General features: G+C 67.7%; 101 protein-coding genes, 3 tRNA genes and 1 riboswitch (1 of these 105 running past the window's edge). Of the genes, 72 read left to right on the forward strand and 32 right to left on the reverse strand.

Annotated elements, in window-relative coordinates; all coding sequences use genetic code 11:
• Nucleotides 1-1,114 (forward strand): GC-type dockerin domain-anchored protein (locus RIA68_00005; GenBank protein ID MEQ8315815.1); only part of this gene is annotated, 1,114 nt, incomplete at its 5' end.
• 1 nt (nucleotide 1,115) lies between these two features.
• Here the strand turns inward: RIA68_00005 and RIA68_00010 are convergent.
• Nucleotides 1,116-1,343 carry a hypothetical protein gene (locus RIA68_00010; GenBank protein MEQ8315816.1) on the reverse strand — a complete coding sequence of 76 codons (228 nt, stop codon included), beginning with the start codon at nucleotides 1,341-1,343 and terminating at the stop codon, nucleotides 1,116-1,118.
• Between the two features lie 132 nt (nucleotides 1,344-1,475).
• On the opposite strand from RIA68_00010, the gene RIA68_00015 reads away from it, so the two are divergent.
• Nucleotides 1,476-2,261, forward strand: a complete 786-nt coding sequence (locus RIA68_00015; protein ID MEQ8315817.1) for a type 1 glutamine amidotransferase domain-containing protein — start codon at nucleotides 1,476-1,478, stop codon at nucleotides 2,259-2,261.
• 45 nt (nucleotides 2,262-2,306) lie between these two features.
• Here the strand turns inward: RIA68_00015 and RIA68_00020 are convergent, their stop codons facing one another.
• From RIA68_00020 to RIA68_00070, 11 genes are all read right to left on the reverse strand, one after another.
• Entirely contained in the window at nucleotides 2,307-3,233 is a 927-nt protein-coding gene (locus RIA68_00020) for a hypothetical protein (GenBank protein ID MEQ8315818.1), read from the reverse strand.
• 109 nt (nucleotides 3,234-3,342) lie between these two features.
• Entirely contained in the window at nucleotides 3,343-4,680 is a 1,338-nt protein-coding gene (locus RIA68_00025) for an amidohydrolase family protein (protein MEQ8315819.1), read from the reverse strand.
• A gap of 727 nt (nucleotides 4,681-5,407) precedes the next feature.
• Entirely contained in the window at nucleotides 5,408-6,628 is a 1,221-nt protein-coding gene (locus RIA68_00030; protein MEQ8315820.1) for a SpoIIE family protein phosphatase, read from the reverse strand.
• On the reverse strand, nucleotides 6,625-9,210 hold the full coding sequence (locus tag RIA68_00035) for a PAS domain-containing protein (GenBank protein ID MEQ8315821.1): 2,586 nt from the start codon (nucleotides 9,208-9,210) through the stop codon (nucleotides 6,625-6,627). The genes RIA68_00030 and RIA68_00035 overlap by 4 nt, the downstream gene beginning before the upstream one ends.
• On the reverse strand, nucleotides 9,203-9,472 hold the full coding sequence (locus RIA68_00040; protein MEQ8315822.1) for a hypothetical protein: 270 nt from the start codon (nucleotides 9,470-9,472) through the stop codon (nucleotides 9,203-9,205). Before RIA68_00040 ends, RIA68_00035 begins: the two co-directional genes overlap by 8 nt.
• On the reverse strand, nucleotides 9,456-10,778 hold the full coding sequence (locus tag RIA68_00045; GenBank protein ID MEQ8315823.1) for an alpha/beta hydrolase: 1,323 nt from the start codon (nucleotides 10,776-10,778) through the stop codon (nucleotides 9,456-9,458). Before RIA68_00045 ends, RIA68_00040 begins: the two co-directional genes overlap by 17 nt.
• Entirely contained in the window at nucleotides 10,775-12,184 is a 1,410-nt protein-coding gene (locus RIA68_00050) for an efflux transporter outer membrane subunit (protein MEQ8315824.1), read from the reverse strand. The genes RIA68_00045 and RIA68_00050 overlap by 4 nt, the downstream gene beginning before the upstream one ends.
• 41 nt (nucleotides 12,185-12,225) lie before the next feature.
• Entirely contained in the window at nucleotides 12,226-12,801 is a 576-nt protein-coding gene (locus RIA68_00055) for a potassium channel family protein (protein MEQ8315825.1), read from the reverse strand.
• A gap of 125 nt (nucleotides 12,802-12,926) precedes the next feature.
• Nucleotides 12,927-16,121: an efflux RND transporter permease subunit gene (locus RIA68_00060; GenBank protein MEQ8315826.1), complete on the reverse strand. Its 3,195-nt coding sequence runs from the start codon at nucleotides 16,119-16,121 to the stop codon at nucleotides 12,927-12,929.
• A 25-nt stretch (nucleotides 16,122-16,146) separates the two neighbouring features.
• Complete coding sequence (locus tag RIA68_00065; protein ID MEQ8315827.1) at nucleotides 16,147-17,244, reverse strand: efflux RND transporter periplasmic adaptor subunit; 1,098 nt, start codon at nucleotides 17,242-17,244, stop codon at nucleotides 16,147-16,149.
• Entirely contained in the window at nucleotides 17,241-18,044 is an 804-nt protein-coding gene (locus tag RIA68_00070; protein MEQ8315828.1) for a hypothetical protein, read from the reverse strand. Before RIA68_00070 ends, RIA68_00065 begins: the two co-directional genes overlap by 4 nt.
• Nucleotides 18,045-18,264: 220 nt before the next feature.
• Here RIA68_00070 and RIA68_00075 point away from each other — a divergent pair, with 220 nt between their 5' ends.
• Nucleotides 18,265-19,809, forward strand: a complete 1,545-nt coding sequence (locus RIA68_00075; GenBank protein MEQ8315829.1) for a hypothetical protein — start codon at nucleotides 18,265-18,267, stop codon at nucleotides 19,807-19,809.
• 189 nt (nucleotides 19,810-19,998) lie between these two features.
• Here RIA68_00075 and RIA68_00080 read toward each other — a convergent pair.
• From RIA68_00080 to RIA68_00090, 3 genes are all read right to left on the reverse strand, one after another.
• Nucleotides 19,999-20,070: transfer RNA gene (locus RIA68_00080), tRNA-Gly, on the reverse strand.
• A gap of 48 nt (nucleotides 20,071-20,118) precedes the next feature.
• Nucleotides 20,119-21,159 (reverse strand): Holliday junction branch migration DNA helicase RuvB, encoded by a 1,041-nt coding sequence (gene ruvB, locus RIA68_00085; protein MEQ8315830.1) that lies wholly within the window; start codon nucleotides 21,157-21,159, stop codon nucleotides 20,119-20,121.
• 75 nt (nucleotides 21,160-21,234) lie between these two features.
• Nucleotides 21,235-22,713 carry a hypothetical protein gene (locus RIA68_00090; GenBank protein ID MEQ8315831.1) on the reverse strand — a complete coding sequence of 493 codons (1,479 nt, stop codon included), beginning with the start codon at nucleotides 22,711-22,713 and terminating at the stop codon, nucleotides 21,235-21,237.
• 254 nt (nucleotides 22,714-22,967) lie between these two features.
• Here RIA68_00090 and rpsJ point away from each other — a divergent pair, with 254 nt between their 5' ends.
• From rpsJ to rplQ, 27 genes are all read left to right on the forward strand, one after another.
• Nucleotides 22,968-23,276 (forward strand): 30S ribosomal protein S10, encoded by a 309-nt coding sequence (rpsJ, locus tag RIA68_00095; protein MEQ8315832.1) that lies wholly within the window; start codon nucleotides 22,968-22,970, stop codon nucleotides 23,274-23,276.
• An 82-nt stretch (nucleotides 23,277-23,358) separates the two neighbouring features.
• On the forward strand, nucleotides 23,359-24,060 hold the full coding sequence (gene rplC, locus RIA68_00100) for a 50S ribosomal protein L3 (protein MEQ8315833.1): 702 nt from the start codon (nucleotides 23,359-23,361) through the stop codon (nucleotides 24,058-24,060).
• Between the two features lie 281 nt (nucleotides 24,061-24,341).
• On the forward strand, nucleotides 24,342-25,049 hold the full coding sequence (gene rplD / locus RIA68_00105; protein MEQ8315834.1) for a 50S ribosomal protein L4: 708 nt from the start codon (nucleotides 24,342-24,344) through the stop codon (nucleotides 25,047-25,049).
• Nucleotides 25,049-25,327 (forward strand): 50S ribosomal protein L23, encoded by a 279-nt coding sequence (rplW, locus tag RIA68_00110; protein ID MEQ8315835.1) that lies wholly within the window; start codon nucleotides 25,049-25,051, stop codon nucleotides 25,325-25,327. Before rplD ends, rplW begins: the two co-directional genes overlap by 1 nt.
• A gap of 38 nt (nucleotides 25,328-25,365) precedes the next feature.
• Nucleotides 25,366-26,226 (forward strand): 50S ribosomal protein L2, encoded by an 861-nt coding sequence (rplB, locus tag RIA68_00115; protein ID MEQ8315836.1) that lies wholly within the window; start codon nucleotides 25,366-25,368, stop codon nucleotides 26,224-26,226.
• Nucleotides 26,227-26,295: 69 nt separating this feature from the next.
• Complete coding sequence (rpsS, locus tag RIA68_00120; GenBank protein ID MEQ8315837.1) at nucleotides 26,296-26,580, forward strand: 30S ribosomal protein S19; 285 nt, start codon at nucleotides 26,296-26,298, stop codon at nucleotides 26,578-26,580.
• A gap of 289 nt (nucleotides 26,581-26,869) precedes the next feature.
• Nucleotides 26,870-27,205, forward strand: coding sequence for a 50S ribosomal protein L22 (gene rplV / locus RIA68_00125; GenBank protein ID MEQ8315838.1), 336 nt, complete (start codon nucleotides 26,870-26,872; stop codon nucleotides 27,203-27,205).
• On the forward strand, nucleotides 27,205-27,912 hold the full coding sequence (rpsC, locus tag RIA68_00130; GenBank protein MEQ8315839.1) for a 30S ribosomal protein S3: 708 nt from the start codon (nucleotides 27,205-27,207) through the stop codon (nucleotides 27,910-27,912). The genes rplV and rpsC overlap by 1 nt, the downstream gene beginning before the upstream one ends.
• A 62-nt stretch (nucleotides 27,913-27,974) precedes the next feature.
• Nucleotides 27,975-28,403: a 50S ribosomal protein L16 gene (gene rplP, locus RIA68_00135; protein MEQ8315840.1), complete on the forward strand. Its 429-nt coding sequence runs from the start codon at nucleotides 27,975-27,977 to the stop codon at nucleotides 28,401-28,403.
• Nucleotides 28,404-28,480: 77 nt separating this feature from the next.
• On the forward strand, nucleotides 28,481-28,684 hold the full coding sequence (gene rpmC / locus RIA68_00140; GenBank protein ID MEQ8315841.1) for a 50S ribosomal protein L29: 204 nt from the start codon (nucleotides 28,481-28,483) through the stop codon (nucleotides 28,682-28,684).
• A gap of 52 nt (nucleotides 28,685-28,736) precedes the next feature.
• Nucleotides 28,737-29,021: a 30S ribosomal protein S17 gene (gene rpsQ / locus RIA68_00145; GenBank protein ID MEQ8315842.1), complete on the forward strand. Its 285-nt coding sequence runs from the start codon at nucleotides 28,737-28,739 to the stop codon at nucleotides 29,019-29,021.
• A gap of 84 nt (nucleotides 29,022-29,105) precedes the next feature.
• Complete coding sequence (rplN, locus tag RIA68_00150) at nucleotides 29,106-29,492, forward strand: 50S ribosomal protein L14 (GenBank protein ID MEQ8315843.1); 387 nt, start codon at nucleotides 29,106-29,108, stop codon at nucleotides 29,490-29,492.
• A complete protein-coding gene (gene rplX / locus RIA68_00155) occupies nucleotides 29,492-29,851 on the forward strand; it encodes a 50S ribosomal protein L24 (protein MEQ8315844.1) in 360 nt (119 codons plus the stop codon). Before rplN ends, rplX begins: the two co-directional genes overlap by 1 nt.
• Before the next feature lie 31 nt (nucleotides 29,852-29,882).
• Nucleotides 29,883-30,527, forward strand: a complete 645-nt coding sequence (rplE, locus tag RIA68_00160; GenBank protein ID MEQ8315845.1) for a 50S ribosomal protein L5 — start codon at nucleotides 29,883-29,885, stop codon at nucleotides 30,525-30,527.
• A gap of 55 nt (nucleotides 30,528-30,582) precedes the next feature.
• Nucleotides 30,583-30,768, forward strand: coding sequence for a type Z 30S ribosomal protein S14 (locus tag RIA68_00165; GenBank protein MEQ8315846.1), 186 nt, complete (start codon nucleotides 30,583-30,585; stop codon nucleotides 30,766-30,768).
• Between the two features lie 117 nt (nucleotides 30,769-30,885).
• A complete protein-coding gene (rpsH, locus tag RIA68_00170) occupies nucleotides 30,886-31,284 on the forward strand; it encodes a 30S ribosomal protein S8 (protein MEQ8315847.1) in 399 nt (132 codons plus the stop codon).
• Nucleotides 31,285-31,340: 56 nt separating this feature from the next.
• Nucleotides 31,341-31,892: a 50S ribosomal protein L6 gene (gene rplF, locus RIA68_00175; protein MEQ8315848.1), complete on the forward strand. Its 552-nt coding sequence runs from the start codon at nucleotides 31,341-31,343 to the stop codon at nucleotides 31,890-31,892.
• A gap of 88 nt (nucleotides 31,893-31,980) precedes the next feature.
• Complete coding sequence (gene rplR, locus RIA68_00180; protein MEQ8315849.1) at nucleotides 31,981-32,343, forward strand: 50S ribosomal protein L18; 363 nt, start codon at nucleotides 31,981-31,983, stop codon at nucleotides 32,341-32,343.
• A 55-nt stretch (nucleotides 32,344-32,398) separates the two neighbouring features.
• Nucleotides 32,399-33,013 carry a 30S ribosomal protein S5 gene (gene rpsE / locus RIA68_00185; GenBank protein ID MEQ8315850.1) on the forward strand — a complete coding sequence of 205 codons (615 nt, stop codon included), beginning with the start codon at nucleotides 32,399-32,401 and terminating at the stop codon, nucleotides 33,011-33,013.
• Nucleotides 33,014-33,062: 49 nt separating this feature from the next.
• A complete protein-coding gene (gene rplO / locus RIA68_00190) occupies nucleotides 33,063-33,644 on the forward strand; it encodes a 50S ribosomal protein L15 (protein MEQ8315851.1) in 582 nt (193 codons plus the stop codon).
• 78 nt (nucleotides 33,645-33,722) lie between these two features.
• Nucleotides 33,723-35,129, forward strand: coding sequence for a preprotein translocase subunit SecY (gene secY / locus RIA68_00195; protein ID MEQ8315852.1), 1,407 nt, complete (start codon nucleotides 33,723-33,725; stop codon nucleotides 35,127-35,129).
• A complete protein-coding gene (locus tag RIA68_00200) occupies nucleotides 35,126-35,908 on the forward strand; it encodes a methionyl aminopeptidase (GenBank protein MEQ8315853.1) in 783 nt (260 codons plus the stop codon). Before secY ends, RIA68_00200 begins: the two co-directional genes overlap by 4 nt.
• A gap of 116 nt (nucleotides 35,909-36,024) precedes the next feature.
• Nucleotides 36,025-36,141 carry a type B 50S ribosomal protein L36 gene (ykgO, locus tag RIA68_00205; GenBank protein MEQ8315854.1) on the forward strand — a complete coding sequence of 39 codons (117 nt, stop codon included), beginning with the start codon at nucleotides 36,025-36,027 and terminating at the stop codon, nucleotides 36,139-36,141.
• 38 nt (nucleotides 36,142-36,179) lie between these two features.
• Entirely contained in the window at nucleotides 36,180-36,557 is a 378-nt protein-coding gene (gene rpsM, locus RIA68_00210) for a 30S ribosomal protein S13 (protein ID MEQ8315855.1), read from the forward strand.
• An 81-nt stretch (nucleotides 36,558-36,638) separates the two neighbouring features.
• The gene (gene rpsK / locus RIA68_00215; protein MEQ8315856.1) at nucleotides 36,639-37,016 is read left to right on the forward strand and encodes a 30S ribosomal protein S11; all 378 of its coding nucleotides are present in this window, start codon (nucleotides 36,639-36,641) and stop codon (nucleotides 37,014-37,016) included.
• A 192-nt stretch (nucleotides 37,017-37,208) separates the two neighbouring features.
• Nucleotides 37,209-38,219 carry a DNA-directed RNA polymerase subunit alpha gene (locus RIA68_00220; protein MEQ8315857.1) on the forward strand — a complete coding sequence of 337 codons (1,011 nt, stop codon included), beginning with the start codon at nucleotides 37,209-37,211 and terminating at the stop codon, nucleotides 38,217-38,219.
• 74 nt (nucleotides 38,220-38,293) lie between these two features.
• Nucleotides 38,294-38,989 carry a 50S ribosomal protein L17 gene (gene rplQ, locus RIA68_00225; protein ID MEQ8315858.1) on the forward strand — a complete coding sequence of 232 codons (696 nt, stop codon included), beginning with the start codon at nucleotides 38,294-38,296 and terminating at the stop codon, nucleotides 38,987-38,989.
• A gap of 77 nt (nucleotides 38,990-39,066) precedes the next feature.
• On the opposite strand, the gene folE2 is transcribed toward rplQ, so the two are convergent.
• Nucleotides 39,067-39,876, reverse strand: a complete 810-nt coding sequence (gene folE2 / locus RIA68_00230) for a GTP cyclohydrolase FolE2 (protein ID MEQ8315859.1) — start codon at nucleotides 39,874-39,876, stop codon at nucleotides 39,067-39,069.
• A gap of 57 nt (nucleotides 39,877-39,933) precedes the next feature.
• Nucleotides 39,934-40,785: a hypothetical protein gene (locus RIA68_00235; protein ID MEQ8315860.1), complete on the reverse strand. Its 852-nt coding sequence runs from the start codon at nucleotides 40,783-40,785 to the stop codon at nucleotides 39,934-39,936.
• A 149-nt stretch (nucleotides 40,786-40,934) separates the two neighbouring features.
• On the opposite strand from RIA68_00235, the gene RIA68_00240 reads away from it, so the two are divergent.
• Entirely contained in the window at nucleotides 40,935-41,909 is a 975-nt protein-coding gene (locus RIA68_00240) for a hypothetical protein (GenBank protein MEQ8315861.1), read from the forward strand.
• 165 nt (nucleotides 41,910-42,074) lie between these two features.
• Nucleotides 42,075-43,874, forward strand: coding sequence for a hypothetical protein (locus tag RIA68_00245; GenBank protein ID MEQ8315862.1), 1,800 nt, complete (start codon nucleotides 42,075-42,077; stop codon nucleotides 43,872-43,874).
• A gap of 4 nt (nucleotides 43,875-43,878) precedes the next feature.
• Here the strand turns inward: RIA68_00245 and RIA68_00250 are convergent, their stop codons facing one another.
• On the reverse strand, nucleotides 43,879-44,817 hold the full coding sequence (locus tag RIA68_00250) for a hypothetical protein (protein ID MEQ8315863.1): 939 nt from the start codon (nucleotides 44,815-44,817) through the stop codon (nucleotides 43,879-43,881).
• A 131-nt stretch (nucleotides 44,818-44,948) separates the two neighbouring features.
• Here RIA68_00250 and RIA68_00255 point away from each other — a divergent pair, with 131 nt between their 5' ends.
• The 18 genes from RIA68_00255 to RIA68_00340 all read left to right on the forward strand — a co-directional run bounded on the left by RIA68_00255 (nucleotide 44,949) and on the right by RIA68_00340 (nucleotide 67,611).
• A complete protein-coding gene (locus RIA68_00255; protein MEQ8315864.1) occupies nucleotides 44,949-46,847 on the forward strand; it encodes an ABC transporter ATP-binding protein in 1,899 nt (632 codons plus the stop codon).
• A 79-nt stretch (nucleotides 46,848-46,926) separates the two neighbouring features.
• A tRNA-Thr gene (locus RIA68_00260) sits at nucleotides 46,927-46,998 on the forward strand.
• A 275-nt stretch (nucleotides 46,999-47,273) separates the two neighbouring features.
• Complete coding sequence (tuf, locus tag RIA68_00265; GenBank protein MEQ8315865.1) at nucleotides 47,274-48,476, forward strand: elongation factor Tu; 1,203 nt, start codon at nucleotides 47,274-47,276, stop codon at nucleotides 48,474-48,476.
• Nucleotides 48,477-48,511: 35 nt separating this feature from the next.
• The gene (gene rpmG / locus RIA68_00270) at nucleotides 48,512-48,694 is read left to right on the forward strand and encodes a 50S ribosomal protein L33 (GenBank protein ID MEQ8315866.1); all 183 of its coding nucleotides are present in this window, start codon (nucleotides 48,512-48,514) and stop codon (nucleotides 48,692-48,694) included.
• A 216-nt stretch (nucleotides 48,695-48,910) separates the two neighbouring features.
• Nucleotides 48,911-49,108, forward strand: coding sequence for a hypothetical protein (locus RIA68_00275; protein ID MEQ8315867.1), 198 nt, complete (start codon nucleotides 48,911-48,913; stop codon nucleotides 49,106-49,108).
• A 25-nt stretch (nucleotides 49,109-49,133) separates the two neighbouring features.
• Nucleotides 49,134-50,312 (forward strand): FAD-binding oxidoreductase, encoded by a 1,179-nt coding sequence (locus RIA68_00280; GenBank protein MEQ8315868.1) that lies wholly within the window; start codon nucleotides 49,134-49,136, stop codon nucleotides 50,310-50,312.
• Nucleotides 50,313-50,451: 139 nt separating this feature from the next.
• Entirely contained in the window at nucleotides 50,452-52,611 is a 2,160-nt protein-coding gene (locus tag RIA68_00285) for a GC-type dockerin domain-anchored protein (protein MEQ8315869.1), read from the forward strand.
• 70 nt (nucleotides 52,612-52,681) lie between these two features.
• Nucleotides 52,682-54,868: a GC-type dockerin domain-anchored protein gene (locus RIA68_00290; GenBank protein ID MEQ8315870.1), complete on the forward strand. Its 2,187-nt coding sequence runs from the start codon at nucleotides 52,682-52,684 to the stop codon at nucleotides 54,866-54,868.
• A gap of 25 nt (nucleotides 54,869-54,893) precedes the next feature.
• Nucleotides 54,894-55,580 (forward strand): ATP-binding cassette domain-containing protein, encoded by a 687-nt coding sequence (locus RIA68_00295; GenBank protein ID MEQ8315871.1) that lies wholly within the window; start codon nucleotides 54,894-54,896, stop codon nucleotides 55,578-55,580.
• Nucleotides 55,580-56,878, forward strand: coding sequence for an ABC transporter permease (locus RIA68_00300; GenBank protein MEQ8315872.1), 1,299 nt, complete (start codon nucleotides 55,580-55,582; stop codon nucleotides 56,876-56,878). The genes RIA68_00295 and RIA68_00300 overlap by 1 nt, the downstream gene beginning before the upstream one ends.
• A gap of 10 nt (nucleotides 56,879-56,888) precedes the next feature.
• Nucleotides 56,889-58,331: a hypothetical protein gene (locus tag RIA68_00305; protein MEQ8315873.1), complete on the forward strand. Its 1,443-nt coding sequence runs from the start codon at nucleotides 56,889-56,891 to the stop codon at nucleotides 58,329-58,331.
• Nucleotides 58,331-59,500 (forward strand): efflux RND transporter periplasmic adaptor subunit, encoded by a 1,170-nt coding sequence (locus tag RIA68_00310; protein ID MEQ8315874.1) that lies wholly within the window; start codon nucleotides 58,331-58,333, stop codon nucleotides 59,498-59,500. Before RIA68_00305 ends, RIA68_00310 begins: the two co-directional genes overlap by 1 nt.
• Nucleotides 59,501-59,503: 3 nt before the next feature.
• On the forward strand, nucleotides 59,504-63,091 hold the full coding sequence (locus tag RIA68_00315) for an efflux RND transporter permease subunit (protein MEQ8315875.1): 3,588 nt from the start codon (nucleotides 59,504-59,506) through the stop codon (nucleotides 63,089-63,091).
• Between the two features lie 39 nt (nucleotides 63,092-63,130).
• The gene (locus tag RIA68_00320; protein MEQ8315876.1) at nucleotides 63,131-65,104 is read left to right on the forward strand and encodes an ankyrin repeat domain-containing protein; all 1,974 of its coding nucleotides are present in this window, start codon (nucleotides 63,131-63,133) and stop codon (nucleotides 65,102-65,104) included.
• Nucleotides 65,105-65,517: 413 nt separating this feature from the next.
• Nucleotides 65,518-66,192, forward strand: coding sequence for a hypothetical protein (locus RIA68_00325; protein MEQ8315877.1), 675 nt, complete (start codon nucleotides 65,518-65,520; stop codon nucleotides 66,190-66,192).
• A 96-nt stretch (nucleotides 66,193-66,288) separates the two neighbouring features.
• Complete coding sequence (locus RIA68_00330) at nucleotides 66,289-66,510, forward strand: hypothetical protein (GenBank protein ID MEQ8315878.1); 222 nt, start codon at nucleotides 66,289-66,291, stop codon at nucleotides 66,508-66,510.
• A 30-nt stretch (nucleotides 66,511-66,540) separates the two neighbouring features.
• Nucleotides 66,541-66,885, forward strand: coding sequence for a hypothetical protein (locus RIA68_00335; protein ID MEQ8315879.1), 345 nt, complete (start codon nucleotides 66,541-66,543; stop codon nucleotides 66,883-66,885).
• Between the two features lie 75 nt (nucleotides 66,886-66,960).
• Entirely contained in the window at nucleotides 66,961-67,611 is a 651-nt protein-coding gene (locus RIA68_00340; protein ID MEQ8315880.1) for a hypothetical protein, read from the forward strand.
• Between the two features lies 1 nt (nucleotide 67,612).
• Here RIA68_00340 and RIA68_00345 read toward each other — a convergent pair whose 3' ends face one another.
• The 3 genes from RIA68_00345 to RIA68_00355 are packed head-to-tail and all read right to left on the reverse strand — an operon-like array spanning nucleotide 67,613 to nucleotide 70,869.
• Nucleotides 67,613-68,176 carry a peptide chain release factor-like protein gene (locus RIA68_00345; protein ID MEQ8315881.1) on the reverse strand — a complete coding sequence of 188 codons (564 nt, stop codon included), beginning with the start codon at nucleotides 68,174-68,176 and terminating at the stop codon, nucleotides 67,613-67,615.
• Nucleotides 68,173-69,249, reverse strand: coding sequence for a tRNA (adenosine(37)-N6)-threonylcarbamoyltransferase complex transferase subunit TsaD (gene tsaD / locus RIA68_00350; protein ID MEQ8315882.1), 1,077 nt, complete (start codon nucleotides 69,247-69,249; stop codon nucleotides 68,173-68,175). The genes RIA68_00345 and tsaD overlap by 4 nt, the downstream gene beginning before the upstream one ends.
• 30 nt (nucleotides 69,250-69,279) lie before the next feature.
• Nucleotides 69,280-70,869 (reverse strand): S41 family peptidase, encoded by a 1,590-nt coding sequence (locus tag RIA68_00355; protein MEQ8315883.1) that lies wholly within the window; start codon nucleotides 70,867-70,869, stop codon nucleotides 69,280-69,282.
• Nucleotides 70,870-70,911: 42 nt separating this feature from the next.
• Here RIA68_00355 and hflX point away from each other — a divergent pair, with 42 nt between their 5' ends.
• The 5 genes from hflX to RIA68_00380 all read left to right on the forward strand — a co-directional run bounded on the left by hflX (nucleotide 70,912) and on the right by RIA68_00380 (nucleotide 76,606).
• A complete protein-coding gene (gene hflX, locus RIA68_00360) occupies nucleotides 70,912-72,315 on the forward strand; it encodes a GTPase HflX (protein MEQ8315884.1) in 1,404 nt (467 codons plus the stop codon).
• A gap of 412 nt (nucleotides 72,316-72,727) precedes the next feature.
• Nucleotides 72,728-72,966: riboswitch (cobalamin riboswitch) on the forward strand.
• 175 nt (nucleotides 72,967-73,141) lie between these two features.
• Complete coding sequence (locus tag RIA68_00365; GenBank protein ID MEQ8315885.1) at nucleotides 73,142-74,032, forward strand: GC-type dockerin domain-anchored protein; 891 nt, start codon at nucleotides 73,142-73,144, stop codon at nucleotides 74,030-74,032.
• Complete coding sequence (locus tag RIA68_00370; protein ID MEQ8315886.1) at nucleotides 74,033-75,457, forward strand: PQQ-binding-like beta-propeller repeat protein; 1,425 nt, start codon at nucleotides 74,033-74,035, stop codon at nucleotides 75,455-75,457.
• A complete protein-coding gene (locus tag RIA68_00375; protein ID MEQ8315887.1) occupies nucleotides 75,457-76,275 on the forward strand; it encodes a DUF1559 domain-containing protein in 819 nt (272 codons plus the stop codon). The genes RIA68_00370 and RIA68_00375 overlap by 1 nt, the downstream gene beginning before the upstream one ends.
• A gap of 37 nt (nucleotides 76,276-76,312) precedes the next feature.
• The gene (locus RIA68_00380; protein MEQ8315888.1) at nucleotides 76,313-76,606 is read left to right on the forward strand and encodes a hypothetical protein; all 294 of its coding nucleotides are present in this window, start codon (nucleotides 76,313-76,315) and stop codon (nucleotides 76,604-76,606) included.
• Between the two features lie 37 nt (nucleotides 76,607-76,643).
• Here the strand turns inward: RIA68_00380 and ispH are convergent, their stop codons facing one another.
• Nucleotides 76,644-77,687: a 4-hydroxy-3-methylbut-2-enyl diphosphate reductase gene (gene ispH / locus RIA68_00385; GenBank protein MEQ8315889.1), complete on the reverse strand. Its 1,044-nt coding sequence runs from the start codon at nucleotides 77,685-77,687 to the stop codon at nucleotides 76,644-76,646.
• Between the two features lie 50 nt (nucleotides 77,688-77,737).
• Between ispH and RIA68_00390 the strand changes: the two genes are divergently transcribed.
• From RIA68_00390 to RIA68_00415, 6 genes are all read left to right on the forward strand, one after another.
• Nucleotides 77,738-78,760 carry a squalene/phytoene synthase family protein gene (locus tag RIA68_00390; protein MEQ8315890.1) on the forward strand — a complete coding sequence of 341 codons (1,023 nt, stop codon included), beginning with the start codon at nucleotides 77,738-77,740 and terminating at the stop codon, nucleotides 78,758-78,760.
• Entirely contained in the window at nucleotides 78,718-79,608 is an 891-nt protein-coding gene (locus tag RIA68_00395; GenBank protein ID MEQ8315891.1) for a squalene/phytoene synthase family protein, read from the forward strand. Before RIA68_00390 ends, RIA68_00395 begins: the two co-directional genes overlap by 43 nt.
• Before the next feature lie 3 nt (nucleotides 79,609-79,611).
• Nucleotides 79,612-80,925 (forward strand): hydroxysqualene dehydroxylase HpnE, encoded by a 1,314-nt coding sequence (hpnE, locus tag RIA68_00400; GenBank protein MEQ8315892.1) that lies wholly within the window; start codon nucleotides 79,612-79,614, stop codon nucleotides 80,923-80,925.
• A 131-nt stretch (nucleotides 80,926-81,056) separates the two neighbouring features.
• A complete protein-coding gene (locus RIA68_00405; protein ID MEQ8315893.1) occupies nucleotides 81,057-82,178 on the forward strand; it encodes a prepilin-type N-terminal cleavage/methylation domain-containing protein in 1,122 nt (373 codons plus the stop codon).
• Nucleotides 82,179-82,214: 36 nt separating this feature from the next.
• Nucleotides 82,215-82,739: a hypothetical protein gene (locus RIA68_00410; GenBank protein ID MEQ8315894.1), complete on the forward strand. Its 525-nt coding sequence runs from the start codon at nucleotides 82,215-82,217 to the stop codon at nucleotides 82,737-82,739.
• A gap of 83 nt (nucleotides 82,740-82,822) precedes the next feature.
• Complete coding sequence (locus RIA68_00415) at nucleotides 82,823-84,253, forward strand: M20/M25/M40 family metallo-hydrolase (GenBank protein MEQ8315895.1); 1,431 nt, start codon at nucleotides 82,823-82,825, stop codon at nucleotides 84,251-84,253.
• Between the two features lies 1 nt (nucleotide 84,254).
• Here RIA68_00415 and RIA68_00420 read toward each other — a convergent pair whose 3' ends face one another.
• Nucleotides 84,255-84,569, reverse strand: coding sequence for a hypothetical protein (locus RIA68_00420; GenBank protein ID MEQ8315896.1), 315 nt, complete (start codon nucleotides 84,567-84,569; stop codon nucleotides 84,255-84,257).
• Here RIA68_00420 and RIA68_00425 point away from each other — a divergent pair.
• Together RIA68_00425 and RIA68_00430 are read left to right on the forward strand one after the other, a co-directional pair.
• Nucleotides 84,550-87,045 carry a hypothetical protein gene (locus RIA68_00425; GenBank protein MEQ8315897.1) on the forward strand — a complete coding sequence of 832 codons (2,496 nt, stop codon included), beginning with the start codon at nucleotides 84,550-84,552 and terminating at the stop codon, nucleotides 87,043-87,045. The two genes, RIA68_00420 and RIA68_00425, sit on opposite strands and share 20 nt — an antisense overlap.
• Nucleotides 87,046-87,063: 18 nt before the next feature.
• Nucleotides 87,064-88,011 (forward strand): ABC transporter ATP-binding protein, encoded by a 948-nt coding sequence (locus tag RIA68_00430; protein ID MEQ8315898.1) that lies wholly within the window; start codon nucleotides 87,064-87,066, stop codon nucleotides 88,009-88,011.
• Nucleotides 88,012-88,013: 2 nt separating this feature from the next.
• Here RIA68_00430 and RIA68_00435 read toward each other — a convergent pair whose 3' ends face one another.
• A complete protein-coding gene (locus RIA68_00435; GenBank protein MEQ8315899.1) occupies nucleotides 88,014-88,958 on the reverse strand; it encodes a hypothetical protein in 945 nt (314 codons plus the stop codon).
• 213 nt (nucleotides 88,959-89,171) lie between these two features.
• Here RIA68_00435 and RIA68_00440 point away from each other — a divergent pair.
• From RIA68_00440 to RIA68_00460, 5 genes are all read left to right on the forward strand, one after another.
• Nucleotides 89,172-89,245, forward strand: a tRNA-Val gene (locus RIA68_00440).
• Between the two features lie 420 nt (nucleotides 89,246-89,665).
• A complete protein-coding gene (locus RIA68_00445; GenBank protein ID MEQ8315900.1) occupies nucleotides 89,666-92,134 on the forward strand; it encodes a GC-type dockerin domain-anchored protein in 2,469 nt (822 codons plus the stop codon).
• A 35-nt stretch (nucleotides 92,135-92,169) separates the two neighbouring features.
• Nucleotides 92,170-94,686: a GC-type dockerin domain-anchored protein gene (locus tag RIA68_00450; protein MEQ8315901.1), complete on the forward strand. Its 2,517-nt coding sequence runs from the start codon at nucleotides 92,170-92,172 to the stop codon at nucleotides 94,684-94,686.
• Complete coding sequence (locus RIA68_00455) at nucleotides 94,686-97,082, forward strand: EF-hand domain-containing protein (GenBank protein ID MEQ8315902.1); 2,397 nt, start codon at nucleotides 94,686-94,688, stop codon at nucleotides 97,080-97,082. Before RIA68_00450 ends, RIA68_00455 begins: the two co-directional genes overlap by 1 nt.
• Entirely contained in the window at nucleotides 97,079-99,514 is a 2,436-nt protein-coding gene (locus RIA68_00460) for an EF-hand domain-containing protein (GenBank protein ID MEQ8315903.1), read from the forward strand. The genes RIA68_00455 and RIA68_00460 overlap by 4 nt, the downstream gene beginning before the upstream one ends.
• 197 nt (nucleotides 99,515-99,711) lie before the next feature.
• Here RIA68_00460 and RIA68_00465 read toward each other — a convergent pair whose 3' ends face one another.
• Genes RIA68_00465 through RIA68_00480 form a run of 4 tightly spaced genes read right to left on the reverse strand, consistent with a single transcriptional unit; the run spans nucleotide 99,712 to nucleotide 106,273 of the window.
• A complete protein-coding gene (locus RIA68_00465) occupies nucleotides 99,712-100,413 on the reverse strand; it encodes an SOS response-associated peptidase (GenBank protein MEQ8315904.1) in 702 nt (233 codons plus the stop codon).
• A 23-nt stretch (nucleotides 100,414-100,436) separates the two neighbouring features.
• Nucleotides 100,437-104,162: an OB-fold nucleic acid binding domain-containing protein gene (locus RIA68_00470; GenBank protein ID MEQ8315905.1), complete on the reverse strand. Its 3,726-nt coding sequence runs from the start codon at nucleotides 104,160-104,162 to the stop codon at nucleotides 100,437-100,439.
• A gap of 10 nt (nucleotides 104,163-104,172) precedes the next feature.
• Nucleotides 104,173-105,663: a DNA polymerase Y family protein gene (locus tag RIA68_00475; GenBank protein ID MEQ8315906.1), complete on the reverse strand. Its 1,491-nt coding sequence runs from the start codon at nucleotides 105,661-105,663 to the stop codon at nucleotides 104,173-104,175.
• Complete coding sequence (locus tag RIA68_00480) at nucleotides 105,584-106,273, reverse strand: hypothetical protein (protein MEQ8315907.1); 690 nt, start codon at nucleotides 106,271-106,273, stop codon at nucleotides 105,584-105,586. Before RIA68_00480 ends, RIA68_00475 begins: the two co-directional genes overlap by 80 nt.
• Before the next feature lie 176 nt (nucleotides 106,274-106,449).
• Here RIA68_00480 and RIA68_00485 point away from each other — a divergent pair, with 176 nt between their 5' ends.
• From RIA68_00485 to ggt, 3 genes are read left to right on the forward strand one after another with little or no spacing between them, the layout of a single operon-like run.
• On the forward strand, nucleotides 106,450-108,390 hold the full coding sequence (locus RIA68_00485; GenBank protein MEQ8315908.1) for a CBS domain-containing protein: 1,941 nt from the start codon (nucleotides 106,450-106,452) through the stop codon (nucleotides 108,388-108,390).
• Nucleotides 108,387-109,745 (forward strand): succinylglutamate desuccinylase/aspartoacylase family protein, encoded by a 1,359-nt coding sequence (locus RIA68_00490; protein ID MEQ8315909.1) that lies wholly within the window; start codon nucleotides 108,387-108,389, stop codon nucleotides 109,743-109,745. Before RIA68_00485 ends, RIA68_00490 begins: the two co-directional genes overlap by 4 nt.
• Complete coding sequence (gene ggt, locus RIA68_00495; protein ID MEQ8315910.1) at nucleotides 109,742-111,493, forward strand: gamma-glutamyltransferase; 1,752 nt, start codon at nucleotides 109,742-109,744, stop codon at nucleotides 111,491-111,493. Before RIA68_00490 ends, ggt begins: the two co-directional genes overlap by 4 nt.
• Nucleotides 111,494-111,532: 39 nt before the next feature.
• On the opposite strand, the gene RIA68_00500 is transcribed toward ggt, so the two are convergent.
• Together RIA68_00500 and RIA68_00505 are read right to left on the reverse strand one after the other, a co-directional pair.
• Nucleotides 111,533-111,844: a hypothetical protein gene (locus tag RIA68_00500; GenBank protein ID MEQ8315911.1), complete on the reverse strand. Its 312-nt coding sequence runs from the start codon at nucleotides 111,842-111,844 to the stop codon at nucleotides 111,533-111,535.
• Between the two features lie 379 nt (nucleotides 111,845-112,223).
• Nucleotides 112,224-112,910, reverse strand: coding sequence for a hypothetical protein (locus tag RIA68_00505; protein ID MEQ8315912.1), 687 nt, complete (start codon nucleotides 112,908-112,910; stop codon nucleotides 112,224-112,226).
• Nucleotides 112,911-113,306: 396 nt separating this feature from the next.
• Between RIA68_00505 and RIA68_00510 the strand changes: the two genes are divergently transcribed.
• Nucleotides 113,307-113,429, forward strand: coding sequence for a hypothetical protein (locus RIA68_00510; protein ID MEQ8315913.1), 123 nt, complete (start codon nucleotides 113,307-113,309; stop codon nucleotides 113,427-113,429).
• A 27-nt stretch (nucleotides 113,430-113,456) separates the two neighbouring features.
• Here RIA68_00510 and RIA68_00515 read toward each other — a convergent pair whose 3' ends face one another.
• Together RIA68_00515 and RIA68_00520 are read right to left on the reverse strand one after the other, a co-directional pair.
• Nucleotides 113,457-114,680 (reverse strand): HEPN/Toprim-associated domain-containing protein, encoded by a 1,224-nt coding sequence (locus tag RIA68_00515; GenBank protein MEQ8315914.1) that lies wholly within the window; start codon nucleotides 114,678-114,680, stop codon nucleotides 113,457-113,459.
• Between the two features lie 13 nt (nucleotides 114,681-114,693).
• Nucleotides 114,694-115,343, reverse strand: partial view of an AbiV family abortive infection protein gene (locus tag RIA68_00520; GenBank protein MEQ8315915.1) — the 3' portion only. It continues 64 nt past the right edge of the window; the window shows 650 of its 714 coding nt (coding positions 65-714); its start codon lies beyond the right edge, outside the window; it ends in the stop codon at nucleotides 114,694-114,696.

Below are 115,343 nucleotides of genomic sequence, written 5' to 3' on the forward strand. Positions count from 1 at the left end.
CACCCAGACCATCGTGCCGCCGGAAGCCGCGTTCGGCGACGGGTTCGGGACGTCGATGTCGGTGGATGGCACGCGCCTGATCGTCGGTTCGATCTATGCCGATTACGTGCTGCCCGACGCGGGCGGGGTCTACGTCTACGAATACTCGGAAGGCTCGTGGCAGGAAATGGACCGGCTGGCATCGCCCGCGCCGCGGTTTGCCAGCGAGTTTGGTTCGTCGGTGTTGCTCCAGGGCGACGTTGCGCTCGTCGAGCAGGACTTTGGCGCTTATGTGTTCGAGCGGGTCGGGGGCGAGTGGCTTTCGCGTGATCGGCTGGTGGCTCCGGACGGGCCTACAGGCGGACGCACGTTTGGCAACGAGATGCTCTTGACCGAGGACTGGCTGTTCGTCGGGGCGCCGTTGGAGGATTCGATCGCGAGCAGCGTCGGTGCGGTGTACGTCTTCGAGCGCACTGGCAAGACCAGCTTTGCCTTTACGGAGAAGCTTACTCCGCCGGATCCGGAAACCAACCGCTGCCGGCTCGGAGCATCGCTCGCGTTTGACGGGCAGACTCTGCTCGCGGGTGCACCGAATGCCACGGGAGACTTTGCCGGCCAAGGTGCTGTCTACGCCTACGAGCTCGAAAGCGATCAATGGCTACTCAAGCAACAGTTCACGCACGATGATCCCCTGGAACGCAACGACTTCTTCGGCACGTCGATGTCGCTTGCGAATGGCTTGCTTATGGTTGGTGCGTCCGGCAGGTCAGGTGCGTACGTGTTTCAGCGCGACAGCGACGGGCTGTGGTTCCAGACCGGGAGGCTTCCCGAGTCGGGCAGCCTTGGAGGTCGCGCGGGTGCAAGCGTGGTTGCGAACGGCGAACACGCCTTGGTCGGAGCCCCCGATGGCGCCTCCGGCGGTTCCATCACCGGGGTGGGCTACGCCTACGACTTCGAGTGCCTCATCTGCGAGGTGGACCTCGACCTGGACGGCGCCCTCACCATCTTCGACTTCCTGACCTTCCTCAATCTCTTTCAGGACGGCGACCCACTCGCCGACTTCGACGGCGACGGCGAGCTGACGATCTTCGACTTCCTGGCGTTCCAGACGGCGTTCGGCGCCGGCTGCGGCTGACTCAGTCGTCGTCGTCTGGCGGGGCCGCGCGCATGAGCTTCTCGCCTTGCTCGGGGGTCATCGAGCCCTCGGCGATGTAGGCGGCGATCTCGCGGCGGGTCTTCTCGCGCGAGACCGACTTGACGGTGCTGCCGACGATGCCGAAGACGATCGCGATGATCGCGATCGCCCCGCCGACGATCCAAAACACCCCGCCTTCCCGCACGATCTCCTGGATGATCGTTTCCATCGCGATACCCTCCGCCGGCCGGGCCGGTCCCACGCATCCGCCCACATTCTTGGGGGCCTGCGCGGCCCGGTTTCAGCTTTCGGCAGAATCGCTCGTTCCGGGGTACCGGTTCGGGGCACAGGAGGCGGCACGATGGCGAGTTTCCGGACAGTCCTGATGGTGGTCGCCCTGGGCCTTGGAGGCGTGCTCGCGGGTTGCCAGGGCGGCAAGCTGGCCCCGACCGACGCCCGCCCGGCCGTGCTGCTGGTCTTGACCAACCACGGCGACATGGGCGACACGGGCGAGCCGACGGGCTTCTTCCTGGCCGAGGCGGCCCACCCCTGGCACGTGTTCAACGAGGCCGGGTGGATCGTCGTGCTGGCCAGCCCCGAGGGCGGGGACGCACCGATCGATCCGCGGAGCGTGACCGACCCCGACGAGGAGGGGCAGGACTTCCTCGACCGGTTCGCCCGAGACGGCGTGGTGCCCGGCACGGCCCGGCTGACGAGCATGAAGGCCAGCGCGTTCGAGGCCATCTTCTTCGCCGGCGGGCACGGCACGATGTGGGACTTCCCAGAAGGCCCGGGCGTGCAGGAAACCGCCGAGGGCGTCTACCGCAGCGGCGGCGTGGTGGCCGCCGTGTGCCACGGCCCGGCGGCGCTCGTGAACCTGCGGGCCCGCGGCGGGGATCCGCTGGTCGCGGGGCGGCGCGTCACGGGCTTCACCAACGACGAGGAGGCGGCGGTCGAGCTCGTCGACGCAATGCCCTTCCTGCTCGAGACGCGGCTGCGCGAGCTGGGCGCCGAGTTCGTCGGTGCGGGCAACTTCGAGGAGAACGTCGTTGTCGATGGCAGGCTGGTGACGGGACAGAACCCCGCTTCGGCTCGGGGTGCGGCCGAGGCGGTGGTGCGTGTGGCGGCGGAGAACGAAGACGGCTGACCGTCGCCGGCGGTAATGTCCGTCGGCGCCAATCCCCTGGCTGCGTCAGTTGCCGCGATCTCGCTCGGGCTCGCGTGCGAGCGCCGCGTCGAGGTCGACCACGAACAGGTTGGAGGTTTCCGCGTCCCCGGACTCGGCGGGCCGGTCGCTCGCGAAGAACAGCTTCTGGCCGTCGGGAGAGAGGTATGGCGTGCCCTCTCCGGCGGGGGTGTTGATGGCCTCGAGTGCGAAGGGCTCGCCCCACTGGCCGTCCTCGTCGCGTCGGGCAGCGAAGAGGTCGGTGGCGCTGCCGGCTCGTTCGCGGCCCTCGAAGACGACGAGGTTGCCGTCGGCCGACAGCGTCGTGTAGCATACGAACGTGCCAGCCGACGGGTCGGGCAGTTCGGCGGCGTGCTCGACGACGTCCGGCGCGCCCGCACGGATGCGCAGGTGCCTGCCGCCGCGATCGGGCCTTCGGAAGCTGTAGAAGTACAGGTCTCCCTCTCGGGTGAGCAGCGGGCCGAACTCGTCTCGGCCGGCCGTGGGCTCGTCGGCCGCATCTCGCGAGGCCTCGACCAGCAACGCCGGCTCCGTCCAGCCGTCGTCGGTCCGCGTCACCTGCCAGAGGTCGATGCTGCCCTCGCGGAGGGGGGCGTTGGGCCTTCGCGAGTCGAAGACGAGCGTCGAGCCATCGGGCGAGAGCGACGGGCCGGCGTCGCGGTACTCGCCCGAGAATGGAGCGACCGCCGGCTCGCTCCACTCGCCGTCGACGAGCCGCGAGGCCATGATGGTGTAGTCGAAGCGCCCGGGCGTGCGTCGCATGAAGTAGAGCTCGCCGCGGCGCGGGTCGAACGTGGGGCTGTGCTCGCCATCGCTGGTCGAGACCACGCCCGGGGCGATCATCTCCGGTGCCTCTTGCGCAGCGAGCGGCGATGCGAGCGCGAAGCCGGCGTACAAGCCCATGATGATTCCAAACACGCTGCGTGAGGTCACGGTCTTTCCCTACTGTTGGAGCGACGCGTTTACCGCCGCCAGCCCAGCGCGATAGTCCAAAGAACTCGGTATTCAAGACGCGCGACGCGTTACCACCCGTCGGCGAACGTCATCCCGAGTCGTTCGCTGCCTGCACGAGCGATCTTGCTTCTTCGAGGAGCGCATCCAGCGCATCTCGGTCGAGCCACTCGCCCCTGAGCAACACGCCCTCGATCTCAGACAGATTGGCGATGTCCTCAAGCGGGTTGCCCCTGAGGAGTACCGCGTCGGCTCGCAGTCCGACCGCGATCCGGCCCATCACTTGCTCTTGATCAAGGGCCCTGGCGACGTCGACCGTCGCGGCCGAAAGGGCCTGGGCGGGTGTCATGCCGAGTTCGACGTACTCTGCCAGTTCCAGGTGCAGGGAGCGGCCAGCGATGCCAGGCCGGGCCGGCGTATCCGTGCCGGCAATGATGCGAGCGTCGGCGTCGATCAAGGCTGCGACGATCGCCCGAGGCGCCTCGTACAAACCACGAAGATCAATGTTGGATCGCACATACATCGTCTTTTCGCCGCCTAGGGATTGACGCCAGTACTCGATCGTCGAGGCCGTCACGAGGTCGTCGTCGAATTCGTCAAGGTAGTCATCAAACTCATCGAGGAGCATTCCCTCGGTCAGACTCGTTGTCAGCGTCGGGCAGATCCACTTCCCGGATTCACGCGCTCGTGCCGCCCAGAAGCGCTGCTTCTCTTCGTCCTGGTCGTTGTAGAGTTCCATCATTTGCGGCCACCGGGCGCCCTGTGCGGGTGAACCGTCTCGCACGCTCGCGCCGCAGAACGTGACGACGTGTTCCACCGTTTGCAGACCCGGTAGATCCAGTGCTTCCTGAAGACCAAGCGTAAATGGAACGTGACCGTAGACGGGGATGCCTAACTGCGCGGCTTGATCAACGAGCAACGTACATCCTGCCGCCTCAGGACTCGAATGGATCTTCAGTGCGTCGTATCCGAAGCGAGTGTGTTCTTCGAGTATCGGGCGGATATCGTCGATACTGCCGAGCATCCGAGTCGGGATGGCGGAAGCCTGCGTGAGGAGTGGCCCGGTCGTGATCATCGATGGCCCGATGCGTGTTCCGGCGTTCAGCTGATCGCGTAGTTCGACGATGCTCGGCGTACCCCACATCGAACGGACGAACGTGACTCCATGCGCAACGTAGAGCCGACAGAGAATATCGTTTGGCTCGCGCACGAACTGTGACTGAGCGTCCGCTGCAACCTCAGAGAAATCGAAGTGCACGTGGGCATCGGCAAGGCCAGCGATGAGGAACATGCCCGTCGCTTCGACCTCCAGGACGGCATCTGAAGCTGCGATCGTGCCAGACTGCCCGATCGCAGCAAAGATGCCATTCTGGGAGAGTACATCGGTCTTGTCGATGATCCGCGCGTGCTCGCCGTCGACGGTGACCACGGACACGTCCCTCAGCAGCACTGATGGCTCTTGCGCAAAACATGAGACCGCAGAGCACAACACCAACGCGACACAAAGGATGTTCGACCGGCGCCACTCCACGTGCAAACTCCTTCGCAACAGATGCGCGACGTCGTTGCTCGGTTAAGAGAAAGGGACAACCGGGTCACCTGGACGGCCGAGCTCCATCAAGGATAGCAGAAACGAGCATACGCCCGATGCGTTGCTCGAGTAAAGCCAGGAGTCCGATCGCGAGCCGACTAAGCGATCCGACTGCACTACGCCTCGGGAATCACTCCCTTTTGCGTGTGGCTTCGGGAACACTCGAGGCCGAGAACGCGCAGCCTGGTGCCGCTTGCCGGCGACCGGGCGGCACTCACTCAAGAGCAGGCTGTGTCGGACAGGAAAGTGCGGGTGAACGGGATCGAACCGTCGAAATGCAGCTTGGGAATAGCTTGGGATGCTGAGTGTCCGGTCACCCCCGCTCTCCCGGCGTCGTCCTAGCTCGCCCTCGTGCGATCACTTGCGAGCGACGGCACAGCCGGTCGTGTTCAGGATCCATCGGTTGTGCTACGAATGCACTTCATCTCAGCGGCTCCGCACCGAATCGGCGGCGAGGGCTCGGCTGTCCGGGGCCGCATCTCGCTGCGATCCGACGGTGGGGTGGCGACGCTGGCGTTACGATGTGGAGCGTTTGGGCGGCATGGGTACCTGGAGATCGACGAAGTCACCGAGTCGCACGGAACAGTGCCACGATGGAAAGGTCGTCCCCGATCTCCTCGGCACCCGACCATGAATCAACGCGGCCGATGGCTAAGTCTGCCGACGTCATGGCTCCGTCGCCGACTGAAGCCAGAGCATCCCGCAATCGCTCGCGCCCGAGTTCCTGTCCGCGGCCGTCGCGCTGCTCGTTCAGGCCGTCCGAGTGAATGTAGATGCGGTCCCCCGGCTTGAGCCGGAGTTCCAGTTCCTCAAACTCGGCGTCCGCCATGAGCCCGACCGGCGGTGAGCCCCCGTCGACGATCCGCGGTGCGCCATCGCTCGGAACGACAATCGGTCCGGGGTGGCCGGCGCAGGCGTACCGGATGGAGCCGGACGACAACTGGAGCAGCCCGTAGATCATCGTGATGAAGTGCGGATTCCGGTCGTCGTCCATCGGGTTCATGACGTTCAGCCGGCGGATGACCTCGCCCGGAGGCACGACCTTCGCCGACCCCGGGTCCCACCCCGGTTCCAGCACGATCGATGAGCGGTCGGGCCTGGGCTGAAGGCTGCGTGTCGCGGTCACCGCCAGCAGTGAAGCGGGGACGCCGTGCCCGCTCACGTCGAGCAGGTAGAAGCCCACGGTGTCGTCGTTGATCTTGAAGATGTCCAGGGCGTCGCCGCCGAGTTCGTCGCAGGGTCGGTATGCCCATCCGAAGTCGTAGCCGTCGCAATCAGGCAGTGAGCGCGGGAGGAGCGCCTGCTGCACCCGGCCCGCGGCCTCAAGGTCCGACTTCATGCGGTTGTTGGCTTGGGCGAGCTGTTCGTTCCGCTGCGTGATCTCGGCTTGCAGTCGCCTGAGCTTCAGGTGTGTGTCGACACGCGCGGTGACCTCCGCCGCCTCGAACGGCTTCGAGATGTAGTCAACAGCACCAAGCTCAAGCCCTTTCACCTTGCTCTCGGTTGCGTCGAGGGACGAGAGGAAGATCACGGGCACATCAGCGAGCGCAGCTTCTGACTTCAGTCTCTTGAGTGTCTCGTACCCGTCCATCCCCGGCGGCATCATGATGTCGAGCAGGATGAGGTCTGGGGTTATCTGCGTAGCGGTCTTTACGGCCTCCTCACCGCTCTTTGCGGCGAGCAATCGGTGACCGCTGGGTTGCAGCGTCTTGAAGAGCACCTGGAGGTTGGTGGCGTTGTCGTCCACCAACAGAACGGTGGATACGGCATTCTCTGGTGTGCTCATGGCTGCTCCGTTGCTGAGAGTTGCTCGGCCAGGAGTCGGAGTGCGTCAAGGTCAAACTCTGCTAGATGTCCGGCGATGCGCTCGGCGAGCGCACGCTCGGGATCGGAGGCCGCGGCCAGTTCCCCGGCAAACGCCTCGATCGCGGAGACATCGCCAACGGACGCCAGAGACGCCAGGCGGGCGCCGTGACGTGCCGAAAGATCGGCGGATAGGGGCGGTTGAGGTTCGGAGGAGGTACCAGCCAACGGCTGGTCTGTGGTCAGCTCAAGGTCACACAGCTCCGCAAGGGTCCCGTACAGCTCCGCGGCCTGCAGGGGCTTGCCGAGGAACCCATCGCAGCCCGCGTCCTGGATCTGCCGCCGCTGGTTCTCGAAGACGCTCGCTGATATCGCGATGATCTTGATCTGCGAGAGGGCGTTCTTGCCACGAATAGCACGCGTCGCATCGATGCCGTTCATGACCGGCATTCGGACATCCATGAGAACCACATCGGGCCACAGGACTTCCGCCTGCTCAACGGCCGCCTGACCGTTGTCCACTGAAGTCACCTCGATGCCCGGGAGCGCGAGCATCTGTTCAACGATGTCTCGGTTCTCAGGGCGGTCGTCCGCGACAAGGACCCGCAGCACCCGTCCGGCCGGTACGGCGATCGAGGTCTGATCGTCCAGTCCGGCCGGGGCGGGCGAGCTCAGGTCGAGCTCGACTTCGCGGAGCGGGATATCGAACCGGAAGCGTGACCCGATGCCCGGCTCGCTCGTTGCTTCGATCTCTCCGCCCAACGCCGCGACGATGTTCCTGGAGATTGCCAACCCGAGACCAGTTCCCCCGGCGTGCTTGCCAGCATCGGCCTGAGCGAACGCCTCGAAGACCCGGTCAAGCTCTTGCGGCGTCATGCCGACACCGGTGTCCTCGACCTCGAAACGAAGCGTCCCGATGGCTGGCTCGGAGACGCGAAGCGTGACGGAACCCCCGCTTGTGAACTTGATGGCATTCCCGGCGAGATTCACGAGCACTTGGCGCAGCTTGGTCGCGTCCGTCGAGACGCCGCGTGGCACCTCGGGCGAAACGTCAAGGCAGAGAGCGATGTCCTTCTCGGTGGCTCGCTGGGCAAGGACGTCTCTGACGCTCGTAAGCAGCTTCTGGAGGTCGGTGTCCTCCATCTCGATTCTGAGCTTGCCGCTCTCGATCCTGGCGAGGTCGAGCACGTCATTGATCAGGGTGAGCAAGTGTTGTCCACAACTCTGGATCGCCGACATGCTCCGACGCTGCTCGCCGGTCATGTTGGCGTCGCGCAAGAGGAGTTGGGCGTAGCCGAGCACACCGTTCAATGGCGTCCGCAATTCGTGGCTCATGTTCGAGAGGAACTCGCTCTTGGCCCGGTCTGCAGCCTCGGCACGCTCTCGGGCCGCGCGAAGCTCGGTGACATCGATGTGCACACCGATCATGCGGACCGGCCGCCCTGAACTGTCCCGGTCGGTCACCTCACCGACATCGAGAATCCACCGCCACGAGCCATCAGATGCTCGAACACGGATCTCGCATCGGTAGCTGGGCGTGAGACCATCAAGGTGCTGCTGGATCGCTGTGAGTGCATGGGCGAGATCGTCCTGGTGCACCAGGCTCCTCCACGAGTCCAGCGTGTGCTCAACGTCGCCCCGCTCGTAGCCGAGCATCGAGAATGTCGTGTCGTTAAAGAAGACTTCGTCGGTGATCAAATTCCAGTCCCAGAGGCCCTCGTTGGCGGCGCGGATGGCGAGGTCGAGGCGCTCCTCCGTTCTTCGCCGTTCCGTGATGTCGAAAGAGAGGCCGAGCAAGCCGGAAACCTCTCCGTTCTCCCCACGAAGCGGGACCTTGCTGGTGAGCAGGTGGGCGGTGGTGCCGTCGGCTTGCGTCTGCGATTCCTCGACGTTGATCCGGGTCTGGCCGGACTCCATCACCTCGACGTCGTCTCTGTGGAACGCACGGGCCTGCTCTGCCGTCCAAGGCATGACGTCGTCGAAGTCGTCCCTTCCGACGAGGCCGGCAGGCGAGTCCAGGCCGGCGATGTCAGCGACGAGCTGGTTGCACCCGAGGTACCTGCAGGCCCGGTCCTTCCAGAACACGAAGACCGGGATGTTGGCGATGATGTTCTCGAGCAGCTGGCGTTGGCTGTCGAGCTTCTCTTCGGTCGCGCGGCGTTCCGTCACGTCAAGGACGATTCCATCGTGGTAGAGGAAGGTGTCCGAGTCGTCGTGGATCGGTCGCATGGAGTCGGACACCCAGCGAATGGAGCCGTCAGCGTGCCTGATCCGGTACTCGAGGGTGATCGAGTCGCCCGTCCGTGCGGATCGCTCCAGGGCATCGAGCAACTGCTGCCGGTCTTCTTCAAGGACGATGTCGAGCATCGCCTGGAGGCCACCGATCCGAAAGTGCTCCACGGGCAGCCCACAGATCGGCTTGCTATCTCCTTCGACGAGCAGCAGGCCTGCTTCCGTTGAAAGCGTCGCCCGGTACGCGATGCCCGGGATGTTGGCGGCGAAGCTTCGGTACAGGTCATCGTCCGTGCTCCGCCCGGGACCTGACGGCCGGTCAGATTCAGCCATGGCCCGATCTCCGGCTGTGGCTCTCGTGCATTTGCTTGACGCCGTGCAGGCAGTGTGGCATCGCGGAGAGGACCTGCACGAGGCCGAACATGGCGAGCCCGTGGTGGGCGCCCGGGGCGAACCCCTCGCCGAGACCCTCGATGATCTCCCATCCGGCGGTGAGCAACAGCAGGACCCCTGCACCCATGGTCAAGACGGGGCTCTCGGCAACGCGCGCGACGAAGTTCCAGAAACCGGCCGAGTGATTAGTGTGCCTGTTCATGATGGTTCTCGCGTTGGGCGGAGCGTGCCCCGAGTTCGTGTTCCTGGAGTCGGGACTCGTAGTCAGGCGGGAACACCCAGAAGCCCGTCTTTTCATCGCGTTCGAGTCCTCGCTCGCTGGCAGTCAGCCCCAGCGTCAGGTAGAGCCCAATGTCGGAGCTCACCCACGGGTTCTGGTGGTAGTAGCTGTGCCCGAGGAACGTGCTGTGCTTCTTCTGTGCCCTGGACACATCGACCGCCTCGAAGGACTGCACGCTGCGGAGCGCCCGCTGCTCTTCGGGCGAGAGCCGCTTCACGGATGCGCCCAGGCGTGTGTCGCTGAAGATCATGGAGGACAGACTCAGCGCCGTGTCTCGGGTGCTGGCGTACATGACGACCGACTCGGCGCACTCGTCGAACCCGTCCAGGGTCGCGTTGATCGCCCGGAGGAGGTCCATGTCCGGCGCCGCGAGCACGACCCGGCCGATCCGCGTCGCGGATTGCAGCGATACCTGATCGGCCTGGTAGTGCATGAGCCGCAGGTCTCGCATCGCCTCAACAACGATCGGGTTCCCCGCGCTGTGGGCAACGATGTTGATGCGGCCGATCTCGGTGTGCTCGACGAGGAAGCGCAGCAACTCGCGGAACTGCCGTGTCGCGTAGGCCGCGTTCGCCTTGTCCGCCTGGTACTCGAACAGGCTGTGCTCGGACGGCCAGGCGAAGCTCAGCATGGCGCCTCGGCGTCCGGAATAATGCCAGATCTCGGCCGCGATGCCGAGGTTCTTGGTGTAGTCGGTGTTGAACCCGTGGACGAAGATGTAGGCATCGTCGCTCCCAGTGGACAGGAGCTGGTCGTTGATCGCCTCGGCGAACGCCGATGCGGGCTCGCGGCTGCTGTCGGGCGCGGTCCAGTCGCGAGTGAATCCCAGGTCGGGGGGCGGAACGCTCGCCCAGAGCAGGCCGTATTCCTCGAAGCTCGAGAACTCGATCCGAGTACCGGTGCTGCGTCGGGGGTCCCGGGACGCGTCGACCAGTTCCGGCCAGGTCAGACCAGCGCCGATCTCGAGCTCGGCTCGACCGAGTCTGAGCACGCGGCTTCGATCGTTGGAGTAGAACCGTGCCGGGCTCGTTCGCCCGGATGGTTCGCGCCCGCTCACGACAAAGACGGGGGTTGTCGACCGCTGCTCAGCTGCCGTGGTGAGTGCGAACGGATCGTGTGCGCCCTCGGCGATCACGGTGGGCGTGGGCATCAGGTACTGCCTCGAAGAACAGCCGCTCCCAAGCAGCACAGCAGCGATCAGCACGGGCAGGATGCGGAGATACTTCATTTCTGGGACTCCTCTTTCGCGAGGCGTTGGTCGGCGAGCGCCCAGCCTCCCCCGAACGAGCGGTACAGCTCGGCCACATTGGCGGCCTGGCGGCCCTCACTCGTGATCAACGCGTCTTCCGAGTCGAACAGCGCTCGCTGGGCTTCGAGGACGCGCTGGTAGTCGGAGAGTCCCGCGCGATAGAGCTCGTCTGAGAGAGCCGCGGACTCCGAGGCGGCGTCGACCGACTGTCGCAGGAAGACTTCTCGCTCACGCTCGCGCACCAGACCCTCGATCGCGCTCGTGGCTTCCTCGAGCCCGGTCAGAACTGCCTGCTCGTACGCCATCAGAGCCTGACGAGACCGCGCGTCTTCGGCGTCGACCAGGTTTCGAAGTCGACGCGAATTGAAGATGGGCAGTCGCACTCGGGGACCAACGCTGAACGCTCGCGCGTCTCCAGTGAACAAGTCGCTCCCGAAGCTCTCAGACTCGAAACCGAAGCTGCCGGAGATCGAGAATCGAGGGTACAGCTCGGCCGTCGCCACTCCGACGCGAGCAGTCTGTGCCGCGAGTTCACGCTCCGAGCGGCGAATGTCCGGTCGCTGGCGGATAACTTCCGCGGGTGTCGAGATCAGCAGCTGCTCGGGCGGCTCAGGAATCCCTGAGGACTGCGCGAGGACGGGATTCAGAGAGCCCGGCTGGTCACCCAGCAGCACACTGAGCCGGTTCTTCGCCCGGGCGGCAGCTTCGATCAGTGCAGGGACGGTCGATTCGGTTTCGGCGAGCAGGACACGGGCCTGTATGACGTCCAGCTCGGACACGAGCTCGGCCTCGAAGCGTGCACGCGCGATGTCCAGTGAATCGTATTGGATCTTCACGTTTCTCTGGGCGACGCCCAGGCGCTCTTCGAGGGTTCGGACTTCGAAGTACGTGGTCGCGACCTCGGCGAAGAGAGCGATGGACACCGCGCGGTAGTCTTCGATCGATGCATCCCACTCCGCTCGAGACGCCTCCACCGATCGCCGGATGCGGCCGAACACGTCGATCTCCCACGAGGCGTCGAGCCCGAAGGCGTAGTTGTCGACTGCATCGCTGCTCGGGACGGCCCCGGCGGTCCTTTCGCTCTCTCGAAGACGGTCGTACGTTGCGAAGGCGTCTACCTGCGGGTAATGCGCACCACGTGCCACGCCGGCGAGCGCCCGTGCCTCGTCGATGCGGGCGACGGCACGCTGGAGGTCCTTGTTAGCCGACGCGGCCCGTACGATCAATTCGGTCAGGACTGGGTCATCAAACTGGTCCCACCACGTGGAGAGGGAGCCGCTCTGGGCGTGTGAGAGCTGTTCAGCCGGACCGCTCCACTCGGTGGACACGGGGGTCTCTGGGGCGTTGTAGTCCGGGCCGACCGTGCAGGCCGGTAGTGCGACCACCAAACACACCCCACAAGCGGCAGATCGGACGGAGCGATGGTTCACGGCGTCACCTCCGAGGGATGGTCAGAAACGGTGCGTGCCGCTTCGTCGCCCTGGGGTATGGCGAGCATGCGGGCGACGAGGAAGCCAAGAAAGAACACGCCGGAGATCGCCTCGATGGTGGCGGCGGCCTGGGCCGGCTCGGTTCTCGGCGTGACGTCGCCGTACCCGAGGGTTGTGAGCGTGATGTAGCTGAAGTAGATGAGCTCGCCCCAGTCGAGTTCGCTTCCACCGGGCGATGCATACGACGACGAGTCGATGAGCGTGAAGAACGCATGCACGCCGCTCCACGCAAGGCCGAGGAGCAGGTATGCGGACGCCGCCGCGAGGAGCCGATCATCGGTGAGGCGTGCGTGCTTCGAGGCATACCGCAACGAGTGCCACGCGACATACGTGAAGAACGGGACGCTGGTACACGCCGACACGAGCTCGGCACGCGGGGCGTCAGCCTGGTGGGTGAGGGTGGCGAAGATCGCATGGGAGCCCACGCCGACGGCACCGAGCAGCGATGCGATGACGATGTGCTTGCCCGTGCCGCGGAGCGTCAGCACGCCCGACACGATGAGAGCGAGCATCAGGACACCGACCGCGGCGTCCCCGGCCAAGCCATCTGGCAGGACCGGATATACGACCAGCAACGTTCCCGTCGTGCTAATAAGGGGTAGGGCGGGATAGCGCCGTGTTGCGAACATGCGCGCAGTCATGACACCGACTCCGCCGGCGGTCGAGCACCGTAGAAGGTAATGTACAGAGTTGGCACGAAAAGGAGCGTCAGCACGGTCGCGAAGGTCAGCCCGAACATGATCGCGATTGCCATGCCCTGGAAGAACACGTCCGTGACGAGCGGCAGCATCCCGAGCACCGTCGTAGCTGCGGCCATCATGACGGGTCGCATGCGGCTGACGCCCGAGTCAATGACGGCGTTGTAGGTGTCCATCCCGTTCGACAGGTTGAGATTGATCTGGTCGATCAGGACGATCGCGTTCTTGATGAGCATGCCCGAGAGACTCAGTGCCCCGAGGAACGCCATGAAGCCGAAGGGGAGATTGAACAGCAACAGGCCCGCCGTCACGCCGATCAGGGCGAGCGGCACCGTCAGCCAGATGATCAGCGGCTGGCGAAGGTTGTTGAACAGCCCGATGACGATGAGCACCATCACCCCGACGAACACGGGGATGCTGTTCGCCAGAGCGCCGATCGCGTTGTTCGAGTCTTCATACTCGCCGCCCCAGGCCAGCTGATACTCGGAGCCCAGCTCGCCCGAGGCCCGCTTGGCCTCGAACATCGACTCGACCCTGGGGGCCACCTCGTTCCACAGCACGCTGGTCTCACCCGAGACCTGGTCGGCATGGAGCGTAATCGTGCGGGCCCGATCTCGGCGTCGGATGATCGGCTCTTCCCATGCGGTCTCGAACCCCGTGAGGACCTGGCGGATGGGGATGTTCGTGTTCGCGGCCGGAGAGAAGATGCTTAGATTCTGAATATTGGCGACTTCACCGCGCTCATCCTGTGGTGCCCTCGCGATGATCTCGAGCAATCGGTCTTCGCTGGTGCCATCAACGTCGCGGAAGACGCCGACCGGGAGACCCTCGAACGCGGCACGGATGCGGTCGGCGACCATGGGCCGGGTGATCCCGTTGCGACGGGCCCGTTCCTCGTCGAGGATGGGGACACTCACCTTCTCGCGGTTCCGCCAGTCTGAACGCACGTACTTGGTCGCGGGGTCACTCGCGATGATCGCCGATGCTTCCTCGGCGAGCGCACGGAGGATGTCCGCGTCCGGGCCGGAGAAACGAACCTGGATGTTGCCCCCCTTGCCGGGGCCGATCTTGAACCGCTTGCCGTAGACCAGAGCGTCCGGCAGGTTCTCCCGGGCCCACGCCTCGATCTCGGCGACGTCCTGGTCGATGCCGCCGAAGTCGAACACGTTCACGATCAGCTGGGCGTACGCGGCGTTGGGCTGCTCGGGCGTGTAGACGAGCTTGAAGCGGGCTCCGCCTTCTCCGACGTGGCTCGCGACGGTCCTGGTGTTCTCGCGATCCGACACGAACGCGGCCAGGCGGCTGGCGGCCTCGTCTGTAGCATCGATGTGCGTTCCCTGGGGCATCCAGAGATCGACGGTGAACTGCGGGCTGGAGGAGGCGGGGAAGAAGCCGTCGGGGAGCTTCGTGAAGCCGTAGATCGATGCTGCGAATAGTCCGACGACGGCGACGATTGTGATAGGACGGACCTTGATGACGCCCTTCAGCGCGCCGCGGTACACCCGGTAGAAGATCCCGCTATAGGGGTCCTTGGCCTCGTCTGCGGCACCGGGCTTCGCGTTGAAGAGCAATGAGCACATCAGCGGAGTCACCGTGACCGCGGTGAGCCAGCTCATCAGCAGCGAGATCATCAGCACGAGGAAGAGCGACCGACAGAACTCGCCGGTATCGTCTGGAGACACCCCGATCGCCGCGAACGCGATGACAGCGACGAAGGTTGCGCCGAGCAGCGGCCATTGATTCTGTGACACCACGTCGCGAGCGGCCTGGATCTTGGGGACACCCGCTTCGATCTTCGTCTTCATGCCCTCGGTAACGACGATGGCGTTATCGACGAGCATCCCGAGAGCGATGATCAACGCGCCCAGCGAGATGCGCTGGAGCATGATGCCCTGCATCTCCATGATGATGAAGCTGGCGCAGATGGTCTGGAAGAGGATGAACCCGATCAGGAGCCCGCTCTTGAGTCCCATGAAGAGCAAGAGGACCACGATGACGATAGCGATCGCTTCAAGAAGGTTGATGACGAAGCTGCTGACCGCTTTCGTCACGGCTTGAGGCTGCAGCGCGATGACGTGAAGATCGACCCCGATCGGGATCTCGGACTGAATCTCGTCGAGCCGTGCAGTGAGGGCCTCGCCCATGGTTACGACGTTGCCGCCCGCGACCGTGGAGACCCCGAGTCCGATCGCGCGAGCGTTCGTGGAGACCGTGTCGACGGACACATCCTCCTCCGACACCACATCGGCACCGACCGCTTCGTACGGCATCTCGATGCCGTCTCGGACGACGCGGGTGTCACTAAGCCTGAGAATGCGTTCAGATGGCTCGGCGTACCCGCGACGAATCTTGGCGACGTCTCCAAGCCGGATCTGCGCGTTGTCACCGGCGTCGCTGATGAGGAGGTCCGCGAGCTCTTGAGCACTTTCGTACCGGCCAGTCGGCGTGACCGCGATGAACTCGGAGCCAACGGAGACACGGCCCGCGTCGACTGCGAAATTCTGCGCACGGAGTGTCGAGAAGATCTGCTCCTGCGTGATGCCGAGCGTGGCTAGTCGCTCACGGTTCATCTCGACGTAGACGGCCTCTCGCTGGTCACCCCAGAAGACGATCCGCTTGACGTCCTGTACCAGGAGCAGCTCTCGCCGCAGCATGTCTGCGACGTCCTTGAGCTCGTGGGCCTCGTAGCCATCGCCGGTGATCGCCACGTAGACCCCGTACACGTCGCCGAAGTCATCATCGATCAAGGCAGTCTGTACCCCGGGAGGGAGGCTGCCCTGGGCCGCCTGCACTTTTCTCCTCAACTCGTCCCAGACCTGCGGCAGGCGAGACTTGTCGTACTCGTCACGCACGTAGGCGTGCACGATCGAGAGCCCACGCGTGCTGGTCGACTCAACACGCTTGATCTGCCCGAGACGCTGCAGCGCCTTCTCGATCTCGTTGGAGACTTCTGCCTCTACTTCCTCGGCCGAGGCGCCAGGATACGGCGTGACGATCAGGGCTTCCTTGATCGTGAACTCGGGGTCCTCGAGACGACCGAGCTTCCCGTACGCGAGTATTCCGGCAACGATCGAGACGATCGCGAGTACGAATACGATCGTCTTCTTCTGGATGGACAGTTCGCCAAGGTTCATGGAAGGTCTCCCTGCGAGGAGTGCGTCACCGGTCGCTGGCCGACAGCCGGGTTGGGTTCAAGAGCCGAACCGTGACACCGTCGTCGAGGTGATTCACGCCCGCCGAGGCGACCATCTCTCCGGGCTCAAGCCCATCGAGGATGGTGGCCATCGCGCCCTCGGCGATGCCGCCCTGTCGCACGTGCCTCTTGGACACGATCATGGAGTCTCGATTGATGACCCAGACATGCGTGTCACCGTTCGGTGTCGCGAACAACGCGCTGGCCGGAACCAGGACGCCGCTGCTTGCATCGAGCGAAGGGCGCGACCACGTCACCTCTGCCGTCATGCCCGGGAGTATGTGGACGTCCTCCGGCGAGGGCATCGTCAGTCCCACTCGGTACGTCTGCGTGACCGAGTCGCCCTGCGTGTCGACTTCTTTGAACGTGAGCGGGAAGGATCGTCCAGGCAGTGAGTCGAAGGTGGCCAGGAACCGGCCGGGGTTAGACTCGCTCGCATGGACGATGTCTTGCTCGGGGATCGAGATCTCCAGCTCGATGACGTCCTCAGACTCGAACAGCACGACGCCCTGGCCGGCCGCGACCTCTGCGAATGAACTCGTCAACGTCCGGGCAACGACTCCGTCGTAAGGGGCTCGCAGCTCCGTGTCGTCCAGAGCTTTCTGAGTGATGTTGAGTCTCGCCACCGCAGAAGCGAGTACCGCTTGCTGCTCGATGACCTCGATCCCGCTGACGGCGTTCTTCTCATGGGCACGCCGCATGCGCTCGAGCTTCGCCCGGGCAGCGGTCACGAGTGCTCGAGCAGCGTCCACCTGGTTCTGGTAGTCGCGCGGGTCGATCCGTCCGATGAGGTCTCCCGCTTGCAGGCTGCTGCCGTTGGCGACTGGGTACTCCACCAATCGCCCGGCGACCTCGAATGAGAGCCTCACGGAGTCATTCGCGTTCACGAATCCGGGATAGACCCTCGAGATCTCGTCGGCCTTCTGCTGAGCGGTAGCGACTTTCACTGGACGCGCAATCGGCGCGCTGGCCCCGATCGTGCCCTCGGTGTCGTCACACCCGGCGAGGAAGGTGAGCCCGGCCGCGGCGATGATGCCGATGGTGCCTGACGCGGCGATATTCATGACGGAGCTCCTGTTCGGGATTGCGGTGCGATTGAGAGAAGGCCGCGGAGAGTGACCACCATGGCGTCGATGTATCGCTCCATCTCGGGAACACGATCGATGCTGTCGAGGCAGCGGGCGGTCACGCCGGGCCATTCCACGTACCAGCACTCGATGTCGTGATCGAGCAAGTAGGCACTCATGCGACGGGAACGTGTTCGCTCGGAACCGACGGAACTGGTCGCGATGTAGGTAGGTGGTAGCGCTCGCACGTCGCGAGAGAGCGCATGAACGAGGGACGGATCGACGTCGCTGAAGTCGCCGCACAAAAGAAACTGACCGGCCGGCCGCGGACGACCGGCGGCGCCCAGGGTCGACACGGCGTTGAGAAGCGGTCCGCAGTACTCTCCGCGGGCGAGAAGCACAATGCTGGCTGGATCGAGACCTATCTCACCGCCGCTCTCGGAGCACCAACGCCACCACGACGTGATCCAGTCGCGATCCATGGGTGTCGTCGCGTGGCGTTCGTGAACGCTCACCACCGGAAGGCCGACCGCCTCTGCCATGAAACGACTGAAGCTGTCGTCGATCTCCGATCTGCGTTGCACAGCCGGCCCCATGAGTACTGCCGCTGCCGGAGGGGTGGCGGAGCCGGCCCCGGGGTCGAATCGACGCATCCGAGCGGTTCGGCCGCCGGGCAGTTCCTCGGTGTGCTCCGAGATGTTGGTCATCTCCGGGAGCACTGCGAGCGACTCCTGACGAGTCGCTTCACGCTCGAGTTGCTCAACGCTTGCGAACAAGAACGGCGGGCGGGTGTCCATGTAGTCCTCCGATGGCCCGTGTGACGGCAACGCGGAGGCAGTATGGCTCGTGAGTAGTGCCCTGTGAAGTGTTACACGGTTACACTTAGTCGAATGAAGCGGCCGGGCTGATGGCTCTCAAGTCCCGGATAGACGCGTACTTACGCGAGCGTTCAGCATGACACCCGTTCGGCCAGAGAATCCGAGCCCGCCCGAGCCCGGTCAGCCGAACGAGGCGGCGGTGCGCGAGCACGTCGAGCGGGTGCTCTCGGCCCCGGAGTTCAGTCACTCTCACCGGATGCAAGCGTTTCTGCGGTTCGTCGTGGAAGAGACCCTCGCTGGTCGAGGCGAGATGTTGAAGGCCTACACGATCGGGGTCTCGGTCTATCGCAAAGATGCGGGATTCGACCCGAGCACGGATCCGATCGTCCGAGTCGATGCTCGCCGCCTTCGCCGAAAGCTCCAGGCGCACTATGCAGATGCCGGCGCGGGAGACAAGCTGCGAATCGACGTGCCGAAGGGGCAGTACGCGCCGAGGTTCAAGTGGGTGAAGCGCGACCCGACCGAACTACAGATCGACTCGAAGGCGAGTGATCGTCCGGTGGTGCTCGTCCTTCCGTTCGAGAATCTGAGCGACGACCACGAGCAGCTCTTCTTCTGCGAAGGACTCACCGATGAGATCATCAACGAGCTGTCACGCTTTCCTGACGTCGAGGTGCTGGGGCGCCAAACGTCATTCAGGCTCTCCGACGAGCGCCGAGATCTCAGGCTTGTGTCCGGCGAGGTCGGCGCAAGGTTCGTCCTTTCCGGAACCGTGCGCCGAGGACCTGAAAGATTCCGTATCAACACGAGCCTGGTCGACGGCACCGACGGGAAGCAGGTGTGGGCAGAAAGCTACACGAGGGATGTGACCGCGCAGGACCTTATTGAAATCCAGGACGAGATCACGCGCAGTGTTGCGGCGAAGGTGGCCGAGCCGTACGGCGTCATTCCACGGCTCCTCACCGAAGACGCTCATCAACGAAGATCCGAGAGCCTGACTGCGTACGAGTGGGTGCTCCGGTTCTATCGGTATTGGGCGGAGCCGCTGCCGGATCGATACCACGCACTGCGGGACAACCTTCCGACCGCGATCGAGCTCGATCCCGCGAACGCGTCTATCAGGGCGGCCTATTCGCTCTTGTCCGCAGACGCCGTTCGCTTCTTCAGAGATGCCACGAAGAGCCGAGGAGAGTGGCTCGGCGGTGCGGTCGAGTCCGCTCGACGCGCGGTCGAGATCGACTCGGAGTCGGCGTTTACCTTCCAGGCGCTCGCGACCGCACTCTTTCACTCCAAGGACATGGCCGGCTTCGAACGAGCCGCGGCGCAGGCGGTCAGGCTCTGCCCGAACCACGCAAACCTACTCGCGGACCTCGCCGTGCTCAAGATGTGTCTTGGTGAATGGGACGAAGCGTCTTCGATGACAAGTCGGGCGATCGACCTCAATCCGCATCATCCCGCGTGGTATCGCGTTGTGCCGTGCTTGTGCGCGCTGATCGAAGGCGACCTGGACAGTGCCTTGTACCATGCTCGCTCGCAGATCACGCCTGGCCTGACACTCACGCGAGTCAACGCGGCCATCGTGTACGACGCCGTCGGAGACAACTCGCGCGCGAAAGAGGAACTCAAGCGTGCGGCGGATGAGCAGCAAGGCGCGCTCGGTTCGTTTCTACTGGAAGCCACCGACATCTGGAACATGCACCCCAGGATTGCCGAGCGCTACCGCTCGCTCGCTGCGCAGGCCTGAAGGGGAGGCTGTCACCGGCTGGGGCGTTCAACGCAGCAGGCACCGCAGTCCCGAGACGGTCCAGCGTCCGTGGAGCGTGCACGGCATTTGGGTCGAATCTGCACGCCAAAAGGTCGTTTCGTCGTACCGACGATCTAGTGCATGACTCAGCTGAGTCTCGTAAGTGCTTGATTTATCGAGACTTTGAAAAGCGGGTGATCGGGATCGAACCGACGACATTCAGCTTGGGAAGCTGACGTTCTACCACTGAACTACACCCGCCAGCGGTTGCTCGAGTATATGCGATGCCGCTGCTGGTCTCCTGGCGGGCTAGTCGTCGAACAGCGCGGCACGTTCCGAGGCCGGTCGCGTGGGTGCGTCTACGCCTACGTGAGTAGCACCCGGCTCGGTCAATTCCCGGCCGCGGCGGTGCCGCGCGACGAACCCGAGCTTGAGCAAGAAGGGCTCGACCATGTCCTCGAGCGTGCCGGGGTCCTCGTTCATGGTGGCGGCCAGGGCTTCGAGGCCTACGGGCCCGCCCTTGTAGGTCGTGCCGATGGTCCGCAGGTACGTGCGGTCGAGCTCGTCCAGGCCCAGCGCGTCGACGCCCTCGAGCGACAGGGCCTCGTCGACCGTGCCCGCCGTCGCGGTGCCGTCCGAGCGGACCGACGCGAAGTCCCGCACCCGGCGCAGCAGCCGGTTGGCGATGCGCGGCGTGCCCCGGCTGCGGCGCGCGATGGCATCGATGGCCGACGCCTCGATCGCCAGGCCCAGCAGGCCCGCGCTGCGCTCGACGATGGCCGCCAGCTCGGCGACCTCGTAGAAGCGAAGGTGGTGGATGAGCCCGAACCGGCTGCGCAAAGGCGCGCTCAACAGGCCCGCCCGTGTCGTGGCCCCAATCAGCGTGAAGGGCTTGCACTTGATCTGCACGGTCCGCGCGTTCAGCCCCGCGTCGAGCGTGACGTCGACGCGGAAGTCTTCCATGGCTGGGTACACGAACTCCTCGACGGCCGCCGGCGTGCGGTGGATCTCGTCGATGAAGAGCACGTCGCCAGACTCCAGGCGCGTCAGCGCAGCAACCAGATCGGTGCCCCGCGAGAGTGCCGGCCCGCTGGTGACGTGCACCTTCGTGCCCATCTCGGCGGCGATGACGTGCGCCAGCGTGGTCTTGCCCAGGCCGGGCGGGCCGTGAAGCAGCACGTGATCGAGCGACTCGCCACGACCGCGTGCCGCTTGCACCGCGATTGCCAGCCGTTCGAGCGTGTCGCGCTGGCCTACGTACTCGGCAAGGCGTTGCGGCCGCAGGGCCCAGCCGGCGTGCTCGTCGGCGATGTCGGTGGCGGTGGGGGCGATCACTCGATCAAGGGCCATTCGGCGGCTCCTTCCGCGGAGGTGTGGCTCGAGCGAGTTATAGGTTCGTTCGGGCGAGGCCGTCGGAGCAACCATTCACGGAGTGGCGGTCGGCAGGCCCTTGCGTTGCCACAGGTCCAGCAGGTCGGGCTGGGTCGATGGCGTCCACCGCGATCCGTCGCCTCGATCGCTGCCGAGGAATCGCGATCGTTCGTCGTACAGAGAGATCGACGTTGCCTCGTCACCCAACGCGGTGCTGAGTTTCCAGTCGGCGGCGCCCCGTGCCTGTTCGAGATCGAACTGGCGATAGCGCACGCTGGTATCGCCGCTGGAAAAGGCGTACACGCCGTAGCTGGCCTTCGCACCGCTACCGATGAGCAGCTGCGGGAGCAGGTAGAACTCGACCTGGTTGACGTAGCCGCGCGGCGGCACCACGGGCTTGAGCGTGTTCGACGTGATGCCCCGCCGAGCGACGCTCATGTCTTCGCCGACGCGCACGCCGAACTCACTGTTGACGATGGGCTTCTGATCGCCCTGGCGGAAGGTCGTCGACGCGGTCCACGCTTCGGTCTCTCGGTCGAGGCTCATGAAGCAGATGATGCGCGTGTCGATCAGGTTCCACGAGCCGCCCAGCGTGCGCTCGATCATCCGCCCGTCCATCTGGACGAGGTATCCCTCCTCGTGCTCCTCATCGCTCCACGACGCCTCGCTGCGCTCGGGGTTGATCTGCCCGCGCGTGCCCTTCCAGCCGCGGATGCGCCGATAGCCGCGCTCGGTATCGTCCATCTCGAGCCCGGTGGCCGAGGCGACGCTGAGACGGTCCCAGCGGTTGTCGATCTGCTCGAGTGCACGAAGGTAATCGGCCTCAGTGAGCGTTGAGAGGAGCGCCTCGGTCGTTTCGAGCGCCACCGCCCGTCCCATTGCGACCTCCGAGTTGCCCGAGAATCGAGCACTCCGCAGCACGGCGAGATAGGCCACGCGCGCCTCCCGCTCGTCCGTCGGGTCGCACATCAGGTCGAAGCTGACCATTTGCCCGGCTCCGGCGTCCACCAGCGTGTACATCCGGATCCGTTCCTTGTCGGCGTCTGGGAAGGCCACGTAGAACCGCGACGCGGGCCGGCCGGCGACCGTCAGACCGGTCTCGCGCAAGAGCACGCGGGCCTTGCTTTCGATGGCTTCGGTGCCGGCCTGGTCGACGCGGTAGCTCCCGAGGAGGTTGTCCAGCACCCGTTCGGTCAGGTCGTCGACGCGGAGGCCACCGCCGGCCCGGCCCGGCCCCTCACCCGGCCGGGCGGCCCGACGCTGCGGCGCCTGGACGATCATGAACCAGTGACCAAGGGTCGGGCTCACCTCGATGGTGGGGACATCCCCCCTGTCGGCCCGGAACGACGCCGCATCCTGAGGGATCTCGAACTCGAGACCGACGGGGTCGAGCGCCACGGGCTCGTTGGCCATGATGACGCTCGAGGGCCCGGCCTGGATCGCGAAAGCAGGCGTTGTCAGCCCGGTCGCGAGCGTAACCGACAGCGCCGCTGTGGCAAGACGGACGAATGTGGCCAAATCCGTGCGTGTCATCCGCCCCTCCTTGGGTCGCCTGGTCGATCGCGGGTCCGCGACTGCCGAAAAGTCTCTTATAGAGGATAGGGCCCGCCCGGATCGACGCCCGATCTTCACATTCCTGCGGCCGGCCAGTTGACGGGGATGCGAAACGATCTATCCTTCTCTCCGCGCCGGTGGCGGGGGCTGCGGCCCCTTTGGCGCGGGTCAGTGCCTCCCGGGGTTTCCGGGCGGTTGACGCGAAACCCAGCAGGCAGGAGGTTGGCCGGCTCATGCAAGGCGGTCGCATTCGAATTCGGATGGAAGCGTACGACCACATCGCCCTCGATGCTTCGGCACGAGAGATCGTGGATCACGCCAAGCGGACCAACGCCCGAGTGGCCGGTCCGGTCCCCCTGCCGACTCGCATCGAGCGGTACACGGTGCTCCGTGGCCCGTTCATTGACAAGAAGAGCCGCGAGCAGTTCGAGATCCGCACGCACAAGCGGATCATCGACATCCACGAGCCCAACGCCCGCACGGTCGAGGCGCTGAACAGGCTGGTGGTGCCCGCGGGTGTCTTCGTGAAGATCAAGGCCTGACGCACCTTTCGAGGGCTCGGGCGACGAATAGGACTCATCGCTTCCTCTGGCCGGCGAGCCACGAAGCAAGGAACGGACGATCATGGCAGGCGGAAACAACAAGCTGGGACTCATCGGTCGCAAGATCGGCATGACCCGCGTCTACGAGGACGGCGTGTCCATCCCAGTGACGGCCATCGAGGTGCAGCCCGCGGTGGTCACCCAGGTGCGCACGCCCGAGCGTGACGGCTACTCGGCCATCCAGATCGGTGGCGACGACGCCCGCCCCCGCCGCGCCACGTTCCAGATCATGGGCCACGACCACAAGGCCGGCACCGGCCCCAAGGCCGTGCATGCCGAGTACCGGATGGACGAGGCCGAGGCCGGCGAGTTCGAGCTGGGCCAGACAATCTCGGTCGACCACTTCCAGGGCTTCAAGTTCGTGGACGTGACCGGCACCAGCAAGGGCAAGGGCTTTGCCGGCACCATGAAGCGGCACAACTTCAAGGGCATGCGCGCCACGCACGGCGTGGAGCGCAAGCACCGCTCGCCCGGATCGATCGGCGGCCATGCCAACAACGCAGGCATGAGCGGCCGGATCAAGAAGGGCAAGAAGATGAACGGCCAGATGGGCAACGAGCGCGTCACCGTTCGCAATCTCGACGTCATCCGGGTGGAGGCTGACCGCAACCTGCTGCTGGTGAAGGGCCCCGTGCCCGGCGCTAACGGCGGCGTGGTCCACATCCGCCCGGCGATTCGCTTGCGGCCGAGCAAGGCCGCCGCCCAGGAAGCCGCCGCCGGCTGATTCGGGCACGCAGGAAGATGGACGCTCCCTCGACGAGGAACATCGTCGAAGGAGCGGCCCGGAGGGTCGCGAGTCGCGAAACCGCCGGGTAAGGACAAGAAGGTCGGGGCGCCGCTCACTCGGCGACGCCCCGAGGAACAGACGGCCGAGTCTGATCCGAGTCCGCTCCCGCCATGCCTCGTTGGCCTGGTGGGGAGACGATCCCGAGAGGGGCGGACCGGTGCGGCAGGCGACACCTCCTCGGTAGTGAGAGGGTCGCACAGGCGTCAGGAGCGAGCACGATGGATGTGCCGGTCTACAACATGAAGGGCGATTCGGTGGGCTCGATGTCCATCGATGAAGCCGTCTTGGGCGGGTCCTTGAACCCCGAGCTCATCAAGCAGGCGTACGTCTGCTACCACGCCAACCTGCGTCAGGGTTCGGCTCGCACGAAGGGCCGCGGCGAGGTCGCCGGTTCGACGCGCAAGATCTACAAGCAGAAGGGCACGGGCCGTGCACGCCACGGCAACAAGAAGGCCCCGCAGTTCCGCAAGGGCGGCCACGCGCACGAGAAGCGTCGCACCCGCGAGGACTACCACCAGACCATGCCCAAGAAGATGCGGCGCAAGGCGAACCTGAACGCCCTGCTCGCCAAGCTGGTCGACAGCGAGGTCCGCGTCGTCGACAGCCTGAGCTTCGACAAGCCCTCGACCAAGGCGATGGCCGACCTGCTCAAGGCCCTCAAGATCGATCGAACCGTGCTTCTGGCGTTGCCCGAGGGCGCCATCGACGCCCGCCTGAGCGCCCGCAACATCGACGACATCACGATGTGCCGCAGCGACCAGCTGACCGCGTGGAACCTGCTCAACAGCCGCTACGTGATCATCGAGAAGGCCGAGCTCGAGGCCTTCCTGGCCGGCCCGCACACGCAGGTCGGCAAGGACGCCAAGACCGAGCCCCGTGGCCGCGATGCCGCCCAGGCCGCAACCACCGAAGGGGAGGCCGCCTGATGCACCCGAGCACCGTCATCAAGAAGCCGATCGTCACCGAGCGCAGCACCGCTGCGATGGCCGACGAGAACCGCTACACGTTCCTGGTCGATCGCCGGGCCGACAAGACGAGCATCAAGCGTGCCGTCGAGTCGCTGTACGGCGTGAGCGTGCTGGGCATCACCACCCAGGTCCGCAAGGCTCGCGAGCGTCGGCTGAAGTACGGCTACGTGCAGGCACCGCCGACCAAGAAAGCCATCGTGCGGCTGGCCGAGGGCCAGACCATCGACCTGTTTTGAATCGGGCGTAGGCAACGACTGAGTATCGGAGATTTTCAATGGCCATCCGTGTCTACAAACCAACCTCGCCCGGCCGGCGCAACGCCTCGGTCAACCTCCATGTGGAGGTCGACAAGAAGCGCCCCGAGAAGTCGCTGCTCAGCCCGATCAAGAAGACGGGCGGCCGCAACCACACCGGCGTGATCACCGTGCGCGGCCGCGGCGGCGGCGCGAAGCGGATGTACCGCAAGATCGACTTCAAGCGCAAGGACCGCGACGGCATCGCGGCCAAGGTCATCGGGATCGAGTACGACCCCAACCGCACGAGCCACATCGCGCTGCTCGAGTACGCCGACGGCGTGAAGCGCTACGTCATCGCGCCGAAGGGCCTCAAGACCGGCATGACGGTGCAGACCTCCAGCGACTCGGCGGTCGAGCCCACCGTTGGCAACTGCATGCCGCTGCGGTTCATCCCTTCGGGCATGGAGGTGCACTGCATCGAGATGTCGCCGGGCAAGGGCGCGCAGCTGTGTCGGTCGGCTGGCTCGTCGGCCCGCCTGACCAACCGCGAGGGCAAGTACGCCACGCTGGTGATGCCCTCGGGCGAGACGCGTCGCGTGAGCCTGGACTGCCGGGCGGTGGTGGGGGCCGTGGGCAACAGCGACCACCAGAACCGCCGCCTGGGCAAGGCCGGCATCTCGCGGCACCTCGGCCGCCGGCCGATCACCCGCGGCGTGGCCAAGAGCCACCATGCCCACCCGCTGGGCGGTGGTGAGGGCCGCAGCAAGGGCAACCGCACGCCGGTGAGCCCTAGCGGCGTGGACGCCAAGGGCGGCGGCACCCGCAACAAGAAGCAATACAGCACGCAGCTGATCATCCGTCGCCGCCGCAGCAAGCGGTACGGGCAGCTGTCCAAGTGAGTATCGAGGTAGGTTTCGAGAGGCCGGTGGTGCGAGTGAGCATCGGACGCACGAGCAGGAGCGTGAAGCATGGGTCGTAGCCTCAAGAAGGGTCCGTTCGTCGACGAGAAGCTGTACACGAAGGTGATGAAGCAGCAGGAGTCGGGCGAGCGCGAGCCCATCAAGACCTGGGCCCGCCGGTGCACCATCGTGCCCGAGTTCGTGGGCCACACGTTCCAGGTGCACAACGGGCGTGCGTTCCTGGAGGTGTTCGTGACCGAGGACATGGTGGGCCACAAGCTCGGCGAGTTCTCCCTGACGCGCACCTTCCGGGGCCACACGAACAAGAAGGAAGGCATCAAGTCGGGCAAGTGAGCCCGGCGTGAGCCGACAGCGGATTTCAGACTTTCGACTCGATGCACGACAGGAAACGGACGACTTCGGAGATCCATCGGTGAGACTGCGTAGCGATCAACTCAAGAAGTTTGCCGACGAGGCCGGCGCCAGCGTCGAGGCCCTCGCCGAGGCCGTCCGTCCGCTCGGGCTGCCCGGCGCCAAGGCCGACAGCGCGGTGCGCAACTGGCTGGCGGGAAGGCCCAAGCCCACGTGCAAGGCGGCGCACATCCGCGCCCTGGCCCGCGTGGTCAACGCCGAGCCGCGGGACATCGCCCGCTTTGTCAGCGAGGTCCGCTTCCACCGCGGCAGCACGCAGAAGGCGCGGCTGGTTGCCGACCTCATCCGCGGCAAGTCGGTGGACGAGGCGCTCAACCTGCTGAACTTCAGCCAGAAGCGCGCCTCGGACAACATGTCCAAGGCCCTCAACGCGGCCATCGCCGACGCCGAGCAGGCCGACGCGGACGTGACCGAGCTCTTCGTGGTCGAGAGCCGCGTGGACGAGGGCCCGCAGATCAAGCGGTTCCGCCCCAAGGACCGCGGCCGGGCCCACCCGATCATCAAGCAGACCAGCCACATCACCGTGGGCGTCCAGGAGCGAGCGTAATGGGACAGAAGATCCACCCCTTCGGCTTCCGCCTGGGAGTCACCGAAGCCCACCGCAGCCGCTGGTACGCGCCCAAGGCCATCTACGGCGAGCTGCTGGTCGAAGACCAGAAGATCCGCGAGTACCTCGACAAGCGGCTCAACCGCAACCCGGGCCGCCCGCACGCTGCCGTCGCGAGCGTCGAGATCGAACGCACGCGTGAGGAGCTTGTCGTGCTCATCCGCACGGCCCGCCCGGGCGTGGTGATCGGCCCCAAGGGCGCCGAGGTCGAGCGCATGACCGAGGAGCTGCAGCTCATGACGGGCCGCAAGGTCTCGATCAAGATCATCGAGATCAAGAACCCCGATATGAGCGCCCAGCTCGTGGCCGCCAACGTGGCCGAGCAGCTCAGCCGCCGCAGCAGCTTCCGCCGCGTCGTGAAGATGCGGGCCGAGAGCGTGATGCAGAACGGCGCCAAGGGCGTGAAGATTCAGATCTCGGGCCGCCTGGGCGGGGCCGAGATGAGCCGTCGCCTGGACGTGCGTCTGGGCGCGCTGCCGCTCTCGACGCTGCAGGCGAACATCGACTACGGCTTCGAGGAGGCCCGCACCACGGCCGGCCGCATCGGCGTGAAGGTGTGGATCTACAAGGGCGAGTACGAGGCCCAGGACGAAGAGACGACCTCGAAGGCCGCGGGCGCCCGCGTTCGCAGCCGGGGTCGCAGGTAAGAAGGACGCAGGAACAACCGGCCCTCCGAGTGTTCGGTCGGTCGTCAGGAAGGGTTTGATCGATGCCACCGTACAAGATCCCAAAGCGAGTGAAGTTCCGCAAGGAGTTCCGTCGCGTCCGCGATCGCAAGGCGACCAAGGGCAACTACGTCGCGTTCGGCGACTACGGGCTGCAGGCGCTCGAGGGCTGCTGGCTCAAGAGCAACCAGATCGAGGCGGGCCGCATCGCGTCGACGCACTTCCTGAAGCGTCAGGGCAAGCTGTTCATCCGCGTGTTCCCCGACAAGCCGGTGAGCAAGAAGCCCCTCGAGCAGCGCATGGGCAAGGGCAAGGCCGACGTGGATTACTGGGCGGCGCGCGTTCGCCCCGGCACCATGCTCTACGAGCTGGCCGGCGTGCCCGAAGAGATGGCCCGCGAGGCGATGAAGCGCATGGCCATGAAGATGCCCGTTCGCTGCCGGTTCGTCAAGCGTCGGACCACCGTGGGCTAAGAAGCTGGATCGAGGGGCCGCTTGGTTCCTGGAAGTGAGTTGCGGGCCCCGCGGGGCACCGAGTTGGAGAAGGCGTCATGACCGGCGAAGAAGTTCGCAAGCTCGACAACAACGAGATCCAGGCCGAGCTCGTCCGGCTGCGCAAGCGCCTGTTCCAGCTGCGCGTGCAGGCGGCCACCGAGAAGGTCGAGGACAACAGCGAGTTCTCCAAGACCCGCAAGGACATCGCACGCCTGATGACCGAGCGTTCGGCCAGGCAACACGCCAAGAAGGCCGGCTAGGTAGGGATCGGATCGCGGTTCGGGCACACCGACTAGAAGAGAACGTACACGCATGAGCGACAACACCGCCAGCACGACGCAGACCGAGAAGGCCAAGGGCGCCCGCGTGGGCGAGGTGACGACCGCCGGCCGCGACAAGACCATCAAGGTCGTCGTGAGCTACGTGGCCAAGCACCCCAAGTACGGCAAGTACGTCCGCCGCCGGACGATCCTGCACGCCCACGACGAGGGCAACCAGGCCCAGGTCGGCGATCGCGTCGAGGTGGTGCCGTGCCGGCCCATGAGCAAGACCAAGTCGTGGAAGCTCGCCCGCGTATTGGAGCACTCCAAGGGCTGAGTGGCCGACGCCGCTCAAGGCCGACAGGGTCGGAATCGAGTCTCGCACGCCCGCCAGAACAGGGCACGTAGGAAGTAGCAAGCCATGCTTCAGCAAGAATCACGATGCGAAGTCGCGGACAACTCGGGGGCCAAGGTGGCCTACGTCATCCGCGTCTACGGCCGGACGAGCGCCAGCGGTAACAACACCCGCCCGGCGGCCGGCGTTGGCGATCGCGTGCTCATCTCGGTCAAGAAGGCCCTGCCCGGCGCCGACATCAAGCCCGGCGACATGTCCAAGGCGGTCGTCGTTCGTACGGCCCGCAACACCCGTCGTGCCGACGGCTCGTACGTGAAGTTCGACAGCAACGCCGTGGTGCTCATCAACCCCGATGGCAACCCCCGCGGCACGCGCATCTTCGGGCCGGTGGCCCGCGAGCTTCGCGAGAAGAACTACATGAAGATCGTCTCGCTTGCTCCGGAGGTGGTGTGATGGCCCGGCATATCCGCAAGGGTGACAACGTGATCGTGACCAGCGGCGACAACAAGGGCCGCACGGGCGAGGTCATGCGCATCGATACGGCCCGCGACCGCGTGTACATCAAGGGACTGAACCTGCGTACCCGCAACGTCAAGCCCACGCGCATCAATCCCGAGGGCGGCCGCGTGACCAAGGAAGCCCCCTTCCACATCTCCAACGTCAGCCCGGTGGTGGACGGCAAGCCGACGCGCGTCCGCTTCCCGACCGACGGCGACGGCAAGAAGCAGCGTGTGGCGGTCCGCGGCGGCAAGGTGCTGGCCGTCGAGGCGCGGCGCAAGGGCGGCGAGTCGGCAAGCAAGGACACCCTGTAACCCAGCGGTTCTCCGGAAGGACTGATACGAGATGGCCAAGAACAAGCCCAACCAGGACGACCCCGCCATCAAGGCGGCCGCCGCGCCCCGCGAAGGGATGCAGCGCCTGCGCAAGCGCTACCTCGAGGACGCACGGGCCGAGGTGACCAAGCAGTTCGGCGTGACCAACCCGATGGCGATGCCGGTGCTCGATCGCATCGTGATCAACGTCAACATGGGACGCTTCCTCGACGGCCCGAAGATTCCGCCGAACGTCCGCGCGACGGTGGTCGACACGCTCACGCAGATTACCGGCCAGAAGCCAGTCGTGGTCAAGGCCAAGAAGAGCGTCTCGAACTTCAAGGTGCGCGAGGGAATGGAGACCTCGGCGATGGTCACGATGCGTGGCGATCGCATGTGGGACTTCCTCGATCGGTTCATCAACCTGGCCACTCCGCGTATCAAGGACTTCCGCGGCGTCTCGGACTCGTCCTTCGACAAGGCCGGCAACTACTCGCTGGGCCTGAACGAGCAGGGCGTCTTCCCGGAAATCAACATGGCCAACGTGACGTTCACGCACGGCATGAACATCAACTTCGTCTTCCGCAACTCGGACAAGGCCAAGAGCAGGGCCGTGCTCGAGAGCCTGGGCATGCCGTTCCGCAAGCCCGCCCCGCCGAAGAAGAAGGCCAGCTGAGACAGATCAGGACCACCAAGGCGGCCGGCAGGGCCACCGGGAGTGAAGCAGAAGTATGGCGACCAAGGCACAGATCGCAAAGAGCAACAAGACGCCCAAGTACTCGACGCGCACCGTTCGTCGGTGCGAGCTGACGGGGCGGTCTCGCGGGGTGTACCGCAAGTTCCGCATCAGCCGCATCATGCTCCGCAAGCTCGCCCACGAGGGCAAGATTCCGGGCATGCGGAAGGCAAGCTGGTAGGTCTTTCAGGCGACGAGGCTCTTTCGTCAGGCACAGCGCCGGCCCGAGACACGGGCATAAGCGGCGGTCAGGTAAGGCTCGAGCCCCGTGGGGCCGGGCAGGAGGTCATCGGAAGCGATGTCGGTCAACGACCCCATCTCGGACATGCTCACGCGGCTCCGCAACGGCCTGCGAAACCGCAGCCGCAAGGTGGACTGCCTGAACAGCAAGGTGTGCCGCGGCGTCGCCCAGGTCCTCCAGGACGAGGGCTACGTCGAGGGCTTCGAAGTGGTCGACGACGGCCGCCAGGGCATCCTTCGGGTGTCGCTCCGCTACGGCTCGGCCGGGGAGCCGCTGATCGCTTCGCTGACGCGCGTCAGCAAGCCGGGCCGCCGCGTCTACAACGGCGTCGACGACCTGCCCCGCCCGCTGCAGGGCATGGGCATCGCGGTCGTGTCGACCAGCCGGGGCGTGATGAGCGATCGCAAGTGCCGCAACGAGCGCGTGGGCGGCGAACTGCTGGCGGTGGTCCAGTAAGCCAAGGGCATGAACCGGCCGCCGGCGATTCGGCGAGCCGAGGAGGTTGATTCGCAATGTCACGCATCGGCAAGAAGCCCATCTCCGTGCCCAAGGGCGTCAAGGTGAACGTCGACGGCCAGACCGTGCGCGTCGAGGGCTCCAAGGGCTCGCTCTCGCACGAGGTCCACCCGCTGGTGAGCGTCGCCTGGGACGAGGGCGAGCAGACGCTGTCGTTCGCCGTGCCCGAGGGCAAGGAAGGCGACCGCCGGGCCAAGAGCCTGTGGGGGACCAGCCGCTCGATCGTCGAGAACAACATCCTCGGCGTCAGCCAGGGCTACACCAAGGTGCTCGAGGTGCAGGGCGTGGGCTACACCGCGTCGGTCGAGGGCAACCGCCTGAAGCTGATCGTCGGCTTTGCCAACCCGATCTTCAAGGACATCCCCCAGGGCGTTGACGTGAAGGTCGAAAAGCAGACCGTGACGGTGACCGGCTACGACAAGCAGTCAGTGGGCCAGTTCGCCGCCGAAGTGCGTGCGACCCGCAAGCCCGAGCCGTACAATGGCAAGGGCATCAAGTACAGCGACGAGACGATCATCCGCAAGGAGGGCAAGACCGCCGGCGCGTGATGCCCGGTGGGTCCGCCGGCCCCTGCGAGGGTTCCGGCTGGTCGTGGTTCTCGACAGTGGTTCCGGTTCTTTTTGAGGTTCTGACGCAATGGACAGGCAGCAAGCAAAGCAAGCACGCCGCACACGCCGCCGCATCGGCATCCGCAAGCGCGTCTCGGGCACGGGCGAGATCCCACGCCTGAGCATCTATCGCTCGCTGCGGCACGTGTACGCCCAGGTGGTCAACGACCTGGACGGCACGACCATCTGCGCCGCCTCGACGATGGACAAGGGATTCAAGGGCGACGGCACGGGCAACGCCGAAGCCGCCAAGGCCGTTGGCACGCTCATCGCCGAGCGTGCGAAGGCCAAGGGCGTCGAGAAGGTTGTCTTCGACCGTGGCGGGTTCCGCTACCACGGGCGTGTCAAGGCGCTGGCCGACGCGGCCCGCGAGGGCGGATTGAAGTTCTGACGAATTCGGGGCGCTCGCGCGAGCCGCCCCGTGGATATGGAAACGAGGGCGCTCCATGCCTGAGATGATCGACGAAGCCGGGCAGATCGAATCGACCACGGTCAACATCTATCGCACCGCCGCGACGGTGAAGGGTGGCCGGCGCTTCAGCTTTGGAGCGCTCGTGGTCGTGGGCGATCGCCAGGGCAAGGTGGGCTACGGCTACGCGAAGAGCACGGAAGTGCCCGTGGCCATCGAGAAGGCCCAGCGCAAGGCCCGCCGCAGCATGGTGACCGTCAAGCGTCTGGGCACGACCGTGCCCCACGAGGTCGAGACGAACTTCTCCGCCTCGACCATCCGCCTGATCCCGGCCACGCCCGGTACCGGCATCGTGGCCGGCGCCACCGTTCGCGCCGTGCTCGAGATGGCCGGCTACAGCGACTGCATTACCAAGAGCATCGGCTCGGGCAACAAGCTCAACGTCGTCAAGGCCGTCGTCGACGGGCTGGCGAAGATGCGGCTGACCGAGGACGTGGCCGCGAGCCGCGGCGTGGAACTGGGCGACTCGGTCATCCAGCAGCGCATCGATCGGGCCCGTGCACTCACCGGCGCCGGCATTGGCGCGAGCACCGAGCCGTCCGCCGATGCGTCTGATTCGTCCGACGACGCCGACAAGGCCAGCGATAACTGATTGATCTCGACGGGCCTCGCGTTGGAGCGGGCCAGGGAGTTTTGAAGCCATGATGATCCACGAGATCACGTCCCAAGCGGGTCGCTACAAGCAGCGCAAGCGCGTCGGCCGAGGCCAAGGCAGCGGCGGCAAGCGCGCCGGCCGGGGCCAGAAGGGCGCCGGCAGCCGCCGTGGCCACTCCACCCTCCACCAGTTCGAGGGCGGGCAGATGCCCATGTTCCGCACGATGCCCAAGTTCGGCTTCACGAACGTCAAGTTCAAGACGCTGTTCTGGATCGTCAACATTAAGGACATCGTCGAGCACGAGAGCTTCAAGAGCGGTGGCGAGGTCAACGCCCAGTCGCTCATCGATGCCGGCCTGATCCGCGATACCAGCCGCGACGTCAAGATCCTGGGCAACGTGCCCGAGGGTGGCCTGAAGACCAAGCTGACCGTGAACGTCAGCCGCGTCAGCGGATCGGCCCGGAAGATCATCGAAGACGCCGGCGGAGCGGTGACCGAGAGCGGCACGCGTCGCGATCGCGTCCGCGGCATCGATCGCAACAGCGACGACAAGACGCCCAAGAACCTCACCAAGAAGCTCCGGCGGCCGAACCTCGAGCGTCGCCAGGCGTCCAAGTCCAAGAAGTAACGCGTCGGGCCGTCCCCTCTGGCCGGCCGAACGGCGGGCTTATGATGGGTCCGGCCGCGAGACGCCGGCGGAGTATCGATGATCCAGGCCCTGCTCAACGTATTCCGAATCGCCGAGCTGCGAACCAAGGTGCTGTTCACCCTGGGCATGCTCGCGGTCTATCGCATCGGAATGTGGATTCCCCTGCCGGGGGTCAACCAGGAAGCGCTCAAGCTGTCGGCCGAGCTCCAGCAGGAGGCCGGCGGCGCCCTGGGTCGCGCGATGAGCTTCATGTCGGTCTTCAGCGGCGGGTCGCTCTCGCAGTCGACGATCTTCGGCCTGGGCATCATGCCGTACATCTCGGCGGCCATCATCTTCCAGCTCTTGGGCTCGGTGCTTCCCAGCCTGAAGGCGCTCAAGGAAGAGGGCCCGACCGGCCAGCAGAAGATCCAGGAGTGGACGCGCTACGCCACCGTGGGCCTGTGCATCGTCCAGGCCATCGGCTGGCTCTACTACATCTCCCAGCAAGCCGGCCCCGGCGGCGAGATGATCGTGTACGGCCAGTGGCGCCAGAGCCCGCTGTGGTGGGTCATGGGCGTGACGGTGCTGACCGCCGGCACCGTGTTCCTGATGTGGCTCGGCGAGCAGATCGACCGGCATGGCATCGGCAACGGCATGTCCATGATCATCATGGCCAGCATCTTGGCCGGCATGCCGATGGCGGTGAGCTGGGTCATCAGCAACTTCAACCCCCAGGCCCCCGACGGCCTGAACTGGATGAGCATCATCCTGCTCGTCGGTGGCTTCGTCGGCGTCGTGGCGGGCTCGGTGCTCATGACCGTCGCCCAGCGGCGCATCCCCATCCAGCAGGCCAAGCACACCCGCGGCCGGCGCACCTACGGCGGGCAGCGCAGCTACCTTCCGCTGCGCGTCAACCATGGCGGCGTGATGCCGATCATCTTCGCCAGCTCGCTGATGATCTTCCCATCGGTCATATTCAGCGGCATCTCGGAAGCCACCCAGCAGAGCGGCGGCATCCTCTTCACGCTGTCGAACTGGTTCGGCGATGCGCTCAACTACGGCCAGTTCCCCTACATCATGCTGCACGTCCTCATGGTGTACTTCTTCAGCTACTTCTGGATCACCATCCAGTTCAACCCTGAAGAGATCAGCAAGCAGATGCGCGATCATGGCTCGTTCATCCCGGGCCTGCGTCCCGGTCCGCGCACGGCCGAGTACCTCGAGGCGGTCATGGAGCGGCTGACGTACGTCGGCGGCGCGTTCCTGGCGGTCATCGCGGTGCTGCCGATGCTGGTGAGCGTGGCCATGGGCGTGCCCTTCCACGTCACCCAGTTCCTGGGCGGCACAGGGCTGCTCATCGTCGTCGCGGTGATCCTCGACTTCGTGCAGCGCATCGAGGCCAACCTGCTCATGCGCAACTACGCCGGCTTCCTCGGCGGGCAGGACGGCACGGGCAAGGGACCGAAGCTCCGCGGCCCGCGGTGATCGACCGAGGCCACCGCCTTCGCGGACCGCAGCTCTATACCCAAGGCGACCTCGCCGCACTCGAACGTGCGGCTCGTCTTGCGCGCACCATCATGGATGAACTGCTCCGACTCGTCGCCGAGGCCGTGACACCGCTCGACATCGAACGCGAGTGCCGGCGTCTCGTGGTCGACGCAGGCGGAGAGCCCGTCATGGCGCACGTCGTCATCGATCAGGGCGAGCCGTTTGGCGCGTCGTGCTCGGTCTGCGTCGACGATACGGTGACGCACGCCAGGCCCGATGACCGTCCGCTTCGGCCGGGGCAATTCGTCACGATCGACCTCATGCTCGGGCTCGATGGCTGGCACGCGGACGTGGCCGACACGGTGGTCGTCGGTGGTGGGGGGCATCCGCTGCTCGACGCCCTTGATGCCGTTTGGAGTGCAGGCATCGGAGCGATCGGGCCCGGAATTCCGTGGGCGAGCGTCGCGAACGCGATGGCGGCAGCGGCGGAAAGCCACGGCGTCCAGATTGTCCGCGGCCTGGCCGGCCACGGCATCGGACTCGCGCCGCATGAGCTTCCCGTCTTGCCGCTCGCTCCAGCAGCGGCCGACCCGCAGGTCATCCTCCGACCTGGAATGGTCTTCACGCTCGAGCCGGCCATCACGTCTGGCATCGGGGATACCACCGATTCGGAGGATGGGTGGGCCATCAAGACGGCGGACGGGGCTCCGGCCGCCGCTCGCGAGGCGGTCATCGCGGTCGAAAGCGACGGAATCCGCATGCTCGGCGGGCCCTGATCTGATGACTCTGGCGAGCCGGCGGGGTACAATCCCCTTCGCACCGGGCCGTAAGCGGGTGCGTGATGGTATCGTTGTCGGCCCTGTGGTAGGCCATTGTCAGTGCGAGGTGCCCGATGAAGGTGAAAGCAAGTGTCAAGCGGCGGTCGAAGGACTGCCAGATCGTGCGCCGTCGCGGCCGGGTCTACATCATCAACAAGAAGAACCCCCGCTTCAAGCAGCGCCAGGGCTGAGAAACCTCTGAACTGGCCCGGGGCCAGGGAGTACACGCGTGCCGCGTATCGCAGGTATTGACATCCCAGACCGCAAGAAGATCTACTACGCCCTGCAGTACGTGCACGGCATCGGTCCGAAGTACGCCGCGGACATCCTGACCGAGGCGCAGATCGATCCGAACCGCCGCGCGAACGACCTGACCGAGCAGGAGGTCGCCCAGATTGGTGCGATCATCGACAACAACTACCTCGTCGAGGGTGCGCTGCGTCGCCAGGTCGGCCAGAACATCCAGCGCCTGAAGGACACGCGTGCCTACCGCGGCGAGCGTCACCGTCGTGGCCTGCCCGTGCACGGCCAGCGCACGCGTTGCAACGCCCGCACCCGCAAGGGCCGCAAGAAGACCGTGGCCGGCAAGAAGGGCGTCAAGGGCTAAAGCGCCCGCATGGGCACGACACTTATCGCCAGCTTCCAGCCCGCAAGGGAACTCGAAGTGGAAGCGATTGGAGCGAACTGAATGGCGAAGAAGACCAAGAAGGTCCGCAAGAACGTCGTCCGTGGCATCATCCACGTCAAGGCGACCAGCAACAACACGATGATCACCATCACCGATACCAACGGCGAGACCCTCGCCTGGGATTCGGCTGGCACCATCGGCTTCAAGGGCGCCCGCAAGGCCACGCCGTTCGCGGCGACTCGCGCGGGCGAGAGCGTGGGCCAGAAGGTCCGCAAGATGGGCATGAGCGAGGCCGAGGTCCGCATCCGCGGCACCGGTGGCGGTCGCGAGGCAGCCGTCAACGGCGTGGTCTCGACCGGCATCCGCGTGACGGCTATCGAGGACCACACCCCGGTGCCCCACAACGGCTGCCGCCCGCCGAAGAAGCGCCGCGTCTGATTCGCACGCACTGAACGTCCCGGCCCGTGGCGTGCAAGCCCCGGTCTGGCTTGTCTGAAACGAAGCGCACCCGGACAGCAGGAACGCCCGCCAGCGTGGTCGGTGGCGGCGGGCGGATCCGAGAGCCGAGCGAGCGCAGGCCTGATTCGCCACCCGCCGACCGTGCTCGCTCGAGCAGAAAGAGGTATGCCCATGCGTGTTCGCTGGCGTGGTCTCGAATTGCCCACCCACGTGGTGTCGGATCCCAAGTTCAACAACTCCACCTTCGGCCGGTTCACCGTCGAGCCCTTCGAGCGCGGCTTCGGCACGACCATCGGCAACAGCCTGCGGCGCATCCTGCTCAGCTCGATCGAGGGCGCCGCCGTCACGGCCGTCAAGATCAAGGGCGCGAGCCACGAGTTCGAGACGCTGCCCGGCGTGCTCGAGGACGTCACCGACATCGTGCTGAACATCAAGAACCTGGTGCTGAAGCTCGAGGGCGACGAGCCCCGCGTCATGCACCTGGCCGCCCAGGGCCCCGGCGAGGTCACCGCCGACCTGATCGAGGCCGATACCAACGTCAACATCGTCAACAAGGACCTCGTGCTGTGCACGCTCACGAGCGAGGTCGACTTCGAGATGGAGCTGCACGTTGCCAAGGGCCGCGGCTACGTGCCCGCCCAGGAGCACCTGAGCCGCCGCGACGAGCAGGACATCGGGCTGATCGCCGTCGACTCGATCTTCAGCCCCGTGCACCGCGTGCGGTACCACGTCGAGGACACCCGCGTCGGCCAGCGCACCAACTACGACAAGCTGAGCATGGACATCTGGACCGACGGCACGATCACGCCCGAGATGGCGCTGGTCGAGGCTGGCAAGATCCTCCGCAAGCACCTCAACCCGTTCGTCCAGTACTTCGAGCTGGGCCAGGAGCGCGTCAGCGAGGAGGCCGCCGCGGCCGCCGGCGTCGACGAGGGGCTCATCCGCAAGCTCAACCTGCCCATCAGCGAGCTTGAACTCTCCGTCCGGGCCAGCAACTGCCTGGAGAGCGCCAAGCTCTACACGGTCGGCCAGGTCATCATGCAGACCGAGAGCGAGCTGCTCAAGCTCCGCAGCTTCGGCCGCACGAGCCTCCGAGAGGTCAAGAAGAAGCTCACCGAGATGGGCCTGGAGCTCGGCATGGACCTGCCCGAGGGCTACCAGCCGGAAGTTGTGCAGCTGTAGGCGTGCTACTATCGGGGCCCGGCTCGTCGAGACGACGCGTCCGGGCCCGTTTGGTTTTTTGAAGGATTCCCGTCATGCGTCACCGCAAAGCAGGCTTCAAGCTCGGCCGCACCCGCTCGCACCGCGAGGCGATGCTGCGCAACATGGCCGCCTCCCTTTTTGAGCACGGCCAGATCGTCACGAGCGTGCCCAAGGCCAAGGCGCTCCAGCCGCTGGTCGAGAAGATCATCACCAAGGCCAAGAAGGGTGACCTCCACAGCCGCCGGCAGGTCATCGCCATGCTCGGGCGAGACCGCAAGGCCTTCGACTGGATGTACGTGCCCAAGGGCGCCGACGAGGCCTTCAAGCAGCGCATCGCCGACCAGCGCGAGCGCACCGAGAAGTTCTTCGACATCCCCGGCGAGGACCAGGTCGAGCGCAACCGCTACGGCGAGCTGCGCAAGGCCCCGCGCCTCGTCCGCCACATCTTCGAGAACGTCGCCCCGCGTTTCGAGCACCGCCAGGGCGGCTACACCCGCATCGTCCGCATCGGCTACCACCGGCTGGGCGACGCCACCGAGATGTGCGTGATCCAGTTCGTTGGCGCCGAGGAGGGCCCGGAGATCGGCGGCAACCCCAGCCGCCGCCGCCGCCAGGCCGACAAGCGCAGCGCCTTCAACGCCAAGCTCCGCAAGGACCGTGGCGGTGAGAAGACCGGCGAGAAGAAGGCCGAGGCTGCCACGGCGGAGCCAGCTGCAAACGAAGCGGAGTCCGGAGATTCGGATTCCTGAACAGTCGATGCTATGAAGAACAAAACCGCGTGCTCCTGCACGCGGTTTTTCGTTTGCGATAGGAGCGGAGCCCAGGCCTACTTGCCCTTGGACCGCTCCAGCTCCGCGTATGCGTTGTGGCTGTGGATGCTCTCGAAGTTCTCGCTGCTGATGGCGTACCACCGCACGCGGTCGTCCTTGTCGAGCGCGATCGCCAGATCTCGGATGATGTCCTCGACGAACTTCGGGTTGTCGTAGGCGTGCTCGGTGACGTACTTCTCGTCGGGCCGCTTGAGCAGGGCGAAGACCTCCAGCGAGCTCGCGCCCTCGCAGATCTCGACGAGGTCCTCGATCCACATCTCGCCGGTGAAGCGCACCGAGGCGGTGATCTCGCAGCGCTGGTTGTGGGCGCCGTACTCGGAGATCTCCTTGCTGCACGGGCACAGGCTGGTGGCCGGGGCGGCGACGGTCATGATGAAGTCGTCGTCGCCGTTGGCCGTGCACGAGAACGTCACCTTGTAGTCCATCAGGCTCTCGATGCCGGTGACGGGCGCCTTCTTCTTGACGAAGTAGACGAAGCTGGCCTCGATGTGGGCTTCCTTCGCGTTCAGGCGGTCGCGGATGGCCCGGGCGATGCCGGGGAACTCTTCGGGCGTAATGGGCTCGCACGCGTGGCTCTCGAGCACCTCGATGAAGCGGCTCATGTGCGTGCCCTTCTGCGTGTGCGGCAGGGCGACGTACATCGAGATGTCGGCGATCGAGCCCTGCTCGCCGCCGGCCCGCGTGCGCAGGCGGATGGGGTAGACCACCTTCCGCACGCCCACGCGGTCGATGGCGATCTCGCGTGGATCGGCGCTCGACTGCATGTCGGGCATGGAGGCGTTGGCGGGGTTCTGGGTCGTGCTCAAGGTCAAACCTCTTCCGGCATCAGGTTCCGGCTTTCTATTCCGGCGATCAAGACGGCCTCAGCCCTCGGCCCGCTTCACGATCGAAGCGGCCCAGGCGAGCCCGATGGGTGTTCCCAGGAGCGCGCCGGCCGCCCAATCGAGCGGCGTGACGCGGACGATGCCCGGCAGGGCCTGGGCGTAGGCCGACGCCAGGGCTGAGTCGGCGGCGACGGTCGCGAAGGCGTACGCGGGCGCGGCGATGGCCAGCAGCGCCGCGGCGCCGATCGCGCCGATGGCCGGCGCCTTGACGTCCACGAGCTTGGCAAGGACCGCGATGACGACCGCGGCAACCGCGGCCGCGGCGATGACCTGGCCCTTGATGTCGGTGACCGCCAGCACCCATGCGACCGCGGCGCCGCCGGCCACCGCGATCGCGATGGCCCCGAGCGTCCGGGGCGAGAACGCCAGCGTCTTCTCGGCCTCCATGGCCTCGATCGACTGCGGGGTGATGTGCTCGCCGGGGACGGGCACGTGCCGCTGGGCCGCCAGGGTGACGACGACGCCCACGCCGATCAGGCACAGCGCCACCACGACGCCCTCGGCCACGAGCAGGCCCCAGGGTCCGTCGCCGAAGGCCGAGATCGCCGAGACGATGCCGGCCGACATGCCCGCCATCCAGGTCATGACGATGCCGGCGCACGTGAGGCCGGGCCGCAGCCCGCAGCGGTACGCCGCGACGCCGCCGATGGCTGCGGCCAGGGCCGAGCCGAAGACCAGCGAGAGCACGCCGACGACCGGGCTCGCCGAGGCAAGGGCCGTGCCGGCCGATCCGTCGGGTGCGTCCGACAGGCTCATGAGCACGCCCGCGATGGGGCCGATCACGACCAGGGACAAGATGTAGAGGCTCCAGCGGATCGTCGCATCGACCATGGTTGCTCCGGCGGATTCGACCCACTACGCCCGAGTGGCGAAGGGAGAACCCGGTCCGATGGTGGATTGTTGCCGGCTTTCTGGCCACATCGACCCCCGAGCGGCCAAGGATCGGAGCAACCAGTGGAAAACGGGGGAGACCACCCACGATGCGCACGACGCCGCCCGAATTCGACCAGAGCGACCGATCGGCCCACCCGTGGTCGATCGCCGAGCCCGGGTCGTGGACGGAACTGGCCGAGTCGACGGCGTTCGTCTTCCGCGCCGGCGGGCTGGCGCTGCACCCGGTGACGCTGGCCTTGGCGGGCGTCGCGGCGCTGTCTGCCTCGTGGGCCCTACCGATCAGCCACGAGTCGCTGCTGCCGTGGCTGGGCGAATCCGGCTTCTGGGGCACGGTCTGGGCGTGGTCTCGGCTGCTGTGGGTCGTGCTGGTCGCCTGCGTATGCGGTGTCGCCGCGGCACGGGTGATCGCGGCACGGCCGACGCGGGCCGAAGTGTGGGGGGCTCTTCCGCCCATGCTGGCCAGCGCCGGGCTGTGCGTTTCGACGTACGTCGCCGTGCTGCTCGGCGCGATGTTCGCGGCGTGGCTGGGCGTCGCGGTGGGGGGCTGGTTCGACAACGCCTTCGGCGCGGCGCTCGCCTCGCTGGTCGTCTTTGCCTGCTTGCTCGCGGGCGTCGTGGCGACCCTCTTGCTGCTGCTGGCGATTCCCGCGATCGCGACGAATGACGCCGACGCGCCCGACGCGATCCAGCGCGCAGCGGCCCATCTCATCGCCCGCCCCGGACTCTCGCTGGCGATGCTGGTGCTCAGCGCCGGGATCACCGGAGCCGTCGTATTGGTTGCGCTCTCACTCCTTTCGATCGCCTCCGCGGCGGCCCTCGACGGGTTCGAGCCTGCTCCGGTCCTCGTGTGGCTGCCGAGCACGATCGGGCTCTTCGCGACGCTGGCCGTGCTCTGGGCGGCCTTGACGCAGACGGTGCTCACGCTGCGCGAAGTGGTCGATCGCGAGGATCGTGCCAGTTGCTGGGATCCGGCGCCCCAGGCCGAGGCCATCCACCGGGCGATCGAGGCCCGGGCCGCCATCCGTCGTGATTCGGGCGGCGACGAGCAGTCGGCCTCGTAGCCGTCGTCAAACCAGCCAAACGAAGCCGGCGTATCGGTTGTAACGTCGGACCGAGCGGGCACGCTGCGTTCGATCGGCCTGCAATTCGCACCTGAGTCGAGAGATGCCCGCGAATCTCCGATGATCGGATGAAGGAAGGATTGGCGCCGGGCATATGCTGCCATGATGCGATCGAGTTCGAGCCATCGAGTCCAGGCCCATCCGCTCCGGCGGGCTGGCGTGGCGTCGTTGGTCTTGGCCGTCGCATACGCATCGCACGCCCGGACGTCCCAGGCCGAAACACAGAACCCGCCGGCCGATCCGCCGGCAACGTCGACCGAACCGGCGTTCGACCCGGTGGCCATCCTCCTTGCTGCCGAAGGGGACGATGCTCGGCGTCAGGTCGCTCGGGGCTTGCTGCAGCGATTTACGAGCGATGCATCGCTCGCCATGCCTGACGCGTGGCTCCTCGAACAGCCCGCGGCATCGCTTCGCCTGCTGGGCGACGTGGCCGCGACGCAAGAAGACTTCGACGCGGTCGCCGCGGGCATCGTGCGTGCCATGCGCATCGGCGGTGGAAACAACGGCGCGGGCATCAGATCGCTCGATGTTGGGTCGGCCGATGCGCGTGCAGCGTGCCTGACGATGCTCGCGAGGTCGAACGACCCGGCGGCCGCCGAACTGCTCGTGTCGTGGCTCGAGTCGGCCTCCGCCCGCGATCGTGGCCCCATCGTTGCTTCGCTGGTGGCGATGACGGGCCGGGCCGACCTGGGCGATGCCCCCGATGCGTGGCGTCAGTGGCTCACCCGCCACCGGCACCTCCCGCCGATCGCGTGGCGGGCGTTGCTTGCGCGAGGCTTACGCGAGCGAGCCGAGTCGCTCGACCAGCGCGAACGCGACCTGCTGCGGACGCTCGTCGAAACCACGCGGAGGCTCTACGCAGCGCTGCCCGCTACCAACCGGCCGGCGGCGCTCGCCCGGATGCTGCAAGACGCCGAGCCAGCGATTCGCCTGGCCGCAACGGACATCCTGCTGCGCGAGCTCGAGCGTGGCGTCATGCCGTCGAGCGAAGTTTCGACGGCCGTGGTCGCGTTGCTCGACGATCCGCAGGCGAGCATCCGTCAGGCGGCCGCGGTGCTGGTCGATCGCATCGTGCCCGAGGGCTCGGCCGTGCGGCTGAGCGTGGCGCTCCGGCAAGAGCAGGATCCCGACGTGGCCGCCGTGATGCTGCGGGCGTTCCGCCGGTCGCCCGATGCCACGGCGATTGATGCGGTGCTCCGATGGCTGGAGCATGGCGAGCCGACACGCGTGGCGGCGATGCGGGCCATACTGAGCCTACTCGAGGCCGGTTTCCAGCCAAACGAGTCGCAGCGCGGCCGCGTCCTTGCGCAATTGGACCCGCAACAGTCGGCGTCGCTGACGCCCGCGGGCGTCCAGGTGCTCGCCCGCTTGGGCGGTCGCCCGGGGCTCGAGATCGTGCGATCGCTTCTGTTCTCGGCGCGGCCCGAAATCCGACGGGCGGCGTCCGAGGCGCTGCTGTCCAGCGAAGAGTTCGTCGACGATCTGCTGGTCGCTGCCGAGGCCGATCCGGCCCTGCTCCAGCGGGCGGCCGATGCCATCGCGATGCACAAGCCCTGGGCAGGGCCGCTTCGACGCGTAGCCACACTCGAGGCACGGTCGACGGTGGACGCAAGCGCGAGCGAGCCCTTGCCCATCACGGCGTCGCTCGCACGACTCTTGTCGATGCAGGAACGACTCGCGGCCGCGCAGACGCTGGCTGGGCACCCGACCGCGATCCGCGCCGTGCTTGGTGCGCCGTCTCGCCCGGCGTTCGTCGATGGTCCCGCTGGCGATCGCGACTTCGCCCGCGCACGCTTCCTGCTGGGCCTGCCCGAGCCCGAGCCTGAGCCGCAACCCGAAGCGGTCGAAGTACCGCAGGACGCGACCGCCGAGCAGGACGAGCCTGCCGCCGCGCCGCCTGGTTGACGATCTAGCCGCGGGGCTTCAGGCCCTCGAGCGGCTGGATGAAGTGCATCGAGATCAGCACGTAGGGCTGGCGGCCGTAGCGATAGATCGTGCCGCTCACCTCGAAGGCCACGCGGTCGCCGTACCGATCGACGGCCCGCTCCATCGCTCGCAGAGAGGCGTTGGGCAGCACGAGCAGCGGCGTCTCGGCCGCGGGCACGTCGGCGTCCTGATCGAACGCGAGCGTCCAGAGACCGCGCTGGCGTTCGAGCCTCACGCGGCGGCGAACGAGCCGATCGCCTTCCTGGTATCCGTCCTGCTCGATGAGTTCTTGGCCCTCGCCGCCCGGGTTCTCTGAAGCCTCTTGGGTCGCGGGGGGCGAGACCGACGGCGCCTCGAGCGAGCGAGCCCGACGCCGGCCCGACTCGAGCTCCTCGGCGATGGCCCGGAGCTGCGGATCGATGCGGCTGAGCGGGTCGACGCCCGGTCCTCCCTCGTCATCGGCAGGGCGTTCGGCCTCGACCGGCGCGACCGTGGGGGCGGTGATGATCGCGTAGTTGGTCGGCAGCAGGTAGTTCGTGTCTTCGTACACCGTCAGCACGCCCGTCACCCGAACGGCGGGCGCTGAAGCCGAGTCCACCGACTCGATCATCCGCTCGAGCTGGCGGCAGGGCAGCAGGACCATGGCCTTGGGCTCCCCGTCATCGCCCATGAAGACGAACGCCCACTCGCCAAAAGGCGTGCGTCGCAGCAGACCGGGCCGCTCGGGCAGCACCGCGCCCTCGACGGCGAGCACGCCGAGGCCCGTCGCGCCGGGCTCGCTGACGCCCAAAAGCAGCTCGCGGATGGCCTCGGGCAGTGGCGAGTCGTCGCCGGACGGATCGGCATCTTGGGCAAAGGACGCGCCGGCTGCGAGCAGGCCCGACGCGAGGCAAAGCGTGGTGAGAAAGCCAGACGGGTGCATCACCCAAGCGTATCGGCCCCGACGAGGCTCATTCTGGAAGACCGGCCCCGAGATCCTGCTCGGCCTGGTCGCCACGAAGCCAGCCGCCCTCGCGTTGCTCCGGCCCCGGGGGGCCGCAATACTCCCCCCCAATGCCCGCCTTTCGGCGACTCGCCAAGCTCATGCTCGACTTCAAGGGTCGCATCGCCCTGGCGCTGGTGTGTGCGGTGCTCTCGGGCGGCAGCCTGGCCGGTGGCTTGCTGACCGCGTCGCCCATCATCGACGGCCTCTTCGAGGAGCAGCAAGGCCTCAGGCAACTCGCCGAGCGGTACAACGCCCGCGACGACGCCCAGTGGACCGTCCCGGCGGGGCTCGTCGAGCAGCTCCCGACCGAGGCATGGCCGAGCATCGTGCTGCTCGTGGTCGCGATCGCGGTGCTCGCCGTCGCGTCCGGGCTCTTCCAATTCACGCATTCGTTCCTGGCGCTCACGGTTGTCCACCGGACGGTGATGCGTATCCGTCGCCGGGCCTTTCGCTCGCTGCTCTTCATGCCGCTTCTTGCAGCCCAGCGCGGAGGGACCGACGAGGAGGCCGGTGCGTCCAACGGCCCGGTGAGCGGGTCGGACGCCGTAAGCCGGCTCATCGCCGACGCCGACCAGTTGGCCTACGGGTTCGAAGCGTTGCTGAGCAAGGCGGTCACGCAGGTCACCAAGGGGCTTGGTGCGCTCGTCTTTGCATTCGTCATCAACTGGCAGCTTTCGCTGCTGGCGATGGTGATCGCGCCAGCCGTCTGGGGCGTCATCCGCTACTTTGGTCGGCGAATCAAGCGGGCATCCAAGGCGGCAATGGGGCATCGCGCGCAGCTGCTCTCGATCGCGACCGAGGCGGCCCAGGCGCTCCGCGTCGTCAAGGCGTATACCGCAGAGCGTCGCGAGGCCCACCGCTTCAGCGTGGCCAACCGGCGTGTCTACCACCAGATGCTCAAGGCCCGGACGGCCCGAGCGCTGTCCAAGCCGTTCGTCGAGGTCCTCACCGTCTTCATCCTCGTCGTGCTGGTGCTGGTGGCGTTCTGGTTCATCCGTCGGGATCACCTGCAGGTGCCAGACTTCGTCAAGGTCCTTGCCGGTTTGGCCCTGGCAGGGGCGGCGCTCAAGCCCCTCACCGGGCTGGTCAACGACATGCAGACGTCCGCCGGCGCGGCAGAACGGCTCGATGAGTTGCTGCACGCCAGCACAGAGCCCGGCCACGAGCCCGGCGTCGAGCGTCTGCCACGCCATGGCAAGAGCATCGAACTGGTGGATGTCGCCGTGCGATATCCCGGCGCACGCACGCCGGCCGTCGACGGCGTGAGCCTGAAGATCGAGCACGGCGAGCGGGTGGCGATCGTCGGGCCCAACGGCTCGGGCAAGACCACCCTGCTCGGCCTGCTCTACCGCATGTACGACCCCGAGCGCGGGGCCGTGGTGATCGACGGGCATGACCTCACGCGGGTCTCGGTCCGGTCGTTGCGCAAGCAGATCGGCGTGGTCAGCCAGGAGACGGTGCTGTTCGAGGGCACCGTGCGAGACAACGTCGCGTATGGCAAGCCCACCGCGACCGACGAGGAGGTCCAGTCGGCCCTCGATCGGGCCCGGGCGACCGAATTCGTCAGCCAGATGCCCGGCGGCCTGCAGGCCGAGATCGCCGAGCGGGGTACCTCGCTCTCGGGCGGCCAGCGGCAGCGGCTGGCGATCGCCCGGGCCATCCTGCGGGACCCGGCCATCCTGATCCTCGACGAGGCCACCAGCATGATCGACGCGGGCTCGGAGGCTCGGATCAACGAGGCCATGGACGAATTCAGCCTGGGGCGCACGACGGTGGTGGTGGCCCACCGCCTGAGCACCGTCCGGCGGGCGGACCGCATCGTGGTCCTCGAGGCCGGCAGGGTGGTGGACGTGGGCACCCACGACGAGCTGATGGCCCGCTGCGAGCTCTACCAGGATCTCGCGCGAACGCAGCTATTGGGCGGCGAGGCAACGACCGATACTGACGGCGAGGACGCCCCGGGTTGACGGCCATATGCCGTGGGGTACGATGTTGGCTCGCTTTTGGGCGAGGATTCCTCCCGTGGAGCGGGGGGTAGCCCGGAGCGCCGCTGTAGCTCAGTGGTAGAGCGCACCCTTGGTAAGGGTGAGGTCGTGAGTTCAAGTCTCACCAGCGGCTCTGACAGCCTTGCGACCGATGCGCGGCCGGGCGAAGACCACGCCCGGGCGCGGGTCTGGCGGACGCCGGCGAGGCCCGATTCGGGGCCTCGACCCGTCTATAATCCCTCCCGCGGTGTTTTGGGCGAGGGGATTGTGGGCTCGGAGCACCGCCGGGCACGAGGCAGACATCGCCGGTTCCGCGTGGATTCCGGCTGTGATTCATGAGGAACCGGTCGGCCAGACGCCCTTACAGCGGGGCGGCCGACGACGAGGCAATGCTGGAGGTAGACGGCGATGGCAAAAGATGTCTTCGAGCGGACCAAGCCGCACGTGAACGTCGGCACGATCGGTCACATCGACCACGGCAAGAGCACCCTGACGGCCGCGATGGCCGCTCGCTCGGCCACCAAGCGGGGCGGTAAGGCCAAGAGCTACGCCGAGATCACCAAGGGTGGTACAGTGCGTGACTCGTCCAAGACGGTGACGATTCACTCGTCGCACGTCGAGTACGAGACCGACAACCGCCACTACGCCCACGTCGACTGTCCGGGCCACGCCGACTACGTGAAGAACATGATCACCGGCGCCGCCCAGATGGATGGCGCGATCCTGGTCGTGTCGGCTGCCGACGGCCCCATGCCCCAGACCCGCGAGCACGTGCTCCTGGCCCGCCAGGTGGGCGTGCCCTACATCGTGGTGGCGCTCAACAAGGTCGACCTCGTCGATGATCCCGAGCTGCTCGAGCTCGTCGAGATGGAAGTCCGCGACCTGCTGAGCAAGTACGACTTCCCCGGCGACGACACCCCGATCGTGCACATCACGGCCAAGGCCGCCGTCGAGGCTCCCGATGACGACGCCGCCAACAAGGGCGTCGACGAGCTGTTCGACGCGCTGGACAGCTACATCCCCGAGCCGCCCCGCGAGAGCGACAAGCCCTTCCTGATGGCCGTCGAGGACGTGTTCAGCATCAAGGGTCGCGGTACGGTCGCAACCGGCCGCATCGAGCGTGGCGTGGTCAAGGTCGGCGATGCCGCCGAGGTCGTCGGCCTGCGTCCCGAGCCGCTGAAGACCACCATCACCGGCGTGGAGATGTTCAACAAGTCGATGGAAGAGGGCATGGCCGGCGACAACTGCGGCCTCCTGCTCCGCGGCGTCGAGAAGGGTGACATCCAGCGCGGCCAGGTCATCGTCAAGCCCGGCTCGATCCAGACCCACCGCAAGTTCAAGGGCGAGGTCTACGTGCTGACCAATGAAGAGGGCGGCCGCCACACGCCGTTCTTCTCGGGCTACAAGCCGCAGTTCTACATGCGGACGACCGACGTGACCGGCTCGGTGAACCTCCTGGGCGGTGCCGAGATGTGCATGCCCGGCGACAACGTTGAGGTCGAGGTCGACCTCGAGGGCAAGCCCGTCGCCATGGAGGCCGGGTTGCGGTTCGCCGTTCGCGAAGGTGGCCGCACCATCGGCTCGGGCGTCGTCACCGAGATCATCGAGTAAGCACCTTTTGTTCAACGCCCAAGAGGACGTGACCCATGGCTAAGAAGAAGGGCGCTGCCCGCGAATACGTCTGGCTCCAGTGCAGCGAGACCGGCGACCTCAACTACCGCACCTCGGTCAACGTCCGTGGTGGGCTGCCCGAGGGCATGAAGGAGGGCATCAACAAGTACTGCCCCCGCCTTCGAAAGCACACCCTCCACAAGATCAAGCGCAAGTAGCCCTCGCCGGCTACACGCATCTGACCATCGCCGCGGCGGGCCCGATAGCCCGCCGCGGCGTTGTTTTTGGGGGTTGACTCGCCCTCCGTCCGGTGAAAGGCCGGCCCGGCGCTAGCCGATCAAGGACGGGAAGTTCTTGAAACTCGATTCTCGCGGCGGTACACTCGCCCTTACCCGTGGGGCACAGACGCCCGGGGCATAGAACGGAGACGCACGATGCACGTTTGCACCAACCACGCTTGCCACGCCTCGCACGCCCACGCCGGCTTCTGCACCGATTGCCTTGCGTTCCACGCCGGAGTTTTCTCGGTGTCGGTGCCCACGGTGCTCGCGATCGCCCTGGGCGTTGGCCTGCTGGCCTACGCCGGCCGTCGCCTTCTCAGCATGCGTGAGACTCGCGTCGCCGTCGCCTAATGGCGGCGCTTCTGGCTGACGCCAGATGACCGTTCCATACTGGCAGAGATCCTCGAGACCACAATCGATCGACGCGGATGTCGCCGTCGTCGGCGGTGGCATTTGTGGCTTGTCGGCCGCGCTGCACTTCATGCGGCGCGGCCTCAGTGTCGTGGTGATCGAGCGGCACGCGCCCGGCTCGGGCGCCAGCTCGCGCAACGCGGGCTTCCTCATGCGCGGCATGGCCGAGAGCTACAAGGTCGCGCGTGAGACCCTGGGCGAGGATGCGGCGCGGAACATCTGGCGGTGGAGCGAGGAGAACCTGCGTGGGCTCCGATCAGAAGGCGCCGCCGAACTGCCCTCGTACCGCCATACGCCGAGCTGCATCCTGGCGCTCGAACAGGACGAGGCCGACGACCTCGCGGCCTCCGCATCGATCTTGCAAGATGATGGCTTCGGCGTGCTGCTCGCCGAGTCGGGCGCCGACAGCGCGTGGTCGAGCGGGCTGCCCATCCTCGGGCTCGTGAATCCCGGGGATGCCACGATCAATCCGGCCGAGCTCGTGGGCCTGCTTGCGTCCAAGCTTGGAAGCGCGGTCCTGGCCGGGCACGAGGTGCACGCCATCGAGCACGCCGAGGGCGACGCGAGTCACTGCGTCGTCCATACCGCCGGCGCGACGGTGCGATGCCGACGCGTGCTCGTGTGCACCAATGCGCACGCGGGCTCGCTCTTCCCAGAACTCGAGGACGTCGTGCGACCCAACCGAGGCCAGATGCTCGCGCTTTCGGCCGAGGGCGCCAGGCTCGACTACGCCTATTACGTGAACCGCGGGCACGAGTACATCCGTCAGACGCCCAGCGGCACGATCGTCGTCGGCGGCTGCCGGGGGCGGTTCGCGACGCACGAGCAGACGAGCGACGACCGCGCGACGCCCGAAGTGCAGGAGGCCATCGAGGCCTTCGCGCGCATGCTGCTGGATGCGCCGATCCGGGTCGAGGCGCGTTGGGCCGGCACGATGGGGTTCTCGCCCGACGGCATGCCGCTCGTGGGGCCGATCGGCGAGGGCAGCTCGATCTGGTTCTGCGGCGGATTCACCGGGCACGGGATGTCCCTGGCTTATCGGACAGCGGCGGGGGCCGTGGCGGCGATGCTGGACGGCCCCGATGCCGATCCGCTGGCCGGCACGTTCTCTCTGGCGCGCGTTCGGGCCGTCGGCTCGGCGTAGTGGCTCTCGACACCGCGTTTTTTTGACTGCGAGGGCCACTTTTTCGGCTTTTTGCGTCGCGGTCTCCCTCCGGCTGCTGTAATCTGTGCATGGAGCCGGCCCGCTCGCGAGGCCGCCCGATACCCCGGGGAGAGAATCGATGCGCAGAACCGCCCTCGCCGTGCTGGCCGTTGCCGGCCTTGCGTCGTTCAGCTACGCGTGCCCTGCCGACCTTGACGGCGATGGGTCGCTGACGATCTTCGACTTCCTGGAGTTCCAGAACCTGTTCGCCGCGGGCGACCCGGCGGCCGACTTCGACGGCGACGGCGACCTGACTTTGTTCGACTTCCTGGCGTTCCAGAACGCTTTCGACGCCGGATGCCCGGCCGACGTCACGGGCGTCGAGATGGTCGGTCGCGGGATGGCCGCGTTCCCGCACGTCGAGATCGTGGACACCTTCGTGATCGGTCAGACCGCCTCGATCGGGATCGACCCGGTTGCCTATCCCGATGTGGTCGGCGTGCCCGTTGACGTGTACGTCGTGGAAGCACGCACGCAGGCCGAGTGGGATGCCGACGCGACGCTGGTCGACGCACGCGTGTCAGGTGCGCAGAGCCTGACCTTCCCGGGCGGCTCCTTCGCGTCCAACGTGTTCACGCTCAATGCCACGGCGCTGCTTGCGCCGGGCGAGACCGAGGTGCCGGTCGCTGGTGGGTACGACGTCGTGGTCGACGCCGACCGAGACGGCATGCTGTCGGCCGGGGATCTGATCGACGGGCTCGGCGACGCCACCGGCATGTGGTACGCCAAGGACCTGACGCGGCTCGGCCCCTACGACCGGGCGCCGGCTCGGGATTACGCTGTGAGCTGGCCCGGCCTTCCCTCGCACCGCACGCGCGAGCTGCTGGTGTATCCGGCCGACCCGAGCCTGACGGATATGCCCGTCGTGATCATCGCGCACGGCAACGGGCACGACTATCGCTGGTACGACTACGTCCAGCAGCACTTGGCCAGCCACGGCTACGTGGTCATGAGCCACCAGAACGACACGATCCCGGGCATTGAGGCGGCCAGCGACAGCATGCTGCGCCATGCCGACGCGTTCCTGGGCAACTACGCGACGTTCGCGCCGGATCTGGCCGGCCGCGTGGATACGAGCCGGGTGATGTGGATCGGCCACAGCCGCGGCGGCGAGGGCGTGGTCCGCGCGACGAGCAAGATCGTCGACGGCGTGTACACGCCCACGCACTATTCGCTGAGCGACTTCAAGGTCACCAGCAGCATCGCCCCGACGGTGTGGCGCGCGACGCTGAGCCAGATCCACGACCAGAACTACCACCTGCTGTTCGGCGCGGCAGACGGCGACGTGTGCGGCTGCCCGCACCGCGACGACCGGCAGAGCTTCCAGCTCTACGAGCGTGGCGTCGGTTCGAAGCAGGTGACCTACGTGCACGGGGCCGACCACAACGACTTCAATTGCTGCGGGTTCGACGACTTTACTGGCCCGGCGGGGACGGCCATCGGCCGGCCCGAGGGCCAGCGCATCGCCAACGCCACGTGGCTGGCGCTGGCCGAGCGGTACCTGCGGGACAACGACTGGGCCGAGGAGTTCATCTGGCGGCACCAGCGGTCGCTGCAATCTCCGAGCATCGCGCAGAGCTCAAAGATCATCCGGGAGCACAACCCCGGGCCGGACGTGGGCATGGTCGTTGATGACTACCAGAGCGAGCCGTCGGCGACGGTGGCCAGCGGCGGCGCGGTGGTGTCCTTCGACGTGTCCAGCCTCACCGAGGGGCGCCTGGAAGACCGCGACTCGGCCTTCTCGCCCCTGGGCACCGACCCGATGAACGGCATGACGCGGGCGAGCAGCGCGTCGAGCGATACGACCGCGGGCGTGGTCTTCGAGTGGGACGGCGCTGACGCGGCCTACGAGTTCGAACTGCCCGTGGCCCAGCGAGACCTGACTGGCCTGGGCAGCCTGAGCCTTCGGGTCGCCCAGTCGACGCGGCACCCGCTGACGACCGGGTCGCTCGCCGACACGTTCTTCACGATCGAGCTGGTCGACGGCGACGGCAACGCGAGCGCCGTGTCGACGGCGGAGTACGCGGGCGTCAGGGATCCCTACCAACGGGAAGGCTTCGGCTCGGGCGATGGCTGGCAGAACGAGTTCGAGACGATCCGGCTGCGGCTGGTCGACTTTACTCGTGACGGACGGGCGATCGACCTGGCAAACGTCGAGACGATCCGGTTGCGATTCGGTCCGAGCCACGGCTCGGCGGCGGGCCGCATCGGCCTGGACGACGTGCGGCTGCTGCCATAGCCGACGGCCGGTGCGAGGAAAGTACGAGAGACACCACGAGAAAAACCCCGGGGAGCGGAGGAAGAGAGACATGATCAAGACCACACGAATCGCCGCGGCGTTCACGATCGCTGCCGGCCTTGCCATCGGTTCGGCGGCGCACGCACAGGCGGACTGTCTGGCCGACCTCGACGGCGACGGCGAGCTGACGGTGTTCGACTTCCTGGAGTTCCAGAATCTGTTCGACTCCGGCGACCTGCGCGCTGACTTCGACGGCAACGGCCGCCTCGACATCTTCGACTTCCTCGAGTTCCAGAACCAGTTCGCGATGGGGTGCCCGTCTGGAGACATCCAGGAGCTCGAACTCGCGTCGATTGCGCTGGGCGAGTTCCCGCACGCCGATTACGTCCGGGCGTTCAACACCGGGCAGGTCATCTCGGTCGCGATCGATCCGGCGCTCGCGACGGTTCCCTCGGGCACGGTCGACGTGTATCTCGTCGACGACAAGAGCTCGTCGGAGTGGGTGTCCGATCCGACGCTGGTCGACGCCCGCGGCTTCGCGCAGCCCGCGACGTTCGGCGGCGGGGCCTCGACGGCCGACAACATCGCACTCATGGGAGGTACGAGCTTCCTGAACGCCGACGCCGGCGAGAGCATCGGCGTGCCCTACGACGTGGTGATCGACGCGAACCGCAACGGCATGCTCGACGGCGGGGACCTTATCGATGGCTTCGACGGCACGGGCTTCTGGCTGTTCAAGGACCTGACGACGCTCGGCCCGGTGGCGCGAACGCGCGTCGAGACGTATACCGCCAGCTTCCCGGGCATCCCGTCGGGTCGCAACCAGCAGCGGCTGACCTACCCCAGCGACATCGGCTCGCGGAGCGACGTTCCGGTCGTGATCATCAGCCACGGCAACGGCCAGGACTACCGCTGGTACGACTACATGCACGACCACTTCTCCAGCCACGGCTGGGTCGTCATGAGCCATCAGAACAACACCCAGCCCGGCATCGAGACCGCCTCGGACACGACGCTGCGGCACACCGACTACTTCTTCGGGAACCTCGCGACGATCGCGGGCGGTGCGCTCAACGGCCGGCTCGACCAGAGCCGGACGGTGTGGATCGGCCACAGCCGCGGCGGCGAAGGCGTCGCCCGCGCCTACGACCGCATCGTGACGGGCAGCTACAACCCGCAGAACTACGACCTGAGCGACATCCTTGTCGTCTCGAGCATCGCGCCGACGGACTTCGGTGTCCGCGCCCTGCCGGGCAGCTCGAACTTCCACCTGATCTACGGTTCGTCGGACGGCGACGTCCGTGGCAGCGTGGCGAGCGGCAGCAAGCCCTTCGCGATCTATGAGCGCGGCACGGGCGACAAGCAGGTGACCTACATCCAGGGTGCCGACCACAACGACTTCAACTGCTGCGGTTTCAACGACTTTGCTGGACCTCCTGGGACGGAGATCGGCCGGGCCGAGGTGCAGCGGGTGGCGCTCATCGATTGGCTGGCGCTCATCCAGCTGTACGTGCGTGGCAACGAGCCGGCTCGCGACGTGAACGAGCGGCAGTGGGAGAGCCTGGACTTCCCGGCCATCAGCGACACCACCGTGGTGGACAACGAGTTCCGCCCGGCCCGCGGCGGCGACGACTTCGTCGTCGATGACTTCCAGTCGCAGAGCGCGACGTCGATAGCCAGCAGCGGTGCGACGATCACGACGAACACGTTTGGCGTGTTCGAGGGCCTGATGCGGGACCTCGACAGCAGCTACACGTGGAATCCCTCGCAGCCCATGAACGGCATGTCGCGCAACCGCCCCGGGTCGCCCGATACCTCGAACGGCGTGACCTTCGGATGGGACGGGTCGCCGGCATCGTTCGTCTACTCGCTCCTACCGATCCAGCGGGACGTGAGTGACTTCGTGTCGCTGAGCTTCCGGGCCTGCCAGATCAGCCGTGCCCCGGAGACGGTCGCTGAGCTCGAAGACCTGACCTTCACGGTCACGCTCGTGGACGGCTCGGGCGGCAGCAGCTCGATCAACATTGGCGCCTTCGGCGGCGGCATCGAAGAGGTCTACCAGCGGACGGGCTCGGGCTCGGGCGCCGGCTGGTCGAACGAGTTCGAGACCATCACGATCAAGCTGGCCGACTTCCTGCGTGACGGCACGGCGCTCGACCTGAGCGACGTGACGCAGGTGCGATTCGAGTTCGGTCCGGGATTCGGCTCGAACGAGGGACGCATCGGGCTCGACGACGTCGAGTTCCGGGTCGAGTAGGCATCCGATGGCGTAGGCTTGGTCCATGGCCCAGGCCCTGCGCATCGAGGATCTCAGCTTTCGCTACGACCGGCGGGACGTCGATTCCCCGCCGGTCGTTCGTATTGGCCGGCTTGAGTTGGCCGATGGCGAGATGGCGTTGCTGCGGGGCAAGTCCGGCAGCGGGAAGACGACGCTCCTTGGGCTCATCGCCGGCCTGCTCGAGCCTTCGCTCGGTCGGGTCTTCGTCGCCGGGGAAGACCTGCACGCGCTCCGCGGCGCGACGCGGGACCAGTTCCGCGGGCGCCACCTGGGCGTGGTGTTCCAGACGTTCAACCTGTTGCACGGATTCAGTGCTCGCGAGAACGTGATGGCCGGCATGATGTTCTCGGCCATTCCGCGGAGCGAGCACGATGCCCGGGCGTCGATGTTGCTGGAGCGTCTGGGTATCGAGCGGGTCGATGCGCTGCCCGAGCAGCTCAGCGTGGGTCAGCAGCAGCGGGTGGCCGTCGCGCGGGCGGTCGCCGCGAAGCCCACGCTCGTGCTGGCCGACGAGCCGACGGCGAGCCTCGACCCCGAGAACGCCGACGCGGCCATCGAGCTCATCAAGGACGCGTGCGCCGAGGCCGGCGCGGCGCTGCTATGCGTGAGCCACGACCCGTCGGCCGAGTCGCACTTCGATCGTGTCGAAGACCTTGCGAGCCTGGCGGAGTCCGCCGCGGAGCCGGCCTGATGTCGCTTCGAAGCTCCAGGGTCGTGCTGGGTTCCTTGCTCGCCAGGCGTTTCCAGACCGTGACGACGACGATCACGGTCGCCATCGCCGTCGGCCTGCTGCTCACGATCCTGAGCATGCGCGACGCGACGCGGCAGACGCTCGAGCGCGGGGCCGGCAACATGCACCTGGTCGTGTCGGCCGAGCCCTCACCGCTGGTCAGCGTGCTGAACTCGGTGTTCCACGCGGGGACGCCAAGCCGCGCGATGACGTGGCTGCAAGTCATGCAACTCCAGCGCGATCCGCGCGTGGCGTTCGCGCTGCCCATCCAGCAGGGCGATTCCTTCGAGGACTATCCCGTGACGGCGGTGCAGCCGGCGTTCTTCGAGCAGTTCAGCCCCGATGCCTCGTACGACCCGCAGCGTGACGGCCAAGACGGCCGCTGGCTCGCGGCAGAAGGCCGCCTGATCCAGGACCGTTTCGAGGTTGTCCTGGGGTCCCTGGTCGCGAAGGAGTCGGGCCTGCAGCTGGGGGACACCATCCTCCTGACCTGCGGCCTGGCGGGCGGCGGGTTCGTGCACGACGGCTTCTCGTATGAAGTGGTGGGGGTGCTCGAGGTCAGCGGCACGCCGCACGACCGCGTGATCTTCAGCGACCTGGCGTCTGGCTGGATCATCCACGCCCAGGACAAGCGAGATCGAGAGGCCGGCGGAAGCGCCGATCGCGTGACCGAGGACGACCTGAGCGCGGCCGACCGGCTCGTGACCGGCGTGTACCTCCGGGGCGTGGTCCGTGAGGGGCGCCAGGCGAGCGCGGCGATCGCCGAGCTCGCCAGCGAACTGCGCCGCAACCCGTCCATCACCGTCGCGTCGCCGGCGTCGGAGATCGAGGCACTCTTCCGGATCGTCAACCGCGTCGATCGGTTGCTCATCGCGGTGGCGTTCGTGGTCCTGGTCTCTGGCGCGGTCTCGACCATGCTGGCGTTGTACTCATCGGGCCAGATGCGCCGGCGAGAGATCGCGACGTTCCGCGTGCTGGGTGCGAGCCGGGGCCGAATCGTCCGGTGGGTGCTGGCCGAGGCCGTGATCCTTGGTGCGACCGGGGCCGTGGTGGGCGTCGGCATGAGCGTGCTCGGCGGCCTGGCCGTGTCGTGGGGCTTGAAGGTGCAACTCGGGCTGGTGGTCGAGCCGGCGGTTTCCCTTGCGGCGTTCGGGGCCGTCGGCGCGGCGGCGGTCGTCTTAGCGGCCTTGGCGGGCGTGGCGCCGGCCGTGCTTGCCTATCGGACGCCCGTGGCGGAACACCTGCGTCCGTTGGGCTAGCCTTCTCTCGATGATGGACGGGACAAAGCAGAGCAAGGTGCCGCCGGCGGTCTTCGTCGGTGGCTTCGTCGGATTCGTGCTCGTCGTGGTCGTGGCGCTGGCGGTCTTCGAGGCCAGCTCGATGCCCTCGGCGGGCTCGACGGCGTCAGCCGACGCTGCTTCCGGCGAGGTCGAATCCGTGATGCCGGTCGCCAGCGTTTCGGAGGCCGCCCGTTCGGGTTCGGTCCGCGAGCAGGTCGCCCAGACCGCCGAGCACCAGGACCTCGGCCTCACGGCCATGGCGCCGCTGTACTCGCCCGCGGTCGCGAGCGTCGAGCTGTACGCCGAGGGTGCCGAGGAGCCCCGGGTTACGGCCGGCTTCTTCGTGGGCCCGGGCCGGATCGCCGCTCCGAGGTCGTTGGTCGAAGGCGCGATCCGGGGCGAGGTGGTGCTCGACGTCGGTCGCCGTTTCGAGGTCCAGCGCATCGTCGCAGACGTTCCTGAGTTCGATCTCGTCTTGCTCACGGTCGATCTTCCGAGCGAGCTCATGCGAGGCCTGCAGACGGCCTTGCTCGAGCCCTTCCCGGAAGAGAAGCTGTTGCTCATCGGCCGCGCGATCGATCCCGGCGCCGAGAATCCGAATCATCCGGCCGAGATCCGAGAAGTGTCCCGGGTGCGGGTCAAGGACCAGGTCGTCCGCATCGAGATGACCGAGCCGCTCGAAGAGCAGTGGCTGGGCGCTCCATTGATCAACGAGACTGGAAAGCTGGCGGCATACGTCGGCCGCGGCCCCGAGGGCGAGGTCATGGCGTTCGGTGCCGAAAAGCTTCTGCGCGTCGAGCCACTGCCCGGTCTTTCGCTCTCGGACTGGACCGGCGGCACGAGCGTCGAGTCGACGAGGCCGCCGCCCGAGACCGAGGACTTGTGGGCGGAGATCCGCGCCTTGCCAAGGCCCGAAGGCTTCGGCGAGGCGCCAACCGAGTTCGCGAGCTTTGACGTGCGGCCGGCGAAGATCGAACGCATCGACGGCAAGCTCAGGCTCGACGATCGGTTTACGGTGCCCGGATCTGGCACGGCGAGCGATCCGTACGTCCTGCCCTGGGCCTTGCTCATGTCGGCGGGCGAGACCTTCAATCCCGCACGCGGTCGACTCGTCCTGCCCGAGCGTGTGACGATGTTCGACGGGAAGTGGGTGCGCTTCGAGGGCAGCCTAGCGATCCCTTTCGCCGAGCGGTTTGTCAGTGAATTGCTCTTGATGCAGCACCCGTGGGATGGCTGCTGCCTTGGCGTGCCGCCGACGCCGTATGATGCCATCGAGGTCGCGCTCGCGGCGCCGATCGAGAGCCGTCCGCAGTTCGGCGTCGTGAGGGGCCGGTTGAAGGTCGATCCGTTCGTCCGTGGCAAGTGGCTCTACGGCATGTACCTGATGGAGGGGTCGTCGCTCTCGCGGAGCGACGCTTCGGAGGACGACTGATGCGACTGAATGCGGCCGCTGCGGTGGCGGTGCTGGGGGCCTTGTTTCTCATCTCGGATCGGGCCCTCGGGCAAGCCCCGCCGGCGACCGTGCGCATCGACCAGGCGCGAAGCGAACCGCTCGAGACCTGGCGTGAGTCGACCGGAGAGATCCGTGCGTCACGGCGCAGCGTGCTGGCGGCCGAGGAGGAGGGCCTGGTCGCCGAGGTGCTCGTGCGTGAGGGCGATCGGGTCGAGGCAGGGCAGGTCATCGCGCGGATCGATGACCAGCGTGCCACGCTCGAACTGCGAAGAGCCGAAGCGTTCCTCGAGAGCGTGAAGGCGGTCGAGGCCGAGCGCGAGGCGCTCGTCGACAATGCACGTCGGGATCTGGAACGCGTCCAGCAGACGTTCGACCGTGGCGGCGGCAACGAGCGCGAGATCGACCAGGCACGCACCGATTTGCGCGCGGCCGAGGCGCGTCTGGCGGCGTCCCGCGCCGATGTGGTGCTCAACGGCGTGCTCGTCGACCTGGCCAAGACGCGGGTCGAGGACATGATCGTGCGGGCGCCCTTCAGCGGCCGCATCGTCCGCCGCAACGCCGAGGCCGGCCAGTGGCTGGGCGCAGGCGATCCGGTTGCCGAACTCGTATCGCTCGAGACCGTGGAGGCGTGGATCGACGTGCCCGAGCGGTTGATCGGACGGCTGACGCAGGACGATGGCCGCGTGCGGGTCCGCGTTACCGCAACTGGCGACGAGGTCGAGGCCGAGCGGTACACGATCGTGCCCGACGCCGACACGCGCAGCCGCCTGTTCCCCGTCCGCGTCGTGCTAGCCAACGAGCAAGAGCGATTCCGGCCGGGCATGAGCGTCATCGGGCTGACGCCTACTGGCGTGACCGAAGCGACGCTGACGGTGCACAAGGACGCCATGCTGCGAGACGACGCGGGCGAGTACGTGTACTTCGCCGTGCCGGGCCAGGGCGGCGGGTTCGCCGCGGCTCCGGCCCGGGTAACGCGGCTGTTCGCTTCTGGCGAGCGCGTCGCCATTCGCGCGAATGCCATGCCGCCGGGCGCGATGGTGGTGATCGAGGGGAACGAGCGCATGTTCCCGATGCAGCCGCTGAACATCCTGAACATGCCCGCCGACCAGCAGCCGGCGCAGGGCGCAGGCTCCGGCGGGAGGGGCTGACCGGTGGACCTCGTTCGACTCGCGATCCAGCGACCCGTGGGCGTGGTCGTCGCCGTGCTCATCGTGGTGATGTTCGGGCTCATCGGCGTGGGCGCCATTCCCATTCAGCTCACGCCGACGGTCGATCGGCCGGTGATTACCGTTTCGACGTTCTGGCCGGGCCGAAGCCCGCAGGAGGTCGTCGACGAGATCACCAAGGAGCAGGAAGAGCAGCTCAAGAACGTCTCGAACCTCAAGTCGATGCGCTCCACGAGCAGCGAGGGCTCGGCGTCGGTGACGCTCGAGTTCTTCATCGGCTCTGACATCGACCGCGCGCTCCAAGAGGTCTCCGACGCCTTGCGGCAGGTGCCCGACTACCCCGAAGAGGTCGACGAGCCGATCATCGCCGATACGAGTGGCGGGCCCGAGAACGCGATCGCCTGGATCATCATCGACATCGATCCCGAGCACCTGGACGAGTTCGGCGACTTCGACATCACGACGCTCTTTGATCCGGTGGATCGCGAGATCCGCCCGTTCCTCGAGCGTGTCGGCGGCGTGGCCGAGGTCAACGTCTATGGCGGGCGCGAGCGCGAGGTCCGCGTACTGCTCGATCCCTACGCCATGGCCCAGCGCGGGCTCAACCACGTCGACGTGTTCGACGCCCTTCGCGGCGAGAACCGAAACGTGTCGGCCGGCACGCTGGCCGAGGGCAAGCGCGACTACCGCGTTCGCGTCGTCGGCCAGTTCAGCGACACCCAGCAGGTGCTCGACACCATCGTCGCCTATCGCGATGGCAAGCCCGTGTACCTGCGGGACATCGGCACGGTCGAGCTCAGCCACGAGAAGGCCCGCGGCTTCGTGCGGTCGCTCGGGCAGCCGTGCCTGGCGATCAACGCGTTGCGGCAGACCGACGCCAACGTCGTCGAGGTCATGGCCGACATGCGCGAGCAGCTCGACCAGATCCGCCAGGACATCCTGCCGAACCTGCATCCCGAGGTTGGTCCCTACCTGCGGATGCGGCAGGTCTACGACGAGACGACGTACATCAGTTCGGCCATCGACCTCGTGCTGGAGAACCTTTGGATCGGCGGCATCCTCGCGGGCGTCGTGCTGCTGGTCTTCCTGCGCAGCGTGCCCGCGACGCTCGTGATCGCGGTGGCCATCCCCATCTCGATCATCGGCACGTTCCTGGTCTTGCTCGGGCTGGGGCGCACGCTCAACGTCGTCTCGCTGGCGGGGCTGGCGTTCGCCGTGGGCATGGTGGTCGACAACGCCATCGTGGTGCTGGAGAACATCGACCGCCACCGCGCGATGGGCAAGAAGCCGGCGATCGCGGCCTACGACGGTGCGCGCGAGGTCTGGGGCGCGGTGCTCGCCTCCACGCTCACAACCGTGGTCGTGTTCGTGCCCATCCTGACCATCCAGGAAGAAGCCGGCCAGCTCTTCCGCGACATCTCGCTGGCCATCGTCGGCGCGGTCTCGCTCTCGCTCATCGTCTCGCTCACGGTCATCCCCTCAGCGAGCGCCGCCATCCTGGGCGAGCCCAGCAAGCCCAAGACCAAGGCGGGCCGGGCGCTCCGTTCGCTCGGCGGGCTCGCGACGCTCGGCAACGCGGCGTCCGAGGGCTTCGGCCGGGCCATCCGGTGGCTCATGGGAACGTGGCGCGGCGCCACGCTGCGGCCGCTGGCGATCATCGTCCTGACGGCCGCGAGCCTGCTTCTGTCGTGGGTGCTCATGCCGCCGCTCGACTACCTGCCCGCGGGCAATCGCAACCTCGTCTTCGGTGGGCTGCTGTTGCCGCCGGGCCTGAGCGTGGAAGCGCGCACCGAGCTGGCCGAGCGCATGGAGGCCCAGGTCGGTCCGTACACGACGCAAGAGCTCGGCAGCGACGACGCATCGCAGCTCGCCAGCATCCCGTACGGCTTTGCGCCCGACCCGGTGACCGGCCAGATGCCCGCGTATGAACCGGTGGCGATCGAGAACTTCTTCATCGGCGCCTTCGGCACCTCGATGTTCGCCGGCGCGACCAGCGCAGACGAGCGTGTCGTCATCCCCGTCGGCCAGATCCTGACCAACAGCTTCAACCAGCTCAACAGCGACATCTTCGGCGGCGCGAGCCAGGCGTCGCTCTTCGGGGGGGGCATCCGCGGCGGCGGCACCATCGACATCGAGATCAGCGGGCCCAACCTCGCCAAGGTCAACGCCGTCGCCCAGCAGGCCTTCTTCGCGGCGGCGGGCACGTACGGCTACGGCCGCGTCCAGCCCAGCCCGGCCAACTTCAGCCTCGAGCAGCCCGAGGTCCGCGCCGAGATCAACTCGGTGGGCCGAGACCTGGGCCTGACCACCGAGGGCGTGGGCCTGGCCGTGCGCGGGCTCTTCGACGGCATCTTCGTGGGCGACTACCAGCTCGACGGCGAGAAGGTCGACCTGGTCATGCTGCCCTTCGGCGGCCGGCTCGAGTACCTGGAGAAGATGCTGAGCATCCCGATCGCCACGCCGGCCGGCCCGGTCGTGCCCATCGACAGCGTGGTCGACGTCAAGCGTGGCCTGGCGCCCCAGGAGATCAGCCGCGTCGAAGAACTGCCCAGCGTCACCATCAACGTGCGCCCGCCCGAGGGCGTGCCGGTCGCGCAGGTCAAGGACGAGATCCGCCAGAACATCATTACGCCGCTGCGCGAGAGCGGGCAGATCGACTCGACCATGCGCATCTGCCTGGAGGGCACGGCCGCGAAGCTCGACGAGGTGCAGCAGGCGATGTTCGGCGTGGGGCTCGACGACGCCGGCGGAGCATCGGGCGGCGCCGGGTCGCGGCCGCTGTGGCTGTTCGGCTGGGCGGCCCAGGCGGGCGGGCTGGCGCTCGCGCTGGTCACGATGGTCGTGGCGGTGCGCCGCAAGAAGTTCTTCTACGCCTACGGCGCGCTCGGCCTGCTCCTGGTCGGCGGCATCCTGCTCATGCTCTTCGGCGGCTTGGCGGCCAACCCCGGCCTGCTGACCGCCCGCTTCGTGTGGGCGCTCGCGGTGGTGTACCTGCTGATGTGCGCGCTCTTCGAGAGCTTCCTGTACCCGCTGGTCATCATGTTCACGGTGCCGCTGGCGATCGTGGGCGGGTTCGCCGCGCTGGCGTGGGTGCATGCGGTGTCGGCCGCCGACCCGACCATCGCCCCGCAGAACCTGGACGTGCTCACGATCCTCGGCTTCGTGATCCTGGTTGGCATCGTGGTGAACAACGCGATCCTGATCGTGCACCAGAGCCGCAACTTCATGGAGAAGGATCCGCTCACCGATCCCGACGTCGACGTCGACCACGCCCACGAGGCGATCGCCCGCGCCACCACCAGCCGCATCCGCCCGATCTTCATGGGCACGATGACGAGCGTCGGCGGCATGCTGCCCCTGGTGCTGTTCCCAGGCGCGGGCTCGGAGATGTACCGAGGCTTGGGTTCGGTCGTCGTCGGCGGCCTGCTGGTCAGCACGTTCTTCACGCTCCTGCTGACGCCGCTCTTGTTCAGCCTGGTGGTCGACATGCGCGTCGCCGCCCGCCGTGCGCTGGCGCGGAGTCGCCGGGCGGACGAGGCTCCGGCCCCGGCCACCGCACCACAGCCCGCGTAAGTCGATCCGCGTGTTGCGGGGCGGGCCAAGGATGTCCCCGTGCGACGCTTCGCGTTCATGCTGGCCCTGCTGCTCGCCCTCGGCCTGAGCACGAGCGTGCTGGTCGCGTGGGCGGGCGCCCTGGTCGATCGCTCGGCGTGGCCGGACACGCCGCTGACCGGCGAGCCAGTTGGCAGCCGGACCGAGATGCGGGGATGGCTGGTCGAAGCGGGACGCGACCGGACGCTTTCGTGGCAGACGTTCGACGCCCTGGACCTGTGGGACGAGCCGCCGGATCTCGACACGCCCACGAACCTTCCCGCGTGGAGCGTGGGGCACGACCTCGCCGACCAGCCCGGGCCGTTCGCGCCGGCGCGGCAGCGGACGTTCGACGAGGCGTGGGAGGTGAGCGCCGGGTGGCCGATGCGGTGCGTCCGCGCGGTGCGCACGGCGGGGCCGACCGAGTACGCGCTGCCCGGCGAGTTCGTGCGCGGGGGGTTCGCGGCGATGGCGGTCGACTGGCCGGCTGCCACGGGTGCCGTCGAGGGTGCCGATCAGATCCGGTTCGACCCGTGGCCGGTGGGGCCGTTCGCGGCGATCGTGCCGCTGCGGCCGATGCCGGTTGGGCTCTTCGTGAACACGCTCGTATTCGCACTCGCGTGGTCCATCCTGCTGCTGCCGCTGTGCGCCCTGCGTCCGCTGCGTCGCCGCCGCCGCAGGAAGCGAGGCCGCTGCGTCCGATGCGGGCACGACCGCGATGGCCTGCCGGAGGGTGCGCCGTGTACCGAGTGCGGGCATGATCCCGCCGCGCGCTCGACGGTCCTCGAGCTGCTCGCCGCGCGCGCCCCGGCGCTCGGCGCCGCGCTCGCGCTCGTCCTGGTTGCCGGCGCCAGCGCCGTGCTGCTGACGCACCGGTGGATGGCCGTCGACCCGCTGCCCCCGCTGCATCGCGCGGCGGCGGCGGGGGACGCCCCGCAGATCGAGCGCGTGCTCGCCGGCGGCGCGGCGATCCACCAGGCGCTCGGCGAGCGGGCGGGCGTGCCAAAGTTCCTCGACCACTCGACCCCGCTGCACTGGGCCGCCGCCCGCGGGCACGCGGCGGCGGTGAACGCGCTGCTCGACGCCGGCGCCGACCCGGCGATGCAATCCTTTGGCTACCCGCCCATGGTCGTCGCGCTCTTCCACCGGCACGAGCCCGTCGTCGAAGCGATGCTCCCGCACCTGGGCCGGTTCGACACGCCGTCGGGCCTGGAAACGGCGTTCTGCCACGCGAGCGACGCCATGCGCGCGCGTCTGCTGGCGCACTTCGAGTGGGAAGACTGGCGCCTCCAGAACGCCGCGTGCTCGGCGATCATGGGGTGCGACCCCGCGTGCGTCGAGCAGCTCGTTGCCGGCGGGCTGGATCACGTCGGCGACCATCAGCGCAACCTGCTGCGCCACGCCGTCTCGACCGATCGGCTCGCCTGGGAGGCGCCCTACCGGCGCGACCTGGGCTCGACCGCGCACGTGCTGGGGCTCGGCCTGAGGGGCACCGAGACCGCCGCCATCCACGCGTTCGACGAGGCGATGCTGTCGGGCTGCCTGCCGGCGTTCGATGCGATGCTCGAGGCCTATCCGATGCGGCGCTACCGCGTCGAGATCTGCTCGCCGAGGGACCTGGCCGCCGCCGCGGTCGGCGGCGGCGAGCCCATGGTCCGCCGGCTCGTCGAGCTGGGCGCGAGCACGAACGTCGGGGGCCGCGACGTCGGCAACGCGCTCTGGTACGCGGCGATGCAAGCCGAGCCGGACGCCGTTGCGGTGCTGCTCGACGCCGGCGTCGACCCCACGCACGAGGCCGACGGCCGGACGGTCCGCCGGTGGCTGCTGGAGACCGCCGAGCAGGCCGCCGGGGACCCCGACGCGAACCGCTGGGCCGCGTCGATCACCGGGCACGATGGGTTCGGGCGCCTCGTCGAGATGCTCGAGGCCGCCGAGGCGGCGTGGCACGCCCGCGAGCGATCGGAGCGGGACGCCCCCGACCCCGGCGATCCCTGAGCGCAGCGGGTCGTGTTCGCCGCGGAGCGGGCGGCGTGCGCCGCGGGGCGGGCGGGGCACGGCAACGGGCCCGTGCCATCGGGCAACGGTGCGTGCGCACGCGTCAACGATCCGATGCGACGCGTCAACACCCCATAGCGATGCGTCAACACGGCATAGCGACGCGTCAACGCGGCATTGACGCTTCGAATCCGGCCGTTGACGCATGGAATCGGGGCGTTCTCGCGTGTTCGCGGCCCGTTGAAGGGCGTCAACGGGCGCAGGACGTGCCGGTTCGGGGCGTTCGAGGCCGTTGCGGTGGTTTTCGGGTCATGCGGGCGGCCGTGCCGGTCGATGGATGAGGACGCGGGAACCGCCGGCGCTGCCCGGCACGCCCTCGGGCGCTCCCGACAACCCCAGACAGGACGACAGCCATGCCCGAGAACCTGCCCCGCAACCCGACCGACGCCCTGGACTGGATCCGGGCCCGCGCCCAGCGGTGGATCGACCACGCGGGCGAGATCGGGCTGAGCGAAGCGTTCGCCCAGGAGATCCGCGACCTGGCCGAGGAGAGCCGCATCAAGCGCCGCGAGGCCGACGAGGCGGCCAGCCGGGCCAAGGCCGCGACGCTCGCGTGGCGCATCAGCATCCGCCACGCGATGGACCGCACGCGCGCGGCCATCGGCGCCATCAAGACGCACGCGGCCGTCACGCAGGACCCAGGCGTGTACGCCCTGGCGGGGCTCAGCCCGCGCGACAAGCCGGGCGACGCCGGGCCGCCCGAGGCCCCGTCGAGCCCGAGGTTCGTCGTGCGCCCGGGCGGGGCGGTCGAGATCTCGTGGGACGGCGGCGGCCCGCAGGGGACGTTCTACGTCGTCAAGCGCGCGCTGCCCGGCGAGCAGCAGTACACCATCATGGGCACGACGACCAGCCGGCGCTTCACCGACGAGACCCTGCACGTGGGCGTCGGCCGGGTGCACTACGCCATCGATGCGCAGCACGGCCGGCACCTGGTGCGCGGCGACGTCCTGCCCGTGCAGCTCGGATCGAAGGGCGGGTCGACGCAGGAGGGCGGGGGCGTTGGCGCGAGCGGCCGGGACGCCGCGTAGGGCCCGGCCGGGGCCGCCAGCGCCCGCGAGATTGCAGGAGCGCGCTGGTGGCACGCGGGCCGAACGTCCGGTATGGTGCTCAGAGGAGGACGGCCCATGACGAGCACCCGATCGACCGTTCTCGCCGCCGCGGCCGTGCTGCTGGCCGCCGGCGCGGCGAGCGCCCAGATCGCCCGCAACGGCATCACGATCCTGGTGGACGACCCGGTGCTGGAGCCGGGGCAGTCGACGACGATCCGGATGGAGGCGTACTTCGACCCGCGTGACCACGCCATGGGATTTGTGGAGACGTCGCTGCGCTCGTCGGCCGGGGCGTAGGGGCTGGGCGATCCGCGGTTGGTGCCGCCGATGGACGGGCCGCGCAGCACGGCGGGCGTGATCGACGGCGCTGGCGTGAGCGGCATCATCGCCTGGCAGTTTCACTTCTTCGGTGGCGTCTACGGCGATCCGAGCAACCCGATCGCCTTCTGGGAGGCGACGTACACCGCCCCGGTCGACGTCGCGGCTCCGTTCGATGTCGGCCTGATGACCGAGACCATCGTCTTCGATGTCTACTTCGATCGCACCTCACCTGCTTTCGAGTCCCGCCTGGACGACTTCGCCGAGGGCGAGGCGACGATCCGCGTGGTGCCGGCGCCGGCGGGCGTGGTCGTGCTGGGCGGACTGCTGCTGACGGTGGGGCGGCGGCGGTAGACGCGGCGACTGATCGCCGTGCATTGCCGGCTCGATGGCGGCACGTCCGGTATGGTGGGAGGAGGAGGAGCGCCGATGGCCATCACGCGATTGCAGACCCTAAGCGCCGCGGCCGTGCTATTGGCTGCCGGCGCGGCGAGCGCCCAGGTCGCCCGCAACGGCATCACGATCCTGGTGGACGACCCGGTGTTGGAGCCGGGGCAGTCGACGACGATCCGGATGGAGGCGTACTTCGATGCGAGGGATTACGCGATGGAAAGGGTGGTGACGTCGCTGCGCTCGTCGGCGGGCGCGCAGGGGCTGAGCGAGCCGCGCGTAGTGGGGAGTCTCGCCGGGGCGGGCTCGTCGGGGGGGATGGTCGATGCTGGGGGCGTGGGCGGCATCATCGCCGGGCAGTTGCACGGCATCGGCGAAATCTACGGCGATCCGACCAACCCCATCGCCTTCTGGGAGGCGACGTACACCGCCCCGGTCGACGTCGCCGCTCCGTTCGAGGTCCGCTTGATGACCGAGACGATCTTCTTCGATGTCTACCTCGAACGCGCCTCGTCTGGCTCCGAGTCCCGCCTGGACGACCTCGCCGAGGGCGAGGCGACGATCCGCGTGGTGCCGGCGCCGGCGGGGGTGGTCGCGCTGGGCGGGCTGCTGGTGGCGGTGGGGCGGCGGCGCGAATCCCGCCGCATCGCGAGCGCGCCGATCGCCTCGCCGCGGGGCGTCGGGGGCTGACCTAGGGGTGCAGCGGCCGCAGCCTGCGCGCGACACGCGCGGCGTTCATCTCGGCGAGCGCCGCGGGGTGCTTGGCGATCATGCGCACGAGCTGCGTGCGGCTGACCTGGAGGCGCGCCGCGGCCTTGCGGATATCCATCCGCGCCGCCCACACGACGTCCATCGCCTCGGCGAGCATGGTCGGGTAGTCGCGGTGATTCGGGTTGATGGCGATCTTGCCGCCGCGTGTGCGTTGCAACCACATGTCGCTTCGGATCTCGCCGGCGGGGACGGCCAGGCGCACGTGCGTGGCGATCGCCAGGCGCAGGCGGCGGAGCGCCATCCGCTGGTTGTCCTTGGGGCTGCGCCGCTCGCCGGCCTGGGCGCTCTGGCCCGTTGGCGTGTGGGTGAGCGTGATGGCCGTCTCGACCTTGTTGCGGTGCTGTCCGCCCGGCCCGCCGATGCGGCCGCGCTCGAGCGTGCAGTCGGCAAGGATGTCCTCGTCGGGCAGCGACGCCGGGTGAGCCTTGCGCTCGACGCGCTCGGGCGCTGCAAAGTAGTCGGCGTCTCGCGGGTCGCGGCTCATAGGGCGGTAAACGCCGGGATGTCGCTGGAGGGATGGGCGCGCAGCGTGAGGTCGTCGTGCTGGCCGGACATGAGTCGAAGCCCACCGAGCGCGGCGATCATGGCCGCGTTGTCGAGGCAATATTCCATCTCGGGAAGCCGCAGCACGAGCCCGCGTTCGGCGGCGAGCGCCGTGAGTTCCTTGCGCAGGCGGCTGTTGGCGGTGACGCCGCCGCCGGCCAAGATCGACCGGCACTCGACGCCGCTGTCGGCCAGCGCGTCGAGCGCGCGGCCGACCTTGAGCATCACGGCGTGGCACGCGGCGCGCTGGAAGCACGCGGCCAGGTCGCGCACGCGATCTTCGGTGAGCGGCGGTGGGGGTGGCGGGCCCGGCGCGCCCTTGCGCACCGGCACGCCCCTGACCGCATACAGCACGGCGGTCTTCAGACCACTGAACGAGAAGTCCAGCGAGCCTTCTTCCAGCTTACTGACCGGAAACTCGACCGCGTAGGGATCGGCAGCCGGATCCTGCGCGAGCGCATCGAGCCGCGGCCCGCCGGGGTACTCGAGGCCCAAAATGGTCGCGGCCTTGTCGTACGCCTCGCCCACCGCGTCATCGCGCGTCGAGCCCAGGCGCTGGGCCCGCGTCAGTTCCGGGACGAGGTACGTCGCCGTGTGCCCGCCACTCACGACAAGACCCAAAGCGGGCATGGGCGTGTCGTCGTCGGCGTCCAAGTTTCCTGCAACAAGGTGCGCCTGCACGTGGTCGACGCCAACCAGCGGCACGCCCAGCGCGAGCGCCGCGGCCTTCGCCGCGCTCACGCCCACGAGCAGGCTGCCGATGAGCCCCGGCCGGTGCCCGACCGCGACGGCGTCGATGTCGGAGAGCGACACGCCCGCGTCCTGCACGGCCCGCCGCAGCACGGGGATCAGCCGCTCGACGTGTGCCCTTCCGGCGATCTCGGGCACGACGCCGCCGTAGCCGGCGTGCAGCTCGGTCTGCGTGGCGATGGCGTTGCTCAGGACGTGCCGGCCGTCGCGCACGATGGCGCACGCCGTCTCGTCGCAGGAGGTCTCGAAGCCCAGCGTCAACATGGCCGGTCGCACTTCATCGGCGCCCTGCCGTCATCGCTCGCTCAGCTCGTCGTCGCTGATCTCGCTGCGCAGACGCTCGATCTCGTCGAGCATCCGCTCGCGCTCGGTCGCCATGCGGCCCAGCGCCTGCTCGAGCTGCTCGATCCGCAGGGCCCGCTCGCCGGTGATCGGGTCGCCGCCCACGCGCGGCCACTCGCCGGTGGCCAGCCTGCCCGCGAGCGCCTCATGCGCCGCGGAGAGCTGCGGATCGTCGATGGCCGCGAGCAGGTCTTCGGCCGAGTCCCACGTGCGTTCGGCGATGCCGCCGTTGCCGTCCTCGCCGCCGACGGCGTCCAGCCGCTCGAGCAGCCCGGCCAGCCGTGCTCCGTCGCCTGCCTCGAGCGCCACGTGCATGCCGGGGCTCGGGTCGACGCCCCACTCGGCCGAGCCCGCCGTTCCCGGGGGGAGGCGCTGCAGGTTGCGGCCGCTGGGCAAGAGGTAGTGCGCCTCGGTGAGCTTGAGCGTGCCGCCGTCGGGCAGGCCGTACACCGTCTGCACGCTGGCCTTGCCGAACGTCCGCGTGCCGAGCACCTTGGCGTCTTCGAGGCGTTCGGCCATCGCGCCCGCGACGATCTCCGAGCCCGAGGCGCTGATGCCGTCGATCATGACGACGATGGGCCCCTCGAACGCGACGCCCGGCGCTGCGCTGAGGCTCGTCGAATTGCCCTGGCGGTCCTGGGTGCGCACCACCGGTCCGCCGGGGATGAAGAGATCGGCCACACCCACGGCCTCGCCGATGACGCCGCCGGGGTTGGATCGCAGGTCGAGGATGAGCGCGTCCAATTCGGCGTCCTGCGCGGCAAGTTGCTCGCGGGCGCGTCCGATCGCGGCGTAGGTCGCCTCGGCCGTGCCGCCGACGAACTGCGTGATGCGGACGTAGCCGATGCCGCGTTCGTCGTCGAGCGCGTGGTACCAGGCGCCCTCGGTGTCGAGCCGTCGCAGGCCCTTGACCGACTCGGCCCGGATGTCGCCGCGCACGATCTCGAGGTCGATCTCGTCGCCCTCGCCGGTCTCGCCAGCACCGTCCTCGCCACGCAGCACCGTGAGCGTGACCGCCTCGCCGCGCGGTCCGGCGATGAGCGTCGTGACTTCCTCGGTGTCCAGCTCGCGCGTGTCGACGCCGTCGACCGCGACGATGCGGTCGCCCGGCAGGACGCCGGCCCGGGCCGCGGGCGTGCCGGCCATGGGCGTCGTCACGGTCACGAAGCCGTCGCGCCGCTGCACCTGCACGCCGATGCCCACGAAGTCGGCGCCCATCACCATGCGGTTGAACTGCTCGGCCACGGCCGGCGGCACGTAGATGCTGTTGGGGTCGCCCAGGTTGCCCAGCATGCCGCTGATGGCCGCCCGGCTGAGCTCGTCGGGGTCGGTCTCCTGGACGTAGTTGTCCTCGATGATCTTGAGGACTGCGGCAGCTTGGGCGAAGCGGCCCAGGCCCAGCAGCCGCTCGCGGAGGACCAGCAGCGAGGCCGACACCGTCACCAGCAGCGCGATGACCAGCAGGAACCGGCCCGGCCCCCAGAACGGGCCACCGGCCTTGCGGTCCTTCGGCTTTGCTTTCACGACGCTCGTAGACTGCATGCACTCCACGATACGCCCACCGCCACTGGATTCCGAGCCTCTATGCCTCCAAGCAAAGAACGAACCTCCATCGAAGTCCGCGCCGAGCGGGCGGTGCTCGCCGCCGCGCGGCTGCCCGACTCGACCTACGACCCGGCCGACCCGTTCGGCGAGCTGAGAGCCCTGGCCGAGCAGGCCGGGGCGGTGGTGGTGGGCGAGCTCGAGCAGCGGATGCAGCGGCCCCAGTCGGGCACGTACCTGGGCAAGGGCAAGGTCGAGGAACTCAAGGGCCTGTGCGAGGCGCTGGGCGCCACGACCATCATCTTCGACCACGACCTCAGCCCCGCGCAGATCTCGGCCATCGAGCGGACGACCGAGCGCAAGGTGCTCGATCGCTCGGAACTCATCCTGGACATCTTCGCCAGCCGCGCGACCAGCTACGAGGCCAAGCTCCAGGTCGAGCTGGCCCAGCTCGAGTACACCTACCCCAGGCTCCGCGCGATGTGGGACCACCTGGAGCGCATCGTCGGCAGCGGGGGCATCGGCGGCGTCGGCACGCGCGGGCCGGGCGAGCAGCAGCTGGAGATCGACCGCCGCTTGGTCCAGCGGCGGAGGCTCGAGCTCGAACGCGAGCTGGAGCGCGTGCAGGGCCGCAAGCGCCGGGCCGTGCGGCAACGCAACGCCGAGCGATTCACGGTCGGGCTCGTGGGGTATACGAACGCCGGCAAGAGCACGCTGTTCAACACCCTCACCGAGGGCGGGGCCTACGCCGACGACCGCGTGTTCGCCACGCTCATGACGCGCACCCGGGCGTGGGACCTGGGCCAGGGCCTGGAGGTCATGCTCAGCGACACGGTCGGCTTCGTGCGCGACCTGCCGCACCGGCTGATCGCGTCGTTCCGGGCGACCCTGGAAGAGGCGACGCACGCCGACGTGCTCTTGGTCGTGCTCGACGTGGCCGATCCCGCGTGCGAGCTGCAGTACCAGACCGTCATGAAGACGCTCGATGACCTGGACGCCGAGACGGCCAAGGTTGAAGAGGATGGCCACTGGTCGCCGCCCACGCGCGTCATCGTGCTCAACAAGATCGACCGCCTGCGCGACAACCGCGAGCTGCTCGTGTGGCAGCAGCGCCTGCCCGACGCGATCGCGCTCTGCTCGCTGCCGCCAACCAAGAACGCGGACGGGACCGAGCAGGAGCGCCCCGGCCAGGCCAAGCTCGCGCGCCGCATCCGCCGACTGGCCGAGGGCGACGTGGGCGACGTCACGCTCCGCGTGCCCCTGAGCAACCCCAAGGCCATCAACCTCATCGAGACCCAGGCAACCGTGCGCGACCGCCAGTACGAGGACGGCGTCGTGGTCGTCACCGCCGACATGAGCGACCGACTGCTGCGGCAGCTCCGCTCGCTCGGCGTCGAGACGCCCGGCCGCGGCGAGGTGCAGCGAGCGGGGTGGAAGGGGCTGTAACGCTCGCTGCGAGGCATGAACGCCCGTGCGCCGGGGCGGAGCGCTGCGGCGTACACAAGCCAAGCGCCCGCGCTGCCGAGCCGGGCGACTCGACCCATGAGCAGAACGCCCCGGCTCGGGAGCGACGCGATCGTGCTTCGCAGTGCGCGGGTTGCGCTTCGGAGCAGCGGGACTTCGCTGAGGAGTGCGACGGTTTCCTTCCGAAGCGAACCGGTCTTGCTCAGGAGCAAAACGGTTCTGCTCCTGAGCAAAACCGTTTTGCACAGCTTCTTCTCGGACCAGTACCCGCGCCACGGCCCATGAGAGCCGGTGTTGCTTCCAGAACCCGATCATCGTGCTCGCACGAAGCGCGGCGTCGGCCGGCCCGTCCCACCCCTCGTTTGGGCCGGCTTGATCCGCCTTGCCCGCCCGGGTACGCTCCCGCGCTCATGGTTCTCCCGGGCGCTCCTTGCGGACGCCCCGGAGCGAAGAGGGAAGCGTGGTGAGAAGCCACCGCGGACGCGCCGCCGTAACGGGCAGCTTCCGACCTCGGCCCCCTGCCTGAACAGGCACGGGGAGCACGCCACTGCGGGAAGTTCAAACTCCCTCGCGGGAAGGCAGCCGAGGATCGGGCCCGGAGCCGGAAGACCTGCCACGAGCCTGCGTTGTCGCCCTCGCGAATGGGGTGGCGCGGTGCGAGTTCGTGTGCCCCGGGCGTGCGCGCTGCCGTGCTCAAAGAACCCAAGCGAAGAGCGACCTATGGACCGCCCTTGTGGGCACGGTCCGGGGCCGTCCCGCGCGACTCGGGACGCACGCCGGCACACAGCCGGCACGGAAGGGGTGCGCGATGCGCACTGTTGCTCTGTTTGTCGTTTTGTCCGCTTCCGCCGCCGCAAGCGCCCAGGGCCTGCTCGACCCGTTCGCCGCCGAGGTCGTCCAGTACACGCCCGGGGCCGACGTGCCCGCGGGCTTCAATGAGCCGACGAGCGCACTCGGCGAGCCCACGCGCTTCACGGGCGTCGGCTCGTTCCCCGGCGCCGTCACGCCCTTCAACCCCGCGTTCCTCTCCAGCGAGGTCGTCACCATTGGCGCCGGCGGCACCCTCACGCTGCGCCTGGGCACGCCGGCCTTCGACGCGGCGACCAACCCCTTCGGCGTCGACCTGATCCTCTTCCACAACGGCGGCTACCTCGACGCGGCGTTCCCCGCGGGCGTCGTCGGTGGCACCTTCTTCGACGGCGGCTCGATCGAGGTCTCCCAGGACGGCGTCGACTTCTTTCCCGTCGCCATGCCCGCCGAGAGCAACTTCCCGACGCTGGGCTACCTCGACCTGCCGACGCCCTTCACCGACCTGCCGGGCGACGTCCTGAGCGACTTCCGCCTGCCCGTCGACCCCACGATCGATCCCGACGGGCTCGACTGGGGCCAATTGCTCGACGCCTACGACGGCTCGGGCGGCGGCATCGGCATCGACATCGCCGATGCGGGCCTGTTCGAGGTGAACTTCGTGCGCATCACCGCCGGCGACGGCGAATCGCCCGACATCGACGGCGTCTCGGTCGTCCGCGCGACCTGCACGGCCGACGTCGACGGCAACGGCGTGCTCGAGGTCTTCGACTTCCTCGAGTTCCAGAACCTGTTCGGCAACGGCGACGGCCGGGCCGACTGCGACGAGAACGGCCGCCTGGATATCTTCGACTTCCTGTGCTTCACCAACGCATTCGCCGGGGGGTGCTAGGTGCGTCGCGCGACCATTACGCTCGCACTGTCGCTCGCTGCCGGCGGCGCGCTCGCCGATGACGCCTGGACCCACGCCGGCCGCACGACCGCCCGGGTGGCGCTGGTCGAGTCGGATCCGCCCGTGCTCCGCAGCCCGCTCTGGGTGTACGACGCCGGCGGCCTGTTCGAGCCGGTCGCCCAGGCCACGCCGGTGATCTCGGAGGCCGGCACCGCCGTCGTCCTGGGCATGATCGATGCCGAGGCCCACGTGGTGGCGCTCGAAGCCCGGACGGGCGACGAGCTCTGGCGCACGCCCATCGACGCGCCGGTCTTCGGGTCGTGGTCCAGCCCGGCCATCGGCATCTTCGACGAGGTCGTCGTCGCCACCGGCACGAGCGTCGTGCGGCTCGACCTCTTCACCGGAGACGAGGTGTGGGCGACCGACCTGGGGCAGAGCATCGTCAACGCCTCGCCGGCCATCGAGTTCCGTACGGGCATCGTCCGCGTGACCACCTACGACCCCTTCGGCGGCGCGGCCCGCCTGGTCACGCTCGACCTGGCCAGCGGGGACGTGGTCAGCGACCCGGTCATCGGCTCGGCCTCGGGCGCGACGCCCGCGCTGAACCTCCTGCGCACCTACGTCGCCCTGACCGATGGCGCCATCCGCGCCTTCAACGGCGCCGGAGAGGTCTGGAGCACGGACACGACCCAGGGCTTCTTCGGCGGCACCGTCTTCGCGGACAACGCCGTCTTTGCCGCCAGCTACGGCTTCGGCGGCGGGCGCGACAACAGTGCGATCATGAAGCTCGATGCCCTGAGCGGCGACGTGCTGTGGCAAACGCCCGCCGAACGCACCGACGCGATGCCCATCCCGCTGGGCGACGACCGAGTCGTCCTGTCTGCGGGCATCGACGGCTTCGGCTCCATCCCAACCGTCCAGGTCTACCAAGACCTCGGAGCCTCGGCCGATCGACTGTGGGACCTTGCGACCTCGACCTGGGACGACCTCAACGGCAACGGCGAGATCGATCCCGGCGAGTACCTCGCCGCCGGCGGCTGGGACCACCAGCCGGCGGTGATCGAGACGCCCGATGGCTTCTTGCTCCTTGCGGGTGCGCCCACGGGCGGGCTGGTGCTGCTGGACCTCGACGCCGACCCATCGGGCGCGGCGTTCGTACGCGGGTCGAGCGACCTGGGCGGCGGATCGCCGGCCATCGCGCAGGGCGTGGCGATCAGTGCGTGGGCCGATCACGTCGCCGGCTTCGCGCTGGGCGAGCTTTGCGTCGCCGATTTTGACGGCGACGGCTCGCTGACCATCTTCGACTTCCTCGCCTTCCAGAATGCCTTCGACGCCGGCGACCCGGCTGCCGACTGCGATGCTGATGGGTCGCTGACCATCTTCGACTTCCTGTGCTTCCAGAACGCCTTCGCGGCGGGGTGCTGATGCGACGCGCCTTCACCCTCATCGAGGTCCTGCTCGTCACGGCCATCGTGGGCACGCTCGTCGGCGTCCTGCTGCCGGCGCTCGCGGGCGCTCGCGACGCCGCCCGCACCGCCGCGTGCGCCAGCAACGTCCGCCAGCTCGGGCTTGGATGGGCCATGTACGCGAGCGACTACCAGGGCATCGCCATGCCACTGGCCTACACCGATCGCCGCGACACGGGCGGGGGCGACAACGTCTTCTGGTGGGGCGCCGATGGTTCGGTGAGCGGATCGCTCGACCACGCCCGCGGCCTGCTGACGCCCTACCTCGAAGCCTCACTTGGCGAAGTCGGCCTCTACGCGTGCCCGGCCCAGCGGCCCGGGACCTACGCGCACCAGGGCGCAACCCGCGCTCCAACCAGCACCTACGGCTACAACGGCTACTTCCTCAGCCCGGCGTACACGCCCGGCTGGTCGTACGACATCGCGCACCGCCCGCACCAGCGCCTTGCCTCGCTTGCCGATCCTTCCAACCTCGTCGTCTTCGCCGACACGCTCATCAGCCGCGGGCCTCGGGTGCTTCCAGTCAGCAACGCGCTGCTCGATCCTCCCATGCTGTATGCAGGCCACGGAAGATGGCGGGAGAACGAGTACCCGACTACGTGCTTCCGGCATGGCGGTCTTGGCGCTGGCGCTTCGTGCCTCGCCGTGCACGCTGATGGCAGCGCGAGAGCCTATCGGGCCTCCCACGAGTGGCTCACACAGGCCGCGCAGGGCATCGGGTCTGTGGGCGTCCACAACGATCCTCGCTATATACCCGATTGGCGAGCTTGGCGCTGAGAAAGGGCCTCGCCACAGTCGATAGTGTGGATCGAAGATGTCGAAGGTCAACGGACGACAACCCACGATCTCGGACCTTGATGCGCCGAGTACGCGTGTCCGCGTCGAGCGATGCGTCTGCTTCGACCAACCCTTCGACAAGCTCCTGCAAATGGCCCGCGAGGAGGGCCTCACGCAGGACGAGCTCAGCGAGCGTACCGGCTGCTGCACGGGCTGTGGCATGTGCAAGCCCTACGTCCGCGTCGTTCTCACGACGGGCCGAACGAGTATCCCGCTGATGAACGGCCGGGCACTGAAGGCCATCGCCGAAGAGGCCGAGGCCGCCCAGTAGGTCGATTCTGCGGCTGCCCAAAGATCATCCAAGTCCATCAAGTAGATGGTGCACTGATGGTCAGCGCCGTCGAGCCATAGGCCTGCGCGGTAATCTCGGGCGTGCTCACTCGGATCGCTCGATCCTTCGGGTCGATGCCCCGTGAACGCATCATCTTCTTGAGTCCCGCGGGTGGTGCGAAGTAGACGTCTTCCTCGAAGACGTCGCACGCCTGGATGTCGCCGCCGAATCGCTCGAGCAGCGTTCGGCAGACGTCGGCTACGAGGTCTTCGGGCGCGCTCGCGCCGGCGGTGACGAGCACCGTCGCGTCCGGGTCGTCGAACCACGCCATGTCCATCTGGCCCGCATCTTCGATCAACCGCCCAGGCGTGCCCGCGTGCTCACTGATCTCCGTCAATCGCTTGCTGTTGCTGCTGTGCGTCGAGCCAACGACCAGCGTCAGGTCGCACATCGGGGCCAGCTTCCGCACCGCGTGCTGGCGGTTCGTCGTTGCGTAGCAGATATCTTCGCTTGGCGGGCTCTTGATGTCTGGGTATGCCTGCTTGAGCGCCTTGATGATGACGCCGGCGTCGTCGGTGCTCAGCGTGGTTTGCGTCAGGTAGACCAGCTTTGTCGGGTCGTCGATGTGCAGGCTCGGGATGTCTTCTGGGCTTTCCACGACCTGCGTCGCTTCCGGCGCCTCGCCACTCGTACCGATGATCTCCTGGTGGTTTCGGTGGCCTACCAGCAGGATCTGATATCCGAGCCTGGCGTAACGGATCGCCTCGTTGTGGACCTTGGTCACCAGCGGACACGTTGCGTCGATGACGCGCAGGCCGCGATCGGCGGCTTGCTCGCGTACCGACGGCGGGATGCCGTGGGCGCTGAAGACCACGATCGCACCAGCCGGCACGAGCGTGACGTCCTCAACGAAGCGCACGCCCCGGGCCTTGAACCGGTCGACCACGTGGGTGTTGTGGACGATGTCGTGGTAGACGTACACGGGTTCGCCCGGGCACAGGTCGAGCACCTGGTCGACCACGTCGATCGCCATGCTCACGCCAGCGCAGAAGCCCCTGGGATTTGGCAAGATCAATCGCACGCGACATGATAGGTTGGCGGCGTAGGGTTGGTTCGCGCCGGAGGTTCGCCGTGGCCCGCCTCGATCCCACCAAGCCGCCCATCGAGATGCTGGCCGACTTCGGCCCTGGTTGTCGGCCGGTGCCCGATTCCGAAGCGCGCCGCTACGCGGTCGCCTTTGCCCGCCGGGCCAGCGAAAACTTCGTCGTGCTCGGGCGATTGCTGCCGGCAGATCTCGTCGAAGACTTCGCCGCCGTGTACGCCTTCTGCCGCTGGGCCGACGACCTGGGCGACGAAAGGGATCCCGCACTGGCCCAGGATGCTCCCGAACATGCCGTCCGCGACCGGGCGCTCGAATTGCTCGGCTGGTTCCGGAGCGAACTCGAGCGAGAAGATCCGTCGCACCCGGTGCTCGTAGCGCTCAGGCCCACCATCGAGCGTCACCGCCTACCCAAACGCGAGTTCGGAAAGCTCATCTCCGCCTTCGAGATGGACCAGCGCGTGCGTCGATACGAGACCTGGGACGCGCTCCTGGGCTACTGCGAACTGAGCGCCAACCCGGTGGGCCGCATCGTGCTGATGCTCGCCGGGCTTCGCCCCCCGGAAGAGGATGACTCGAGCGCCTCAGCCTGGCGCCAGAGCGACGCGATCTGCACGGCCCTGCAACTGACCAACCACGTCCAGGACGTCCGACGAGACCTGCTGGAGCGAGATCGGGTCTACTTGCCGAGCGCGGAGACCGGATTCGACGCCGACACGCTGCGTGCGTGGACTCGAACGCCCGACGATGCCTCGGCGAGGATTCAATACATCAAGGCTGTGAGACCGCTCGTTGAACGCACCGGCGCGCTGTATCGCGGAGGGTCGGATCTTCCCGGCTTGGTCGGCGGGAGGCTGGGATCCCTGATCGGGATGATGGCGATGGGAGGACGGGCAACGCTGCATCGGATCGAAGCCGAAGGATGTGCGACCCTGTGGAAGCGGCCTCGCGTCGGTGCTTCGGCCCGGGCGTGGATCGCGTTGTGCGGCCTTGCCTCGCTATATTCTCCTACGTGGCGGAAGACCAGAACGAACTCGAACGCCTCGCCGAGCTGATCGACGCCGACCGGTGCGACCTCGCTGAGTCGGCCGCGCGCTGCCGTGAGATTACGGCGCGGGCGGGCTCGAGCTTCGGCGTGGGCATTCGCCTGACGCCCGCTCGCTGCCGAAGTGCCATGCACGCAATCTACGCCTGGATGCGCCTGGCCGACGACGCGGCCGACGCATCCGCACCTGCGGCGGCTCGCGCCGCGGTCCTCGAGAAGCTCGAACGGCGTACGCGCGACGCGTTCGCCGGCAACGCCGGCGGGGGCATCTGGCCGAGCTTCGCGCGCGCTGCCGGGGCGCACGAGCTCGAGCCCGCGTGGTTCGACTCGTTCCTCCAGGGCGTGCGCGCCGATCTGGACACGGTCGAGCTCGACACCGAAGAACAGCTCGACGCCTACTGCGACCGGGTAGCCGGTAACGTCGGCCGCTGCTGCGTGGCGATCTGGGGTGTGCGCGATGCCGCCGAGCGCGACGACGCGTGCCAACTCGCGGGTATGCGTGGCCGCGCCCTGCAACGCATCAACATCGCGCGCGACCTCGAAGAAGACGCGCGCACCGGCCGACGGTACGTGCCGAGCGAGCGTCTCAATCGCCTGGGCGCCTCGCCGACCGACCCGCGCGTCCGCGACGACCTGCTGCGCGAGGCGATGGACATGCTCGATGCCTCGACGCCGCTCGACGCCATGGTCCGCCGCGACGCCGGGCCCGCGCTCTGGGCGATGACCCGGGCCTACCGGATGGTGGCGCGCAGGCTGGGCCGCGCGGGCGCGTCCAGTTCGCTCGGCGGGGGCGCGAAGCTCACGATCGCCGCCGGGGCCATCGGCCGCCGCGTGCTCGCGGCCGGGCGGCTGGCGTAGGCGATGGAGCGGCGTGCCATCGTCGTCGGTGGGGGGCTCGCCGGCATCGCCGCGGCGGTGATGTTGGCCGACAACGACGTCGCCGTCACGCTGCTCGAAGCTCGCCGCCGCCTGGGTGGCCGCGCCGGGTCGTTCGAGGATTCGCGCACGGGCGAGGTCCTCGACAACTGCCAGCACGTGGCCATGGGAGCCTGCCGCGTCTACGTCCAGTTTCTCGAGCGGCTGGGCGTCGCCCACAAGCTTGCCTGGGGCACGCGACAGACGTGGATCGAGCCGGGCGGGCGGCGCAGCACGCTGCGGGCCTTGCCGCTTCCGGGCGCGCTCGCATTCGCGCCATCGCTGCTCACGGCGAGATTCTTGAGCCTTGCAGACAAGCGCAGCCTGGTGCGCGCCTCGCGAGCCGCCGGACGGGTCGACCGAACGACGCTCGCCGACACGCCGTTCCTCGACTGGTTGTCCGTGACCGATCCGACGCCTCGCGCCATGACGCGTTTCTGGGAGCCGCTGATCGTGAGCGCCTGCAACCTGATGCCCGAGCACGTGAGCGCGGAGGTGGCGCTCCACGTCGTGCAGGGCGCCATGCTCGGCGGCCCGGCTAGCGCCAGCATCGGCGTGCCGATCGCCCCGCTCGGACAGCTGTACGAGCCGGTTCCTGAGATTCTGGAAGCTGCCGGCGGCGGCGCCGAGCTCGGCGCCCGCGTGAAGTCGATCGAGCCAGGACGCGTCGAGTGCGCGGACGGGCGCGCGTTCGAGGCGGACGCAATCATCTGCGCGCTCGATCCATCGGCCGCCAACCGCATGGTGACCGTCGACGGACGCGAGCCCTACCAGGGCGTGTCGTTCAGCCCCATCCTGGGCGTGCACGTGCAATTCGATCGGCCCGTGCTCGACGTGCCGCACGCCGTGCTCGTCGAGGGCGGCATCCAGTGGGTGTTCGCCAAGCACGGCGACGCCAGCCTCGTCCACGGCGTGGCCAGCGCTGCCGATGATTGGGTGGGGCTGAGCGAGACCGAGACCGTGGATCGGGCCGTGGCCGACATCGCGTCCTACCTGCCGGCCGCGCGGGGGGCCGAGGTGCGATGGGCCCGGCCCGTGCTCGAGCGTCGGGCGACGTTCGCGGCGACTCCATCCTTCCAGCCGCGCCGGCCCGGGGCCGGACGCCTGGCCGACCAGGGGTGCTTCATCGCCGGCGATGCCACCTCCACGGGCTGGCCGGCAACGATGGAGGGCGCCGTCCGCAGCGGGCGGGGCGCGGCCGCCGCCGTATTGCTGGAACTGGGCACGCAGCCGACAGCCAGCGACACCGCATTGCATTAGGCGAGCGCTAAGACCGTTGCGGGACCCCCGCAGGCGGGCTCCACGGACCGGACACAGGGCCACGGCTCGCTACGATTGGCCTCAATCTCGACTCACTCGAGCGGTCAGTGCAACGCGGGAGGAATGGCGGCATGCTCACCAGGCAGATCGCGGGCGGAACGCTTCTTCGTCGATCGTCAACACGCCGGGGCTTCACGCTCATCGAGCTTCTGGTCGTCATCGCGATCATCGCGCTGCTGATCGGCATCCTGCTGCCGGCCCTTGGCCAGGCCCGGGGCGTGGCGAGACAGGTCAAGGGCGCCAGCAACCTGCGCTCGATCGTCCAGGGCATCAACGTCTACGCGAACGAGTACAAGGACGCGATCGTCGGCGGTCCGGATACGAGCGGCTACGACGCCAGCTTCGACGTCTACAACGGCATCGCCATGCAGACCTGGGACTGGATGGGCCCGCTGGCCTTCATGAACGGTCGCATCGGGCCCGGCGACGGCGTCCGGATCGAGGGGCGCACGCGCGACAGCGAGAAGTTCCGTTCGGAGCGCTTCGACTGGTATCGCGAGCAGGTCGACGAGTACATCTGCCCCGCGAATCGATTCCAATCCTCGCCCTGGCCTAGCGAGACACCGTTCTGGAAGACCGGCCGAATGATCGGCTACAACATGAGCACGCAGTTCACGTCGAGTACCAAGCCGCGATCGCAGGGCGGCACCGACCCGCGGTCGGGCCAGGACCGTGGCAACTACAAGCCCTTCCTCTTCAACGTCGGCACGCTCTACCAGAAGGTCGCCGTCTTCGAGGGCCACCGCTACGCGTACCGCGATACGCGCCCCGACTTCGACCACGAGATGGGGACGCGAGACGGCGGCAGTGGCTGGTACGGCGGTGCGTTCGGCGGCGTTGGCGCGGTCTGGCGCGAAAGCAAGGAACTCGACCGCACTGTGGCGCCGGGCGAGAACGGCCGCCGCCTGCACGTGTCGAACCCGCGCGAGTACCCGGACATGCGTCGCATCGGATTCCGCCATGGCACCCAGACCGACCCGAACCAGGTCGCGGCGACGCAGGTGCTGGGTCACCTGGCCTTCTTCGATGGCCACGTCAAGCTCATGACCGACGCCGAGGCCGTCGATCCCGACATGTGGTTCCCCACCGGCACGAGGCTGGGAGATCCGAGCTTCTTCTGGCGGCACACGCTCGAGACCTGGCCCGACAAGGCCCTGAACATCTCTCGCACCGACCCCTACATTGTGCCCTGACCGTCCCCCCCGCACTCGTGGCCGAGCGGAGCAGCGATGACACAGGCACAGCAGGAGAGCCTTGGCAGCCTGATCGATGACTTCGATCAGCAGCACCAGCCCAAGAAGAAGGCCGGGGGCGATCGCGGCGGCTCGGGCAACCTTCCGCCCAAGAACGTCGTCCTCGCGGTCGTCATCCTGGGATGCCTGATCGGGGCGGCCGTGCTCGGCGCCCGGGCTCTTCAGACCGAGACCGGCTCGCTCGAGCGCTGGACCCAGGAGCACACGCTCATCGACACCGAGACCGGCGAACTCTTCATCGACTATCGCGTGCCAGAGGGCTCGACGTATCCCCTGGAAAACCCGAATACCGGCTCGAAGACGCTCGTGCCCGCCGAGGCCTGCTTCTGGACGCGAGAGGGTCGAGCCAAGATGGATGCGACCTGGGTCTACGTACCGCAGGGCGAGCGGGTCACGTGCCCCGATTGTGGCCGCGACGTCGTCGGTCGCAATCCACGGCCGCCGGTCGAGCTCATGCTCGAAGCCCTTGACCGCGAGGAAGCTCGGGGCCGCGGCGGCTGATTCCTGCAGGTGGCGGGAAGTTTGCGGTCGAGGCTGCAACGATGCCCCTTCGGCGGCGGAAGAAGCCGCGATGGGAGCACGCATTGATCGACAAGGTTCTCCAGAAGCTCGAGCAAGACGAGTCTCAGGCCATTGAGCGGCTCTGCGATTGGCTGCGAATCGCGAGCATCAGCGCCGATCCCGAGTTCAAGGCCCAATGCCAGGAGGCAGCCCAGTGGGCCGCCGATCGGCTCGAGGAGGCTGGCCTCAACGCCCGCGTGCTGCCCACGGGTTCGAAGGATGAGCCGGGCCACCCGTGCGTGCTAGCCAAGACGCCTCACGCCGACAGCGGCACCGGACCGCACGTGCTCTTCTACGGCCACTACGACGTGCAGCCGCCCGACCCGCTCGACCTGTGGGAGACCGGCCCGTTCGACCCGATCGTGAAGAAGGCCGATGCAAAGACGCCTGCCGACCACGTCGTGGCGCGTGGTGCGAGCGACGACAAGGGCCAGGTCGCCATGTTCCTCGAGGCGCTGCGGGCCTGGAAGGACGAGAGCGGCGACGCTGCCGGCGGCCTCCGCGTGACGGTGTTGCTCGAAGGCGAGGAAGAGTCGGGCTCGGAGAACCTCGAGAAGTTTCTCGAGCAATACGAGTCCGAATTGAAGGGCTGCGACTTCTGTCTCATCAGCGACACCGGCATGATCTCACGCACGCGTCCGGCCATCACCTACGGCGTGCGCGGCTTGGCGTACACGCAGGTCCGCCTGCACGGCCCCGACAAGGACGTGCACAGCGGCTTCTGGGGCGGGCGCATGCCCAACCCGCTGAACGAACTGAGCAAGGTCCTCGCCCAGATGTGGGACCAGAACCGCCACGTCACCATCGACGGCTTTTATGACGCCGTCATCGAAGCGACCGACGAGGAACGGGCCGGCTGGAAGGCGCTCGACATCGACGTGCCGACCATGCTGGGGAACATCGGGCTGTCGCCCGAGGCCGACATCGGCGAGGCAGGATTCACGAGCATCGAGCGTGAGTGGGCGCGCCCGACGGCCGAGATCAACGGCATGTGGGGCGGCTACACCGGTGCGGGCGCCAAGACCGTCATTCCCGCGTACGCGACGGCCAAGGTGAGCTTCAGGCTGGTCGCCGACCAGGATCCCGACGACATCGTCAAGAAGTTCTTCGCATGGCTCGAGGCCCGAACCCCGCCCGGATGTCGCTGGGAACTCGAGGACATGCACGGCGGGCACCCCTCGAGCGTCGACCCGACGTCGAAATGGCTCGCGACGGCCCGGCAAGCGATGGAAAAGTCGACCGGCATGGAGGTGGCGCTGATCAAGACCGGTGGCTCGATTCCCGTCGCGGGCATGCTTAAGGACAGCCTGGGCCTCGACACGGTGTTCATGGGCTTCGGGCTCGACGACGACCGCGTGCACTCACCGAACGAGAAGTTCGAGTTGCCCTGCTTCCGCATGGGGGCGCGCTCGCACGCCGTCTTGATCGATCTGCTCCGGAGCGGCGGGGCGTGACTCAGGCGGCCTGCGATCGGGCGACCGCGTCCCTGGCAGGGTCGGGCTCGGCGATGGGCTCGACCTCGATGATCTTGTCTACCTCACCGACCTCGATGACCTCGCCCTCATCAGGTTCGATCAGTCCGCGCTCGATCATCCGCTGGCGTTGCTCGGCCTGGAGCTGCCGCACGCGGACCTCGAGGTCGATCAGCGCCGAGCCACGGCGCACGGCGGAGGCGAGCGACAGCAGCATTCCGCCGATGCCGATCGCCCCGGCGGCGAACACGATGAGCCAGGCTTCGGGTCCGAAGGCCATGCCAGGTGAATCGGGCACCTGGGTTCGCTTCTTGAGTGCTTTCCTGATCGCACTCGTGGTCTTGGCCTCGCCGCTGGGGGCCCAAGACGACCTTGCCGACCCGATGGCCGCGCTGGGCATCGGGCAGGGCGAGGTCGCTGTCGAGGCAATCGAGTTCGGGCTCGGCGACTTCGTGCGTCGAGGTTCGTGGGCCGGGCTGCGGCTGGGCGTCACCGACCGCGGGGTCCGGCAGCGAGAACTGCTCATCAGGATCGAAGTAAAGGACGCCGACGGCGACACAACCCTGTACGAGCGGGGCCTGGCGTCGAACCCCGGCCAGCGGCAGCAGATCTGGGCGTACGTGCGGCTGCCGTATCGCTTCGCGTCGGGCGATCGGCTCCTCGTACGCGTGTACGAGGCCGAGCAGGCCGACGCGGGCCTGCCGCGTGCCGGTCGCTTGGTCGGCGAGGCATTCCTGTCGCCGCGCGGGCTGGCCCCCGAGACGGCCGGACTCATCGGCGTGATCGGCACGAGGCCCGCAGGCCTTTCGGCCTACGCCGAGGCGCAGGCACAGGCATACGACTCACGCCTGCACGAACCGACCATCGTCGCGACACGGCTGGACCCATCGACCATGCCCGATTCCTATCCGGGCCTGAGCCAGTACGGCGTGTTCGTATGGACCCAGGGCGAGCCGGTGTCGCTCGGCGCGGAGCGCGCCGACACGCTGCGGCGCTGGGTGCAGCAGGGCGGCCATCTGGTCGTGATCATGCCGCAGGTGGGTGGCACCTGGCTCTCCGGCGAGTTGAATAACCCGCTCTTCGACATCATGCCAAGCGTGACGGCGACGCGCAACCCGAGCTATCCGACCGGACCGATCCGGCCCTTCCTCACCGTTCGCAGCGACATCGTGTTGCCACCCACGGTCGTTGCCCACACGTTCGAGCCCCGCGAAGATGCGCTGCCCGAGGACGCCGCCGTCATCATCGCCGACCCCCAGGGAGACGCCCTGGTCGTACGCCGGCAGGTCGGCATCGGGCACGTCACGCTGGTGGGCCTCGACGCAGGCGAAGATGCGCTCGCGCGAATCGGCGCGCCCTCGGCCGAGAGCTTCTGGCACCGCATCCTGGGCCGCCGCGGCGACCTGCGTCCCTGGAGCCTGCGTGGCCCGGGAGCCAGCCCCCAGCAGGGCATGGCGCCGGGCCGGTACGCGCGCGCGTACGACCACAGCATCGACGCCGCCATCGCGCAGACCGGCAGCCCGGCGGCCGGCGTGCTGCTGGGGTTTGTCGTGTTCATTGCCTACTGGCTCGTGGCCGGGCCGCTGGGCTTCGCGGTGCTCAAGAAGACTGGCCGGGCCAAGCACGCATGGATGGCGTTCCTCGGCGTTACCGCGTTGTTCACCGGCATTGCCTGGGGCGGCGCCGTGCTGCTCAGTCCCGCGAGCATCAAGGGCGCCCACCTCACGATCATCGACCACGTCTACGGCCAGAACGTCCAGCGAACGCGCACGTGGGCCGGGCTCATCGTGCCCTGGTACGGCCAGGCAACCGTCGCGGTCGGAGACGCTGAGCAGCCCGGTGACGGGTCGCTCGTTGCCACGATCAGCCCCTGGATGACGCCCGAACTGACGACGGGGCTCGGCAGCTTTCCTGATAATCGCGGTTACCGCCTGCTGGCGGCGCGGCCCGATGCGATGACCTTCCCCGTGCGATCAACGATGAAGGAACTGGCCGTGCAGTGGGCCGGTCCGACGCAGTGGCCCATGCTGACGCCCGTAGGCGACGGCAGTTCTCCGGGCGCGCTCGCCGCCACGCCACGGCCATTCGGCCTGCCGGCGACCGACCTTACTAGTGAGGCCACGGGCCGGCTGGTGCATGACCTGCCCGGCAACCTGTACGACGTCGTCATCATCGTGAACCACGGCATGCTCGACGTGCAGCCAGGCGTGAGCCCGAACCGCCCGATCATGGACGCGGCGGCGTTCCGGCTGGGCGACCCATGGTCTCCCGGCGTGAACCTCGATCTGGAGGCGGTCACGCGGCGTTCGGGCACCGACGATGTCTCGCTGCGAGAACTCCTCGACCGCCGCGGCGCGCCGCGTATCGGGCTGGGCGACCGCCAGGACTTGCCGGGCGACGCACGCAGCGTGGGCGAGCAACTCACCATCGCGAGCCTCATCAGCCAGATCGGCGCGCCTCCGGACGCGCGTTCGGGCGGGAGCGCCGAGTACGGAGCAGCCACGCGGCGCGCGATGCACGGCATGGACCTGGGCGTCTGGATGACGCGTCCGTGCATCATCGTGCTCGGGCACATGGGTGTCGGAGGTGGGTCGAGCGGCGGGGCCCCGTGCCCGACGCCGATGACCATCGACGGGCGAGATCCGAACCTGCGCGGCCGCACGTTCGTGCGGTGGGTGTATCCGCTGGATCCGGCGCCGCCGACGATCTCGGCGACCCAAGCTGCGGGGTCTGCGGGTAACGAAGACGGCGACTCGGCGGGACCGGACTTTTGACCTAGCGAGGGCGGATTCGTGCCGATCATCGAAACCATCAACCTGACCAAGCGCTACGGCGACCTCGTCGCGCTCGACAACCTCAACCTCGCCATCGACGAGGGCGATTGCTTCGGCTTCATCGGCCCCAACGGCGCCGGCAAGACGACGACCATCAAGATCCTCGCCACACTGCTGAAGCCCAGCAGCGGGCAGGCCCAGGTCGCCGGCCACACCATCGGCTACCAGAACCGGCTCATCCGCCCGCTGATCGGTTACGTGCCCGACTTCATGGGCGCGTACGAGGACATGGTCGTCACCGAGTACCTCGAGTTCTTCGCCGCCGCCTACGACATCCACGGCAAGCAGCGCCGCACCGTCGTCAACGACGTGCTCGAGCTCACCGACCTGACCTACAAGGCAACCGCCGAGGTCAACAGCCTGAGCCGCGGCATGCAGCAGCGCCTCAGCGTCGCGCGCGTGCTGCTGCACGATCCCAAGGTCTTGCTCATGGACGAGCCCGCATCGGGCCTGGACCCCCGCGCCCGCATCGAGATCCGCGAGCTCTTGAAGGAACTCAAGCGGATGGGCAAGACCATCCTGATCTCAAGCCACATCCTGCACGAGCTGGCCGAGCTATGCAACGTGGTCGGCATCATCGAGCAGGGCAAGCTGCTCTACACCGGCACCGTGCGGGAGGCCCTGGGCCGCGCCCGCGTCGGGCAGGTGCTGCACATCCGCGTCACCGAACGCTCGCCCGAGGCCGCGGAGGTGCTCAAGAAGCTGCCGGGCGTGAAGAAGGCCGACCTGGTCGACGGCGACGACGGCGTTGAGATCCACGCCACGCTCGACCAGGAGGGCGCCGTCGCCATCGCCGACGTGCCGAGCATCCTGATCAACGCTGGATTCCGCCTGGCAAGCTTCACCGAAGAGGCGGTGAACCTCGAGACGGCGTTCATGCGGCTGACGAAGGGGTTGGTCCAGTAGCTTTAGGTCGGCCCGCGGCTCGGCAAGAATTCCTTCGTGTACCACCGCCGCCACTTGGGAACGTCCCAGCCCAGGTAGCTCGTGTCCTTGCCGCTCAGGTCGCTGGTGAGGCGGACGAGCGCCTCGTGCACCTCGACGCGGTAGGTGACGACGACCGAGTCGAGCACGCGGAGCACGACGCCCTCGGTCACGACGCTGAGCTCGGGGTCGAAGGCGACGGCGCTGTCGCCAACCACCGGCTCGAGGTCGCTCACGAACGCCTGCTGCTGGCCGATTAGGATGTAGGCCAGCGCGCCGCCGTCGCTGCCCGTGCCGCGGCCGACCACCTGGCTGGCGATCATCGCGGGGATCGCGTCGGCCATCTTGAGCGTCGCGGCCAGGCCCGCGGCGTTGGCGACGTGCGGGTCGTGGCTGCGGCGCAGGCCGTCGGCAACGACGCTCTTGACCGTGTGCGGGGCCTCGCGGTTGTGCAACGACTGGGCGAGCACGTCGGTCGCCATTGTGCGGCGGCGCGGGTGCGTGTCGAACACGGCCGTCCAGGCGATGGTCGCGAGCGCCTCGGGCGTGTCGAGTTCTGCCAGGTGGCCCATGATGGCCTCGATGACGTCGTCGCCGCTGCGCGTGAACATCTCGATCATCGACTCGAAAATCGCCGGGTCGTTGTACTCCTTGAGCTTCTCGATGCCGGCGGCCCGCAGGTCCTTCGCGCGGGGGTTGCGGAAGTAGGTGTGCCGGATGCGGCGGAGCTCGACCTCGAGCTGTTCGCGTCGGAGGTGGTGGGCCTTCAGGGCTTCCTGGACGTCCTCGGGCCGCTCGATCTCGGCCGGGGGCTCGACGCCGGGCAGGGTGCTGGGCGCTGGGGTCGCGGGCGCGGGTGCGTCCTGAGCGAGCGCCGTGCCGGTCATCGAGCCCACGAAAAGGAGAAGCAACGGGAGCGTGGCACGCATCGGCGGCCTCCTTGTCTACGGGCGCGGGGTCCACCGTTAGCGGTGGGGGGAGGGCCCGGGTCGGGTCGCCGCCGTGGCGGGGCCGGGCGAACGCCTCGATGGCGTGCCCGGAGTGGGGCGACCCCCGGATTGTACGGACTGTCGCCCCGGGGGTTGCGGGCCGATATACTCGTGGCCCGCCGGAACGCCGATGGTGGCCGGTGGCGACAACCCGGGCGATTAGCGCAGTTGGCTAGCGCGCCTCGTTGACATCGAGGAGGTCACAGGTTCAAGTCCTGTATCGCCCATTCGGTCCGTGTGCGGGTTTCGGCAGTCTGCCGATGAGCCCCGCGGAACCGCCTCTGCCATCGCTGCTTTGCCGTCCGGCTCCCGGATTCTCCGAGTCCAATTGGTGCCGTGTGAACGCCAATCGTTCGTTCGGCAGCCACAACACGGCCACTTGGCCTGGCGCGAACTGCAGCCAGAACAAGGTATTGGGCGCCGCGTCGACCTCCCGGTCGAACGGCGGCGCCGAAGTGCAGTCACCACGCTCGTACGCGGAAGGCCGATCCTCCACTCCTGCATGAGTCACAAGAGCAGGCAATCTCGGCCATTTTGCGGAAAAATTGCAACTTCGCCACAGTGGCCGGAGTACACACCAACGAGCCCTCGTTTCGATGCGAGCGGTGGTGGGATATCGGACTTGGTTTGCTCTCGGGGAGGCTTGGATGGAGACCGTCGTTCGTTGCGCGTCGATTGGACGTTGCTGGGCCATCGTTGCGGCGTTGGCGTGCGTGGCGGCGATGCCCTGGGCCTCGCTCGCATCACAAGATTGCGAGCCCGAGTGGACGCCCAACCTCTTTCTGCCTCCCGGTGTGAGTTCGGACGTCCGCGATGCCGTGGTGTGGGACGACGGCCGCGGCCCCGCGCTGTACGTAGCGGGCGAGTTCTTCTCGGCGGGGGGCACGTCGGCGTCGATGGTCGCCCGGTGGGACGGCCAGAGCTGGGAGTCGCTGACGAGCATCACGGGCAGCCAGTTGACGGGCGACGAGGTGCGCGCGCTTGCGGTGTTCGACGACGGCCGCGGCCCGGCCTTGTTTGCCGGCGGCGACTTCTTTCGCGCCGGTGGCCTGGACGCCAGCAGCCTGGCCCGGTGGGACGGCCGCGCGTGGCGGCCCGTCACGGGCCCCATCGGTGAGGGCGTAAACGGCATCGTCGATTGCCTCGTGGTGCACGTTGATGATGATGGCCCGGCGTTGTACGTGGGCGGCCAGTTCGACCGTGCGGGCGGTGTTTCGGCATCGAACGTCGCGCGGTGGGACGGCTCGGAATGGTCGCGCCTCGGCCCGGGCTTTGCCGCGGGCGTCGACGGACGCGTGCTGGCGTTGGAGTCGTTCGACGATGGAGACGGCGCCGACCTGTACGTGGGCGGCGTATTTACGTCGGCGACGGGGGCCGCCGGCGTGCGCTCGTTGGGCCGATGGGACGGCTCGGCCTGGTCCACCGTTGGGAGCGCACCGGATAGCACCGTCGCGGCATTGCATGCGACCGAACTCGACGGAAGCAGCGTCCTTGTCATCGGCGGTTCGTTCCAGCAGATCGGCGGGGTCGGTGCATCGCTCATCGCTCAGTTCGACGGGAGCGACTGGCGCCCGATCGGCGACGGATTGGAAGGCGACGAGGTCCGCGCCATCCTGGAATTCGAGGACCAGCAAGGCCGCGTGCTCTTCGCGGGCGGATCGCTGGAACGGCCGGGCTCGCGCGGCGAGGACGTGGGCATCCTTGGCTGGGATGGTTCGCAATGGACGTCGCCGGAGGGTGGCGTGCAGCGGTCCGTCACTACGCTGACCGAGTTCGATGGGCGTCTATTCGCGGGCGGCCGATTCGAGTTCACCAGCCGCATGGCCCGCGTGAACAACGTGGCGACCTGGGGGCCGGGCGGATGGCGCTCGCTCGGCTCTGGGCTCCCACCGAGCACGGTCTTCGCGATGGCTCCGTTCGACCAGGGCGACGGGCCGGTCTTGTACGTGGGCGGGAGCCTCGAGTCGGTCGATGGCCAGCCCGCATTGCAGATCGCGCGATGGGACGGTTCTTCGTGGCTGTCGCCCTTGCCCGGCTTCGGGGGCCCGTTCACGCCGAGCGTCCGGGCACTGGCCACTTTCGACGACGGCAGCGGCGAGGCGCTCTACGCGGGTGGTCGGTTTACGTCGGTGGGCAACCAGCAAGCGGTCAATAACGTCGCGCGCTGGGATGGTCGTGCGTGGAGCGTGGTGGGCGAGGGGCTCGACACGGACGTCTTGGCGTTCACCGTCCACGATGACGGGAGCGGTCCGAGCCTCTTCGCGGGCGGCGAGTTCCGGCGATCGGGCAACGAGAAGGCACAAGCCGTGGCCCAGTGGACCGGCGATCGCTGGGCCCCGCTGGGGCCGACCAGTGCGCCTGGCATTGTCGGCGTGGTCGAAGCGCTCGCATCGTGGGGGGGCGACCTGTACGCCGGCGGACGGTTTCGTTCGGCGGGTGGCGTCGACGCGGTCAACATCGCACGGTGGGACGGCTCGGCCTGGTCGGCGGTTGCCGACGGGCTCGACGGGCAAGTGCATGCGTTGGCGGTGTTCGGGCCTCCCGGCGACGAGTCGCTGTACGCCGCGGGCGAATTCACGTTCTCAGGCACCGTTCGCCTCGACGGCGTGGCACGCTGGGACGGGACGCAGTGGCTCTCGGTCGACGGCGGCCTGAACGGCGACGCGAACGCGATGATCGTGCACGACGACGGCGACGGGGCAGCACTCTACGTTGCTGGCCCGTTCGGCCAGGTTGGGCCTCCGGGGAGCCGGATTCCCGCCGGCGGGCTGGCGAAGTGGACGGGCGATCGCTGGGAGGCGGTCGCGACCTTCGTCGACGGCGAGGTCTTCGCGCTTGCCGACTTTGCGTCGGGCTCGGAGTCGGCGCTCTATGCCGGTGGCTTCTTCGATGGGATCGACGGCGTGGTCTCGTCGCAGATCGCCCGGCGATCGTCGTGCGCCACCGTCTGCCCGGCGGACTTCGACGGTGATGGCTCGCTGACGCTCTTCGACTTCCTGGCGTTCCAGAGCGCGTTCGACCTGGGCGAGCCAGCGGCGGACTTCGACGGCGACGGCGCTCTGACGTTGTTCGATTTCCTGGCGTTCCAGAGTGCATTCGCGGTGGGTTGCCCGTGATTCGGCAAGGAGGATTTGAGGTGATTCGATCTCACATGGCTCGCGCTGGTCTTGCTTCGCTCTGGTGCGTGTGTGCAGTGCTGGGTGCCCGTACCGCATTGGCGCTCCAGGATTGCGTGCCGGGCTGGGCCGACGGCGTGTTCTGCCAGCAGGGCACGGACGACCGCGTTAACGCGGCAGTAAGCGGTGCCGTTGGCTCGGGCGATTCCTTGCTCTACATCGGCGGTCGCTTCGATGCAGCGGGCTGCGCCGATACGCGCGCCATCGCGGCGTGGGACGGCCAAGAGTGGAGCGAGATAAGCGGCGGCGTCGCGGGCGAAGTGAACTCGATGATCGTCTTCGACGACGGGAGCGGCGCTGCGCTGTACGTCGGCGGCAGCTTTGCCTCCGCCGGCGGCGTGCCCGCAGAGAACATCGCCCGGTGGGACGGGAATTCGTGGTCTTCTCTCGGCGGAGGCATCCAGGGCCGGGTCCTCGCGATGGCGATCTTCGACGACGGTCGTGGTCCCGCCCTGTACGCGGCCGGCGACTTCGGCACGGCTGACGGCCAGCCGGCCAACAACATCGCTCGCTGGAGCGGCACGCGCTGGGAGACCTTGGGCTCGGGCCTGACCAGCGCCGGCAGCGCGGGCGTGGGCGCGCTCGCCGTCTACGACGATGGCTCGGGCGAGGCCTTGTACGTTGGCGGCTCATTCACGCAGGCCGGCGGCAGGAGCGCCCAGAGCATCGCGCGATGGGACGGGCTCGCCTGGGATCGCGTGGGGTTCGGCACGACCGATTCGGTGGCGGCCTTGGAGGTCTACGACGACGGCTCCGGACCGGTGCTGTATGCGGGCGGCAACTTCTTCGTCATGTCGGGCGTGATCGCCGAGGGCATTGCCCGGTGGGATGGCAACTCGTGGTCGGCGCTTGGGTCGGGCATGGGCGTGGGCGTCAACGGATACGTTTCGTCGCTCCAGGTCTTTGAAGAAGACGGCGTGCCGGTGCTCATGGTCGGTGGAAACATGAATCGCGCGGGCGGCATGCCCGTCGCCGCGATTGCGCGTTGGGGCGCACTGGGGTGGTCGACGGTCGACAGCGGGCTGACGAAGACGCCCAGCCCGGCAATCGTCGAAGCCATGGTGGTGCACGATGACGGCGCCGGGCCTGCGCTCTTTGCCGTCGGGACGAGCGATCGGGCCGGGGGCCAGGCCGTGCGCAACGTGGCGCGCTGGGACGGCGAATCGTGGAGCTCGGAGCGGACGCTTCCAACGGCTTTGAATGATTCCGTCGCCGCCTTCGAGGTGTTCGATGAGGGCGATGGGCTGCGACTGTTTGCCGGTGGAGACTTCGAGATCGGCGGGGCCGAGCCCTCGCAGGGCGTCGCCCGCTGGGACGGACAGGTGTGGTCGAGCGTGAAGGAAGAGAACGTCGAGGGCGTCGAGGGGATCGTCCGGGCGCTGGCCGTCTTCGATGATGGGTCCGGCTCGGCCCTGTACGTCGGGGGCGTGTTCAATCGCGCGGGCGAGCAGACCGCGCGCAACATTGCCCGCTGGGACGGCGAGGCCTGGACGCCCGTGGGGCAGGGGTTCGATGGACCGGTGCTTGCGCTTGCCGTCTACGACGACGGAACGGGCCCCGCGCTGTACGCGGGCGGTGACTTCGAGATGGCCGGACAAGAGACCGTCAGGAGCGTGGCGCGACTTGAGGACGGCGTCTGGCGCCCGCTGGTGGTCGACGGCGTCGCTGGCATGAACGACTTCGTGTCCGACATGCACGTCTTCGACGACGGCCGTGGGCCGGGGCTGTTCATCACCGGCAGCTTCAACCAGGTCGGTGAGCAGGTGTTTGGCCGGATCGTGCGCTGGGACGGGACCGCGTGGTCCGGCCTCGAAGGACCGATGGGCGAGGGCCTCGACCGGTCGGGCTCGGGCGGCCTTGATGGCTTCGTGCTCGAGGTCTACGACGACGGCCGTGGCGATGCCCTGTACGTCGGCGGGGAGTTCGACCTCGCCGGCGGACGCGTGGTCAACCGCATCGCCCGTTGGGATGGCGTCGACTGGGAGCCACTGTCTGGACCGACCGAGATCGGTGTCGGCGAGCGCTCTGTGATCTCGCTGCTCGCGTTCGACGATGGCTCGGGCGAGAAGCTGTACGCGGGTGGGTTGTTCCAGACCGCCGGAGGCATCGCGGCCGGCAACATCGCCCGGTGGGACGGACTGCGGTGGGAGAGCATGCCTACCGCGACTGGGCCTGGGCTGGGGACCGGCCTCGACAGCGAGGTGTGGGCGTTGGCGGGCTACGACGCCGGCGACGGCGATCGCCTGTATGCGGGCGGTCGATTCACCCGGTCAACCGGCTCGCCCTCGGACTACACGGCCGTGTGGGTGGGTTGTCCGGGCCTGTGCATCGCGGACTTCGACGGCGACGGCGAATTGACGCTGTTTGATTTCCTCGAATTCTCCAACGCGTTCAGCTTCGGCGAGCCAAGGGCCGACCTGGACGGCGACGGCCGGTTTACGTTGTTCGATTTCCTCCTGTTCTCCAACGAGTTTGACGCGGGGTGCCCATGATGGCCAGGATCACGATGTTGCCCATGCGGGCGTTGCTCGCGTTGACGGTCGCCGCTGCGTTGGCGGCGCAGGCCGCTGCGCAGGACTGCACGCGCACGTGGGAGCACGCCGACTTTGCCATCGCAGGTCTGACAAACCTCGTCCGCGTCATGGTTCCGTGGGACGACGGCTCCGGTGAAGCGTTGTACGTCGGGGGCAGGTTCCAGGTGCCGGGCGATACCGAGTTCGTGGGCATCGCGCGCTGGGATGGGCAGGCGTGGACGCGGCTTGGTGAAGGCGTTAACGGCGAGGTCCGGTCGATGTGCGTCTACGACGACGGGTCGGGACCAAGACTCGTCGTCGCCGGAGAGTTCTCTCGCGCCGGCGGCGCTCCGGCGGAGAACATCGCCCTGTGGGACGGAGACTCGTGGTCTCGCCTTGGCAGCGGCCTGAACGACTGGGTCAACGGCGTCACGGTCTTCGACGACGGGAACGGCGTCGCACTCTTCGCTGCCGGCCAGTTCGATCGCTCCGGCGGAACGCCGATGCAGTCGGTGGCTCGCTGGGACGGCCTGAGCTGGACGAACCTGGGCGAAGGCATCGACGGCGTAGCCACCTCGATTGCCACGTTCGACGATGGTTCCGGGCTTGCGATGTACGTCGCAGGCGCGTTCGACATGGCCGGTACCGTTACGGCCAACGCCGTAGCGCGCTGGGACGGTCTGGAGTGGTCGGCCCTGGGCCTGGGCATCGATGGCCGAGTCGAGGCCCTGGCGGTCTACGACGACGGCGACGGTGCACTGCTGTACGCCGGCGGCCGGTTCGACGAAGCGGGTGGTGGATCCGTCGCCAACATCGCGAGTTGGGATGGCGCGACGTGGTCGGGTCTTGGTCCGGGCGTCGACGACGCCGTGTTCGCGCTGCACGTGCACGATTCTGGCGGCGGCGATCGCTTGTACGCCGGCGGCGACTTCCTCGAGTCTGGTGGCACGCGACCAACGCGCGTGGGCGTGTGGAACGGACGCTTCTGGCTGCCCGCATCGTCCGGCGTTGACGATCGCGTGACGGCCTTTGCGAGCTTCGAGCACGACGGTCGGCCGGCGCTCTATGCCTGCGGGCTCTTCGGTCGGGCTGGCCAGACGGGCGCACAGCGCATTGCTCGCTTCCAAGACGGCTCGTGGTCGCCGCTGAACGAGGGATTGGGTGGCAATGCGGTGATCCGGGCGCTGCTTTCCAGCAGCGACGCCGATGGTCCGCTACTGATCGCCGGCGGGGAGTTTGCGTTCGCGGGCAGCACCGTGACCAACAACATCGGCGGATGGCGAGACGGCGCGTGGTCGCCGCTCGGGGCGGGCTTCGACGGACCGGTCGAAGTGCTGCTCGATTTCGACGACGGCTCGGGAAGCACGATCATCGCCGGCGGTGCGTTCTCGACGGCCGACGGGCTGCCGGCCGCGAACGTCGCACGCTGGAACGGGACGACGTGGCTGCCGATGGGCGCCGGCCTGAACGGGCCCGTACAGGCCCTCATCGAATTCGACGATGGCTCGGGCAGCGCGCTGTACGCCGCGGGCGAGTTCACGCAGTCAGGGGCGGCGGACGTTGCTCGCGTGGCTCGCTGGGACGGCCTGCAGTGGAGCCCCGTGGGCGGCGGTGCCAACGGCGGCGTGCACGCCCTTGCTGCCTTCGACGATGGGTCGGGGCCTCGGCTCATCGCGGGTGGCGAGTTCACGTTCATCGGCGACGCCGACGTCACGAACATCGCGCAATGGGACGGCGTCGAGTGGTCTCGGCTGCTGGGCGGTGTTAACGGCCCCGTCACGACGATGGAAGTCTTCGACGACGACGACGGGCTCGCGCTCTACGTCGGCGGGCAATTCAGCGTGGCGGGTGGACTCACGGCCCGCAACGTTGCTCGCTGGAGCGGACGATCGTGGACGCCGCTCGGGCCGGGGGTGACGGGCTCGAGCGAGGCCGTGCAGGCGATGCAGGGATGGGACAACGGCCTGTTCCCGGCCTTGGTCATCGCAGGCGACTTCGACGAGCCTGGCGCCTTCGAGCGCGAGCGTATCGCCTACTGGTATCCATTCAGCTACGAGTTGTTCACGGGCGGCGCGAACGCCGTTATCCGTGCCCTGACGCTGCACGATGACGGCGGCGGCGAGGCCCTCTATGCGGGCGGCGAGTTCACCAAGCTCGGCAGCCTCGCGGCCCGGGCGATCGGCCGGTACGGCTGCGAGCCCGAGCCGTGCGTGGCCGACTTCGACGGCGACGGCGTGCTGACGCTGTTCGATTTCCTGGCGTTCCAGTCGGCGTTTGACTTGGGCGAAGCCCGGGCCGATCTCGACGGCGACGGAAGCCTGACCCTGTTCGATTTCCTTGCGTTCCAGACGGCCTTTTCGAGGGGATGCCCATGAGTGCCCGCGGTTTCCGATTCTTTCAGCGTTCACTGAACCGGGCGTGCGCCCCCGCGGCGGTCGTGGTCGTTCTGCTGTGCGCCGTATCGTCGGCCTCGGCGCAGGACTGCGAACCGGCCTGGGCCGAGGACGTCTTCGGCGTTCCCTACCTCGACGGTGACGTGCGCAGCCTCGCGAACTTCGATGGCGGGAGCGGGCCTCGTTTCTTCATGTCGGGCGTGTTCCAACAGGTCGGGTTCCAGCAGATCTCGAGGCTTGCCGTATGGGACGGACGGACGTGGTCGGCGTTGGGCGCGGGCGAGCCACAGATCGCCGAGGCGATGCTCGCGTTCGACGACGGGACCGGACCGGCTCTCTACTACGGTGCCTCTGTCGGCCTCGTCGACGGGCGGCAGACGAACAACATCGCCAGGTGGGACGGATCCGAGTGGTCGCGTCTTGGCAGCGGCCTCGACGGCCGCGTCAACGCGATGGCCGTCTACGACGATGGGAGCGGGCCTGCGCTCTTCGTGGGTGGCGAGTTCCTGGTCGCTGGGGGTGAACTCGTCAATCGCATCGCCAAGTGGGACGGAGATCGCTGGCATCCGTTGGGCGAAGGCGTCTCCGGACGCGTCGAGACGCTCGCGGTCTACGACGACGGCAGCGGTCCGGAGCTGTACGTCGGTGGTCGCTTCATCACGGCCGGACCCGAGATCGTCAACAACATCGCCAAGTGGGACGGCACGAGCTGGGGCTTCCTCGACTTTGGCGTCAACGACGATGTCGGCGCCCTGGCCGTGTACGACGACGGATCGGGCGAGGCCCTGTACGTCGGCGGGGCCTTCTCTGAGGCCAGCGGCCAGCCCGCGGAGAACATCGCACGATGGGATGGCACGACCTGGGAAGAAGTCGGCGGCGGGGTCGATGGTGGTGTCGCGACGCTCGAGGTCGTCCAAGGCGGTGACTCACCCGGTCTGTATGCGGGCGGCGGGTTCCGCGCCGCCAACGGCGAGATCGGGTTCGACTTCGTCGCACGCTGGACGGGGCAATGGGACCGCGTCGGCGAGGGCTTTAGCAACAGCGTCCAGGGACTGGAGACCTATGAAGGCGTCGACGGCCCCGAGTTGCACGCGTTCGGATCGTTCTCTCGAAGCGGCGAGATCTTCTGCAATCGGATCGCTCAGTTCGACGGCGAAGCCTGGGCCCCGCCGTTCACGGGATTGCAGGCTACCGCGCTCGCACTCACCGTGCACGACGACGGCCAAGGATCCAAGCTTTATGCGGGCGGAGAGTTTCGTTCGGCTGGCCGGGCGGCGGGCTTGCGTATCGCGGCCTGGGACGGCACCGAGTGGAGCGCGCTGGGCAGCGGCATGGACGGGAGCGTGGTGGCCCTCGCGTCGTTCGAGATGGACGGACGGCCCGTGCTCGTGGCCGGTGGCCCGTTCCGGAACGCCGGCGGCGTACCGGTCGAGCGCGTCGCGTCGTGGGACGGCCAGCAGTGGGAAGGCATGGGCGACGGCTTCTCGCGTGAGGTGGCCGACCTGCACGTGTTCGTCGACGGCGATCTTTACGCTACGGGCGGGTTCCTCGAATCTGGGACGCAGGCCGTGAACGGCATCGCTCGGTGGACGGGCAGTGCCTGGGCTCCGCTGCAAGTCGGTTCCGAGATCGGCATCTCTGGCAGTGGCTTCGCACTCGAGACGTTCGACGACGGCGGGGGGCCGGCCCTCTACCTTGCCGGCCAGTTTTCGGCGGCAGGCGGCGTTGCGGCAACGAACATCGCACGGTGGGATGGTTCGGCTTGGTCGCCGCTGGGTTCGCCAGGATCCGAGGGCGTGAACGGCGTGATCCGCGACTTGGCGGTCTACGACGATGGCAGCGGGCCGGCGCTCTACGTCGCGGGCCGCTTTACGTCGGCCGGCGGAGTCACGGTTGAGAACGTTGCACGATGGGACGGCGCTTCCTGGTCAGCCTTGGGAACGGGCGGGCCCGACGACGACGTGTTCGGCTTGGGCGTCTTCGATGATGGTCGAGGCTCGCAGCTCTACGTCGCCGGAGACTTCGAAGAAGTCGACGGCCAGCCCTTCGCTCGGCTCGCGCGATGGAACGGGAGCGAGTGGTCTTCGGTCGACGGTGGCGTCGGAACCAGCCGACGCAACAACGGCCGGGTGATCACGACCTTCGACGACGGCGAGGGCGAGGCTTTGTACGTTTCTGGAACGTTCGGCTTCGTTGGTGATCGTGTCGAGTCGGCATACCTCGGCAAGTGGCGCGGCTGTCCGACCACGTGCATCGCGGACTTCGACGGCGATGGATCGCTGACGCTATTCGATTTCCTCGCCTTCCAGTCCGCGTTCGACCTGGGTGATCTCCGGGCCGACCTCGACGGCGATGGATCACTGACGCTGTTCGACTTCCTCGAGTTCCAGTCGGCATTCGCCGTGGGGTGTTAGTACTCGGCCCCGGCAGCGAGCTTCTTGCTCTAGCCGGCCACCCCGTCGGTGTTGTTTGGCGTTTCCGTTCCACGGCGTTGTGGCCGGTGGTCGTCGTATGTGGTTGTAGAAGATCGAATCGATGAGCCGCGCCGGGGCGTTCATCGTCGCGCCGTGGTAGCTATCGTCGATGAGGATTGGCGAGGTGTTGGAGTCGCCTAGCTTGGTGTCTTGATCGCCTGGGTCAGGTCCGGATCGTCGTTCCGCACGTTTCCTACGCGCGTCGAGACGGGTCTTGACTCGAGGATGCCGTCGGGAGCGGGGCCGAGCAGGGGCTGGACGGCCTCGGCGTCTTTCTGGGCACGGTCGCACCACTGCCAGAGATCCTCGGGCTCGAGGATGCAGGGCATGCGGTGGTGCAACTCGCTCATCTCGGCGTTGGGCGAGGTCGTCAGGATGGAGCACGACTCCAGCTCGTCGCGCCAGCAGTCCCACAGGCCGGCAAAGTACAGCACCTGGCCGTCAGCCCTCGTGATGTAGTACGGCTGCTTCTTCTTCTCTCCCAGTTTTTTCCATTCGTAGAAGCCGCTGGCGGGAACAACGCACCGCTTGTACTTGAAGGGCCCTCGGAACGATGGCTTCTTGGCCGCGTCCTCGCTGCGTGCGTTGAACATGGGGTACTTCGTGCTCGGTTCCTTCGACCACGACGGCACGAGCCACCATCGAACCTGCGCGGTCTCAAAGACGCCCCGTTCCTCCTCCATGCCGCGAAGGACCGGCACGTCGGTCGTCGGCGCCACGTTGTATCGCGGCGGCGGGTCGGCGCACTGCAAGGCTGCGTCGGCCAGCGCCAGGTCGAACGCCGTGAGCTGCTCGTGGATCTGCCGCCAGGTGAATTCGTACGTGTAGCGTCCGCACATGCGAGCAGGGTAGAGCCCCGGGGCTAGTGGAAGTCGCGCGAGCGGGCGACGAGCGCTTCCAGCCGATCATCGAGGCACTCCAGACTCTGGACGTGCACGTGCACGACCTCGCCCTGCCGCTCGATGCGGCCATGGGCGAGGATGACGCGGCTGAGCCGTGCGACCCGCCGGAACTGCTCGAAAGTATCCTTCCACAGGATGAGGTTCGTGATGCCACTCTCGTCTTCGAGCGTGATGAAGACCACGCCCGACGCCGTGCCAGGCCGCTGGCGCATGAGCACCAGGCCGGCGACGGAGATCTCCCGGCCTTGCGGGCACAGCTTCTCGGAGCGGAGCTCGCTCGTGGGCGTCACGCCGCGGGCGTCGAGCTCTTCACGGATGAACGACAGCGGGTGTGCTTTGAGCGACAGGCCCATGCTGGCATAGTCCTCCAGCACCATGCGGTTGGTTGGCACGGCCGGCAGGTCATCGAGCGCGTCGGCGTCGCGGTTGGTGTCCTGATCGACGGGGTCGAACAGCGGCAGCGGATCGTCGCGTAGCGGCTTGATCTGCCAGAGCGCCCGCTGGCGGTCGAGCCCCATGGAGTTGAACGCATCGGCGTTGGCCAGCGCCCGCAGGCTGCGCACGCCGACCTGGCTGGTGCGCCACAGCTTCTCGATGGTCTCGAACGGCCCGTGCACCTCCACCGCATCGGCAATCCGATGCGCATCGGCCTCGACCACGCCCTTGGCCAGCCGCATCCCAAGCCTTACCGCCGGCCCATTACGCCCCCATGATCCTGGGTCATCATTCCGTTCTTCGTGCCTCCGTGCCTCCGTGCCTTCGTGCCTTCCCTCTTCCAGCGTGCAATCCCACGCACTGTGGTTCACGTCGATGGGCCGGATCTCGACGCCGTGCTCCTTGGCGTCGCGCACGATCTGGGCGGGCTGGTAGAAGCCCATGGGCTGGCTGTTGATGAGGGCCGCGCAGAAGGCCGCGGGCTCGTACCGCTTGAGCCAGCACGACACCCATACGAGGATGGCGAAGCTGGCCGCGTGGCTCTCGGGGAAGCCGTACTCGCTGAAGCCGCGGATCTGCTCGAAGCACCGCTCGGCGAACTCGCGCGGATAGCCGTTGGCGACCATGCCGCCGACGAGCTTCTGCCCGAAGCGGTAGATCTGGTCGCCCTTGCGCTTCCAGGCGGCCATGGCCTTCCGAAGTGCATCGGCTTCGTCGGGCGTGAAGCCACCCGCGGAGATGGCGATCTGCATCGCCTGCTCCTGGAACAGCGGCACCCCCAGCGTGCGCTCCAGCACGGCCCGGATCTCCTCGCTCGGATAGCTGACCGGCTCGGCCCCCTCCCGCCGCCGCAGGTAGGGGTGCACCATGTCGCCCTGGATCGGTCCGGGCCGGACGATGGCGACCTCGATGACCAGGTCATAGAAGCACCGGGGCTTGAGCCTGGGCAGCATCGACATCTGCGCCCGGCTCTCGATCTGGAACACGCCCACGGTATCGGCGTGGCAGATCATGTCGTAGACGGCGGGGTCGGTGGGGGAGGAGGCGAGGTGGGCGAACAACGGGTAGGTGTTCGAGGCACGAAGGCACGAAGGCACGGAGGCACGGAGGGGGAAGGTTGCTAGCCGCTCTTGTGTGCCAGGCTCTTGATCAGCCCCTGCAGCACGCGGTCCGTTTCTTCGAGAAGACTGAGCCGAGCCGGGTCTTGGTTTATCATGCCAAGCTTCTCGACGAGTTCGAGTTGGGTCATGAGTTCCATCAGGGAACCTCGGGCGATGCGGAGGTACTTGACGTAATCGGCCCTGCTCTGACGCCCGTACCCCTCCGCGATATTCGATGGAACCGAGACGGCCGCCCGCCGCATCTGAACGGTCAATCCAAATTTCTCCTCGACCGGCATCGAACGCGTGTTGCGATAGACCAGCATTGCAAGATCCATCGACTTCTGCCAGGCAATGAGATCCCGAAACGTCTTGATCTGACTCATATTCCTCTCCTTCGTGCCTCCGTGCCTCCGTGCCTCCGTGCCTTTCAACAAGCTCCAACCCCTTCCTCACACACGTCAACATCCCCAGCCCCAAACAATCCACCTTCAGCATCCCCATCGCGTCGATGTCGTCCTTGTCCCACTCGATCACCGTGCGGTCTTCCATCGCCGCGTTCTCGATGGGGACGAGGTCGTGCAGCGGGCCGTTGGTGATGACGAAGCCGCCCACGTGCTGCGACAGATGCCGCGGGAAGCCGATGAGCTCGCGCGTTAGACGCATGATGCGGCCCATCGTGGGGTCGTCGGGGTCGAAGCCCGCCTCGCGCACGCGGCCCTTGCCCGGATCGTCGCCCCAGCGGTCGAGGTTGCGCGCCAGCGCGTCGACGCCGTCGAGCGAGAGGCCCAGCGCCTTGCCCACCTCGCGCACGGCGCTGCGCCCGCGGTACGAGATCACCTCGGCCGTGAGCGCCGCGCGCTCGCGTCCGTACTTCTGGTACAGGTACTGGATGACCTCCTCGCGACGCTCGTGCTCGAAGTCGATGTCGATGTCCGGTGGCTCTCCGCGGCTGCGGCTGATGAATCGCTCGAACAGCAGGCTGTGCGTATCGGGGTCGACCTCGGTGATGCCCAGGCAGTAGCAGACCGCGCTGTTGGCCGCGCCGCCGCGGCCCTGGCACAGGATGCCGCGCATGCGGGCAAAGTTCACGATGTCGTAGCACGTGAGGAAGTACGCCTCGTAGCCCAGTTCGGCGATGAGCCCCAGCTCGTGCTCGATCGTACCTAGCACCTTCTCCGGCACGCCGCCTGGGTAGCGCCGCTCGGCCCCGCGGAGGGTCTCGCGCCGCAGGTACGCCGGTGGGCTCATGTCTGCCGGACACGCCTCGGCGGGGTACTGGTATCGCAGCTCGTCCATGCTGAAGGCCGCTGCCCGTAGCGCAACCTCGGCCGCCCGCTCGACGGCGCCCGGCAGATCGCGGAACAGCCGGGCCATCTCGTCGGCGGGCTTGAGGTGCCGCTCGGCGTTGGGGTGCAGGCGATAGCCGGCGGTGTCGATGGTGCAGCCGTGGCGGATGCACGTCAGCACGTCCTGCAGCTCGCGGCGCGCAGGGTCGTGGTAGTGCGCGTCGTTGCTGGCAACCAGCGGGACCCGCGTGTGCATCGAGAGTGCGGCGAGCTGGTCAAGCCGTTCGCGATCATCGGTCCGGTACGTGCGCGCGGCCGCCATCGAGAGCCGTTCGCCGAAGGCGTCGCGCAGCCCATGCAGCACCGCGATGAAGTCGTCGTCGAGCGACGCCGGCGGCATGACGACGGTGAGCAGGCCCTCCTGGTGCTCGAGCAGGTCGTGCAGCTCGAGGTGGCACTCGCCCTTGGGCGCCCGCCGCTTGCCCAGCGTCAGCAGTCGGCTCAGGCGGCTGTACGCGGGGCGATCGGTCGGGAAGGCCAGCACCGCCAAGCCGTCGTTCATCACGAGGCGGGAGCCGACGGCCAGCGGGATGCCGCGCTCCTTGGCGGCGACGTGGGCCCGCACAACGCCGGCCAGGGTGTTGGTGTCGGCGATGGCCGCGGCGGCGTGCCCCAGGTCGGCGGCGCGATCGACGAACTCTTCGGGGTGGCTTGCGCCGGTCAGGAAGGTGTAGTTACTCGTCACCGCCAGCTCGGCGTAGGGCGTGGAGGCGAATTGCGCGGGCGGCGGGGCGACGCCCTCGCGGTGCTGGGCCTCGCGGAAGGGGTGGATCTTAATCTTGGGAAACTCGTTCTCGGGCATCGCCGCTCCCTCAGGCCCACACGCCGTGCACGTACCACCGGCCGGTTTCTCTCGCGCGTGCCACCCACAGGCAGGCGCCGTCCTCGCAGCGCACGCGGAAGTAGTCGCGCGTCGAGCCGCGCCCGCGCCACCACTCGTGGCCGAGTCGCTCGGGCCCAACGCACGAAACCACGACGCGGTCCTCCCCCTGCCAGCGGATGCGGTGCACCGGGCCGTCGGGCGTGAGGGCCATGGCGGTGGTCTCCATCGGTGGCTCGAAAAGCGACGTCGGCCGCGTGCCCGGCGGGCGAACATCGTGCACGGGTGCGGCGAGCGGTGCCGTCCAGTCGAAGGCACGCTCGGGCAGGTGCGACTGGGTCAGCACCGCCCCGCGCACGGCATTGACGCCCAGCCGTCCGGTGAGCACGTCGACCAGCTCGCCAGCCGCCGCCATGCTCGAGCGACGGCGGTCCTCCCACTGCTCGGCTTGTGATCCGGGCATGAGCGCATCACGCGTCGCGGTCACGGCCACGCGCTCGACGCCGAAGCCAAGGTGGGCCCGCTCGAGCCTGGGCCGCACCAGCGTCCAGAGGTGCTTGGGATCTCGGCTGGGTACGCTCGTTGCAACGGCCAGCCGGAGGGACTCGAGCTCGTATCGGCCCAGCTCGACGACCAACTGCCGCGCCCCGCGGCCGCGTGACTCCAGTTGCGCGCACGCCTCGCCGAGCACCTCGCGGACCGCGAGTTCGATGGCCTCGAGGTTCGTCGTGTATCCATCGAATATGCGTTCGGCCTTGCACGGCGTGATCGGGCGCACGGGGTCGAGCGGCTCCATCGCGTGGCCCAGGGCGCGATCGAGGGCCAGCAGCAGATCGCGGCCGAACCGCGCGGGCAGCACGCCTCGTGGGATGTCCAGCAGGTGTGCGACGCGGTCGATGGCCAACTCGTCCAGAGCGCGAATCGTCTTCGAGTCGACTCCCAGCGCCTCGACGGGTAGCGGCGCCATGGCCTGACGCTGCCCGCCCGGCGGCACGATCGTGATCTCCGCCTCGCCGAAACGCGCGAGAGCCCATGCGCAGCCGTGTGTGTCTGCGATGGCCAGTCGTGTTGAGATTCCCAGCTTGGCAAGCTCCTCGCGCACGGCCCTGCACATGCTCGCCTCATCACCGAAGAGGTGCGCGCATCCGGTGATGTCCAGCCACAGCCCGTCGGTCCCATCCACCTGCACCAGCGGCGAGAACCGCCGCGCCCACACCGCAAGGGCGCGCAGACGCGACGCGTCTGAACCCGGCGTTGCCTCTTCCAGGCGCACGGTTCCGGCCGGCAGCACCGCGCGCGCTTGGGCTACCGGCAGGCCGAGGTGCACGCCAGCGTCCCGCGAGCGCTCGCAGCAGGCGGCCACGACGCGGCGCTGGCCGACGGTCTGGGCGACCAGCACGTGCTCAGCCCGAGCCGGCCGCACGGCTCCATCGGCCCGGTCGCGCCGACGCAGCAGGTCGATCGGCAGCATCGGCATCCACACTGACAAGGCGCGTGCCATCATCCAACCGCACGGTCCAGTCCCGTGCGTCCTCGGTTATGGGCCGCAGTCCCTTGCGGCGCAGCAGTCGGAGCGTCCATGTCGGCCGGGCGGGGTCGAGCGCGTCCGGCGGTCCGGGAGAGACGAGCCATCGCGTGGCCGCCGCGGAGATCTCCCCCCGCTCGTCCGGCGGCCGCGCGAGCAGGCCGATGGCCCCCCCGGCCTCGGCGGCCAGTTGCAGGCGGCGCGAGCCGGCCATCGAGAGCCCGCGTGCGTCGGCCACCACCACGGCGGCGGCGGGGGAGCGCAGGGCCACATCCATCGCCCACAGGCGGTCCTCGCGCGTGGGCGGGTCGACGTAGACCGACCGCTCGAGCAGCTTGGCGCACCCTCCCGGTCCGCTCGACGGCCCGACCCCCAGGCCCACGAGCCCGGGCGGATAGGGCCAGCACCGCCGGCCGATCCAGACGATCAGGCCGCGTGCCATACGCTCCGATCCGGCGTCGCCCGAGTGGCCCGCGGCGATGCTCATGCACACGGCGATGGGCGGTACCGGCGCGAGCAGCTCGTGCACGCCGCGTCCGAACCCCGCCATGATCCGTGACCAGGCCATGCCGAGAGTATCCTTACAAAGACCTGTCAGGCAAGTTAAAACCAAACAAAATGCTATTATTTTCGCTCCAGGCACCCTGACGACGCCATACCGGCCATTTGGGCGGTTTCGGCCTTGCGAGAAAATGGCCTATCCTCGCGCGACGGGAGCGATCGGCGGCCTGGGGGCATCTCGGCATGGGCGTACAACGGATCAATTCGGCCGATGGGGGGCAGGCCGACCGCGTGGCGATGCAGCGCGTGCTCCGAGACCTGGACGCGATGGAATGGATGCTCGAGCACGCGATGTTCGAGACCGATCGGCGTCGCATCGGCGTCGAGCAGGAACTGTTCCTCGTCGATGGCTCGATGCAGCCGGCTCCGATCGCCGAGTCGTTGCTCGAACGCATCGATGACGAACGGGTCGTGCCCGAGATCGCCCGATTCAACCTCGAATTCAACTGCGACCCGATCGATCTCGACGGTCCGTGCCTGGCCATGCTCGAGGCACAATTGGCCACGCTGTACGGCAAGGTCGACGCCGCATGCCGGTCGTTCGGCGCACGAGCGTTGATGACCGGCATCTGTCCGACGGTCGACCTCTCGCACCTGACGACCGACAACATCATGCCCAATCCGCGGTACCACAGCCTCGACGCGGCGCTCCGCAAGCTCCGCGGCGACGACTACGAGCTGCACATCGATGGTGCCGACGAGCTCTCCGTACGCCATCCAAGCGTCATGCTCGAGTCGGTCAACACCAGCTTCCAGGTTCACTTCCAGACGACGCCCGGCGAGTTCGCCGGTGCATACAACGTCGCGCTCGCGGTCGCGGCGCCGGTTCTGGCGGCCGCGGTCAACTCGCCGATGCTCTTCGGCCGACGCCTCTGGCGCGAGACGCGCATCGCCACCTTCCAGCAATCGGTCGATACCCGTGGCGAGGGCGTCGGGCATCGAGACTTCGTGGGCCGCGTCCGGTTCGGCGAGGCCTGGGTCGAGTCTTCCGTGCTCGAGGTGCTCCGAGCCGACGTCGCCCGCTTCCGCCAGCTCTTGTACGCGTCGGCGGACGACCAGCCCGACCCCATCGAGGAACTCAAGGCCGGCCGGACGCCCAAGCTCGCGTCGTGGCAGGCGTTCAATTCGTCGGTGTACCGGTGGATGCGGCCGTGCTACGGCGTGACCGATGGGCGTCCGCACCTGCGCATCGAGAACCGGGTGCTGCCATCGGGGCCAACCATGGTGGACGAGGTCGCCAACGCGGCGTTCTGGATCGGCTTGATGGTCGCCGGACCGGCGGCGTGGCCCGACGTTTCCAAGAAGCTCGGACTCGGCGATGCTCGCAACAACTTCCTGCGGGCCGCTCGCGATGGTCTAAGTGCCCACATGGCCTGGCTCGACGGCCGCGACCATCCGATCGCCGAGCTGATCCTTCAGGACTTCCTGCCCGTGGCTCGCAACGGGCTCGATTCGGCGGGCGTCAACGAGGACGATGTCGAGCGGATGCTGGGCATCATCGAGGCCCGCGTTTCGTCCGGACGCACCGGCTCTCGCTGGATTCTCGACGCGGCGTCGCGGGCGGGAGGCTCGACGTCCCACCGCGGAAGCCTCTCGGGATTGACGCGTGCGATGCTCGATCGCCAGGACAGGCAACGCCCCGTGCACGAATGGAACATCGTCGCCGACGAGGGCGACGACGGCGGAGCCAGCGCGATCCTGGGGTATGCACGCGTGTCGCAGTGCATGACCACCGACCTGTTCACCGTGGGCGAGGGCGAGTGCATCGATCTGGTCGCGTCCATCATGGACTGGGAGCACGTGCGGCACATCCCCGTCGAGGATGCGCAGCACCGGCTGGTGGGCATCGTGAGCTATCGCAAGTTGCTGCGCGTGCTGACCCACGAACGTTCTTCGAAAGACCCCGCCGCGATGCCGGTGTCGGAGATCATGGTCCGCGACCCGGTCACGGTCGCGCCCGATACGCCCACGCTCGAGGCCATCCGCCTGATGGGCGAGCACCGCGTCGCGTGCCTGCCGGTCGTCGAGAACGAGCGGCTCGTCGGCATCGTCTCGGATCGCGACTACGCCAAGATCGCCCGCACGCTCCTCGAGCGGGCCCTGCGCGAGACCCCGAGGGCATGATCGCCGCCGACCCGCAGGGCGTGGACGCCTGCGGCATGGAACGTTGCATCGCCGACCACGCGTCGCCACAGCCGGGGCCGACGCTGATCGTCGTCGGCGGGTTGCACGCCAATGAGCCAGCGGGCATCGAGGCGGCAAAGCGGGTGCACGACAGGCTCGAAGATCAAAGCCTCTCGTACCAGGCCGGGCGATTGGTCTCGCTGCGCGGCAATCTTGCGGCGCTCTCGATCGACGCGCCAGAGCCATGGCTGCGCGATCGATACATCGACCGCGACCTCAATCGCCTGTTCCACGGTTTCGATGATGGCTCCAGCGACGCATCGTCCGAGCACCGCGAGCGAGCACAGCTCATCGAAGAGCTGCGACGACTGGCTACGCAGGCCCACGGCGCCACCTACCTGCTCGACCTGCACACGGTCTCGAGCGACAGCCCGGCGTTCGTCGCGCTCGAAGACTCGCTGCCCGCCCGTCGATTCGCCGCAGGCCTGCCGCTGCCCAAGATCCTGGGCCTCGAAGAGGAACTGGCCGGCCTGATGATCGACTACGCGACCAACGAGCTTGGCTGCGTGTCGTGCATCGTCGAGGCCGGCCGGCACGACGACCCTCGGTCCAGCGACGTGCACGAGGCGGTCGTCCTGCTCGCCATGGCGAGCCTCGGGATGCTTCCGCGATCCGTGCGCACCACGGCGGGTGAGGTGCCGTACGACGTGGTCGAGCAGGCCGCCGGTGGGCGGGCGGGCCACTTCTACGACGTTCGTCAACGCGTGGGGATCGGCCACGCCGAGTTCGCGATGCAGCCCGGCGCGATCGCGTTCATGCCCGTCGCCGCCGAGAAGACGGTGCTCGCGGTCGAGGATACGCGGCCCGTGACGGCGAGCGCCGGCGGCTTGCTGTTCTTGCCCAATCGACAGGCGTCCACGCGTGTCGGCGACGACGCGTTCTTCGTGATCGCGCGTGTCGGCCGGGTATGGCTCTCGATGTCGGCGTGGCTCCGCCGGCATGCGTGGGTGCATCGCTGGGCGCCACGGCTGCTGCCGGGCGTGCGAGCGCGCGAGGGCGAGCCGCACGCCATCGTCGTCGCGCCCGAGTATGCCGCGTTGCTACGGCGTGAGGTGTTGCACCTGCTCGGCTACCGATTGGTCCGCTGGACGCACGCACCCTACGTGTCCCTGCCGCGACGAATCTCGGGCGTGGCGGCGGGCCTCTGTCGCGCCCTCGCGGGCCTCGTACGGTTCGCCCCGCTGGGCGGTGAGCGCGCGGCCCTGCCCGAAGAGCGGCCGACCGATTGGATCGCCCGCCGCCATCGCTTGGACGTCACGCCCCGGCCGAGGGTCGAGGAAGGAAGCCAGCCATGATGCGCATGATGAAATTACTGGGTGCCGCGTGTGCTTTCCTCGCCATCACTCCCGCGTTGGCAGCATTGCAGGACGCGCCCGCGCCGCAGCGCACGGGCGGCATGGTCGCCGCCGACCATCCGCTCGCTGCGCAGGCCGGCGCAACCATGCTGGCCCGGGGCGGCAACGCGGTCGACGCCGCCGTCGCCACCAGCTTTGCCCTGTCGGTCGTGCGCAGCGACGCCTGCGGCATCGGCGGCGGGGGCTTCATGCTCATCCACCTCGTCGACGATCCGCGGCACGGCGACGTCACGATCGCGATCAACTACCGCGAGACGTGCCCGGCCGGGGTCGGCCCCGATACCTACGCCGGGCTCGACGATCCCCTCGCGTCGCAACGCGGCGGCATGGCGGTGGGGGTGCCGGGCACGGTGGCGGGCTTGCTGCACGCGCTGGAGAACTACGGCACGCTGCCGCGCGACGTCGTGCTGGCCCCGGCGATCGAACTCGCCGAGGGGGGCTTCGAAGCCGATCCGCACCACGTGCGCACCGTGCGGTCGCTGGTTGATCGCTTCGAGGCCGACGAGTCGTGGCGTCGCCGCTTCCCGCTCGTGTGGGAGCGCCTGGCGGACGAGGGGCGCCTCGAGGTCGGCGACCGCATCCGGTTGCCCGAGCAGGCGGCGGCGCTCGTGTTGATCGCGCGCGACGGGGCCGATGCGTTCTACCGCGGGGCCATCGCCGAGGCCATCGTCGAGTCGGTGCGGGCCGACGGCGGCGTGCTGACCATGGAGGACCTCGCGGGCTACCAGCTGCGACAGGTCGAGCCGGTGCGCGCGACCATCGGCGGGAGGACGGTGTTGTCGATGCCGCCGCCCTCGAGCGGCGGCGTGGCGATCGCGCAGGTCCTCGCGCTGGCCGAGCGGCTCGACCTCGCCATGCCCGCGACGGGCTGGCCCGCGCCCGCCGAGGCGCACGCGCTGGCCGAGAGCATGAAGCACGCCTTCGCCGACCGGTCACGGCACATGGCCGACCCGGCGTTCGTCGACGTGCCGGTGGCGGCCATGCTCTCGCAAGACGCGCTCGACCGCATGGCCGCGGCGATCGACCCGCGGGGCGTGCTCGAGCCCGAGGCGTACGGCACGGCATCGCTCGTTCCGGTCGCCCTTCCCGAGGATGGTGGCACGAGCCACATCTCGGTGATCGACGCCAACGGCGGTGCGGTCGCGTGCACCGAGACGATCAACCTGGCCTTCGGCTCCATGGTCGGCGCCCGGGGCTTCGGTTTCTGCCTGAACGACCAGATGGACGACTTCACGACCAAGCGGGGCGAGGCGAACGCGTTCGGGCTCGTGCAGTCCGACGACAACCTGCCCGAGCCCGGCAAGCGGCCGCTCTCGAGCATGTCGCCGACGATCGTGCTCGATGCGGATGGAGAGGTCACGGCGGTCGCGGGCGCCTCGGGCGGGCCACGGATCATCACGTCGACGGCCCAGGTCCTGCTGCGGATGCTCCGCGGCGGCGCGACCGCCAAGCAAGCCGTCGACGCCCCGCGGCTGCACCACCAGTGGCTGCCCGACCGGCTCTACGTCGAGGTGCGCGACGGCGCCGAGCCCGCGGCGGGCTGGAGCCGGGCGCTCGAGCAACTCGGCCACGACGTGTTCTCGCGCGACGACATCGGCGCGGTGCAGGCCATCCGGCGCGATCCCACGACGGGCGAGCTCGATGGCGCGGCCGACCCGCGCAAGGGCGGGGCGGCCGTTCGTCCGTGATGGACTCGTGAGTTCGGGCGGGCTGCGACGCGACGGGCGTCAGGCCGGCACGGCCCCGTGCTTCTTGGCCTTCTGGGCGTCGCAGTAGCTCTTGCCGGCCCGGGCGATCTCGCGGATCTCGTGCCACGGGCGGCTGCCGTGCAGGATGCGCTCGGCGTCCTCGGCGGAGATGGAGCCCTCGGCCACGTACGCGGCGATCTCGCGGGTGGTCATCTCCTGCTGGCGGTTCTTGAGGATGGCCTGCAGGAAGGCCATGAAGAAGAAGATGCTCGCCAGCAGCACGCCGCCGACGATGGCGACCAGGGCGATGAAGGAGGGGTCGAAGCCGGTGACCATGGGGTTCTCTTGCATGGCAAGGTCCTTTGTGGGGAAGGGGCGGGACGTCCGTCAGGGTAGGTGGGATTTTGGGGGGTCGGGTTTCAGGGGTGGGGAGGAAGCGACGGAGCGACGGAGCGACGGAGGGGAGACGAGGCACGAAGGGACGGAGGCACGGAGGCACGGAGGCACGAAGGGACGACGGAGAGACTGAGAGTCGGAGAGACGAAGTGGGGGAGATCGGACGCCGGAGCATCCGCCGAGCGAGTCTTCGAGCGAGAGCGCGTGCGGGAGGCGAGGCCGCTGAGCGGCCCGGCCGGTAGGCCGCCTTCAGAACTACCCAACCAACCCAACGACAACGCCCGGGCCAACAGGCGCCCGGGCGTCATCGTCTCGTGGGGTTTGGTTGGCGGCCTTACGCCGCGTCCTCCGACGCCGCGCTCGCCGGGCCGGACTGGCTGCCCTGGCTGCCGAAGCTCAGGGGCTCGGGCGTGGACCATTCGCCGGCGTTGTTGTTGCCCAGGATGCCGCGGACGCGGTACTGGATGCTCCGCAGCCCGCCGGGCACGGCCGGGTCGGTGTACATCTTCTCGCCCGTCACGGCGATGGTCGTCCACGGGCTGTCCTGGCCGACGAGGTCGGTCGTCGAGCGCTGGACCTCGAAGACGGCGCCGGCGGCGCTGACCTTGAAGCTCAGGCGGAGCGAGCCGTCGGGGAAGCTGGTGAGCGCCAGGTCGGTGGGCTTGGGCGGCGCGGGCCGCTCGCTGGGCTCCTTGGGCGGATCGATCTGGGCGAGGGCGTAGACGTCGGGGTCCTGGGTGGCCTTGGCGAAGGCGTCGATGGTGTCGATGTCGGCGCCGATGATGGCCTCCAGGGCGGCGAACGCGTTGCGCTTGGCAACGGTGGCGGCCTTGCTGGCGTTGCGGGCCTCGCGAGCGGCCTGGTCGGCCGCCTCGGCGGCCGCCGTCGCAGACTCCGTATCGAGCAACTGCTGGGACGATAACCCGATGACCGGTGGCGGCTCCTCGCCGCCGCTCCAGACGTCGATGTGCTCGCGTGCGAAGTCGAGGAACGCGGCGTCGGTGTCGGGGACTCGTGCCATGGTCGGCCTCCGGTGGATCCGTCGATCATCCCGGGTCGGCCGCCGGTCCCGTGCCGGTCGTGCCGCCCGCAGGGTGTGTATCGAGTGGATCGAGGAGTCACTCCACTCCGTGGGTGAGGATTGGGGCGGAAAAGTGGGGGTGTGGTCCGAGTACCGGGGCGGATCGGCCCTGGGGGGCCGGGATGAGGGTTCTTATTGGGCTCGGCCGTCTTCCCCCCTCTCCCCGCGTGCGGGGAGAGGGCCGGGGTGAGGGGTTTACTTTCAATTGCCGGCCCACCCCCGCTCCGAGTCCGCCACGTCCACGCCGCACGCAGCCGCAAGGAAGCACGAGCTCCCGCTCCCCCGCTCCCAGCGGGGGAGCTGTCGAGGTCTTCCGAGACTGAGGGGGTCTTGCGTTTGATCACCGACGAGTCCCGGCGCCTGCGCGAGGCGAGCGAGCCGAGCGATTTTGATCGGTTCGTGGAGGAGGCGGAGAGGATTTCCGGCAAGCCGGGGGAGAAGGACGGGAATGGGCGGTGAGGGTGTTGGAGACTAACAGTCGTCACGTCAGCGAGGGAAGGCGTTGCCGATGAGCTTTGCTTCAGCGATTGAAACACATTGAGCAACAATTGCATCGAGGACAGCTTCGATCTTGGTCGAGTCATAGTTGGTGTTGGCAATCCGAAGATTTAGAAAGTCCTTCATGTACTTGGTCTTGTGTTCCAATACGCCGTGGTATCGGTCCGTATCCTGGTCATACATCGTCCATCGAACCTGTGGCTCCGGCATGTCGGATCGATTCAGATCTAGATAGCACTCAATTGAAGCGGCCCTGCCGTTGACGTCGGCAGAAGAAACTCCTTCGGGACCCATCGTCGCAATATTTGATAGTTCTGGCAGGTCTGGCAAATGGAGAACTTTGAGGTTTGCCGGAAGCGAGAGGCTCTTTGTTTTATTGTACTGAGCCACACCTGCTGCGTCGTTGTCATAGAGAATGATAGTGTTGTTCTGAATCCCGATGCTGACCAGCCCCTGTGTGAAGCGGTGGAGATTCCCAGTTCCTGCGAATGGATAGCCTTCTTCCATATCAATGAATTGGAAGAAGTCGGCAATGTGCGGACGGTACAATCGCAGCGCTTGCTGGATGATCTTGGCATCGGAACTGCCCTCAGCGACCACGAGAAACCGCTGTCCGCGCGAGGCGCCGGCTTGAAACTCCTGGCGGGTAGCCCAACCTTCTCGTACAAGAGGTCCGAAGTCCCAACTCACATCGAGGTCGAGGTTCTTGGGGTTCCGGGCAAGCAGTCGAAGCGTTGCGTTTGCGCTGAAGCCTTCGAGGAGCAGGCTCGCATCCCGGAGGTCGGATCGTTGCCCCTCAGGGCTTAGTCGAAGGCGATCAAGAATCTCCTTCCACACAAACTCGCCCGGATCGTAGTCGCCACTGTAGTCTCCGCTAATCATGCTGACGTCGATAGTCACGAGGGCATCACAGAGTTCGCGAAAAGGAATTGGTTGTTCTGGGAGGTCATGGAACTGGTGGAGCTCTGCGTACTGGTGCTCTACCGCAGCCATGGTCACACCAAGTAGCTCAAGCCGGTCCACTACCTCACCGAGCGGCTTGCCGAAACCTTCATTCATTTCCACGACAGGATCGCCGTCTGGCCAGTCTTCGCTCGCGTAATAAGACGGCACGGGTTTGAGATCTGACGTTTGGAACAGGGAGCCGTGATCGGAGAAGAAGCGGTTCTTGCCCCAATCAACTTCGAGCTTGCCCAGGGCTAGGGTGATCATTGTGCCCAAGTTGCTAGGCCTTTCCCGTTGCGTCCGATGTCGTAGTTGGCTCTCCCTGCTTCGTCCTTTTTAAGAGTAGCTCAAGATGCTTTTGATGCCCGTCTTCAAGCAAGGTGCTCACTATCTGCTCCGGATCCGTCGCATCGAGGTCTTGCAGTTCCTTAGCCCGTTCAACAAACCAGCGGTTTATCTCAACAAACTCAGCTGGGCTCTCCACCCAGCGCGCTAGCACCCTGACGTGAGTGTTCGCATGAGTAAGAAAGCGCTCGTTTCGAGCTACGATCTCTTTTACCATCGATTCAGAGATCTGCTCGACAGGGGTGGAGCAAAAGCCCTCTCGAACATCAACATAGAGCGCGGCGTTCTTCGCTGTATTTGAATCATTATGGAACTGTGTCTTGTCATCTAGGAAAAACTGGATCGCCGCACTCCAGTCACCAGCCTCCCTCGCTCGTCTTTCGGCTTCAGTTGCTGGCATTAAGTAGGCATTAGTGGAGTTCTTCGCCTTGTGGCTCGCGAGTGCTTTCCAAAACTTCTTGCTGTCAGTAGTCTCGCCTGTCAATTGCTGTGATACTGCCCAGGCTCCGAGCATGTCGACTTTTGCACATTCCTCCAGTGAGATCTGATGCAGAAACAGCGACCTGGCTAGGGCGCCAGCAGCCC

The sequence above is a fragment of the Phycisphaerales bacterium genome (assembly GCA_040217175.1).
Classification (GTDB): domain Bacteria; phylum Planctomycetota; class Phycisphaerae; order Phycisphaerales; family UBA1924; genus JAHCJI01.

Bases quoted from the DNA above. Each gene is read 5' to 3' on its own strand.
- RIA68_00165 (MEQ8315846.1), top strand. From the start codon at position 30,583: ATGGCGACCAAGGCACAGATCGCAAAGAGCAACAAGACGCCCAAGTAC.
- rplP (MEQ8315840.1), top strand. From the start codon at position 27,975: ATGCCACCGTACAAGATCCCAAAGCGAGTGAAGTTCCGCAAGGAGTTC.
- tsaD (MEQ8315882.1), bottom strand. From the start codon at position 69,249: ATGTTGACGCTGGGCTTCGAGACCTCCTGCGACGAGACGGCGTGCGCC.
- RIA68_00480 (MEQ8315907.1), bottom strand. From the start codon at position 106,273: ATGGCCTGGTCACGGATCATGGCGGGGTTCGGACGCGGCGTGCACGAG.
- RIA68_00015 (MEQ8315817.1), top strand. From the start codon at position 1,476: ATGGCGAGTTTCCGGACAGTCCTGATGGTGGTCGCCCTGGGCCTTGGA.
- rplW (MEQ8315835.1), top strand. From the start codon at position 25,049: ATGCACCCGAGCACCGTCATCAAGAAGCCGATCGTCACCGAGCGCAGC.
- RIA68_00465 (MEQ8315904.1), bottom strand. From the start codon at position 100,413: ATGTGCGGACGCTACACGTACGAATTCACCTGGCGGCAGATCCACGAG.
- RIA68_00040 (MEQ8315822.1), bottom strand. From the start codon at position 9,472: ATGAACAGGCACACTAATCACTCGGCCGGTTTCTGGAACTTCGTCGCG.
- rplE (MEQ8315845.1), top strand. From the start codon at position 29,883: ATGGCCAAGAACAAGCCCAACCAGGACGACCCCGCCATCAAGGCGGCC.
- rpsH (MEQ8315847.1), top strand. From the start codon at position 30,886: ATGTCGGTCAACGACCCCATCTCGGACATGCTCACGCGGCTCCGCAAC.
- RIA68_00380 (MEQ8315888.1), top strand. From the start codon at position 76,313: ATGTCGAAGGTCAACGGACGACAACCCACGATCTCGGACCTTGATGCG.
- RIA68_00290 (MEQ8315870.1), top strand. From the start codon at position 52,682: ATGATCAAGACCACACGAATCGCCGCGGCGTTCACGATCGCTGCCGGC.
- RIA68_00090 (MEQ8315831.1), bottom strand. From the start codon at position 22,713: ATGACACGCACGGATTTGGCCACATTCGTCCGTCTTGCCACAGCGGCG.
- RIA68_00490 (MEQ8315909.1), top strand. From the start codon at position 108,387: ATGATCGCCGCCGACCCGCAGGGCGTGGACGCCTGCGGCATGGAACGT.
- rplQ (MEQ8315858.1), top strand. From the start codon at position 38,294: ATGCGTCACCGCAAAGCAGGCTTCAAGCTCGGCCGCACCCGCTCGCAC.
- RIA68_00220 (MEQ8315857.1), top strand. From the start codon at position 37,209: ATGCGTGTTCGCTGGCGTGGTCTCGAATTGCCCACCCACGTGGTGTCG.
- RIA68_00410 (MEQ8315894.1), top strand. From the start codon at position 82,215: ATGACACAGGCACAGCAGGAGAGCCTTGGCAGCCTGATCGATGACTTC.
- RIA68_00235 (MEQ8315860.1), bottom strand. From the start codon at position 40,785: ATGGTCGATGCGACGATCCGCTGGAGCCTCTACATCTTGTCCCTGGTC.
- tuf (MEQ8315865.1), top strand. From the start codon at position 47,274: ATGGCAAAAGATGTCTTCGAGCGGACCAAGCCGCACGTGAACGTCGGC.
- rplF (MEQ8315848.1), top strand. From the start codon at position 31,341: ATGTCACGCATCGGCAAGAAGCCCATCTCCGTGCCCAAGGGCGTCAAG.
- RIA68_00485 (MEQ8315908.1), top strand. From the start codon at position 106,450: ATGGGCGTACAACGGATCAATTCGGCCGATGGGGGGCAGGCCGACCGC.
- RIA68_00340 (MEQ8315880.1), top strand. From the start codon at position 66,961: ATGGCCATCACGCGATTGCAGACCCTAAGCGCCGCGGCCGTGCTATTG.
- RIA68_00275 (MEQ8315867.1), top strand. From the start codon at position 48,911: ATGCACGTTTGCACCAACCACGCTTGCCACGCCTCGCACGCCCACGCC.
- rpsC (MEQ8315839.1), top strand. From the start codon at position 27,205: ATGGGACAGAAGATCCACCCCTTCGGCTTCCGCCTGGGAGTCACCGAA.
- RIA68_00455 (MEQ8315902.1), top strand. From the start codon at position 94,686: ATGGCCAGGATCACGATGTTGCCCATGCGGGCGTTGCTCGCGTTGACG.
- RIA68_00325 (MEQ8315877.1), top strand. From the start codon at position 65,518: ATGCCCGAGAACCTGCCCCGCAACCCGACCGACGCCCTGGACTGGATC.
- RIA68_00035 (MEQ8315821.1), bottom strand. From the start codon at position 9,210: ATGGCTGAATCTGACCGGCCGTCAGGTCCCGGGCGGAGCACGGACGAT.
- RIA68_00300 (MEQ8315872.1), top strand. From the start codon at position 55,580: ATGTCGCTTCGAAGCTCCAGGGTCGTGCTGGGTTCCTTGCTCGCCAGG.
- rplD (MEQ8315834.1), top strand. From the start codon at position 24,342: ATGGATGTGCCGGTCTACAACATGAAGGGCGATTCGGTGGGCTCGATG.
- RIA68_00345 (MEQ8315881.1), bottom strand. From the start codon at position 68,176: ATGAGCCGCGACCCGCGAGACGCCGACTACTTTGCAGCGCCCGAGCGC.
- ruvB (MEQ8315830.1), bottom strand. From the start codon at position 21,159: ATGGCCCTTGATCGAGTGATCGCCCCCACCGCCACCGACATCGCCGAC.
- RIA68_00355 (MEQ8315883.1), bottom strand. From the start codon at position 70,869: ATGCAGTCTACGAGCGTCGTGAAAGCAAAGCCGAAGGACCGCAAGGCC.
- RIA68_00295 (MEQ8315871.1), top strand. From the start codon at position 54,894: ATGGCCCAGGCCCTGCGCATCGAGGATCTCAGCTTTCGCTACGACCGG.
- rplB (MEQ8315836.1), top strand. From the start codon at position 25,366: ATGGCCATCCGTGTCTACAAACCAACCTCGCCCGGCCGGCGCAACGCC.
- RIA68_00505 (MEQ8315912.1), bottom strand. From the start codon at position 112,910: ATGGCACGAGTCCCCGACACCGACGCCGCGTTCCTCGACTTCGCACGC.
- RIA68_00365 (MEQ8315885.1), top strand. From the start codon at position 73,142: ATGCGCACTGTTGCTCTGTTTGTCGTTTTGTCCGCTTCCGCCGCCGCA.
- rpsJ (MEQ8315832.1), top strand. From the start codon at position 22,968: ATGCAAGGCGGTCGCATTCGAATTCGGATGGAAGCGTACGACCACATC.
- RIA68_00445 (MEQ8315900.1), top strand. From the start codon at position 89,666: ATGGAGACCGTCGTTCGTTGCGCGTCGATTGGACGTTGCTGGGCCATC.
- RIA68_00255 (MEQ8315864.1), top strand. From the start codon at position 44,949: ATGCCCGCCTTTCGGCGACTCGCCAAGCTCATGCTCGACTTCAAGGGT.
- rplR (MEQ8315849.1), top strand. From the start codon at position 31,981: ATGGACAGGCAGCAAGCAAAGCAAGCACGCCGCACACGCCGCCGCATC.
- RIA68_00310 (MEQ8315874.1), top strand. From the start codon at position 58,331: ATGCGACTGAATGCGGCCGCTGCGGTGGCGGTGCTGGGGGCCTTGTTT.
- RIA68_00060 (MEQ8315826.1), bottom strand. From the start codon at position 16,121: ATGAACCTTGGCGAACTGTCCATCCAGAAGAAGACGATCGTATTCGTA.
- RIA68_00065 (MEQ8315827.1), bottom strand. From the start codon at position 17,244: ATGAATATCGCCGCGTCAGGCACCATCGGCATCATCGCCGCGGCCGGG.
- RIA68_00070 (MEQ8315828.1), bottom strand. From the start codon at position 18,044: ATGGACACCCGCCCGCCGTTCTTGTTCGCAAGCGTTGAGCAACTCGAG.
- RIA68_00010 (MEQ8315816.1), bottom strand. From the start codon at position 1,343: ATGGAAACGATCATCCAGGAGATCGTGCGGGAAGGCGGGGTGTTTTGG.
- RIA68_00405 (MEQ8315893.1), top strand. From the start codon at position 81,057: ATGCTCACCAGGCAGATCGCGGGCGGAACGCTTCTTCGTCGATCGTCA.
- rpmC (MEQ8315841.1), top strand. From the start codon at position 28,481: ATGACCGGCGAAGAAGTTCGCAAGCTCGACAACAACGAGATCCAGGCC.
- RIA68_00460 (MEQ8315903.1), top strand. From the start codon at position 97,079: ATGAGTGCCCGCGGTTTCCGATTCTTTCAGCGTTCACTGAACCGGGCG.
- RIA68_00470 (MEQ8315905.1), bottom strand. From the start codon at position 104,162: ATGCCCGAGAACGAGTTTCCCAAGATTAAGATCCACCCCTTCCGCGAG.
- RIA68_00335 (MEQ8315879.1), top strand. From the start codon at position 66,541: ATGGACGGGCCGCGCAGCACGGCGGGCGTGATCGACGGCGCTGGCGTG.
- RIA68_00285 (MEQ8315869.1), top strand. From the start codon at position 50,452: ATGCGCAGAACCGCCCTCGCCGTGCTGGCCGTTGCCGGCCTTGCGTCG.
- RIA68_00280 (MEQ8315868.1), top strand. From the start codon at position 49,134: ATGACCGTTCCATACTGGCAGAGATCCTCGAGACCACAATCGATCGAC.
- secY (MEQ8315852.1), top strand. From the start codon at position 33,723: ATGATCCAGGCCCTGCTCAACGTATTCCGAATCGCCGAGCTGCGAACC.
- hpnE (MEQ8315892.1), top strand. From the start codon at position 79,612: ATGGAGCGGCGTGCCATCGTCGTCGGTGGGGGGCTCGCCGGCATCGCC.
- RIA68_00425 (MEQ8315897.1), top strand. From the start codon at position 84,550: ATGCCAGGTGAATCGGGCACCTGGGTTCGCTTCTTGAGTGCTTTCCTG.
- rplC (MEQ8315833.1), top strand. From the start codon at position 23,359: ATGGCAGGCGGAAACAACAAGCTGGGACTCATCGGTCGCAAGATCGGC.
- RIA68_00240 (MEQ8315861.1), top strand. From the start codon at position 40,935: ATGCGCACGACGCCGCCCGAATTCGACCAGAGCGACCGATCGGCCCAC.
- hflX (MEQ8315884.1), top strand. From the start codon at position 70,912: ATGCCTCCAAGCAAAGAACGAACCTCCATCGAAGTCCGCGCCGAGCGG.
- RIA68_00250 (MEQ8315863.1), bottom strand. From the start codon at position 44,817: ATGCACCCGTCTGGCTTTCTCACCACGCTTTGCCTCGCGTCGGGCCTG.
- ykgO (MEQ8315854.1), top strand. From the start codon at position 36,025: ATGAAGGTGAAAGCAAGTGTCAAGCGGCGGTCGAAGGACTGCCAGATC.
- rplN (MEQ8315843.1), top strand. From the start codon at position 29,106: ATGCTTCAGCAAGAATCACGATGCGAAGTCGCGGACAACTCGGGGGCC.
- rplX (MEQ8315844.1), top strand. From the start codon at position 29,492: ATGGCCCGGCATATCCGCAAGGGTGACAACGTGATCGTGACCAGCGGC.
- ggt (MEQ8315910.1), top strand. From the start codon at position 109,742: ATGATGCGCATGATGAAATTACTGGGTGCCGCGTGTGCTTTCCTCGCC.
- rpsS (MEQ8315837.1), top strand. From the start codon at position 26,296: ATGGGTCGTAGCCTCAAGAAGGGTCCGTTCGTCGACGAGAAGCTGTAC.
- RIA68_00450 (MEQ8315901.1), top strand. From the start codon at position 92,170: ATGGCTCGCGCTGGTCTTGCTTCGCTCTGGTGCGTGTGTGCAGTGCTG.
- RIA68_00055 (MEQ8315825.1), bottom strand. From the start codon at position 12,801: ATGCTCGCTCTCATCGTGTCGGGCGTGCTGACGCTCCGCGGCACGGGC.
- RIA68_00500 (MEQ8315911.1), bottom strand. From the start codon at position 111,844: ATGCAAGAGAACCCCATGGTCACCGGCTTCGACCCCTCCTTCATCGCC.
- RIA68_00245 (MEQ8315862.1), top strand. From the start codon at position 42,075: ATGCGATCGAGTTCGAGCCATCGAGTCCAGGCCCATCCGCTCCGGCGG.
- rpsE (MEQ8315850.1), top strand. From the start codon at position 32,399: ATGCCTGAGATGATCGACGAAGCCGGGCAGATCGAATCGACCACGGTC.
- rpsK (MEQ8315856.1), top strand. From the start codon at position 36,639: ATGGCGAAGAAGACCAAGAAGGTCCGCAAGAACGTCGTCCGTGGCATC.
- RIA68_00030 (MEQ8315820.1), bottom strand. From the start codon at position 6,628: ATGAGCACACCAGAGAATGCCGTATCCACCGTTCTGTTGGTGGACGAC.
- RIA68_00515 (MEQ8315914.1), bottom strand. From the start codon at position 114,680: ATGATCACCCTAGCCCTGGGCAAGCTCGAAGTTGATTGGGGCAAGAAC.
- rplO (MEQ8315851.1), top strand. From the start codon at position 33,063: ATGATGATCCACGAGATCACGTCCCAAGCGGGTCGCTACAAGCAGCGC.
- rpsQ (MEQ8315842.1), top strand. From the start codon at position 28,737: ATGAGCGACAACACCGCCAGCACGACGCAGACCGAGAAGGCCAAGGGC.
- RIA68_00305 (MEQ8315873.1), top strand. From the start codon at position 56,889: ATGATGGACGGGACAAAGCAGAGCAAGGTGCCGCCGGCGGTCTTCGTC.
- RIA68_00375 (MEQ8315887.1), top strand. From the start codon at position 75,457: ATGCGACGCGCCTTCACCCTCATCGAGGTCCTGCTCGTCACGGCCATC.
- RIA68_00435 (MEQ8315899.1), bottom strand. From the start codon at position 88,958: ATGCGTGCCACGCTCCCGTTGCTTCTCCTTTTCGTGGGCTCGATGACC.
- rpmG (MEQ8315866.1), top strand. From the start codon at position 48,512: ATGGCTAAGAAGAAGGGCGCTGCCCGCGAATACGTCTGGCTCCAGTGC.
- RIA68_00045 (MEQ8315823.1), bottom strand. From the start codon at position 10,778: ATGAAGTATCTCCGCATCCTGCCCGTGCTGATCGCTGCTGTGCTGCTT.
- RIA68_00330 (MEQ8315878.1), top strand. From the start codon at position 66,289: ATGACGAGCACCCGATCGACCGTTCTCGCCGCCGCGGCCGTGCTGCTG.